The sequence below is a fragment of the Parasediminibacterium sp. HNIBRBA5674 genome (assembly GCF_056745525.1).
This window is the reverse complement of the sequence record NZ_JBQWIE010000004.1, coordinates 57,672-161,736: the sequence shown is the minus strand read 5'-3', so window position 1 is coordinate 161,736 and position 104,065 is coordinate 57,672. Positions and strand designations below refer to the sequence as shown.

Sequence of the window (104,065 nt, the reverse complement as noted above, 5' to 3'; positions counted from 1 at the left end):
CATAAATGTTTTCTATCCAAAACGTTCGCCTTTACTTAATAAGTATGCAAAAAATAAATTTAGATGCGTTTGCCCTGTTTGGAAGGGTTGCAATAGTCAACCATCTTGATTAAACACTTACCTTCGCTGTTCGGTTTTGTTTTCTCTAAATAGAAGCTAACTGAAACTTTTTGCTCTTTCATTTGGATAATTTTTTAGTAATTGCGACCAAAAATGCGACCATAAAGATACTAAATAATGCTAAATAAAGTAGTAAAAAAGGAAGAAAATAGAAAAATAATTATTGAAAATGAGCTAGTTATGTAGTAAAGGAAAAGAAAGGAAAATAAAAATAGAGGCTTTGTTCTGACTTACAAGCAGAGGGTCGGCGGTTCGACCCCGTCAACTCCCACTAAGCCTCGCATTTGTGAAGCTTTTTTGTTTCAACTAGTTATCTGTATTGACTTTTGTAAATTTCAATTCCTTTCTTCTTTCGCAATCATATAAGTGTTGTTAGGCTTATTTTTGCAACTTTACTTTAAGATTTTCGCTTTCAAATTTTATCTACAAATATTATGGCTAAGATTTCTATAAATATTGCAACTGGTAGTTTACAAGAAGAAGAAATGATAGTGGGTATTGATTTGGGAACAACGAATAGTTTGGTTGCAATTATTCATCCTGAAACCAAACAGCCGGTAGCTTTAAAAGAGTTTAATACCAGTAGTTTGGTACCAAGTATTATTCATTTTGATGAACTAGGTAACCCTAAAGTAGGTGAGCAGGCAAAATTATTTTTAGAAACAGAACCACAGAATACTATTTTCAGCGCTAAGCGTTTGATGGGTAAAAGCTTCAACGATGTAAAAAATAACGCAGATTTTTTTACTTACAAAGTGATAGATGACAATACCGAGAGCTTGGTGAAAGTGCAAGTTGGTAACACATTTTATTCGCCAATAGAATTATCATCATTCATTCTAAAAGAATTAAAACAACGAGCTGAACATATTCTTAAAACCCCAGTAACAAAAGCTGTAATTACGGTACCTGCTTACTTTAATGATGCGCAGCGTCAAGCAACAAGAGATGCTGGTAAATTGGCTGGCTTAGATGTATTAAGAATTGTAAACGAACCTACAGCAGCAAGCTTGGCTTATGGTTTAGGCTTAGCAAAAGACGAAGAGAAAACCATCGCTGTGTACGACTTAGGCGGAGGTACTTTTGATGTATCTATCTTAAGAATTACCAACGGTATTTTTGAAGTATTAAGTACCAACGGCGATACGTATTTAGGTGGTGATGATTTTGATAGAACGCTTGTACAGCATTGGTTACAGCAGTTTGGCATTGCGCAGGAAGAACTACAACAAAACAAACAATTAGCTCAAACACTTCGCTTAAAAGCAGAAGAGGCTAAAAAGTATTTAAGTAGTAATGATAGCTTTACTGCTGAGGTAAATGGTGATGTTTTAAGTATTACCAAGACTGAATTTGAAGCTTTAATTCAGCCTCTAATTAGCAAAACAATAGATAGTTGTAAAGGCGCATTAAAAGATGCAGAACTAACCATCGCAGATATTGATACAATTGTAATGGTAGGCGGTAGTACAAGAGTGCCTGCAGTTAAAAATGCAGTAGCTAACTTCTTTGGAAAACCAGTGAATGATTCTGTTAACCCAGACGAGGTTGTGGCTTTAGGCGCTGCTATTCAAGCGGATATTTTGGCTGGTAATAACAAAGATTTTTTACTGCTTGATATTACACCATTAAGCCTTGGTATAGAAACGATGGGCGGCTTAATGGATGTGTTGATACCAAGAAATTCTAAAATTCCTACAAAAGTTGGTAGGCAATATACAACGCATAAAGATGGTCAAAGTGGTATGCGTATTTCAGTATTTCAAGGTGAGAGAGATTTGGTGAAAGACAATCGCTTACTTGCTGAATTTAACCTTACTGGTATTCCTGGTATGCCTGCTGGTATGCCAAAAGTAGAAGTGAGTTTTTTAATAAATGCTGATGGTATTTTGGTTGTAAAAGCCAAAGAATTAAGAAGTGGTGTAGAGCAAAGTATTGAAGTAAAATCGCAGTTTGGTATTACAGATGAAGAGGTAGAAAAAATGTTACTTGATAGTATTACAAATGCCAAAGAGGATATTAAAATTCGTGCACTAGTAGAAGCAAGAACAGAAGGCGAACAAATATTGGAAGTAACAGAAAAGTTTTTAACTAAAAATACTGCCTTAATAAGTAAGGAAGAGATTACAAGTACAGCGCAAGCCATGCAAGCTTTACAATTGGCTTTAACTATGGATGATAAAAACTTGATTCAAACCAAAATTGAAGAGCTGAATGAAATTACTAGACCATTTGCTGAACGTGTGATGGATCAAGCGGTAAGTAGTGCTATGAAGGGGCAGAAGATTTAATGGCATAAGCCATTAATCTTCATCATTAGCTTTTACCAAAATCTTGTCTATACGATGGCTATCCATATCTACAATTTCAAAGTCAAAGCCACGCCAGCTAAGGGTATCGCCAGTTTTAGGTATTTCTTTTAATTGGTCTAATATAAAGCCTGCAAGGGTATCAAATTCTTGGTCACCATCATCAAGCCATTCTGTTTTATCAAAATGATTTAAAAAATCGTAGAAGGAAACTTGTGCATCAATTAGGTAGCTACCATCTGCACGTTCAGTCATTTCATATGGCTCTTCGTCAGGCTGACTCATATCACCTACAATCGCTTCTAGAATATCATTTAAAGTTATCAAACCTTCAATACTACCATATTCATTAACAATAAAACTATGGTGAATTTTAGAGGCTTTAAACTTCTCTAAAACTTGGTAGGCAGTATTATTTTTTGGTACATACATGGGCTGCTTAATAATGCTACCAATAGCTACAGATTCATCGGCCGTAAATAATTCTTTAATAGAAACAAAGCCTTTTATTTTATCAATATTGCCATCGCACACTGGGTAAATTGAGTGCATCGCTTCTTGTAACGAACGTTTGACGTCACCCACAGTTTTACTTGCATCTAACCACACAATATCTTTTCTGTGTGTCATTAAACTTGTGATATTTCTATCGCTTAAATGAAAAACACGTTCTATAATTTCTTGCTCCGCTTCTTCAATGGTACCTTGTTCAGTACCTTCAGTAATGATGGCTTTAATTTCCTCTTCCGTTACAGAATTATCGTTGCGTTGAATACCAAACAATCTCACTAATAAATTACTAGAAATGCTTAATAACCAAACAAAAGGAAAGGTAATGGTAGATATTACTTTCATTGGCGCAGCTACAAATTTGGCTATCGCTTCAGGATTACTCATACCAATTCTTTTTGGTATTAACTCACCTAAAACCAATGATATATAAGTAATTGTTATTAGCATTAAAATTTTAGCCACAGTATCTGTGTAAGGCTTTATAAATGCTACATTTTCTAAAAGATTTTTTATGTGGTGCGTAATGCCTTCTTCACCATAAATACCTAGCAAAATACTTATTAGCGTAATGCCAAGTTGAACTGTAGAGATAAATGTATCAGGGTTGTTAGATAAAAGTAGTGCAGCTCTTGCTTTTTTATCGCCTCTATTTGCTTGTCCTTCTAATCTTGGTTTTCGTGCAGAAATTAATGCAATTTCAGCCATTACAAAAAGGCCGTTTAATAGAACCAAGCCTAGAATAATAAAAAGTTCTGTCATGAATTTATAAAATTATACAATATTGCGTCGCTAACTCATTAAGCTACTATATTGCCGATGCTTTCTAGACGCAAATTTCAATAGCAACAAATCTAATGTTTATGCGCATATTCTGTTCATTATTTATTCTATCAACCATCAATAATTTCGTTTTTAGTGCATGAAGTCAATAGACTTTTGTTATTCTTGTATTTTAAGAATTTATATGAAAATGAAGACAGCAATATTTATTGTTCTACAATTAATAACGATTATTACTTTTAGTCAAATAGTACCGCAGCAAGGCATTTGGCAGGCAAAATTGCTACGAAAAGATAGCAATACTATTGTGTTTAATTTTCAATGGCAACAGGTAAATAATAAGCCTGTATTGTATATTATTAACGGTGCTGAGCGAATGAAAGTAGATAAAATAACTTTTACAAAAGAAGATTCTCTATTTATTCAAATGCCTGTTTTTGAATCGCAGTTTAGAGTGAAAATGCTGACAAAAACCAAGCTCGAAGGTGTTTGGATAAAAAGTGGTGCAAAGCAAAATGTAGTAATGCCTTTTACCGCAACCGCAAATACAGCAAGTAGATTTGCTATTAATGCTAAGCCTAAAGCAAATATTTCTGGTAAATGGGCTATGAAATTTGGTGCGAAAAATAATCCTGCCATTGGTATTTTTCAGCAAAAAGGTGCGGTTGTAAATGGTTCTATTGTAACACCAACAGGCGATTACAGGTACTTAAGTGGTGTGGTTAATGGCGATACTTTATTGTTATCTACGTTTGATGGTAGTCATGCGTTTAGTTTTTCTGCCATTATCAATAATGCCACAACTATTACAAATGGGGTGTTTTATTCAGGATTTTTGGGTAAAGAAACCTTTATGGCTGTAAAAAACGATACTGCTACGTTGCCTAATACAACGGCAATGTATTTAAAAGATGAGGCTGATAACAAGTTACATTTTGCATTTAAAAACCTTGATGGCAAATCTGTTTCAATAGAAGATGAATCGTTTAAAAATAAAGTGGTGATTGTGCAATTACTTGGCTCTTGGTGCCCCAATTGTATGGATGAAACGGCTTTTCTATCTGACTTTTACAATAAAAATAAGCAACGAGGTATTGAGGTAATTGGCTTAGCTTACGAACTCACAGACAATTTTGAACGAAGTAAAAACAGTATACTCAAGTTTAAAGAACGCTTTGGTGTGCAATATCCGTTATTAATTACTGGCGTTACCGTAAGTGATGAAAAACGTACAGAAAAAACATTACCACAATTAACGCCTATAAAAGTATTTCCATCAACCATTATTGTAGATAAAAAGGGTAGGGTACATAGCATAGATACTGGTTTTTATGGGCCTGGTACAGGTACATATTACGAGGCTTTCAAGAAAGGTTTTAATGCTGTTATTGATGAATTAGTAAAGCAGTAATTAGCGATTTAGAAGCATAAAAAAGCCATCGAAAATTCGATGGCTTTTTTATGAAATTTCGTATGAAGAATTACTTTTTTGCAGCAACAACTTCACCATCTATTTTTAGTATTGTTGGTTCTGCTACGTTGGCAAATTTTACAGTAACATCTTTTACAAAAGCACCTAAGTTGGCAGCATTGTAAGTTACTTTTATTTTTTCTGTTTTACCAGCTGCAATTGGTTGCTTCGTGTATTCTGGTGTTGTACAACCACAACCTGCTGTAGCAGTTTCTATTACCAAAGGTTTTGTACCAGTGTTAGTAAATGTAAACTCGTAAGTAACAGGTTTGTTTTGTGCTATTTTACCAAAAGCGTGTGTAGCAGTTTTAAACTTTACACTTGATTGCGCACTTACACTTACACCAATGAAGAGTGCTAAAGCAAATAATAATTGTTTCATAATCATGTATATTTTTATGGTTTCATTCCTTGAGTCCCTGAGTTAGCAGGTGCAGGTGTTGCAGGTACTTGGTATGCATCACCTTTAAAGGTTACAGGCTTAGTCATGTCATCGCTAAAAAACAAGGTTGCCGTTTTGCTAAAAGGACCATTTGCGTTACCGCTAAAACCCAACGTAACTTTAATAGTTTCACCTGGACCAAATGTTTTATCTTTTTCGTATTTTGGTGTAGTACAGCCACAACCAACAGATACATTTTTTAAGGTTACAGGCTCTTTACTAATATTTTTTATAGTAAGTTCATACTCTGTAGGTTTGCCAGCAGGTATTTTACCAAAGTCAAATGCATCGTTTGTAAATTCTAAAGTTTTTGCTATGTCTTTAGGTACTACAGGCGGTGCAGTAACTGTTGTTGCAGGTGTAGTTGTAGAGGTTGTTTGCGCTTGTGCAAAACCAATTGCCATCATTGCTATGGCTAATACAAAGGTTTTTTTCATAACTAAGATTTGTTTTTTGTAGCGTAAAGATATTTATAACGATGACACTTTAGCGAATATTATACCAAAATTCGGCAAATAAAAAATTAACAACTAACAATTGCTAGTTCTCTTTTGAATGTTAATATTTTTAAACTGATAAAATTAGCTTCTTTACGCATTTTATTTATCTTTCCGCACTGGTCTAAATTGGTTGTTTTTTTGTGTGAAGATTAAATTATTTTTGAGGTATGGAACAAACTGTAAACATGGCTTACAAAGAAGATATGCTTTCGTATGATGGTTTTAGAAACGAGGTATTGAACGATTATCGTATGGCTCTAATTAGCCGCGAAGCTAGCTTACTTGGCCGTCGTGAAGTGCTTACAGGTAAAGCAAAATTTGGCATTTTTGGTGATGGCAAAGAGCTTGCGCAAGTAGCCATGGCCAAGTTTTTTAAAGCTGGCGATTTTAGAGCTGGCTATTATCGTGACCAAACTTTCATGTTTGCAAGTGGTCTTGCAAGTGTAGAGCAATTTTTCTCTCAGTTATATTCTGATCCAGATATTAAAAACGATCCATTTAGTGCTGGTAGACAAATGGTGTCGCATTTTGCTACAAAAAATGTAGATGAAAATGGCAATTGGTTAGATTTAGCTAATCGTAAAAATGTTACCAGCGATATGGCGCCAACGGCTTCGCAAATGCCACGAGCATTGGGCTTGGCATTTGCATCTAAATGCTTTAGAAACTCGCCACATTTACACCGTTACGAAAACTTGAGCCATAATGGTAATGAGGTGTGCTTTTGCACTATAGGTGATGCAAGTACTAGCGAAGGGCATTTTTGGGAAGCTGTAAATGCTGCAGGCGTTTTGCAAGTGCCATTGGCTATTTTTGTGTGGGATGATGGTTATGGTATTTCTGTACCAAAGTCGCACCAAACCACAAAAGGTTCTATTTCTACTGCTTTAAAAGGTTTTCAAAAAATAGATGGTACTAATGGTATTAATATTTATAAAGTAAAAGCTTGGGATTATGCTGGCCTTTGCGAAGTATTTGAAGAGGGTTTAACCAAAACTCGTGAAACGCATGTACCATGCGTGTTTCATGTAGAAGATGTAACACAACCACAAGGGCATAGCACTAGCGGTAGTCATGAACGTTATAAGTCGCCAGAGCGCTTGCAGTGGGAGAGAGAATGGGATTGCATTAAAAAGATGAAAGAGTGGATGATTGAAAATGGTATTGCTAGCGAGGAAGAATTAAATGTAATTGCTCAAGAGGCGAAGGTTTCAGTGAGAGAAAGTAAAACGAATGCTTGGGAAAAGTATTTGGCACCAATTAAAGTACAAGTAGCACAAGTAACTGAACTTGTAAAAAGCATGACGGTAAATGATATGCAGGTGTATAATTACCTACAACAATTAGTTACCAATTTGCAAAATAATCCAGAGCATTTACGTAAAGATGTGATGAAAACATTGGCACTAGCAATGGATGTTGCATCTAACAGCCCTAATATTCCTGAATTAAAAGCTTATTACAACCATCTTTTAGCAGTTAATAAAAAACTTTACAATACCTTTTTATACAACGAAGGAATAAAAAGTGCGTTGCGTGTAGGTGAAACAAAGCCGTTAACTGCTTTTGATGCACCATCGGTTAATGGCTATGAAATTTTAAATAAATATTTTGATACGCTATTTTCTCACAATCCATTTGTATTTGCTTTTGGTGAAGATGTAGGCATGATTGGTGATGTTAATCAAGGTTTTGCAGGCTTGCAAGCTAAGCATGGTGAGAATAGAATTTTTGATACAGGCATTAGAGAACTAACCATTATGGGGCAAGCTATTGGTATGGCTTTAAGAGGCTTACGTCCAATTGCTGAAATTCAATATTTAGATTATTTGGTTTATGGTTTACAGCCTTTAACTGATGATGTTTCTACTTTACATTTTAGAACTGTTGGTCAGCAAAGTTGCCCTGTTATTATTCGTACAAGAGGCCATCGTTTAGAAGGTATTTGGCATAGTGGTAGCCCAATGGGTATGATTATCAATGCATTGCGTGGTATGTATGTGTGTGTGCCTCGTAACATGGTGCAAGCTGTAGGTATGTACAATACACTACTAAAGAGCAACGATCCTGCTATTGTAATTGAATGTTTAAATGGCTATCGCCTAAAAGAGAAAATGCCTTCTAATTTATTAGACATTACTGTACCGCTTGGTATACCAGAAATTATTAATGAAGGTGATGATATTACAGTAGTTTCTTATGGTTCTACCTTGAGAATTATTGAAGAGGCATCCTTACGCCTTGAAAATGAAGGAATTAGTTGTGAAATTATTGATGTACAAACCTTATTACCATTCGATATTCACCATATTATTTTAAAATCGCTTAAGAAAACAAACCGAATTGTATTTATAGATGAGGACGTACCAGGTGGTGCTGCTGGATTTATGTACAATAAAGTAATGGAAGAACAAGGTGGTTATCAGTGGCTTGATGTGCCTGCAAGAACAATTACTGGTACTAATCACAGACCAGGCTATGGTAGTGATGGTGATTATTTTAGCAAGCCAAATGCAGAAATAATTGCTGCAACAATTAGAGAAATGATTAATCAATAGTGTTTAACTGCCTATAAGTCTTATTACTTCTTCAATCTTATCATTAATGATGGGTAATTGTGTAGCTTCATCGAAAACTGCATAAAACCCATCATTCTTTATTATACGTGTAATAAATTGATGTTTACAAGATAGCTTCTATGTATTCTTACAAACGAAGTATTCGTTTCAAATACACTTTCAAAATATTTCAAGTTCTTACTCATTGTGTAAGAGATATTGTTACTTAATTAAATTTTTGTATAACTTACTTCAGCCTTGATATAGATAATATCATTTACATTAAGTATTTCAAAACCTTTAGATACAGGGATGACAATTTTTTTAATATTTGGTGTTTGAATATTTTGAGTAAGTACACTCAGATTCTCATACGATTTGAAAATCGCTTGTTCCTTATACTTGTTAATCGCTTGTTTTAGTTTATCAGGTTGTATCGGTTTTAAAACATAATCAATTGCACTCATTTCAAATGCTTGTATTGCATGTTGATTTGATGTCGTAATGAAAATTCATACCGTCATACCTGCTAATACCTAGCGAGTGAGCGGCCCAAATAAAACCTTTGCTATCGGCTAGTAAATCGTAGACTTCATCAGACGGTAAGCCTTTTACCGATTGTAGATTAGTAAACTGGGCATTTGAATAGTAATAGAAAAGTAATATTCCAATACTCAAAAACTATATTTTGATGCAATAAAAATAATTATAAACTCAATCCCCTCTTCCTTTTTCTGCAAAGTTAATAGGCGCTTTTACAAAGTGATGTATCACGCTTTACAAATGAAATCTTTTAGGAAGAATTCTGATAGTAAATTAGTATTAGGATTGGAAATTTAGATAGTTTATTGCGGATATTATTGATATAAACTAGTTACTATAATGTCACATTCTTTTGTAGTATCAAACTAAAGGATATCTATTAGGGGGTAACATAAAGGGTTGTTGATTTTAATCTCTAACCACTTTTAAGACCGTTGATGTAATTATTAACGGCCTTTTTTATACTTCTATAATATAATTTTTTATAGCATATATTGCTAATCCAACTCTTGATACAACGTTTAATCGCTTGCAAAGTAGGTCTCTTTGATAGTCAACTGCTTTTATTGTTACATCTAATTTTTGGGCTATTTCTTTATAAGTTAAATCAGAGCTAAGTAGTTGTAATAACTCTCTGTCTTTTTCACTAAGCACTGTTTCATCCACTTTGGCATCATTATTAATAAGGTTGTGTAGTAATTTTCCTGTTATAAAATCGGTATAATAAAATCCTTTATGTAATATGGAGTTAATTGCTTTTTCTAGATCTTCAGGTTCTACATCTTTACTTAAATAACCCTTGACACCCATCTTCAAAAGCTTTACAATACTTTCTTCTCGTTCAATCATGCTAATGATTAAAACTTTTACGTTTGGATAGTTTTCACTTAGCCATTGCACAGTTTCAAAACCATTTTTATTAGGCATATTTATATCTAAAATTGCAATGTCTGGTATCGCAGAACTAGTAAGTAACTGTTCTGAGAAATCTTTGCCATCACTAGCTTCTATAATAATTTTATACAGTGGACCTAAAGATTCTAGTAAGCGAATGAGGCCTTTTCTAAAAAGTGTGTGATCGTCTGCTAGGGCTATTTGGATAGTTTTTTGCATCATTAGTTAGGCTGTAATTGGTACTTTAAGCGTGCAATGCGTACCAAGGTCTGCATCACTCCTCAAATATAAACTACCACCCAATATGATGGCACGGTTGTACAAATTAATTAAGCCAGAGCCATTAATTTTTTGCTTAGCGGCTTCAATATCAAATCCTATTCCATTATCACTAATATTTATTTGTAGTTGATTTGGCAAATAAATTATCGCAATTTCTACTCTTGAGGGTTTGGCATGCTTTACAATATTGTGTAACAATTCCTGACAGATACGAAATATAATGATACGTTTAGTATCAATAATATTTGCTTCTTCACCAGAAACGGTAAAATCAATCTTAAATCTATCTTGTTTTTGTAGTCGTTTTACTTCTTTGCCTAAAGCTTCAGGAAGTGTAGCGTCAGAAATTCTATTGGTATCTAAGCTAATGGATAAATGTTTGACATCTAGTATTAAATCCTTTGCAACGTGTTTGGTTTCTTCTACCAATTCTTCTTTTAGTATATTAGTTTTTTGCCTATTTATTAGCCCTAAATTAATATTAATTACAGAAGCTAGGGCTGCAATATTATCATGTAGTTCTTGAGAAATTCTATGCCTCGTTTGTTCTTCAACCTCAAGTTGAGATCTCAAAATTTGTTCAGAAAATTGCTGTTGCATAGCAATTTTATCTTTTTCAACCTGCTTTTTTTTGTTACTGTAATATACAAGCATTACAATAAATAGTATTCCTAAAAATAATAGAACAGTAATAATACCAATAATAGTGATAATTACATTTTGTTGTGCTGCGTCTTGCATAGGATAAATGCATAAGTATAACTTGAATATAAAATGACATTTAAAATAGGTAGAAAAATTCTATATATGCTTTTGCCGTCTATTTCTATGTGGTGAAATGCGATGTATTTTTGTAAGCCCAATATTACTAAAGTTCCAAGACTAAATAATAAAGTAGAAGCATTTATCCAAAAATAGGGGTGCTTTAGAATTGGTAGGTTATCCTGTTTTTCGTTTAAGGCTAATTGTATTAATAATAAACAACAAAACATTATTTGTAAAATCTCTATGAATATCAATGATAATGAATTAAACACCCGCCAACCTTCTAAAAAACAATAATTTAAAACGATTAATGCCTCGCAAAGTACACAGATTATTACATAAATAATTCTAGTTTTTTTATTCAGCGCTATCATTTTTCCATAAACCATTAAGTATAATGGTAATGAAATAAGAAGGTATGTATTGTAAATAAAATAATTACTAGTCCACCCAAAAATTGCTTTGTTAGATGCTAACACTTCTATAAAGCAAGTAAATAGAAGTAAGGGAATAAAATAGCTAAGCGAAAAGATTTTAAGCCTTTTGTAAAAGATAATTGATACAAAAAGGCTTAAAAGCTGTATTAAATGATAAAAATTTAAATGCATTTTTCGCAATTATGGTTGTAAATCTCCAAGGTTCAACGGATCACCTAAATCTTCATCACCAGTCTCATCTGCCGTAGCTTTCATATTGCTGGTATTTTTCTTTGTTTTATATGCCCATAAAAATGCAGTTAATCTTCCTACTTTATTATTTCCTTTTGCGTCTACATCGGTTATTTTAGTAATAATATTATCAGTAAGACCAAAAATTTTCTCTTTAGGATCTACATAAATGCCCAATCTTATTCTCACACCTATATAATCTTTAGTTGTAGAATCTTTCGCCAAATTTCCCATCCATTTTGAAATGTCTAAAGAATCAACATGTCTTGGAAAGCTAATGCTTTTTGTAAATGCTTTTGCAATTGCCTTTTCGTTTTTGCAAATATTGTTGACATCATAAATACTATCGTATGCTTTTATACAAGCAAGTGCATAGGCTGTAGGTATTACATGATTGTAAGTACTACTTTCATCAATAGGTGCTTGTTCTGACAAACTAAGTTTTTGAGTTTCTTTATTTTCTGGTTTACTGTTACAAGCGGTAAACATTGCAATGCCAAGCATAGCAATGCAATTTAAGTACATCATTTTTTTCATGGGTTCAATTTTTTGTTTTGGATAATTGTTTTCACTACAATATTGCGCTTTTTTTTCAATCTAATCACAAAGGGATTTCCCTAATTTTTTCGGGTAAAATCTCTAACTTTTTTTCGGGAAATATCTAATTTTTAACAGGGAAATCCCTAATTATTTACAGGGATTTTCCCAAAGATTTGTAGGGATTTTCCTAAAAAAGCACAGGGAAATCCCTTTTAAGTTTTACGAATTTTCTGTATTAGGTTTGTGCTGGTTGAGAACAATTATTAGCTACATTATAATTTCAGAGTAATGAAAAATAAATACACATTCCTTTTAGCAAAGTATACTGTCTATACAATTATACTAACTATTATAGTCGCACTCTTTCATAGTAAGTAACTAAATGTCTTTAGTCCTTTTCTTATTTCTACTAGGGCTATAGGGGTAAAAAAAGGCGAATCCAGTCGTGGTTTCGCCTTCATTTTTTTAATACTAGTTCTAGTCTGATATTATTGTACAAAATTTATCAATTCAGTCATATCAGCGCCTTGCTTATAGGCTTTTACAAAATTGCCTTGAGGTGTGTAAACGGCTACAAATGGCGTAAACTCAACTCTAAAAAATGAAGGGATATGATATTGAGGATCTCGGCCCATCACAATATTTGAATATTTAGCCAACTCATATTTATCGTAAAAGGCTTTTATTTTTTCCATTGGATGGAAGCTTACAAACACAAATGTTGCATTTTTTAAGCTGTCCATGTGTTTTTTAATTTCTTCAGTTTCATATTCACAATGGCTACATTCTGGGCTGAAATACACAAATACCACAGGCTTGCCTGTGGGTAAGGTTTTATTGTTTATCCAAATGCTATCGGCTTTAGTACTATGGCAATCTAATACAGAAAATTCAGGAATCTTTTTCGTTCTTAAATAGGGGGCAAGTGTGTCGTAGTTGTTATTTTGACAAATACTTACAAATGGGATCACTATTAAAAGAATGGTGATTAATTGTTTCATGCGATAAAATTAAGTGAGATGCATTGCTTTTGCAAACCAACTCTTGTTAAAATTATTGCTCGCTTAATATCTCAATATTTTTTCTGCTTTTTTCCAATACGCAAAAAAACTAGGAAAATAGCCAGTTACTGTTGGGCAAAGCCAATCTCTATTGTCTTCAATACCTTGATAGTGTTGCGTTGTAGGGTGTTCTTTGTAATAAATACCGCTTACCCCTAAAGTTGAATTATAGAGTGCTTTCAATTCATCAAATTCGCCTACAAAAACTTGTATATTAGGTACATTTTCTTTTGCTAATTGCAATACAAAATCTAGCACCTTATCGCTTATAGGATAGGCTTCAAAATGCGATGGTTCTAATAATAGCACCCTATTTGCATCTTTATCTTTATGCCAATTTGGATCTAAGTTGTAGCTATTATAAACTAATAATGGCAAGGTCGCATCCAAATGTATTGGTGATTGGGTTGGTAAATTTGTTTGCAAATCTAAATCTGCAATAGGCTCTAACACTTTAGGTATAGGCATTGTAGCTATTTCTTCGTAACTAGTGGCTAGATAGCCGTTTTTCTGGTTGCTATTGGTGTATTTGCTAATGTTCTCTTGATTGGCAAAGTATTTTTTACTACTAAAACTACCAGCTACCCATTGCCAGCTAAAATGATTGCTTGCTAAATCGCCATCCAATAAATGATAGTACAACCATTTTGCAGGCTGCAACCAATGTGCTTGCGCAACATTACAAGTAAGCATGGCCGTGTACATTCTGCAATGGTTGTGCATATAGCCAGTCTCATACAAGGTTTCAATAGCTGTATCTAAACCATCAATTCTTGTTTTGGCTTCTATAATGGCAGTAGGAATTTTATGGTGAGCTACATTTTGCTGCGCTTGTTTTACATCGGTAAATAATTTGTCACCATGAAATTGCCATTGCCTTTGAAAGTATTCTCGCCAAGCTAATTCTTGTAGTAGTTTTTCGCTTTCGTAGAATTTAAATTTACTAGCAATAATGTCTTTCACCTGCGGTAAACTAATAACGCCACGTGAAATATATGGCGATAAATACGTAACTGCACCAGTAATAAAATTCCTCGACTTAGCGTATTTATTCGGGTTAATTTGATGTATCCTTTCTACAATAGCATCGTAATTTGTAGGAAAATTAATGGTGCTAGTTGCTATATTTTCAGCTTCAAAAAAACTACCTTGTTCAGGATGTTGGTGTGGTTTTAATTTGCTCATTGCTATTGTAATGTGTTTAAAAATGCTTCTGCTTTTTGTAAATGTTGTTGTTGCTTTTCTGCACTCATTTTGTCAAAAGTGCCTACCAGCATACCAAGCCTTGGGTTTTGTAAAAAGAAACTGCGATGCACATGCATAAAGCGCCAAAAAAGGCCGTCCCATATTTCTTGCCAGCTACCTTTTGGGTAGTCACTCATTTTCATCAAATAGTTGCTACCACTGATGTACGGCTTGGTGGTCATTAGCCCGCCATCGGCAAATTGTGTCATACCATAAACGTTTGGTACCATTACCCAATCGTAAGCATCTACATACATTTCCATAAACCATTGGTGTACCTCATTCGGGTCAAATTCGCACAGCAACATAAAATTGCCCAACACCATCAAGCGCTCTATATGATGGTTGTAACCAGATTGTAGCACCTTCTTTATCACGTTATCTATTGGTACAATACCTGTAGTGCCATCATAAAAACTTGCAGGTATTTTACGAGTGAAGCCCCAATAGTTGCGTGTACGTTGCTTGCTGCCTTCACGTTCGTACACAATGCGTATAAATTCTCGCCAGCCGATTATTTGCCTTACAAAACCTTCGAGTGAATTAAGTGGCACATCATTTTTTGCTGCCAAATCTAGCGCTGCGCTAATTATTTGTTGCGGTTGTAGCAAGTCAATGTTAAGCATTGGGGTTAAAACGCTGTGAAACAAAACAGGTGCTGTTGCAACCATAGCATCTTCATAAATACCAAACTTACTAAAGCGCTCTTGTAAAAATTGGTTAAGCCATATTTCTGCTTCGCTGAATGTGGTTGGGTAAAACGAATTAGAATTACCGAGTGTTGCACTGTAGCCACCATAGTTCTTAGCAAAATGCTTGTCAACATACGCCTTAGCTTCTTTTACAAATGGGTTATCAGTTGGTAAATCGTATTTTGGTATCACTTCGCCCTTTGGAAATTTACTTCTGTTATCTGCATCAAAAGTCCATTTACCACCAAGTGGTTTACCATTCGGTTCTAATAATATTTGCTGCTGCTTACGCTGATGTATGTAAAAATCTGTTTGAAAATAAGTGCGTTTTTGGTCGAAAAAATCGCTCACACCTTCAAGCGTATTGATGAAATTTGGCGATACATATTTTACCAATTCTACCTGATGTTTCTGCGCTGCAGATTTCAAACGATTATGCAGCCAATTGTCTACAACATCTACAAAATGTATTGTTGAAACACCAGTATTAGCCAAGTGTTCAACACATTTTCTAATATCACATTTGGTGTCAGTAGCTTCAACATAATGCACCTCAAAGCCTTGCTGAATAAGGTATTGCTTGTAGAACTGCATACTAGCTCTGTGCAACACTAGCTTCTGTTTATGAAAGTGATATTGCTTAAAATACAACCATTCTTCAACTAGATAAACTGGCCTTTTTTTATCTAAAGCAGGATGCTGTTGGTATAATTGATGCGGAAAAATAATGCTTACTTCCATAATATTTCTTTACACATAGTCACAATAGTTTTCTTAAAGTAAAATAGCAATTCTTCAAAACTGTATGTACCGTTTCTATCTGTCTGTGTGTCTATGTGGTTATTTTGATTAGAACAATTTCTTACTGTAAATGTTGTAACCAAGTAATCATTTTAATTTATAAAATACAGATATGGAAACCTTAAAAGGTAAAAATGTTTTGGTGGTTGGTGCGTCAGGCGGTATTGGTGGCAAGTTGACTAAGCTATTAAATGGTAGTAGTGCAAATGTGTACATAACTGGTAGAAGTGCCGATAAACTGGCTGTTGTTGCACAAGAAAATGGTATTGGTTACGACAGATTGTTTGTAATGGATATAGCCAATGAAGCGGCTGTAAATGAAACCGTAGCAGCTGTTCAAGCGGCTTGCGGCACCATTGATATTGTGGTGAATGCTGCAGGTATAGGTATTATTAAACCAATGGATACTTTATCGACGGCTGATTTTTTAGCAACGTTAAATACCAATTTAATAGGCTCTTTTTACTTGGTTAAAGCCATTTTGCCAAAAATGAAAGAAGTGAAAAAAGGGCTAATTATCAATATTCCTGGTGTATTGGGCAAAGTACCAATGGCTGGCGCTGCGGCTTATAGTGCAAGCAAATACGGCTTAGTAGGTATGATGCAAAGCATTAGAGAAGAAATTAAACGCACCGATATACGCATCACCAATTTATTTTTAGGTGGTGTTGACAGCCCTTTTTGGGACACAATAGATTTGCGTGTTCAGCGTGATAAAATGGTAGCGGCTGAAGAAGCAGCTAAAGCTATTTGGTTCTTATGTCAGCAGCCTGTCAGCGGTGTTGTAAGCGAAATGGTGTTGCAGCCGTTTAATCACCAAGCGATTTGAGAATTTTATACAACTTCTAATAGAAAGCGAGACTCTTTGTTTCGCTTTTTTATTGTAGGCAAATTGTCTCATTTTTCACTTAAATGAATGCTTTTTTAGAATAATATCAAAGGCGATTTTTGGTGTTGTCTAAAAAAAATGAAAAAATAAAAGTTAAGTATAGCAAGCCTTTCAGCGATTTTTTGGTAACAAAAAAATAATATTTTAGAGTTTTATTTGGCTATTCAAGGCTAGCACTATTATTTTGCACGCGGAGAGCTGGCAGAGTGGTCGATTGCGGCAGTCTTGAAAACTGTTGACTGTAACAGGTCCGGGGGTTCGAATCCCTCGCTCTCCGCTGAATAACAAAAACATTCAATCCCTCAAGGTAATACTTTGAGGGATTTTTATTTTCTAACTACAGATATTTACACCTCATTAAAACTACATCGTTGTGTTTGCTTTACCAGACTTAAAACTTTACATGTTGTTGCTCGGTTGTCGCCCAAGTGGCCGATTTACCGAACAGCATGATATTCTATTTGCCATAGGCGAAAACCCTAAAGCATTGGTGCCACAAATCCTTGAGTTTTGGCCAGAAGCGAAAGGTATTATTCATGTAGATGCTTTTAGAACCGTCACCTTTGTAGATGGTTTTGAGATTTCGGTGGTAGAAAAATCAGAGGTAATTGCTGACCAACCTAACAAGCTCTTCTTTATCAATTTAGGCGGTTATAAGCGTGGCGAGTTTGACGAATTTCATTATAAAATGTTGGTAGTAGCAACTAGTAAAGATGCTGCCATTGCGCAAGCCAAGCAAACGGCTTTTTATAAGCACACTGGCTTTGCAGGTGCACCATCGCATATTGATGATAAGTATGGTATTGATGTGGATGATGTGTTTGAGATTAAAGACATTTTGCCGAAGGCGCTAAAGAAAAAATACAGCCTTGCAATACAGCCAACAACCAACACTACCGCTGATGAATTGCATTTAGGCTACTATAAACTTGATAAACTGTAACGGATGAAAAAGGTAATAATTACTGGTGCTAATGGCATGATTGGTAGTTTGATTGTAGATATGTGTTTAAATAGGGCAGATGTGGCGCAAGTAACTTGCATTACTAGAAAGCCTTTGGCATTGCAACACCCTAAGTTGGTAAATGTGGTGCATGATAATTTCACAGATTATACTGCTATTACAGCGGATTTGCAACAGCAAGATATTTGCTTTTACTGCATTGGTGTGTACACTGGTCAGGTGCCTGCGGCTGAGTTTAATGCTATAACCATTGATTATACCATTGCCTTTGCTAAAGCTTTGCGAGAACAAAATACGAGTGCCACGTTTTGCTTATTAAGTGGTCAAGGCGCTGATAGCACCGAAAAAAGTAAGATATTATTTGCCAAAGCAAAAGGCATCGCTGAAAATCAATTATTGGCATTACAATTTGCCCATACATACATTTTTAGACCAGGTTATATTTATCCAGTAACGCCTCGTAAAGAGCCAAATAGTATGTATTTATGGATGCGCAGACTGTATAAAATAATGGTGAAAATTTACCCAAATGTGGGTGTAACATCGGTGCAACTAGCTGCTAAAATGGTAGCTATTGGCTTTGATGGCGGCACAAAAACCATTTACGAAAACGCTGATATTAGGGCTTAGAAACAGTTTGATAACCATGTTTATACTTTGCCGTAAGGCAAACACCACTATTTTTACCCACTTATGATGATGCAGGCATTTAGGGCAACACTAAAAATTGCCATCCCTTTAATATTGGGTAATTTAACGCAGGTTGCTTACGGTTTAATAGATACAGCCATGATTGGTAGATTGGGCTATCAAGAATTAGCAGCGGCTTCTTTGGTGTCTAATGTGGTGGCTATTCCTTTGGTGATAGGTATGGGATTAATGATTGCCATTACACCTTTGGTAGCTATTGCCAATGGCAAAAACGATTTCCAAAAATCATCTCACGTATTGTTTAATGGCTGGGTATTGAGTATAGTGGCAGGTGCGGTGTTGGCTGTAACAGTGCATTTGCTGGCTTTGTATGTAGACCATATGGGGCAAGAACCTGCGGTGGCTGCATTGGCAAAAAACTACCTCATTATTATGGGCTATTCTTTACTGCCTATGATGGTGTTTTTGGCTACCAAACAGTTTACAGATGCTTTACAATTTACCAAAACGGCCATGATTTTATCCATCATTTCATTGCCGATAAATGCGTTTTTGTGTTGGGTATTTATTTATGGTAATTTAGGTATGCCTGCTTTGGGTATAGATGGTGCAGGCTTGGCTACGCTTATTTCTAGAATTTTACTAGCTATCGCCATGATAGCGGTGGTAATAAAGCATCCATTATTTACACAGTACATACAATTGCGCAAGCAAGCCTGGCAAGTAAAACTAAGTACTATACAAGAGATGCTAAAACTAGGCATACCAAGTAGCCTGCAATACTGTATGGAAGCAGGTGCTTTTTCCATTTCTGGCATTATGGTGGGCTGGCTTGGTGCGGTTCAGCAGGCATCGCATCAGGTGGCATTAAACTGTGCTTCTACCACTTTTATGGCGTCGCTTGGGTTTTCTATGGCAGGTTCTATACGTGTGAGCGATGCGTATGGCCGTGGTAATGCATCGGCTATTGCTGCTATTGGCAAAAGCACTGCTATTGGTGGCTTGTTGTACGGTGCAATTTCTGGGTTATTGTTAATTGCTTTGGGTAAATATTTGCCTTATATTTTTACAAATGATGCCGCTGTGGTTACTACTTCTACGATGTTACTGTTTTATGCAGCGGTTTTTCAAATATCTGATGCTACGCAAGCCATAGGTGTAGGCTTGTGTCGTGGTATTAAAGATGTTGTGCGACCAACCATTTACGTAGCTATTGCTTATTGGGTAATTGGTATTCCTGTTGGGTACATATTGGCATTTACCTACAATATGGGTGCAGCTGGTATTTGGATTGGTTTGGTGGTTGGGTTATCTGTTTCTTCCATTTTGTTAAACCATCGCTTCTTTAAAAACATAAAAAATAGCTTTGTGTAAGCAATTTTTCTGGCAAATAATAGTACACTAGCTTATATGAAGGCTCTATGACGAGCAATGTAATGCTCTTGAAACACTACGTTACGTCAAAATGACCCTCAAACGCACAACGTAGCTCGGCGAAAGCATAACGTAGTAGGGCAAAATGTCAACGTGGCAGCGCAAAAGGGTAACGTAGCTTCGCAAATGGATAACGAGGTGGCGCTTGTGTACAACGTGATGCGTCCAGCTAGTGACGTAGTGATTCTTTAGGGCAACGTGGTGGGTAAAATGGGTAACGTTGCTTTTAGCACCCACTACACCTTCCCTTGAATACCAATTAAATAGTCAAACAAGCTCGTTTCTGATGGTAATTCTAGCTTTTTACGTAGTCTGTAGCGGCTTATTTCTACACCGCGTACTGAAATATTCATCAGTTGGGCTATTTCTTTGGTAGATAAATTCATACGTAAATAGGCACTTAGTTTTAGCTCATTAGGCGTAATGGTTGGGTGTTTTTCTTTTAGTTCTACCAAAAAGTCGCTGTGCACTTTATCAAAATGCTTGCTAAAATGTTCCCATTCTTTATCCATATTATCATCTTCACTTAGCGATTTGATGAGCTTTTTTATTTCTGCAATGGCCTGTGTATTATCAAGCCCTTTCATAATATGGGTGAGTTCGCTTTTTATCTTGGTTAATAACTCGCCTTTTTTTACCAAGTGCATGGCAGAAGATGCCAATTCTGAGTTCTTGAAATTAATATCTGCTTCTAGTTTTTCGTTACGAAGCGCTACTAATGCACTTTCAGTTTTGCTAAGCTCTAATTCACTAATGTACAGTTGGCGTTTTTGTTCTTCTTTAGCTATTGCTTGCCTTTTATCAAAACGCTTATGCTGCCATTTATTAAAATAATAGATGGCAGTGCCCAAAAGAATGAGGTAAAATAATTTTGCCCAAATACTTGCATACCAAGGTGGTAAAATGGTAAATGTATAAGCTGAAACAGCAGATTCGTTGCCCAAATTACTACGAACTTTTACTTCAAATGTGTATTTGCCTTCGGGTAAATTGGTGTATTCTTTCTCGGTTCTGTTGGTCCATTCGCTCCAGGTATCGTCAAAACCTTTGAGGCGGTAGCTGTAAGTAAGATTACTTTGGTAGCCAAATAGGGTAGAAGCAAATTCTAAATGAATGGTTTTCCAATTACTTTTAATACTCGGTATAGCGCTTGCATCCTGAATTTGCGCCTCGTTCACATCTTTAAAATAGCCCCCAAAAATGAGGCTATCTCGTTTGTCAATAATTTTTACAGCCCTTATTTGTACTTGCAGTTTTGGTAAATTGCTTTTGTATTTTTCGTAGTTAATATTAAAGAAGCCATTTTCGCCACCAAGAAAAATATTATTATCATTTACTGGGTAAATAAATTCGAAGCCACTAAGCATTTTATTACTCAGTTCAGGTAGGTAAATCAACATCGGTTCTTTACCCGAAAAGTCAAGCACACCAAGCGTTTTCTCATGAATAAACCACACATTGCCAGACTGGTCTTCTTTCAGGTAGCGAATACTTTGGTCGCCTAACAGCTTTTTGTAAAATGCCGAAGGTTCAAACGTGTTTTTAGCTGCATTATAGTTGTAAACGCCTTTTTCAGTGGCAATAACCACCTCGTTTTTTACTTTAAATACATGGTTGTTTAATAAAGATGGCAAGCCTTGTTGCGTACCAAAACTAGTATTGGTAAATGAGCTGTTGGTATTTTTTACAATACGATACACACCATGGTAAGGGTGCGATACCCAAATATGGTCGTTGTTATCTATGGCAAAAAAGCGAGAAGATTCGTGAAAATCTGGTACTTGCAATGTTTCTGTAAACTTGCCATTGTTATAATCAAAAAACGAAATGCCTCGGTAATTACCTGCAATCATTTGCTTGGTAGGAAAAGTAGCAGAGGTAGGTGTAAAATTCCAGTAGCCGCTATTGGGCGAAATGCTTTGTAGGCTGTTGTTAGTGATGGTAAAAGCACCTTCATGGTGGCCAAGTAGTAATTGGTTATTTATAGAAGAAAGTCCCCAAGTTTGCCCAAATGTGTTGCTAACCAATGAGAAATTCCCTTTGCTAAAGCTAATATCTTTAATACTATTTTCAAGTGGTACGCTATACAAGCCGTTTGAAGTGCCAATGTATAATCTGTTATCGTTAATGATGGCTGCATAGCCTGAGCCATTTTGTAAGGCAGGTGCAATGTGTTTAATAGCGCTGTTGTAGGCAATTAAGTCTATACCATTGTCAAGCCCAAGCCACAAATTGCTTTGATTATCAAGGAAAATATTGAGCACATTATTGTTTTGCAAACCTTCAGTTTTAGAAAAACGCTGAATGATATTGCCTTTTAAGTCAACAATATAGACACCATTATTATTGGTAGCTAAAGCCGTGTACTGTTGCGTAACTTTTGTAGCGGCATAAATACGATCGTTTTTAAACAATTGGTCGTTACTTGTGGTAAGTTTAGTCAATTGATTACGAGAAAGCAAATACATACCATTTTTAAGCGTGGTAACTAAAATGCTATCGCCTGTTGCGGGTAAAATGGCTGTAATTGGATCGTTATTGGCTAAAATATTGGTAGCAAATAATGGCTGCCAAATATTATTGGTAAACGTCATGATACCAAGCTTATAATCTTGTGCATACAATACATTATTGCAAATACCTAAATAAGCCCATTCGTTAGGGGCTTTAAATGTTTCAAAACTTTGGCCATTAAACTTGAATATTTTATTTACTGAGCGAAAGAAGATATTGTTTTTTACTGTTACAATATCCCAAACATCACCAAAAGCTCGGTCTTTAGCAGGAATTAATTGTGTTAAGGCTGTGTATTGTAGTAACCCATTTTTAGTAGGTGAGAAATAGCCTATTTCATCTTGACCACCAATATATACTTTATTATCGCTGCCAATAGCTACTGAACGTACATTAGTTTTATTGGGTAAAGGATAAACGTTCCAGTTTTTGCCATCAAATGTGAGTAAGCCTTCGTTATTGGCACAGTAAATAATGCCGTTTTTATCTTGTTGAATATCCCAGTTTTGTAAACCTGCATTATAGGTTTGTTTAGTATAATTAATAATATCTGGTAAGCCAATTGTATTTTGGCAAAAAGCAGCAATAGGAAAGCACAACGCTATTAGTAGTTTTTTCATTGCAAGTACACTCGTTTAAGATGTGAAAGTATAAAATTTACTGTGACGTAGTTGTGAGGTAGCTAAAGTTGTACTGAAAATAGCTTTTTTACGCTTATTTGATGTAGTAATGTTGTAGCAAAATATTAGTGTATAGATGTAGATAGCGATAGTTTCACTTCACAAATTATTAGAAAATAATTGCGTAGTAAAGCTTGCCTTAAATTACAACGATTGCCCTTTTTTCTCCCTAAGTATTATTGACTTACTACTCTTGCTTTTTCCTTTTCAATTTGACAGCCATTATAAAATGTAGTGGTGATGTTACTTTTTTATACAAAAACAGCCATATGCTTTGTCTCAATTTTACCAAGGTTACCAAAAGTGTTCTGCGTTTATTACTTTTTAGTTTATTCACCGTTTTTGGTTGGCAACAAAGCAAGGCACAAACTTTAGTATGGCAAGAAAATTTCGATTCATCTGGTATTAATCCCAATGTGTGGACGTATGATTTTGGGGATGGCAGTCAGCGAGCAGCTGGTTATGGTTGGGGCAATTCAGAGCTAGAATATTATACTAGTAGATCGCAAAATGTGTTTACAGAAAATGGTAATTTGGTGATTGCAGCGATAAAAGAAAATTTTGCCAATAGTGCATTTACCTCTGGTAGAATTAAAACTGAAGGCAGAATACATTTTAAATATGGCACTATTGAGGCAAGAATAAAGCTACCTAGCATGACCAATGGTCTGTGGCCAGCCTTTTGGACGCTTGGTACGGTTGGTGCAAGTTGGCCATCTATTGGTGAAATAGATATGATGGAAGCAGGTTCTTCTGCTGCACTAGCTGCTTTTGTAGGTAATAAACGAATCAGTTCAGCAGCGCATTGGAGCGATGCAAGTGGTGGTCATCAATACAATGTGCAATACACCGATGCGGCAGTAGATTTATCAGCCGACTATCATTTGTACAAAATGGTATGGACGAGCCAATACATTAAAATGTATTTAGACAATGTAGAGTATTATAGTTTTGATATTAGTGGTGGTGCTGCTGCTAATTTGAGCGAGTTTCACAATCCACATTTTTTATTGATGAATTTAGCAGTTGGTGGCCAATATGTAGGTATTTACAATGCGAATGGCATTACTGCGCCTTTGCCAGGCAAAATGTATGTTGATTATGTAAAGCTGTATCAAAATCCGGGTGATGAATTGTATGTAGGTAATAACAGTGCTAAGAGTGGTAATTTTGGTGTACTCACAGAAACAACACCCGTAGCAGATTCACTAAATTATGCTACCAATGCTACGCTATATTATTGGAATAACTTAACCAACATTACTAATGCAGCACCTTATGAAGGCAACAATTTATTAGCTGTAAGAGCTGCAAGTGGCAATTGGTTTGGTATGGGGGTTTCTAATAATTATGTGAACTTGAATGGCTTTGCAACTGGCTCTTTAAAGTTTCATTTTAAAACAAGTTATACAGGGCAGTTTAAAATTGGGCTAAATACTGGCCACGGTGAAACATGGTTAAATTTTGCTGCCGGCACTACAAAATATGGCTTGGTACGAGATGGCAATTGGCACGAAGTAACTATACCTGTTGCAGATTTTAATAATCCCAACATTGGTAATAATATCGATTTATTTTCGGTAAAAGGTGCGTTTATGTTTGCTGGTGATCCTGCAACAAGCACGGCAGATTTTTACTTCGATAATATCTATTTCTCAGGTGGTGTTTCTCAAAATCCTGCACCCACAGTAGCCATTACTTCGCCTACGGCAAATACTATTTTTAATGCACCAAGTAGCATTACCATTACGGCCAATGCTGCTGATGTCAATGGTAGTGTAACGAAAGTAGACTTTTATAAAGGCAGTACTTTAATAGGTACTGCTACTACAAGCCCTTACACTTTTGTTTGGAACAATCCTGCAAACGGTGTAGATTCTTTAATAGCTAAAGCAACAGATAATGAAGGTGCTGTAACTACTTCAGCTACTGTGATTGTTTTTGTATCGAATGCAAATAATGTAGCACCAAGTGTAAGCATTACTGCACCAGCAAATAATGCAAGTTTTTTAACACCTGCAACGGTAACCATAACTGCCAATGCCACTGATGCTGATGGTGGTATTTATAAAATAGCGTTTTACAATGGCAGTACATTACTTGGTACTTCTACCACAAGCCCTTATAGTTTTACAGGAACAATAAATACAGCAGGTAATTATGCCATTACAGCAAAAGCAATCGATAATGGTGGGCTTACCACAACATCTTCTGCTGTGAATATTACTGTAACAAACCCTATAAAACCTACTGTTAGTATTACATCACCTAGTAATAATGCTAATTTTTTACCGCCAGCAACTATTAATATTGCTGCAACCGCTGCTGATGCAAATGGTACGGTAACGCAAGTGGCGTTTTATAACGGTACTACATTGCTTGGTACTTCTACCACAAGCCCTTATAGTTTTAATTGGACCAATGTACCACTTGGTACTTATATCATTACTGCTGTGGCTACTGATAATGATGGTAACACAACTACATCTGATGGGGTAACTATTACTGTATCTAAACTGCCATGTGTAGGTACTGCTGTAAGTGGCGATTATAGTTATGAAGTATTTACAGATGCTGGTACAGTATATTTTAAATTTCATCCACTAAGCCCAATAACAGGTAGTGCGTCTGCCATTATTTATGTGCGTCCTGGTACAAGTGGTGCTTATCCTGGTTATAATATGACGGCTTCTGGTAGCGATTTTACATATAGCCAAGCCATTGCCAATGGCACAAACACAAGTTTCTATTTTTCATACAATGTACCCGCAGGTGGCGAAAGAAATTCAAGTACAGATCCTCATAGTTACGTAGTGGGTACGCAATGCGTGGCAGGTGCGCCTACGGTAAGTATTACTTCACCTACAGATGCAGCCAATTTTACGGCACCCGCAAGCGTAACAATTACCGCTACAGCAGCTGATGGTGATGGTACTGTAAGTAGGGTAGAGTTCTATAGTGGTGCTACATTGCTAGGTACATCTACAACTAGCCCGTATAGCTTCACTTGGGCTAATGTTGCTGCTGGTAGTTATGCACTTACAGCAAAAGCAGTAGATAATACCAATCTTACTACAACCTCTAGTACTGTAAATATTGTGGTAAATGCACCTAATACAAATGGCTACTGTGGTACTGCTGCCAATGGTGACTATGAATATAAAGCCGTTACCGTAGGCAACGTAGTTACGTTTACTATGCATCCATTAACGCCAATTGCTGGTTGTGCTTATGCTTTAATTTATGTGCGTGAAGGTTTAACAGGTGGTTATCCTGGCTATGCCATGTCAGCCTCTGGTACCGATTTTATTTTTACCAAAACCATCACAAGTGGTACACCTGTTAGTTTTTACTTTACTTACCAAACACCACCTGCTGGCGAACGTAATTCTTCTGCAAGCCCACATAGTTATACGGTTGGTGCAAATTGTACTGGTATTACAGGTACACCACCTACAGTAAGCATTACATCACCAAGTAATAATGCAACTTATACAGAACTAGCAAATATTACCATAACTGCCAATGCTTTAGATACAGATGGTACTATTAGTAAAGTAGAATTTTATAATGGCGCTACTTTAATAGGTACTGCTACTTCAAGCCCATACACTATTAATTGGAATAATGTGATAGCTGGTAATTATAGCCTTACGGCAAAAGCTACTGATAATAGTACGTTATCAACTACTTCATCTGAAGTGAAAATAAGTGTAAGCTTAGATAATTCTACAGGCTATTGTGCCACATCTGCCAATGGTGATTATAGCTATAAAGCAGAAACCAATGGCGGTAATGTTACTTTTGTTTTCCATCCACTAACACCAATTTTAGGTAGCAATAGTGCTTTGATTTATGTAAGAGAAGGTGCTGCTGGTGGTTATCCTGGTTACCAAATGACAGCTGTAGGGCCAGATTTTAGATTTACCAAAGCCATAGCTAATGGTACCGTTTGTAGCATTTACTTTACGTATGGTGTGCCTACAGGCGGCGAGAGAAATTCTGCTGCTAATCCACATAGTTATACAGTAGGTACGGTTTGTTTAACGGCTTTACCAGTTGTGTTAAGTAGTTATAATGTGGCTTTAATCAATCCATCTACCGTTGCTATCAATTGGGCTACAGCTACTGAAATCAACAACAATTATTTTACGGTAGAAAAAAGTATTGATGGTCGCAATTTTACCACACTTGCTACTGTATTCGCAAATGGCAACTCAAATAGTGCTAAAAATTACCAAGTAAAAGACAATGCACCAGCTAGTGGCATTAATTATTATCGCTTAACGCAGGTAGATAAAGACGGTAAACCCACTGTATTTGAAGTAAAGTCTATTGTAGTAGGCAATTTGGCTACATCATTACGTGTTTTTCCTAATCCTGTTACCAATAATCGCTTGCAAATTGTATTGAATGGTACAAATGCAAGTCATTTGAAAATGCAAATACTATCTATGCAAGGAAAAGTATTGTTAGATAATACATTACCTGCTTTAGCTAATACCATTAATCTACCATTATCTAATACCATGGCTAAAGGCTTGTATCTATTAAAAGTAGAAGGTTTTTCACCAGTAAAAATATTGGTGCAGTAAAATAGTTTTCAATTTTAGTTAGCTAAAAAGTCTCAGTTGTGAAAGTAACTGAGACTTTTTGTTTGTAACTACGGTATTGTTTACAAATAATATGAGGGTAAAAACTGATTGATGTAGTAATGAGATACCTTTTGTAGGCTTAAAACGCTTGTTTTTTGCTTTACTGATGTAGTGTTGAAGTGGTTGTAAATGTTAACAGCAATTTCATCAGATGTAGTTTTACCAATGTATTTCAGGTACGAAATCTCTCTGAAAAAACGATTGCTAGATTATTGCCAATAGCTGTTGCTCAGTTAGATGGATGACGTGATTATTTAATCATTAAATTCAAAAACAGTTACAAATGAAAAAACGTTACTCTCTTCTTTTGTTGTTTGGGTTAAGCATTTGCCAAGCATTTGCACAACCTACCACAAATGCACCTACACCACCTACACGTAATTCTGCCAATGTAATTTCTATTTACAGCGACGCCTACACAAGTTTAAGTGGTACAGATTTTAATCCTAACTGGTCTCAATCTGGTTTTGCGACAGCTTCAGAAATTAACATTAGTGGTAATAATATTCGCAAGTATGCCAATATTAACTACCAAGGTGTACAATTTGCATCTCCAATTAATGTAAGTTCTATGACTAACTTGCACCTAGACATTTGGACATCTGACTGTACAGCTTTCGATGTATTTTTAATTTCACCTGGCCCTGTAGAACAAGCTGTTACCGTTACGCCTACTGCTTCAGGTTGGAAATCAATAGATATTCCTTTAACTAGCTATACAACACCAGCAAAAAACAACCTAATACAATTCAAATTTGTAAGTACACCTTTTGGTGGCCCTACTGTTTATCTAGATAATATCTATTTCTGGACAAATGCTACCTTACCAACTATTACAGGTTTTACGGTGCCTAGTAATAAAAAATTAGGTGATGCACCATTTACCATTACTGCGCCTACAAGCAATAGTGCGGGTGCGTTCACATATAGCAGTGGCAATACAGATGTAGCTACTATTTCTGGTAATACTGTTACCATTATTGGTAGTGGTACTGCTGTAATTACTGCTTCTCAAGCTGCAAATGGTAGTTACGACGCTGGTAGCACTACAGCTAGCTTGGTTGTTGGCTTCAATCCACCATCTACTGCAGCACCTACACCTAGCACACCATCAGGTAGTGTTATCTCTTTATATAGTAATGCATACACCAATAGAACAATTGATACTTGGTCTGCAAGTTGGGATAATGCAGATGTTTCAGATACGGTTATTGCTAGTAATGATACTAAAAAGTATTCTAACCTAGTATTTTCTGGTATTGAGTTTACAGGTGCTAATTCTATCAATGCAACTGCGATGAACTTTATGCACGTAGATATTTGGACACCTAACGCTTCACCATTGAAAATAAAATGGGTAGACTTTGGTGCTAACAATGCTTATGATGGTGGTGGTGACGATAAAAACTCAATTGAATATGTATTATCACCAGCGCCTACACCAGGTACTTGGACAAGCTACAACATTCCGTTATCTAGTTTTACTGGCTTAGATACTAAAGCCAATCTATCACAAATGTTATTTGTTGGGTCAAGTGCTACTGTATATTTTGACAATGTGTACTTAAGTGCAGTTACTACTTTACCAGTAGCTTTGGCAGAGTTTACAGCTGTAAAAGCTGGTAATACAGCGCAATTAAGCTGGAGAACTTTGTCTGAATTAAACAATAAAGGTTTTGCAGTAGAGCGCAGTGCCGATGGTGTTGCTTGGGCGCAAATACAATTTGTAAATGCAACTGGTGCTGGTAATTATTCTACATTAGATATAACCCCATTAAGTGGCGTGAATTACTATCGTCTTAAACAAGTTGACAACGATGGTAAGCAAGCCTATTCTACAACTGCATTAGTAAATTTTGCAGGTAACGATGCGGTGGTATTCTCTTTTTATCCTAACCCAGTAAAAGCTAAAATTACTGTAGCGCTACAAACTATTCAGTCTAGCAAAGCAAGTTTAAGCTTAGTAAATATTGATGGTAAAACGCTAAAAACGATACCACTTACAAATCAACAATCTAATAGTAATATCCAAATCTCTGTATCTGACATTGCAAAAGGCAACTATTTCTTAGTATTAAAAGATGGTGGCACTGTAAAATCAAGCAAGGTTTTGGTAGATTAATACCGATTTAAGAAAAACAAGGCTCACTTTAACTAAACCCTTCAAAGGCATAAAGCGATTAAAAGCTTTATGCCTTTTTTTATTGTGGAGAAACCCCACAGGCCTTTAAAACATGTTGCGGTTCAATTTTTGTGATAATTTTTCTGTGGTAAATCAATTACCACAATTTTTTTACCACAATTTTGTGGTAAATTTGGTTAAACTGTAATTTTACCACAAAATGAGAGGCGAATTATCTACACGAGAAAAAATGGGGGTTACGCAACAAGCATTTGCTGAATTTTTAAATGTCAGTATGAGTCAATTGTCGATGGCTGAAATACACCAACGTAGCTTGCCTACAGAGGCTTTGCTTACTATTAGCCAAATAGAGATTTGTTTATTGCAAGCACCAGTAAGGGTAGATGAAGACAATGACACAAAGCCTTTAGAAAATCGTTATAAAGATTGTTTACTGCAAATAGCCAGCACACAACGTAAGCTAGAAAAGCTAAGGCAGCAATACCAACAATGCTGCAATGCTATTACAGTAGCTACACATTTACCCAAAGCACTACCAAATGCCACCCCTGCGCAGCTATTATGGTTAGAAATATTGGCAAATGATGCTAAAGAAAAACTAGCTACCTGCGGCACAGCACAGCAACAATTATTGCAGGTAAAAATTGATGCGCTAGAAACTGAAGCTGCCGCACTATTACCGCTACTATCACCGCTTTAGATTTTCATTAACTTAAAATTATCATAAATCATACTGTTTAACATTTCTATATAACAACTGAATAAGGGTAGTTAATACATTCGATTATTCAATAACTCTTAAACTGAATAATCATGGCCTACGATGTAACATTGCTGAAAACAGCAGCAGACTGCGACACACTAACAGAAGTGTTGCAAAAAGAAAAAAAGGATTTAGCGTACAGTAAAACGGTGCAGTTGCGCCAACAAGAAAACACTTCGGAAGATTCGGTATCAGTAGCGGCAGAAATGGCGGCTAATGATGCAGAGCTTTCGGCTTTAGACATTGTAATTGCGGCATTGCCAGATGGCGATACCAAAAAAGAAAATGTATCTAGAAAGAAAAAGTTAGAGTGGCGCCAATCTGTATTAAGCAAGCGTAAAGATGATACTGGCCCTGTAGCCTTGCTAGACAGAGCCTACACACTCGCTTGTATCGATTTACAAATTGCCGAAGCGGATGTGCTTTTAGCCGCTGTTGCCACACGTAAAGCTGCTTTGTAGCTTAAAATCCTTTGGTTATTGTACAAAGCCCACAATTATTGGTGGGCTTTGTTGTTTTATTTAGTTATCAAGCTATTAATTTTTAGCTTTCTGAGCATATAGGTAATTATCTGGCTCATAAGGGGCAAATAAAAACCGTCAAAGTATGAAACTTTTGACGGTTGGATAATTAAGAGATTAAAAACTATTAGCGGGTATTTATTTTACTTTCAATTCAATTTTCCCGTCTTCAAAACCTGTGACCTCGTATTTGTTAAAAATGCGCTTATTAATTTCGGTTAGAAGATTATCTGCTGTGCCAGTATGTGTTACTGTATAAATAGCTACGCCAGATTTTAGTGTTTTTTCTACTGACTTAAAAACTGGTATAGTTGCTAAAACGGTAGCAAAAGCATTAAAAGTTGTATAGTTGGCATTGGATAATATCACTTCTGTTTCGTTGGCGGCTGTAGCATTATTTAAAACAGTATTGGCAGTTGGTAGGTTCAAAGAATCTTTTTTCGATGCCAAAAACTCAACAGCTTTTATGATACCCTGTTCACAAGCATTGGCAACAGCAGGGTCGCTAGAAACAGCACTAATAGCATTGATGCCAAATGCGCCAAACTCTGTTGCTGCGCCTGTTTTACCCTCAACATTAATAGATTGTGAATACAATACTTCTCTTGTTTCTGGGTTTATCATTTTAAGTATAAAACCAATTTTTGCTTTATTGCTACCTACTTTTATTAAGCCTACCCTTACACCATTGCTTTTGTTATTGTATTCAGTTACTTCACCAGTTACCACTACTTGTGCCCCAAGTTGCTTGCCTTTTTTAGGTGCCGCTGTTTTTTTGGCATAGCCGCCTTCACCATAGTCTATCTCATCATTCATGTTTGCTTTGTTTTTAAGGCTCTCTAGCACATTGTAGCAGTTGGTGCCTTGTAAGGCGTTGGTAAGCATGGTAGCAAGGTTGCCCCCAAATTCCTCAGGTGCAGTTGTAGTAACCGAAAAGCGGGCAACAGTTATACGCACTCGTTTATTTAGCGGCAAATTAGCACACTGTGCTTTTACCTCTTCAAAACTTGTTTTTACATCTTTTTGGGCAAAAGTGTAGCAACTGATTAAGCAGCTTAAAGCAATTAATATTTTTTTCATGGTTTTAATTTAGCATTTAGTCTTTTACACACCTTACAGAGAGGCCAGATCTTTTTTGATAGTCGTAGTTAGTTAATATAACCCCAGTGTTGGTTAGTTCAAAGCCTGAGCCTGTTGCAGTAGAATTAGTTAATGTTGTTCCTGTAGCTGACCAAAAATTAGCAGAAATATTAAATTCTTGGAAATTAAGATCATTTCGATAACCGCCACCAAGTGCCGTAAACCCAGAAGCATTGGTAGCACCTGTATTAGGGCTTACCCAAGTGGCTGTACCGCTTTGTTTCATAATGCCACCTGCACTAGTACTGCCACCTAAATAAGCCGCTAACGCAGCCCACTCGCCATCATTTGGGCTATGCCAGCCAGCTGGGCAAACGCCACGTGTATCTGAAACCGCATACCAATTATATAGTTTGCCATAAGTATCATTATAGCTACTGCTATTATTGAAGTAACACCATGCAGGATTAGGTCCACTACCACCGCCCGTCCAATAACTATTCCATAAATTTTGCGTACTAGGGTTGGCAATTGCATCTCCGTTTTTGAATCTTGTTACTCTTAAGTTTTGTGCCATCCATTCTTTATCACCCAATATTACAGATGTGTAGGTATTACCTTCCACATCAGTAACGCCTGAGCCAGCAATGCTAAATTGTAGGGCAGTAAAGCTTACCTGTGCGCCATAAGCTGTACCTGCACTATTAGTAGCATAAGCTCTAATATAGTATGTGGTACTTGGTTGTAGTGTACTTAATGCCGATACAAAAACACCTGTACCTGTACCATCGGTTGTTTTGGTATTGCTTATAGTAGGGTTTTGTGTAGTTGCATAACAAATACCTCTAGCAGTAACTGGTGCGCCACCGTCGGCGGTAATAGTGCCGCCCCCAACGGCTGAGGCTTGTTTTACACTACTGACATTTGTAGTAGTTATAGTTGGTACCTGTACAGTGCTAGTAGTAAAACTTACTTCATTACCATAACTTGTACCTACACTATTGCTGGCATAAGCTCTTACATAATAAGTAGTATTAGCTATAAGTCCTGTTATGGTACTTGTAAAGCTACTACTGCCAGTACCTTCGCTTGTTTTGGTTGATAAACTAATAGTAGGTGACGAATTAATAGACCAACAAACGCCTTTAGCAGTAATAGATGCCGCACCATCTGATAAAATAGTACCGCCACTAATAGCACCTATGCCAGATATACTACTAATTGCCACTGTTTGTAATACTGGAGCTTGTGGGTTACTTGGTGTAGGGGTAGGTGTGCTATCGCCACTACCTTTACTACAACTAATTAAACTTGCTAGAAGTAAGAAGCAAAAATAAAAGCCAATTGTCTTTTTCATAACTAAATGTTTTTTTAAAAGGGTGATTAACTCTTAATCACCCTTTCATTGTTCGTAAGCTGTTTTTTAAAATTTAAAGGCCACTCCTAATCTCGCATTGGTGCTACCAATAGCACCAAGCTCTAAAAAGCCACCCACTTTATCGCTGAAATAATATTTACCACCTATAAAGGCTCCAAAGTATAAGCCACTGCCATACAAGCCATCTGAATAAGAGTAGGTCTCATCACCAAATTTGAAACTCCTAAAACCTAAAGTACCGCCTCCGTATAAATCAATTTTTTTATCATCTATTCCTAAAATCTCATTAAAATGGTAGGAAGCCCTTGCACCAAAATATAGAGCTGTAAACTTGTAGCCATAATAATTATTGCTCAAATAATCAAAGTTGGCACCCACGCTAATTTCATCTGTCACCCCTACCTCATATGACGCACCAATTGGTATACCGCCACTGTAATATGAGTTTACACCTATACCTACATTAAATAGTTTGTCACCTTTTGCATAGCCACCATTACTGGAAGTAGACGCACTTGATTTTTTACTAGGTGTTGTAGTTTTTTTTGCTTGTGCAAAAACTGTAGACATTGATACTGCGAAAACCGCAACTAGAAAGATCGTTTTTTTCATGTTATTTGTTTTATTGTTAGAAATGGTTAAAAACGTTTAGAAATTAAAACTAGAGTCTTCAAAATTATTGCTTGTCATTGCCATAGGTACACTGCGCAAAAAATCATATTAAGTACATACTGTTAAAATACTCAGCTACTTTTTGTGCATTATCAAAGCGGTATTCAAATATGTTTTCGGCTTTGTTAAGTATGCGTTTGTTATAGGTAGATACGGTTGTTTTTTCTATCTTAAAACTATTAGCAATCATTTCGCTAGTAATGTTTGGTGTGGTGGCATAGCGTTTTAATATGCGTAGCTCTTGTACCGAAAAGCCACTTTTTTTCTCAAACCATTGTTTTACCAATACTTTTATCTTGTCTTCTTTTTCTGTTTGCTGCCCCTCATTATTGTATATGCGAAATGAGTAATGCTCATTGTTAAAGTCTTTTACTATGTTACAAGCGTTGTTAAATGCCATCACTTTTCCATCAGCACCTATGCTAATTGGTTTTACTTCTTTTTTGCAATAAATATATTTCCCGTTTTTATGCTGTAAGGCCAGCGATGACACATAGGTTAGTTGCATCAGATTTGTAAATGCTATTTTTTCTTCTGCAAAAAGATGATACAGGGCTATGGTATAAAAAGCTTCTACAACTGCATGTGCAGGATGCAGCATGTTTAAATAGTGTTTTACAGTAAAGCGGCTTTCATCGTATCCAAGACAAGCTTTAGTACCTACACAGTCTGTAACTGTATTTTTCTTTGTATTGATAATAAAACTAAATTCTTCTGGCTTCAACTCTTTTTCTGTTAGTAGTGCCTGTGTACCCTTTCTAGCCAAGTCATCCACACTACTTTTAGTTGGCAAATAAGAAGGCATAGCGGCATCATTAAAAATAGCTTCGGTTAGTAGTTGGTTATTAGGCAGTTTAAACATGGTTTTTACAAATTGCTATAGTATAATAGCAGCAACACGTTTTTTATCATCGCTTTTCTGAAACTTTTTTCAAAAAGTCATAAATACGGCTTAAAATTAATTTATCAGGATTACAAGCCTGTACCTATGGTAGGTAGTGATAGGTAAAAATTTAATGTATGGGCATAAAAAAAAGGCTGCCTTTTAATTAAGACAGCCTCTCGAGGAAATAAACGAATCTTTTAGACTTATTTTTTAAACATAAAAGTGATGATTGCTAATAAACTGCCAACAATGGCTAAAAATTGAACTAAACCAACAATATATATTGTTCGCATGATGTCAACTTTGTCATCTTTAGTTAAAAAAACATCTTTTTTTTGTTGTACTTTTTGCTCTGCTTTAGCTTCAAAATATTCAATTACAGTTGCAGCTTCTTTTTCTGAAAACTTAGTTTTAAATATCTCGTATACCTGTAGTTCTAAGTTACTCATATCAAATAATAGTTTGTGCCAAAATTAAGTAATAGTGGTTAAATTAAATAGCATTAATGTACCAGCGTAAATCCTGCCCAATAATAAGGGGCATATTTTTTTCGCATTACTTGTTGCGTAGTTAAAAATGCTTGTTGTATGGTTTTTCCGTCAAGCCATTGTTTATAAAACTGTGTCATAAACTCTTGTGTTTGCTTGTCTGGCACTTGCCATAGCGATGCCATTACATAGTTAACACCTGCTATTTTAAAAGCCCTTTGCAAACCAAATACACCTTCGCTGCCACGTAATTCACCAGTGGCAGTTTCACAGGCAGATAGTACTGCTAGTTGGGTATTTGGTAGCGATACATTGCTTATTTCCAATGCCGTTAATATACCGTCATCTTCATTACTATTGCTTTTGGCTTGCCAGCCTTTATTGCCGCCAGCCATTACCAAACCCGTTCTTAATAGTGGGTTATCTGATGTTTTAAACACATTGTTACTAGCTTTATTGGCTGTTGTATCTGGTATTGTAAAACCATGTGTGGCTATATGTATTACCTGTGGTGACCGACTACCGACTAAACTTCTAAAAGCTGCTTCTGTGGCTTTATCACCTGTAAAATAGGCAACTTGCTTGCGCTGCAATGCCATGCTTTGTTTAATGTTGGTTACTTCTTGTAAAGTATTTGGCAAGTACATAAATGAATCTTTATCGGCACTTCTATTTTGCTGATATACAAAGGCATAAGGGTCTGCAATGGTAGGCTTTGTGGTATCTGTTTGCTGATGGTTATAATTAATACCGCCAAACAATGCGATGGATGTAGGTAATTGGCTCGCAGCTTCTTTAGTGGCTATTTGCCTAGTACTGCTTACTTGTACCAAGCGGTATTTATCGCATAGTAAACTATCTTTTTTATAGGGGATAGCTGCAAATGCCAACTGATGTAACAGCCCATCTGGTGCAAAATACACCGTATTAGTATTAGCTAAATATGGGGCTAAAGGCTGCCATACCAAATTGTACAAATTATTTTTTTTTGGTACAGAAGCATTGCCAATACTGCCACTGTTACGGGTAGTAATATTTGCTATATAAGCAAACTTTTTTAAAGCTGCTTTTAATTGCCCCTCTTCAAATAGTTTTATAAATATGGGTACAGTATCTTGAGGGCGCACTAGCATAGCAGCATAATACACTGTATCGGTTTGTTTTTTAGAAACATAATTAAACTTTACAAATTCTATAGCTGCTTCTTTTGGCTGTAGGCAGTTGCGTACATCTTGCCAAGTAGTGTTCAGCTTATTCTTCATATCTCGGTAATCTGCCGATAGGCGTAGCAAGGCTTTTTCTTGTTGGTTAGCAATATCTGTTAATGAATCTGTATTAATAGTACGCTTACTTATGGGCTGTGCTAACTGTTTATTAAGTGTGGCTTTATTGGTTGTATAAGTTTTCCAAAGTTTAGCTAATGTGCTATCGGTTGATTGCGCTAATTGTTTAAATAAGCTACTGGTGTTTTGAATGGCAATCCCAGTAAGTAGTAGACGGTTGTTGTAAGCAGATTTTAAAAGTGATGTAGAAGCATATTGTAGCAATGAAGATAAATGCATTGTTAAAGCAGGTATTCTTTGCTTTATGTAAGTTAAAAGTTCATTTTCTGATAAAAAATATAGATTATCGAATAAGACTTTTTTTTCAATAGTATTTGCTTCCTCAAAATACTTGCTTGCATCAATATAATTACCAATCGTTTTTTCCAAATTTGCTAGATTATTTAGCTCAATGATGTAATCAATTGGGCTTCTTAAATGGTTACTTTTTACTACCTCCTTGTATATATCCTCTGCGTTATTGTACTTGCCTATTGTAAAATAAAGACCACCGAGGTTCTCTAATGCGTCTATGTAATCTTTATTATTTTCTCCGAATTTTTTTTTATAAATTTCTAATGCTTCTTTAATCAGTTTTTCTGACATTTCGTATTTCCCCATTTCCCTATATACTGCTCCAATACTGCTTAGAGTTTGAGAGTATTCAGTACTGTTTTCGCCTAATTTTATTTTTCTTATTTGCAGAATATTAGTAAACATTGAGTCTGCCAATATATTATTACCTGCTTTAAAATAAATGTTTGCTAAGTTGCTTCTAACTGTAATGCAATCTAAACTCTCACCCTCACCCTTTACTTCATAAATATGTATAGCATCTCTATAAAATTTTTCCGCTTTTTGATAATTTCCTAATCTGTAATATGTTACTGCAAGTCCATTTAGCGACAGAGCTACATCTATCGTCTCATAACCCTTTTTTATTCTTTCTGCTAAAACTTCAAGCTGTATTTTTTCGGCATCAACATAATTACCAAGCAATGTGTACATGTTTGCTAAATTATTGGCTGTAGTTAGGTATTCGCTACTTTTATTTGATTGATTTTTGGATTTAAATATCTCTAATGCTTGTTCGAGATTAGCTTTCGCTTCTGTATATCGACCCAAATTTTTGTATAAGGCGGCCATATTTACTAAAACACCTGCATATTCTGAATGCTTTTCACCAAAGTACGCTTTTATTATAGTGCTAGATTTTTTAAAATATTGTTCTGCTAAATCATAGTCTCCTTTTTTATTGTATAAGAATGCTAAATCGCTTATCGAAATAGCCAACGCAGAATCGTTATTCTTTTTTAACTCATTTTCTTTTACTAATTGCTTACTAAAGGATATTGCTTTTTCAAAATATCCTTTCTTAAAATAAAAGATTAATGAATCATGCAAATTCACTTCCTGCCCCACAACCTTTCCGCCAAGCAATAGTAATACAGCTAACAATATTTGTGTACGTTTCATAAGTAGTTAGTTTTTTTATTGTTGATTAAAATGATTAGAATGATGATAAATGATTATTGACTGTTTAACAACACTAACAATTGTTTCGCCTTGTTTTTATAATTACCAGCCTCTGTAAGTGTTTGCAATTGCGCTTTAGCTTTAGCTGCCTCTTGGTTTTGTAAATAAGCAAGTACTAGGTACCAACTAGCTTTTTGTTGCAATAGCTTGTCGGTGCTATTTGTTTGTACCCATTGCAAGTTGTTAATGGCTTTGCTGCTATTACTAGTTTGTAAGTAGGCAATGCCTTTGAAATAATGCCCAAGTGCTTTTATCGTTTTTATGTCGGTTTCTGTACCTCTAGTATCGGGCAGTTCTGTTAGGTTTAGCTGCTGTATTGCTGCATAATTACCCTCATCATATTTCGTAAGCGCATCTGCTAAGTACATAGGGTAGTTATCCGGCACAGTATCTTTTACAAAGTATTGCTTGTATATATTAGCTAGGTTAATGTCGTTCTCGGGTTGTTGTTCTTTGATTGGCTTTCCAGTATCTATTAAAGGTTGTTTTTTTACAGTGTCTATCACTTTTACAAGATCGTTTATAGGGGTATTTGTTTTAAAGAAAATAACGCTTGCAATAATTGCTAATAAAGATGCTGCCACACCAATACGCAACCACATACGTTTAATTCTGGTATTTATTTCAGTCAGTTCATTTTGCTCCGCCGCAACATTTGCTACATAATCAATGGTACTTACTTGGGTAGTTTCAGCAGCTATTTCCGCTTTTAAAAATGCATCTCTTACACCTTGTTCAAAATCTAGCTGTAAGCGCATAGCAGGGTTATTTTCTAACTCAGCTTCAAAAGCGGTCATTTCTTCTAGCGTCATATCTGCATCTAAAAATTGGCAGATGCGTTGGTATTGTTCGGTGGTTAATTCCATCATTTATTCTTTTTGTTCTAGCCCTGACAGCTTTTAAAACTTATCGGGGTAAGTCTTGATTTATTGGTATTCAATTATTGCTTTTAATTGCTGCATACATTTACAAGCCTTGTTTGCTACTGATTTTACACCTATCCCTAATATATTGGCAATATCTTCATTGGTTTTGCCTTCTCTGTGGCGCCATACAATAATCTGTCTACATTCTTGTGGCAGTCTATCAATTGCTGTATTTAACTTTTGTAAATACAAATCATCTTCTTCTTTTTGCCTTTGGGTATAAAGTACAAATGCTTCGTAGTCAGCTTTCTTTCTATCAAGTCTATCTTCTGCGGTTAAGCCAGCTAATAATTGTATTTTATAAAATCTATTGGCTATGGTTTTTATTGTAGCATCACCATCGTGCAGTTTGCTGCTAGTAGCATGTTCTTTAAATTTAATAAGGCCTTCTGAAAATGCAGTTTTGGCTATAAACTCAAGTGTATGTTCTGGATACTTTTTGTATTTGTAGGTAATTATTGCCCATTTAATCCATTCAGCTTGTACACAGCTATACAAGCAATTTGCTATGGTATTAAACATAGCTTGTGTATGCTGCCTTAATTTAGCTAACACAGTGCCTATCTTGGCACTTAACAATCTATTACATTCAGTAGTGTGTTGCATTAATGTTGGTTGCTAGTGCGTAAATATATTTTAAGATGGTATATGCAGTGTATTAAATTTAATAGATAATTAGTTTTTTAAATAAACTTATTAGGTTGTTTACCATGCATAACAAAACAACTATCGTTATTATAAGCAGTGACGTTCGTGGTAAAAAAATGTGGTAAATTATTTACCACATTTTTTTTACCACAACTTTGTGGTAATTTTTTAATTGTAAAATATTTACCACAAAAATAGCTATGCTTATTTTAGTAAGCACTTCAAAAATCACATAAGAAGTCCACAACAGGTAACAATCCATTTGCAAAATTCAATTCGTAACGCAACCGTGCAAGAAAATATGTATTGATGTACTATTGATGTAGTTAAAAAGATTTAAAATCAGCTGTTTTTAAATGCTTGATGTAGTATTGAAGAACGCACTTTTTAGTATGCTGTAGTAGCCCTCAATAGCTTTGTTGCATTATTTTTCTTCATTTAAAACGGTTGCATTATGAAATTGAAATTTGCATTGCTATGCGTTGCTATCATTTTGGCAGGCTTTGTCCAACAAATTATGGCACAAACTTTACCAATTACGGGTAAAGTACTCAACAAATCCACTGGCGAGTTATTGGTAGGTGCTACAGTAAATGTAGAAGGTACTACAAAGTCAGTTTTAACCGACGCAAACGGTGTTTTTAAAATCACCGTAAATAAGGGCGCAACATTAGTAGTAAGTTATGTGGGCTTAACTAGTGTTAAACAAAAAGTTGAATCTACCACACAGTACACTATTGTGTTAGAAGCAAGTGCTGCATCAAAACTAGATGAAGTAGTGGTAGTAGGTTATGGTACGCAAAAAGTAACCAAAGTATCTGGTGCTATTGCTACTGTAAAAGCTGCTGATATTGAAAAACTAAAACCTGTACGTGTAGAGGAGGCCTTGCAAGGTGTATCTGGTGTAAATGTTGTTTTGAGTGGTTCGCCTGGTGCTTCACCAAATATTATTATACGAGGTATCCCTTCTTATACAGGTAACGGCCCACTAGTAATTATCGATGGTATACAACAAACCCAAGCCGATTTGAATGCTATCAATCCTGCTGATATTGAAAGCATCAGTGTTTTAAAAGATGCTGCAACTGCTGCCATTTACGGTGTAAGTGGGGGCAATGGTGTTATGTTAGTAACCACAAAATCAGGCAAAAAAAGTCAAAATACTGAAATAAGCTTGAATAGCACTTTTGGCGTACAACAAGTTATGAACACCATACCTGTGTTAAACGCATCTGAATATGGTGCTATTATTAATGAAGGTAGTGTTGCATCGGGCGGCAATTTAATTTTTACTGATTTGTCTAAACTTGGTGTAGGTACAGATTGGCAAAAAGAAATTTTTAAAGATGCCTCTATACAAACCCACAGTATTAATGCTAGGGGTGGTAGCGATAAAATGTCTTACTTTTTGTCTGGCAGTTATTTAAGCCAAGGCGGTATTGTAGGCGGTAACGATAAATCTAAATTTAGCCGTGCAACCGTAACTGCTAATTTATCTTTCGATTTGACACCTAAACTTAAATTTATTACCAATACTACCTATATTAATTCAAGCACTTTGGGTGTACAAGAAAATTCGTTTAACAGTGTTATCGGTAGTGCTTTAAATTTCGATCCTACAGTGCCTGTTTACAACACTGTACCGAATACTGTTGGTAAGTATGGGTTTAGCAATCTGCTGTTATCAGAAGTGTTTAACCCGCTTACCAAACTTGATAATACGTATAATCAAAATATTGGTAATAAATTTTATGGAAAGTTTGAATTTCAATATCAAGTATTGAAAAACTTAAAACTGACCACTCGTTTTGGGTATACCAAGTATGATGGTAATGCTAAAACATTTACACCACTGGTATTTTGGGGTGTAAATAACGTAGATAATTCTATGAATGCAGATGGATCGGCAGTAGTAGGCAAGCACAATAGTGTAGCGCACGATAAAGCTAATTACAATCAGTTCAACTACGAGTTATTCGGTAATTACAATTTTAAAGTAAAGGGGGGGCACAATTTCGAAACTGTACTTGGAATGGCTGTTGCTAAATCTAGCGGTAATACGGCTGGTGCTAGTAGACAGGATGTGCCATTTAACTCTTGGGATTTTGCAGACTATACCGCCGCAACTGGTGTTAACTCTGCTACAAACCTTGAAGCTGTTAAAGGCTACTACTATCAGTATTTTAAAAGAAATTTATCATACTTTGGTAGAGTAAACTATGATTACCAAGATAAATACATAGCATCTTTCACCTTGCGTAGAGATGGCTCTACCACTTTTGGTAATGATAATAAATTTGCCAGCTTTTTGTCTGGTTCATTGGGATGGGTTGTAAGCAAAGAGAAATTCTTTAATGTAGATTTCATTAATTTCTTAAAAATACGTGGTAGCTATGGTACACTAGGCAATGATGTTGGTGGACCTCAATTTGGCAGTATACAAACCGATTATTTAGCATCTTTATATGGCTCTGGTAATAGTATAGGCTATACGTTTGGCAATAATTTTCAATCAGGTGCATCTTTGGGTACATTGGGCAACCAAAAATTAGCTTGGGAGAAGCAAACCCAAAAAAATATTGGGTTTGATATGACTTTGTTGAAAAACAAGTTTACGATATCTGCCGATTATTATGAGAAAGTAACTACCGACTTATTGTTTGTACCAAGTGGTTCTTTATACATTGGTGCTGTTCAATTTCCATTGGCCAATATTGGCTCTACAAAAAATAGCGGTATTGATATTACCTTAGGGTACAATGAACAGTTTACAAAAGATTTAAAATTTACTACCTCTGTAACATTTACTACTGTCAAAAATTTAGTAACCGAATCTAATGCAGATGGTACAGGAATTCTTGGCGGTTATTATTTTAACGGGCAAACGCAAAGTGTAACCTTATTTCAAAGAGGGTATGGGCCAGCAGCATTTTATGGTTATAAAACAGATGGCTTGTTTCAATCCGCAGGTGATATTGCTAAAAGCGCTAGACAAGATGGTGCGCAACCTGGTGATATTAAGTTTGTAGATATAAACGGTGATGGTGTTATTGATGCGAAAGACAAAACAACCATTGGCAACCCATTTCCTAAATTTACAGTTGGATGGAATGTAAATTTAGATTATAAAGGCTTCGACTTCTCAGTACTTACTTATGCTTCTTCCGGTAATAATGTGTACAGAGCCTACGAAAGAAATGCTATTTACAGTAATAAGTTTCAAGATGTATTAAGCAGATGGACAGGCCCTAATAGCACTAACGATGCACGTAATCCACGTTATTCATTTACCGATGCTAACAATAATAGCCGTGTAAGTGATAGATATGTTGAAGATGGGTCTTTTATTAAAATAAAAAATGTTATACTAGGCTATACACTACAAGCCAAAGCCATCAAAAAAGCGTTTAGAAGTATCAGGGTATTTGCCCAAGTTAAAAATGCCTTTACGTTTACCAAATATAATGGTTACGATCCTGAAGTGTCAGGTGGTTTATTGGACGTTGGTATTGATCGTGGTTCTTACCCTCAAGCAAGAACATATTATCTAGGTATTGATATTAAGTTTTAATTTCTCAACTAAAAATTTATAACAATGAAGCATAATCATATAAAAATAATAAGCATGGTAGTGTTGGTAGTAATGCTAGCGTCATGCAAAAAATGGGTTGATTATAATCCTAAAGAAGATTTTAAAATAACGCAACTAGAATACCTAAAATCCGAAAGCGATTATAGAGCTTTAGGTATTGGTGCTTACTCACCATTGCAATGGTTAAACCAATTAGTACCTATTGGCGATATTGCTTCTGACAATTCAGTAAGTGGTGGCGAAAGTGCGAGTGATACAAGATCGCTACAAGATGTGGATGATTTTACAACCTATCCTATCAACTCTACATTGTCAGACTTATGGCAATCTGCATACGAAGGTATTAACCGAGTAAACTATATGCAGCAGTACAAAGCCGTTAATCCATCAGGTCAAACTATCAATTTTGCTGGTAAAGACGCATTGTATGGTGAAGCCTATTTTTTAAGAGCTTATTACTATTTTACATTGGTAAAGCTATTTGGTGATGTGCCTTTATTTACTTATAGCCGTTTAGTTTTAGCTGATACTAAAGCTTTAACCAGAAGCCCTAAAGCAGATGTGTACAAGCAAATAGAAGCAGATTTAACGGCTGCAATTGCCGTGTTACCAACTGTGCAAGTTGATAAAGGACGTGCTACAAAATATGCTGCACAAGCCATGCTAGGTAAAGTGTATCTGTATCAAAATAAGTACGATGCTGCTGCTGCCATGCTAGACAATGTAATTAATAGCAACGCCTTCACACTAGTGTCAGATTTTGCTTCTATCTTTTTGCCTAGCGGCGAAAATGGTGTAGAATCAGTGTTTGAAATTCAATATTCAAATTTGTCTGCTACTTACGATTGGGGGCATCCTACACGTGGTCAAGGCAATTTATCAGTTCAGCAATGCGGTATTAGAAACCTAAATGGTTCTGCTGCCATGCCTTTTGCTAATGGCTGGAGTTTTAATTTACCAACAAAAAACTTACAAAATGCTTACGCCGCAGGCGATAAAAGAAAAGATGCTACCTGCTTAGATATAGAAGCTTATATAGCAGCTAATCCTTCTTTCGGTATTACTTACCAAGTAGCGCCTTATAGAAATACTGGTTTGTACAATTATAAATACCAACCACGTAAGGGCGAATCTTCTGGTCAAATAGAACTAAACTATTCTAACAACTTTAGAACTATTCGTTTTGCAGATGTATTGTTAATGGCTGCTGAAGCTTACAATAAAGCAAGTGCACCAAACGATACCAAAGCACAGAGCTATTTAAACCGAGTTCGTCGTAGAGCCTTTGGCGATTTATTGCATGATGTTACAGCTACCGGCGCTACGTTGTATGATGCGATTTTATCAGAACGTAGATTGGAATTAGCTATGGAAGGCGAACGTTTCTTCGACCTAGTGCGTACTGGTAAAGCTGCTACCACTTTAAGTGCTTTAGGCTTTAAAACAGGTAAACACGAATTGTTTCCAATACCTCAATCTGAAATTGAAGTATCTGGTTTAACGCAAAATCCTGGTTATTAATTCCTTTTATTTCAAGTAAAAAATTATAACAATGAACATACTTAAAAATATACTGTGCGGCTTGCTAGCAATAAGTGCTATGGCTAGTTGTACAAAAGTTGCCAACGATGATATATCGTTTGTAAAAACAGGTTCTGCACCTACTAATTTGGCTGTAGATATCGTGGTTTCTAAATCTGGTCTTGCAACCATTACACCTACTGCAATTGGTGTGGCATCTTTTGAAGTGTACTTTGGCGATAATACCGCTAATGCAATCGTAACACCGGGTAAAAACACCACTCATGGTTACGCTGAAGGTACTTTTAATGTAAAAGTGGTAGCTAAAAACTTAACTGGTGATAGCACCTCATTAACAAAATCAATTACTGTTGTTACATCACAATTATTGGTAGATTTTGATACACCTGCCAATACTTATGGCGCTACTGTGTTTGGCGGTACGTCATTTGCTAAAATAGCTAACCCATCTGCAACAGGCATAAATACAAGTGCCAATGTGGGTAGAATTACAAAAGGTAGCAGCGGTGCATTATCAGAAACATGGGCTGGTATTACTATCAATACAAGTGCGCCTTTCACATTTGCTAGTAAGGGTATTGTAAAAATGAAAGTGTATTCTAACCATGTTGGTGCCATCTTCAAGTTTAAACTAGAAGCGCCATCTACTGGTTCAACTGTAGAAACTGATGTGATTGGTACAGTGGCTAATGGTTGGGAAGAATTAACTTTTGTAATGGATCCATCTGTAAATGGCCGTTCGTTTGGTGGCTTTAGTATCTTCTACGAGTTTGGCTTACAAGGCAATGGCTCAGCCAACTTCATCGGTTATTTCGACGATATCAAAATATTCCCATAATTATTTTAAAAAATGAATGCTATGTCTAAAAATATAAAATGTATTACGGGAATTTTATTTTCCCTACTACTTACTGTAAGTAGTTGTACAAAAGAAGATAAAACCTTTGGTGATTTAACTGCACCGTCAGCACCAGTTATTGATGTGCAAGTGGTAGGTAAAACTACTGCAGCACCTTACGGTGATAGTTCTGGTAAAGTAATTATTACCATTACATCTACTAACGCTATCAACTATAAGGTAAGCTTTGGTGATGGTGGTACAGATAGCTTAAGTACTAAAAATCAATTTAGCTATGGCTACTCACACATTGGTTTAAAAACCTTAAACGTAACTGTAACTACTACTGGTAAAGGTGGTATTTCTAGCACTACTACTTCTGCTGCTTTTACAATCTTTAGAAAATTTACTCCTAACACAGATTTAGTAACAATGCTTACTAACGATGGTAGTAAAACTTGGAAAGTTGATTCAGTTGCTGCTGGTAATATTGGTGTCGGGCCTATCAACACATTTACTTCAGATTGGTACAATGCTGCGCCAAACGAAAAAGCTGGTTTAGGTATGTACGATGATGAGTTTACTTTCACTAAAAGTACTAGCACATTTACCCATAAAACCAACAACAGTTTATTTGGCAAGAAAGAGTATTTAAAAGACTTTGATGCAACCCTTACAGGTTCTGGTGACTTTACTTTAACAGGCAATACTGCTGCTACTTACAGCGAAACATTTTCGTATGATGGTACAAGCACCACAGAATACATTGTGTTTGGTTCTAAAGGTCACATGGGCTTGTATGTAGGTGCGCACAAGTATCAAATACTTAGTAGAACTGCTTCGCAAATGTACTTGCGTTGTGCGGGTGCAGATGGTAATGCTTGGTATGTGAAAATTAAAGCAATCTAAATTTAGAGATATGAAGATGATTCAAAGGATTCCTAGGTTGTTGTGGATGTTGGTAGTATTGATATCTGCTTGTGCTTGTAGCAAAGGTGATACTGGTGGTACTTCAGTAAATAACGATCCACCATCAAACCTAAGTGTAAAAGCAGTGGTTAATCCTGATAATAGTGGCAATGTTGCCTTTACTGCTACAGCTACCAACGCAGTTACTTACGATTATGATTATGGTAATGGCATTTTTGCTACGGTACCTTCTGGCGCTGTTACTTATAAATATCCTTCATCTGGTACTTACACCGTAAATGTGATAGCTAAGAGTAGTGGCGGAAAAGTTATTTCACAGTCTGTTACTGTAACAGTAGTTGTAACTATGTCGCTTATATTTTCAGATGAATTTGAAACTGCTGGCGCACCTGATGCTTCTAAATGGGGCTACGATATAGGTACTGGTAGCGGTGGTTGGGGCAATAATGAGTTACAGTATTATACCAATCGCTCAACTAATGCATCTGTATCTAATGGTACACTTAAAATTACCGCTACAAAGGAAAGCTTTAGTGGTAGTGCGTATACTTCTGCTAGATTATTGTCTCAAAACAAGTTCTCGTTTAAGTATGGTAAAGTAGAAGTACGTGCTAAATTACCTGCTGGTGTAGGTACATGGCCTGCCATTTGGATGCTTGGTAGCAATATTACTTCAGCAGGCTGGCCTAGCTGCGGCGAAATTGATATTATGGAACATCGTGGTAGCGAACTGAATAAAATCTTCGGTACGTTTCATTATCCTGGTCGCTCTGGTGGTAATGCAGATGGTAATACATTAACTATTGCCGATGCTACAACAGCGTTTCATATTTACTCGGCTGAATGGTCTGCATCAACTGTAAAATTATTTGTAGATGGTCAATTGATTCACACGCTTAACAATTCAACGTCACTACCATTCAATCAAAACTTCTTTATGATTTTGAACGTGGCAATGGGCGGCAATTTTGCAGGTTCTGTAGATCCTGCATTTAGTAGTGCCACTATGGAAATTGATTATGTAAGAGTGTATCAATAGTTCTTATTGTTTTAGTGTTCTTTTATAAATAGCAATAACCGTAGGCAAATTGTCTACGGTTATTGCTTCTTTGTTTTTCTACTTTAAATTTTGCTGTATGATACAAAAACAACGTTTTATAGCTTGTTTGCTTAGTGTATTTGCTTTGGCAAATATGGCGCAAGCGCAGTCTTACTCATCTGTTACTAATATTGATAAAAGGGTAGATTCTGTATTGAAATTGATGACTTTAACTGAAAAAGTTGGTCAAATGAACCAATACAATGGCTTTTGGCAAATTACTGGTCCTGTGCCTAAAGAAGGTAACGCCAAAATGAAATACGAGCATTTAAAAATGGGGCTTGTAGGTTCTGTGTTAAATGTTCAAGGCAGTGTGGATGTACGCAAATTGCAAGAGATTGTGGTAAAAGAATCTCGCCTTGGTATTCCTTTAATTTTTGGTTTCGATGTGATTCATGGCCACAAAACATTGTCACCAATACCTTTAGCCGAAGCAGCAAGTTGGGATTTAAAAGCCATCGAAAAATCTGCAAGAGTTGCTGCTACTGAGGCCTCTGCAGTTGGTATCAATTGGACATTTGCACCAATGGTAGATATTGCACGTGACCCACGTTGGGGCCGTGTAATGGAAGGCGCAGGTGAAGACGTGTATTTAGGTTCTAAAATTGGTGCTGCTCGTGTAAAAGGTTTTCAAGGTGATGATTTAGCTGCTAATAATACCATTGCAGCTTGTGCTAAGCACTTTGCAGGCTACGCATTTGCCGAAGGCGGTAGAGATTACAATACCGTAGATGTAGGTACTTCTACTTTATACAATGTCATTTTCCCGCCATTTCAAGCTACGGTAGATGCTGGTGTGCGCACTTTTATGAACTCGTTTAATGTGGTAAATGGTATACCTGCAACGGCTAATAAATTTTTGCAAAGAGATATTTTAAAAGATAAATGGAAATTCAATGGCTTTGTAGTAAGCGATTGGGGTTCTGGTGGCGAAATGATAGACCATGGCTTCGCAAAAGATTTAAAACAAGTAGCAGAACTAGCGGCTAATGCTGGTAGCGATATGGATATGGAATCTTATGCTTACGTGGCGCATTTACAAAAATTAGTAGAAGAAGGTAAGGTGAGCATGGCCGTAATTGATGATGCTGTAAAGCGTATTTTACGTGTTAAATTTGAGCTTGGTTTATTTGATGACCCTTACAAATATTGTAGTGCTGAGCGAGAAAAAACGCTTATTTACAACAAAGAACATCAAACCGCAGCACTTGATATGGCTAAAAAGTCTATCGTTTTATTGAAAAATAGCAATAACCTTTTACCATTAAATAAGGCTCAAAAAAATATCGCAGTCATTGGTGCTTTGGCAAATGATAAAAATAGCCCACTTGGTAGCTGGCGCATTGGTAGCGATGATAATACTGCCGTATCAGTGGTAGAAGGATTGAAGCAATACACCAGCAACTTTAAATATGCGAAAGGTGCTGATGTAATAACTGGTAAAGCTTCGTTTATTGAAGAATTGAAAATTAATGAAACTGATAAATCTGGCTTTGCTGAAGCAATAGAATTAGCCAAAAAATCATCAGTTGTAGTGATGGTTTTAGGTGAGCATGGATTTCAAAGTGGTGAGGGTAGAAGCAGAAGTAAGTTGGATTTACCAGGTGTGCAACAGCAATTATTAGAAGCTGTTTATAAAGTAAACAAGAACATCGTTTTGGTATTGATGAACGGTCGTCCATTAGCCATTACTTGGGCAGATGAACATATACCTGCCATTATTGAAGCTTGGCAGCTTGGTTCGCAAACAGGTAATGCGGTAGCGCAAGTGTTGTTTGGTGATTATAACCCTTCGGGTAAATTGCCTATGACTTTTCCTAGAAGTGTAGGGCAAGTACCTTTGTATTATAGTCATTACAGTACTGGTCGTCCTGGACCAAAAGATTTGGTGTTTTGGTCGCATTATATGGATGAAAGCTATAAACCATTGTATCCTTTTGGTTATGGATTAAGCTATTCAAAATTTGCCTACAGTAATCTTACCGTTAATGATGCAGATAAAGCCAATATTAAAGTGAGTGTAACCATTACCAACACAAGTAAAGTGGCTGGTGAAGAAGTAGCACAACTATATATTCATGACAAAGTTGCTAGCGTGGTAAGACCAGTTAAAGAATTAAAAGGTTTTGAAAAAATGATGTTGAAAGCAGGTGAATCAAGAACCATTACGTTTACATTAACGAATAAGGAACTTGGTTTTTACAATAATTATGGCACTTTTACAGTAGAACCGGGCGAATTTGAAGTAATGGTAGGTACTAATTGTAGCGAAGGATTATCTACAACGTTTCAGTTATAGTTAGATGGATGAATAAAGATTTTTTGTAGAGAACAATTTTGGTATGTAAATTGTAAAACTGATTTGAAATTCGCTGATTAGTGTTTAACAATTACTTTTTGAAATTATCGAAATTGAAAAAATAATTCAGAAAGTCATTGTTGTAACATTAGTTAGTTTATTTTGCAACAGAATTGTAAAACAAAAAATTAAACAAAACCTTTTATGAAAAAAGTTTTCTTAGCCCTTGCTCTAGTAGCTAGCACAGTAGGTATCTACTCATTTACTACTAAAGTTGCTGACACATTTGCAGTAAACACAACTACAAGTAAAGTTGAGTTTATTGGTTCTAAAAAATCAGGTTACCACCCAGGCTTCTTCTTATTAAAAAGCGGTTCTGTTACAGTTGATGCAGGTAAAATAACAGGCGGTAGCTTTGTAATTGACCTAGCTTCTTTAAAAGTAACTGACGATGCAGGTGCTAAACTTGAAGGCCACTTAAAAGCACCAGATTTCTTCGATTTTAGTAAAGGTACAGAAGCAACTTACACTATTTCAAGTGTAAAATACACTAGCGCTGATAAAGCTGAAATTGATGGTAGCTTAACTTTAAAAGGTGTTACTGCACCAGTTAAATTTGTAGCTAACGTTCGTGGTATCGATGCTACTAAATTATTTGCAGAAGCAACTTTCAGTTTAGATAGAACAACATTTGGTATTAACTACGGTGTAGGTATGGTATCAAATGATGTACAAGTAACTGTACATTTATTTGCTGGTAAATAATAATACAAGAATACCCCCTAATAAAGCCTTGCCACATTTGTTGGTAAGGCTTTTTTGTTGCTTGTAGGTACTACACCTATTTTTGTTGCATGAATAGGCAAGCCTTAGTACAAGCAATAGCAGATAAACAATCGTATTTATGTGTAGGTTTAGATACCGATATTACCAAGCTACCAAAGCACTTACAGCAACAGCCCAATGCTGTGTTTGAGTTTAATAAAGCGATTATTGACGCAACCAAAGACTACTGTGTAAGTTATAAAATAAATACGGCTTTTTATGAAGCGATGGGTTTAAAAGGCTGGGCCGCTATGGAAGAAACCCTACATTATATACCTAATACACATTTTAAAATTGCAGATGCTAAGCGAGGCGATATTGGCAATACCTCTAGCCAATACGCCAAAACCTTTTTTGAAGTATTGCCTTTTGATGCTGTTACTGTAGCGCCTTATATGGGTGAAGATAGTGTTAGACCTTTTCTTGAGTACGATGATAAGTTTACGATTGTTTTGGGCTTAACATCTAATAAAGGTGCGAATGATTTTCAAAAGCTGATAGTAAGTAATAACTATAAGGATGCAAGCCTTGTACCTACTATTTTGCAAGGCAACACAGAAGAATACTTGTATAAAAAAGTGCTTACTACCATTGCACAGTGGGGTACAAAAGATAATTTGATGTTTGTAGTAGGCGCTACGCAAGCAAGTGATTTAACTGCTATTAGAGACATTGTACCAGATAATTTCTTATTAATACCTGGTGTAGGTGCACAAGGTGGTAGCTTAGCAGAAGTGAGTAAATTTGGGCTAAATAAAGACTGTGGTTTATTGGTGAATGCAAGCCGTGCTATTATTTATGCTAGCGCAAAAGAAGACTTTGCCACAGAAGCCGCCGAAATAGCCAAGCAATACCAAGTAGAAATGGCTAATTATTTAGCGTAAATGTGACTTACAGATACCGCAGAACTACGCAGATGTTACTTTGAAATAAACACCGGGCAAGGAAGAAATGGTGATTTTCTTTTGTAAGGAAGTATAAGGGTAAATAAAGATTCGTACCTAGTTGTTTCAAACCATGAATCATGCAACTAGTTCGCCTTCTTTTTCTTTTTCATTGGCAGATAAATGCGTTCTGCTTTTTGTACAAGACTAATAAATTCTTGTTGTGAAAAATTGCTTTTATCGGCAGCAGTATTGGCAAGCGCAAGTACATCTGTAAACGTGTAGTTTTTAGAGAAATTAGAGTTTTTCAAAAGTGCCCCAAACATAGCAACAGACGTAGCAAAACGAAGTGTTGGTGGCGCAGTTGCCAAATCTTGTTTAAAAAATGTTATTGCAAAAGTTTGGGCTTCGCTTTTGGCAGTTGCAGAAAGTTTGTATTGCAATTCTACAGTAGCAATAGGTGTGCTTGCAATGGTATCTCTAGGTTCTACTTCAAAAATGGCTATTAAATTATGCCCACTACCTACCTCACCACCTTCAACCTTACTACTAGCATCTGCAATAGCTTCTTTTTTATTATCAAAACCTATTAAGCGATAGCGTTTAATTTTTGCTTCGTTAAAGGCAACATTTACGTAGGCATCATTCGCAACTGTGTAAATAGTTTTAGTAAATTCAGTAACCAACACTTTTTCTGCTTCAGCGGCATTATCCAAGTAAGCAAAATTGCCGTTCCCTTTTTTGGCTAGCGTTTCTAATTTACTGTCTTTATAATTACCCATGCCTACACCAAGGCAGGTTAAATAAATACCACTTTGACGCTGAATGGTAATCATGTCTTCTAGGTCTTTATCGCTTGTTTGCCCTACGTTAAAATCGCCATCGGTAGCTAGTATAATGCGGTTATTGCCATTAGGAATAAAAGTAGATTTTGCTATGGCATAAGCAGTTCTTATGGCACCTTCGCCTGGGCTATCGCCACTAGCGGTTAATGAGTCTATCACTTCGTTTATCTTGTCTATTTCACTGCCATCTGTGGGTGGTAATGGCACCGATACATTACCACCATAGGTAACAATGGATAGCTTATCAAGTGGACGTAAATTTTTAGCCAATAATTTAAAACCCGCTTGTAGCAGTGGTAGACGATTGGGCTTATCCATACTACCTGAAACATCTATTAAAAACACCAAATTGCTTGGTGGTACACTATTTAAATTAAGTTTGGGTGCGTTTAAGTTGATGAAAACCAAGTGATTGTTTGGCTGCCAAGGGCAAGTAGTCACTGCGGTATTACAGGTAAATTGTTGTGTACTATTAGGTTTTTTATCAAGCGATAAATTGAAGTAGTTGAGCATTTCTTCAATGCGTACGGCGTTATTTGGTACAGTTAATTCGTTGTTTAAAAACCGTCTGATATTGCTATAAGAAGCTCTATCAATATTTAATGCAAAGCCTGTTTCGGGATAATTTTTGGCCGCAATGAAGCTGTTTTCTATAAAGCTAGTATAGCTTTCGCCAATGGTACTTAAAAAGGTTATTTGCTGATTAGGAGAAAGGTTTTTCGTAATTGACGCTAGTTTGTTTTTCATCAGGCTAGCAGTGGCAGCTAGCATTTTAAGCATCAAATTTTGGTATTTCTGCGTTTCTATGGCTTCGTGAAGGGTTTCAAAGCCATCAAAACTAAGCGTAATGCTATCAATTTGTCTATTGGATGGAATGCCAAATAAGCCATTATCACCACTAAAAAATTGTAGATTTCCTTTAGAATATAATTTAATGAGTACACCAGTTAATGGTCTGCCTTTTTCATCTTTTACTTGGCCTCTTACATAATATTGACCTAAACCGTTGCTATGCATAGCAACAGCAAATAGCAGTATTAGTAGTAATTGCTTCATTTACAGTACACTTTTTAGTAACGGAAAAGCAGAAATAAGCAAAAATCTTACAGTAAGCGTTTTTAAGAGTTTTGTACTTGTGAAATTAAGAAAACCTTAGGAATAAATTACTCACTAAGCTGATAAATTTCTCGAATATTTCTGCCCAAGCCATCGTAATCTAAGCCATAGCCAAGTACAAACTTGTTGGGTATGGTAAAGCAACAATAATCAATGTTTACAGGGTATTGCTGCGCTTCTGGTTTGTGTAGCAATACTGCAATTTTCAATGATGCAGGTTGTTGATTAACCAATTGTGGTAAAAATTGGTGTAAGGTTTTGCCCGTGTCAATGATGTCTTCAAGCACAATCACGTGTCTATCTGTAAGGTTTATATCTAAACCAATTGCAGTAACCACATGGCCTGTAGATTGTGTGCCTTTGTAAGAAGCCAGTTTAATAAAGCAAATTTCTGCTTCAAATTCAATTTCTTTAAACAAATCAGCACTAAAAATAAACGAGCCATTTAATACAGAAATAAACAAAGGTTTTTTGCCAGCATAATCTCTTGTTAAGTCTGCTGCAAGCACTTTTATTTTTTCTTGAATTTCTGCTGCGCTAATAAATGGTACAAATGTTTTATCGTAAAGCGTGATGGAATGACTCATAAAAAATGCGTTTAGTAATGTAGGTTTTTGGTATTAATTAGTTGATAATGAACTACTTTGTACATTGCTCTGCGCCATTGTTTTTGGTGCAACAGGCGCATTATTTCGTAAATATATTTTTTCGCCAACGGCAGGTTGCATATTTTTCTTTAGGCTATTGTACTCGGCTAATTTATCTAATCGTACACCTTCGGTTTGGCAAATGTCATACAGAGTTTCATTCGGTTTTACTACGTGAAAATCTGTAGCACCTTTGGTTAATTTTCTTTCAATAAAAATCAGTTTGTCAGTAGCTAGAATTTCTTCTTCTTCCATGTCGTTAAACTCAATCAATTTAGCTAACGAAATATCGTATTGCTTGGCCAATGATAGGAGAGAAGTGCCTTCTTTTGCGTAAATTACTTTGCTGTGGTTAATAGTAAATATACCTTCAGGATAGGTGACTTTCTTTTTTTCAGCAATGGCTTTAGCTACTGTTGCATTAGGGTTAATGATAATTACAGAATCTTCCTCTAAGCCTTCGGCACGTTTTTGTTGGTTTTCTTTCAGTTGCTTGGATGAGATTTTAATTACCAATTCAGGTGCTGTGGTGGTATCTTCATAAATCTCTTCTTTTGCAGTACTAGCAAGGGTTTGATTGCTATTTGATAATTTATTTAAAGCAATTAAAGTGTATTGATTGAGGTTATAATCATTAATAACTTTAATTAATTTTTGCGGATAATCTCTTTCGGTAGCGTAGCCAGCTTTTTTTAAACCTTTTGCCCAAGCTGCATAATCTGTTGGGTCTAGTTTAAACAAGAAATCGTACCAAGTTCTTGTTCTTAAAAAATTAGAATGGTCTTTGTAAGATTCAGCCGCCGATGGATAACTTCTAAAACATTCTTGTTTGGTATCGTCATCATGATACACTTTTTCGCCCGTCCATTCTGTTTTGCATTTTATACCAAAATGGTTGTTTGAGTTTTTGCACAAATCGCTTTCGCCGTAAGAAGATTCTAAAATGCCTTGTGCCAACGTGATAGACGCAGGTACACCGCTACGTTGCATTTCTGCAATGGCAATGTCTTTATATTGTGTAATATAGTTGTAGGCTTTTTCTTTTTGCGCGGTGGCTGCAAGCGCAATCGTAGCAAGAAAAATCGTTAAGAATTGTTTCATCATTGGGGTACTTTTTTTATCAATAGCAAGCCGTCTCTTACTGTTAGCATTACTTGTTCTACACGTTTATCTGCTGCAATATGTGCGTTAAATGCAGCAATGGCTTTGGCACTTTTGCTTTTTAAAGGTTCTTCTAGTACTTGACCATGAAATAGTACATTGTCAGCTATTATCAAACCATTATCGTTTAATAGCGGCAATACCATTTCGTAGTAATCTATATAACCTGTTTTATCAGCATCAATAAATACCAAATCCCATTTGTAGGGTAATGTTGGAATAATATCTAGCGCTTTACCAAGGTGCAAATGTATTTTTTTATGCTCGTTAAATTGGTTAAAATTTGTTTTAGCGGTAGCAGCATCTTCTTCACGCAGTTCTATGGTGTGCAATTCGCCATCATTTTGTAAGCCCATAGCTAGGCACAGGGCACTGTAACCAGTAAATGTACCAATGTCAAGTACATATTTTGGCTGCATCAATTGGCTGATAAATGTTAAAAATTTGCCTTGCACTTTACCGCTCAGCATGTGGTGTAGTTGGTGCTTAGCCACCGTATCTGCATTTACTTGCTCCAATAAACCGGTTTCATCCGACGTCATTGCATCAGCATATTGTTCTACTATTTCTGGGATAAGTATTTGATTCATTGTGGGAGTAATATTTTAACACATAGATACATTAGTATAAATCCGAGAACACATAGTTGTTATTAAAAACGTAATCTCTATGCTTTCCTTAGTTTCCTATGTTTCTATGTGTTTAGAGTATTTGCTTTGTGTGAAACCGCCAATAACCCCAAAAACGTCAATCCGCCATTGATAATTAATAGCTCTAAGCCTATTTCAAAGCCTCCAAATAGTTCCTTTTGGTATTTGTCAATAATATAGCAAATAATGGGTGCTGCTACGCAAATGAATGGCACCAAATTATCATTAACCGCTCTCTTGGTAATAATGCCAAATGTAAATAAGCCTAATAATGGCCCATACGTATAAGCGGCAACTTTTAAAATAACGCCAATCATGCTAGGCTCGTTAATCCATTTGAATACCATCACAAACAATAAAAAGATAAAGGCAATGCTTAAGTGCACTGTTTGCCTCACTTTTTTCTGTTTTGCGTCATCCCAATCTGTTCTGCGTTTGATGGCTAAAATATCTATACAAAAAGAAGACGTTAAAGCGGTAATAGCGCCATCTGCACTAGGAAATAAGGCTGAAATTAAAGCGATAATAAAAATGATAGACACAAACGGTGGCATGTGTTTTAAAGCTATTTCTGGAAATAATTTATCACCAGTTGCGGTTACTTGCTGATTTTCTGCATACAAATACAATAAACCACCTAAAAACAAGAATAGTAGTAATACTGCCATTAATATAAAACCAAGCGTCAACACATTTTTTTGACTATCACCAAGTCTTTTTACCGAAATATTTTTCTGCATCATTTCTTGGTCCATACCAGTCATAGTGATGGTAATAAATGCGCCTGCAAGTATTTGTTTTACAAAAAAGAGTTTACTATTTGGGTCTGTAAAAAAGATTTTTGTGTAGCCTTTTTCGCTCATTACGGTTAAGCTTTCGGCAAAGCCAAGGTGCAAATTGTTTAAAATATATATCACACAAATCACCAAGCCTGCAAGCATACAAGTGGTTTGCAAAGTATCTGTGTACACAATGGTTTTTACACCGCCTTCAAATGTGTACAGCAAAATCATAATTAAAATGATAAGTGTGGTTAACCAAAATGGTACACCAAAGCTCTCTAATATCGCATCTTGCAAAATTTTTACTACTAAATATAATCTTGCAGTAGCACCTAATGTACGTGATAAAATGAAAAATGAAGCTCCCGTTTTGTACGATTTAAAGCCTAGTCTTGTATGTAAAAAGTTATAGATGGACGTTAAATTAAGGCGATAATAAAGCGGCAATAAAACAAACGCAATAATGGCGTAACCAATTACATAGCCAATGGTTATTTGAAAATAGGCAAATGATTTTACAGCAACTTCACCAGGTACACTTACAAACGTAACACCACTAAGGCTCGTGCCTATCATACCAAAAGCTACCAACATCCAATTGCTGTTTTTATTGCCAATAAAAAAGCTTTCGTTGTTGCTGTTTTTACCCGTGTACCAAGCCACACCAAGTAATACAGCAAAATAGGCAATTACAAATGCAAACAATACTAAAGGACTCATAGTTAGCTACATTAAAATTAGCCGACAAGATAAAACCTATTTGCGAAGCGTATATAAAAAAGTACGCCACACATTAATGTATGGCGTACTTTTTTATTTCTAATTAAGCCCAAAAATGTGTTTCCCTTTTTTAAGGCTAGGGGCAACTATGCTTTCTCTAAAGCAATATCTACTAATAGGGTTGTGCCATTAAATGTAGCGTCTACATTGGCCGTTTTGTAGCCACCCAATGTAAACGTAAGGTTATAAGTTGCATTAGCTAGTTTAGCAAAGCCATATTTACCATTACTATCGGTAGTGGCAGTATCTGTACCATTGCTTACTTGTACATCTGCTATGGCCTTGCCGGTAGCTTTATCTTTTACTGTACCTTCTATACTGTAGGTAGTTGTAGCTTCTTCGCTAGCAGGTAGTAAGTATATTTTATACTTCGCATAGTTATCGGCAAATATTACTTTGGCAGCTTTGGCTACTTTGGTTCTAAAGCTCCAAGCCGTATTAAGTAGCAATACACGGTTTTGTGTAGCGCTCAAGCGACTATTTTTACCTAGTTCTTGCGCTTTTTTAGCATCTATCAGCGCTAGCCTTTTGGTGGCTATTTCATCTATTTTAGCTTGGGTGTATTTGGCGGCTATCAACTCTGCTTTGTATTTGTTAGCAGTGGTGCTAAACACATCCATAAACGTAATCATCTTTTCGGGTACTTGTCGCACTTCATCGTAGTTATCGTAGCCAAACTCGTTTAGTACCCACACTTTACTAGCAAAGGCTTTTTCTAAATAATATTTAGCGCCTTGAAAGTGGCTGCGGCAAGCATCTAAGCAAGCATCTACAGTAGCTGTAAGCCCTGTTTGTACATCTACAATTTGTTCATCTTTAGGGGCTTTACTTGCAGCTTCTATGGCAGTAAGCCAGTTAGCTGCATATGGTGGTTTAAAATCATCGTCTAAACCAATAAAATCAGCTTCGTTTAATACAAATTGGGCATGTGTTATGCGACCATCTTGCAGCATCGCATCATCAGAAATACTAAAATCTCTGGTTAATTGATTTGGTGTACTCATGTTTTGTAGTTTTAGTATTTAAAAATAATAAATTTCTAAAAACAAATAACGAGGAACAATATTAAAAAGACGTTAAAATTTATATAATTATTATAGGCTGGTAAATAGTGTAGTTTAATAGTTGAATGATTAAAAAAAGTATATCAAAAATATCTACCTATTAGTACAAAAAATATAATGCTCGTACTGTAAAAGTATTTGCTCGATGCAAATTTGTAATGGCGCTATTAATAGTTATAATAGTTTGCTTAAAAGTGATTGTAGCTCGTAACAAAGTTTCAATTACTCGATTTAAAGTTATTGTTGCTCGCTACAAAATTATAGTTGCTCGCCACAAAGTTACAACTGCTTGCCGCCGAGTTATGGCAACTTTGGCTGTTATTACTATAACTTTATTGTAATTAGGCTTAAAAAGCTAGCGAAACATATCTAGCCTTTGGTACATAGGTAAAACAACCCAGTCTACGACCACCGCTTTAAAAGATGGAAATTTTTGGTGCGGCGTTCAAATTCCCCTCCACAGAGGGGTGGCAGCTTGCTGATGGGGTGTTTAATCTGTATTAGCGTTTATAAATGCCATTGCAGTAGTTTCATCTGTTTCTATTGCCATTTCTACAGCTTGCTTGGCTATTTCTAGTAGATGCTTTGATTGCTTACGTAATTGAAAACTTTGTTGAATGAGTGAGGCGATTTGTTGTTGAGTATGCATGTCTAGTACAGGTATTTGCAGGTTGCCAATTTCATCCATGTTAAGATTCGTTTGTACGCCTTGCCTTGCATATTTTTCAATGATTTGCTGCCCCACTTCTGAATTAAAGAAGATGATTAAGTAAAGGCGATTAATGACATCCTCATTAAAACGAAGAATTGCACAAGCTTGATTAATATTAGCTTCTACATCATGGTCAAAAATACCACAGCGACCAACCGTGCCAGCAATAGAAAATAATACATCATTGTGTTTTAGTTGTGTTTTCTTCAATATTCCTTCATGAACATTGCGTCTAATGTAGTTTAAATCATCTAAGGAAACTCTATTGTTGCCAATATCCACTGCTCTAATAAACGGAATACCATCTGATGCATCAGTATAATATTGGCTGTCACCTGCTTTTGGTGTTGAACCGCTAGTAATAGGTGTACTAACAAGGTCTTTTAATTTTATCTGCTCAAATTGTTTTAAATGATTTTGAATGATATCATACTTAGGTTGATAATATTCTGCATCTAATCTGCCACTATCTGAAAAGCTTTCTTTAAAGGATTTGTTATTGATGGCAAGGCCTTTCGTTTGCCATAGTGTTTCAGTAATGCCTAATTCTTTAAGTAATAATTGTTCGGCTTGATAGTATTGCGTTTCCGATTCTTCTGTTGCAACTTCAGTCATTCTCAGCAGATTCTCGACTTCTTTTTGAAAAGTAATTTGAAAATCAGGAATTGGAATATTGTTTAAATAATAAGGTGCTATTTCTGGCTGTAAACCACCGTACATCCCTTTGTCAATAAGCTTCCGGCCAAACTTTGTATTTAGAAATACTGCTAGATATGCTTGCTTAAAATACGTATTTCTTAGTATGAATGTATGAGACGAGCCAATAGCTACCTTATTAATATTATACAATGCAGTTTGCCCAAAGTTTGCACCTGTTCGAGTAATCACCACATCACCCTTTTTGATTAAATTTTTGGATAGATGCTTAGCATCGTCTTTGGAAATGAATACATTATTTGACTCTTCAATTTTTAACGGTCTTATATTTTGAGTTCTAAAAAACCATACACCATCATTTTCTACATATTCTCTTTTGATTTCTGATGGATGAATTATTTTACTATCAATCTCTGTAAGCCTTTTAAAATTGTTTCTTTCTAATTTAATTTCAATATTTAAATATTCCTTTTTAAAGAATTCGGCATCAAATCTAAATCTATCATTGAGTTTATTTACTTCACTCAACTTCAACACACTCACTTCCAGCCCTTCTAACAATGCCTTGTATTTGGCTTCGTTAAAAGGGCTTAGGCGAAAAAACTTAACTGCTCTTTCTTGGCAAATTCTATAAAGGCTTCTGCAATGCCATCAGGTGTTAGTTGCTCGGTGGTGTTATCGTCGTACTCGTTAATGGTTGCAAATAAATCGTGGTATACTATCGGGTGACCGTGTTGGTCGGTAATAGCATCTTTTTCTATGGTGGTGGTTTGCCCAATCACCGCATTATCATCCTGACGGCTATTGTCATCCTGAGGAACGAAGGATCTACCTATTGCATCAGATGCTTCGTTCCTCAGCATGACAGGGTTTTGTTGCTTTTTCCAAAACAATTTATCGCCACTGTTATTCTTACCTTCTAATTGTTGGGTAGCAAAAAATATATTGTAATCATCGGTTTTAGGGCAAAGTTCATCATCCCATTTTTGGCAAAACAATACACTTGTTTTAGTGCCTGTATGTGGCTTAAACGTATTGCCATGTAAGCCTACTACTGCTAGTATACGGCAATGCTCGGCTATAAAATCTCTTATGTATTTGTCGCTGCTGTTATTAAACCTGCCTTGTGGCAATACAATAGCCATCCTGCCACCAGGTTTTAAAAAGTTAAGGTTGCGTTCTATAAACAAAATATCTCTACCTACTGCTGGCGAGGCTTTGCCATTTTTCATAGCTAGCTCGTAACGGCTTAGTATTTGGCTCTCTTTTATATCACCTGCAAATGGTGGGTTAGCCATTAGTACATCAAAGTTGAAGTACATAAAATCGTTGCCGTTTTTGGTGCTTTGTCTTAGTTTTTTTAGGCGTTTAAAGCCATCTAAATAATGCTCCCAACTATCTTCTTCTACGGTGTTTTTCCATCGGCTAAAGTCTAGCGTGTTAAGGTGTAGTACATTGGTTTGTCCATCACCTGCTATTAGGTTTAGGGTTCTGCCTACACGTACTGCTTTTTCGTCAAAGTCTATGGCAAATACTTTTTCTACTACATAGTCTTTACAGTACTGTGGCTTGTCTTGTGCGGTGAATAAGTGACTTATTTTTTTGCCCTTCTTTTTAAACATTTGTTTCCATACATGCATTACTGCGTGTACAGGAAAGCCCGAACTACCTGCTGCTGTATCTATCACATAATCGTCCTCGGTGGGGTTCATCATTTTTACACACATATCTATTACATAGCGTGGTGTAAAGTATTGTCCTTTTTCGCCCTTACTACTTTTACCTATTAAGTATTCAAAAGCTTCATCAACTACATCTAAGTTGCTATTAAAAAGCTTTACGGTTTCTAAAGAACTTACGCAAATAGATAGGTGAGAAGGGGTTAAATTCAGTTTAGCATTGGTTTCAAATACACCATTCCATTTCTTGTTGGCACGGTCAAATAGTAGTTGAATCTTTTCTTTTAGTTCTGCATCGCTTAAGCCTGTATTTCTAAATTCAAGGTTTCGGCTTTCATCATTTGCTCCTAAATATTCATCGTATAGCTTAGCAAAAATGAGTTTAAACACTTCTTCAAATACATCTACACCTGCATTTGCCAATACCTCGTTTTCCATTTCTTGTACCAAGTCTTTCAAGCTTTTACCACTTTCTTTTAGCTTGTCTTCACGTACTAAATCTGCCATTTTAAAAGGGCGTTGCAGTATGTCTTCTAACTTCTCGGTGGCTTTTGGTATTTCTGGTATGTCTTCAAAATAATTGGGGTTTTTGCGGTGGTGGTAGGTAATGCTTTCACCATTGGTCCATACACCCATAGTAGCACCTGTACCGTGGCAATAGCTTTTTAGTTGGTCTCTACCATCTTTGGCTTTAGGCTTTTTTACTTCTACCAAAATGTAAGCAACATTTGGGTCAAGCTTATCCATAATTACTATGTCGGCTCGTTTGGTTTCTCGTCCAAAGTTTACAGGAAACTCAAGCTTTATTCTGCCAGTAGGGTACTGGTAATGGTTAATGAGTTTGTACAGGTACAATTGCCTTACTACTTCCTCTGGTGTTAGTTTTATTTCTTTGAGGCGTACCTGACAGTAGAAATAAGGTTCAATACCTTTTTTAGTTTCTTTCTCTTTGATGTTTGCCTCAATAAAGTCTATTTCTTGTTTAGTAAAAAGCGATAAACTGTAAGCAGAGTTTTGAAGAATATCTATCAGGTTCATAAGCAGTAGAGGTGGCTGCTTAAATTGTCTGCTTTATAGAAATTAGAGAGGGTACACCCTTCGCCTTTCTATCTACAGTAGGTACGACCAAGCACCCGAGAGAATAGAATACAGCAAAGGATGCACCCTCTCGAGTGCATCGCTTGTGCCGTTTCCTTCTCTCTTTTAAAATTGGTCGTTTTACTGTAGAAGAAACTTAAGCAACGCTATATGCGTTAAATAATATGTTTTGTCTGCCGCAAATCTAAAGTAAAACAGTATAGGAAAATGGCATAAAAAAGCCCTGCAATTTGCAGGGCTTTAAATCCTTCATTACTCAGGATGACAGTTTGTTCTTTGCAGATCCTTCCTTCGTCAGGATGACAATACTAGTCTGCTGTTAAAAACTGACTATTAATATAGTCTACCACACTTGTCATGCTACCTGTTTCTTCGTAAATTTTCAATTGCCTATCAGCGCCTGTACCACGTTCTAGCATGGTGTGTATAAAGTTGATAAAATGACGACTACCTAATTCGTCTACCACATCATCTATAAAGTCTAGCAATTCTAGTATCAAGGCTCTTGTAGGTATTTCTGTTTCTTGCCCAAAATCTATTAAACTGCCATCAAGCCCATAACGGCTAGCTCGCCATTTGTTTTCGTTTATTAAGGCTCTTTGGTAAATCATAAAGTTCATATTTTGACTTCTTAGCTTATACAATTTGGCACAAATAGCTTGAAACAATGCAGCAATAGCAATGGTTTCGTTAATGGTCATTGGTATATCGCAAATGCGAAACTCTACGGTATTGAAGAAAGGATGCACCCGCAAATCCCACCAAATTTTCTTGGCATTATCTATACAGTTGGTTTTAATTAACAAGTTCACATAGCTTTCGTAAGCCTCAATACTTTCAAAATATTCTGGTATACCTGTGCGTGGAAACTTATCAAATACTTTGGTTCTGTAAGATTTATAGCCTGTTAAACGACCTTCCCAAAAAGGTGAATTGGTGCTTAATGCATACACATGTGGTAAAAAATACCTAGCGCTATTGGCTATGTGAATAGCCATTTTTCTATCTGCCATACCTACGTGTACATGTAAGCCAAAAATGAGATTGCTTCTTGCCGCATCTTGCAGTTCATCTACAATTTGGTGGTAGCGATGATGGTCGGTAATTAATTGGCTGCCCCAATGGCTAAAAGGATGCGTACCACTTGCGCCCACCCACAAGCCCATGTCACCTGCTATTTGTGCAATATTGCCACGCAAGCCAGCTACATCTTTAAATGCTTCGTGTGCATCGGCACAGATATCTGTACCTACTTCTACCACTGCTTGGTGCATTTCAGCCTTTACCTTGTCACGTAGTATTTTTTGCCCTTCAATAACGATGCGTTGTTCATGGCTTTTTAGTTCCTTTGTAACAGGGTCTAGCACCATGTATTCTTCTTCAACACCTAGGGTAAAATGTTTATAGTTCATAGTATCAATGTGATGATGTGATAATATGCTGATGTGACGATTTGTGATGTGCTATCGGGTTAATAATTATCGAATTATCACATCATCATATTATCAAATTGAATTAAATCAACGGTATTTTAGCACTGCTTCTTTTAATGTATTCACCCCAAGTAAGGTTGTCTTTACCTTCTACTTGTGCCAATGCTTTTTCTATGGCGTAGTTAGCCGAAGTTTCTACCACCCAAGCAAAGTTTTCTTCGCCTACACTTGTGCGTTCAGCATCTGGTGCAGGATTGCAGAAGTCAATGGCATAAGGCACACCATCACGAATGGCAAGCTCTACGGTATTAAAATCATAACCTAAAAAGTGGTTTATTTTGAGTACAATTTCTTCCATTTGTTGTAAGCGTTCTGCACTTGGTGCAAAATCAGCCACATAGCGTAAATGGTGTGGATTTCTTGGCTCGTAAGGCATTATGCGAACATGTTTACCACCTATGCAATAGCAGCGATAATATTCTGTAAATACAATTTCTTCTTGCAGTAGCATTACCAATTGCCCTGTTTCTGCATGTTTTTCGTAAAACTCTTCTATACTTTCTAGCTTGTACACGTTTTTCCAACCACCACCTGCAAATGGTTTCATATAGGCAGGAAAGCCCACATACTCAAATATGCCTTTCCAATCTAGTGGGTATGCTAAGTTGCTAAATGATTCGCCACTAGTATCATCTGGTAATTTGTACGATGGTAATATGGCCGTTTTAGGTACTGGCACACCTATTTTGGTAGATAAGCAATTATTAAAAAACTTTTCATCAGCGCTCCACCAAAAAGGGTTGTTGATAACAGCCGTACCGCACAATGCAGCATTCTTTAAAAAGGCACGATAGAAGGGAACGTCTTGGCTTATCCTGTCTATAATTACAGCATAGCCAGATGACTCGCCTTGTATTACCTTATCTATTTTAACCGATTCGGCTGTAATGCCTTCAATCCCTTTACTGTTAATCCGCTCTACCAATGCTTCAGGAAAGCTTCTTTCTTTACCATGTAAAATGCCTATTTTCTTCATGTGATGCGTTTTTTATCTTTTAGGAATTGCGTTTATACTATTTGGGTTCAATATAAATAAACATTTGCAAACAAAACTTAGTTGTTGCCTCTAAATTGATGAATTATTTTAAAATCCACAATCCTTATTTTTGAAAGCTATGACACAGCACAGCGAGCATTTACCAACTATAGTAATAGAACAACACCATATTTACTCACAATACCTTGAAAGAGACGTACGCATAGATGCGTATTTGCCCACTAATATTTTGTTGCCCGAGCAAATGAGCTTGCTACTAATTAATGATGGGCAAGATTTACCCAAAATGCCTTTTCAAAATATTTTATCAGAATTAATTGATAACCAAACGATAGAACCTTTACTGTGCATAGGTATTTATTGTGGTGATGATAGGCGTAACGAATATGGTACTGCGTATAGTGCCGACTATCAAGGGCTTGGCAGCAAAGCTGGCTTGTATAGCAAGTTTATTTTTGATGAATTGCTGCCCTTTATTCGCAAAACTTTTAACGTGCCCAACTTTAAAGACAAAGCTTTTGCAGGTTTCAGTTTGGGTGGTTTAAGTGCTTTAGATATTGTGTGGAATAATGCCACAGAGTTTAACAAAGTAGGTGTGTTTAGTGGCAGTTTGTGGTGGCGCCGTAAGGCTTACGATGCTGGCTATAACGATGAAAATGACAGACTAATGCACTTGCAAATACGCAAAGGCATGTTTTACCCTTGGCTAACGTTTTTTGTACAATGTGGTGCGCTTGACGAAACAGCCGATAGAAATAATAATGGTGTAATTGATAGCATTGACGATGCTTTAGACCTTATTGTAGAGCTAAAAGCCAAAGGTTATACCGATGCGCACATTGACTATTTACTACTTGAAAATGGTAAACACGATGTACCTACCTGGGCCGAAGCTTTACCACAATTTTTACAATGGGGCTGGGGGAGGAAGGCGAGTTTGTAGTTTAATGCAAAGCAGTTAAAAAGTTTAAAGTTTAAAAGTTTATAGTAAAGCGTACTGAGTTCTCTATTTTAATACTTCAACAGTAAATCGAAACTTAAACTACAAACTTTTTAAACTACTTCTAAACTCATAAACTTTTAAACTAACGCAAACCCCCAAATTTCAACCCAAAACCACTAACCAATTGTACTAATATACCTTACCAAACTGCGCTTAGCTATTGGTAATAAGGTTTCTTCCATGGGGAAGGTTAAATTGGTTTCTACCGCATATACAGCAGGATTTGGTAGTGCTTTACGTTGTTTTATCAATTCTGTTTTAATGCTTTGGTAAGTGTTTACAAAATTGCGCTGCCACACATCTACAAATTCGGTTTTCATGGTGCGGTATTTATCATCGTGCTTTTCAAAAATGCTCATTCTATATTGATATACCCATGTATTTTTTGCCTTGCCTTCGCACAAAAAGAAATAGCCTTCTTGGTGGTCTAAAGGCATAATGCCAACAGGAGCTATGCTTAAATTTTGCTCTACAAATTCATAAATTTCGGTGCCACTTTTTATAGCATGCTGCATAGTGCCAGCAGCATAGTGTATAATGCTTTCTAGTTCTTCCATTAGTTCATCATCAGCAATCATATTCTCGTATAATATCTGTAATTGCTGTATTTGAATGCCTGTTAAGCGCTTAGGAAACTGCTCTTGCAAATACTTTTTATTTTCTCTAAACGCAATAAGATTGTTATAATGAAAAATTAAATCTGCCAATTGGGGATACAATTTATTGGCGTTAAAATGTTTACCTATTTCTTGCAAATAGGCGAGTAGTGTGTACTTTTTTAACTCAAAATCAATATAGCCATCGGCAAACCAGGTTTGTGATAAAGTTTTCATAACAAGACCATTTGTAGTGAAACAATATTGCTGTTGAATCAGCACTTTTTCTAGTTCTAATTTACAACACTGCTTTCTTTTTGCCAAATAAAAATGGGTGGAGAAATTTTGGCTCGCAGATAACGCAGATTGCGCTGAAGTGTAGGCGTGTTTACTTTTGTTTTAAACCTTTAATCATTAAAAAATACCAAAAACAAATAAAATAGCCATTGCAACAAGTTATATCTCTATTTTCTCATTTTCAAAAAGAAAAATATCAGTACTCTCTTGATGCTTAAAGGCAATTGCCTGACCAATTTTATGTGTATCAGAAAAGCAGCAACCAACCTTTTTATCAAATCCCTTTCCTGCATATGTGAATTTCATAAAACATTTAATCTTAGTCCTACTTCAAATTGGGAAAATAGGTAATTTTGGTAATTACAAGTTTGCCACTCTTTTGAATACTAGACCTCTAAAAAAAACTATCGTTCAATATTTTACATTTTTGTTCGTTCATATAGGTATGCGATATAAAGGTGTAACAAATTGTTCTGCTGCGATGTTCAAGCGCCTCACTGATGTAAAACCGAAGACCTGTAGCGATAACATTGCCTGGTATCAACTACAAGCAATTGTATTATAAGGATTCCAAATGTGGTAGGCCATCTAAATTGTTAATAGAAGACCAACTTTTGATGTTACTTATGTAATATCGAGAGTATCGTACTTTTTTAAACATCAGTAAGAGCTACGGCATTAGTGAAATGCATTGTTGGTCTATTATTACAAAAACAGACGCAAGCATCCTAATAGCAAAATACCTATCAAAGGTAAAAGTAAATACCGCTTAAAAACGCACAGAAAAAGAGAATCAGCAGTTATCTTTAATAAAAGCGTAATAGAAAATATTATCCTAACTATGAAGATATTTAGAATATTGGCCCAAAAATGCGGAAATAGAAGAAAACGTTTTGCACCAAGAATTAACCTAATTGCTGCAATTTGTAATTACCAATTAGCAAATTAATTTTATATTAGATATCTAATGGTACTGGCAACTCTCATAGCATTATTCCTCTTCAGCGGTCCTTGCCATCAGCGGCATATTTATTTCGTAAGCTTCAATACCTGTTTCTGTTAAATATCGGCTAAGTGCTGCTTGAAAACCGTGTGTTACCAAAACTCGTTCTGCTTGTGTGGCTTTTATGGCTTGCAATAAATCTGGCCAATCAGCATGGTCGCTTAGGCTAAAACCTGCATCTACATTGCGTCTTCTGGCATTACCTCGTACTTGCATCCAACCGCTGCACACACCTACTTTATAGGGCTGAAACTTTTTCATCCAAGGTGTACCATCTGCACTTGGTGGAGCAATGATAACTGTATTTTTTAGTTCAGCTTTTGTTGTTTCAGTAGTTACTCTTTTTACTGTAGGTAAATGAATGCCTGTATTTAATAAGGTTTCGTGGGTGTTCCAAATAGCACCATGGACGTAAATATTATCGGTAACAGCAGATACTGCTTCAATAACACGTTGTGCTTTGCCAAGGCTATAAGCAATTAATACAGAACTTGTATTATTGGCTTGGTTCTCTAAAATCCAATGTTGAATTTGTTGGTAAATAATTGCTTGTGGCTGCCATTTGTAAATGGGTAAGCCAAATGTACTTTCTGTAATAAATGTGTGGCATTTTACGGCTTCAAATGCACCACTTAAGCCATCGTTTTCAGTTTTATAATCACCACTAACTACCCAAACCTCACCGTTGTATTCAATGCGTATTTGTGATGAACCAATAATGTGGCCTGCAGGATGCAAAGAGATTTTTACACCATTGATATAAACTGGTTCGCCCCAACCGATACTTTGATAATTATTATTGCCCAAACGTAGTTGTAGCAAAGGTTTGGTAAGATGGTGACACAAATAATGTTTGCTGCCCCAACGTGCATGGTCGCTGTGTGCGTGGGTAATTATGGCTCTATCTACAGCCGCCCAAGGATCGATATAGAAACCGCCTTGCTGGCAATACAAACCTTTGTCTGTGTAGGTGAGAAGCTGCCCCCAAGCCCCCAAAGGGGGTGTTGTAGAACTGTCAATATTTTTACTAGCGTTTTCCATTTTAAAGGACTTTATTTTTTGCCCCCTTTGGGGGTTGGGAGCGTTTACATTTATCGCTGCAATATTTTACTTCGTCCCAATTTTTAGCCCATTTCTTACGCCATGTAAATGGTCGGTTGCAAACAATGCAAAGCTTGGTAGGAAGGTAAGATTTATTGGGATTGCCTTTGGGCATATTTTGCTTTTAGAGTTAGCAACAATTTGCTTAAAGCTTGGTTCGGTTGTGTGGGTGAAAATGCTGAATAAAGTACCGAACGTACAAGTGAGATGCTTCGTAAACTCACCACAGGCTACAACGATGTTACATAGTAGACAAAAGCTGGTCAACAAAGCTTACTTATACATACCATCTAGCTTTTTGATAAAGTAGATTTTTTTATTTTCGAGGTAATTGATTTTGGAAGGATCTGTTGTGCTTTTTTGTGGCTCAATAATAAAGTCATTTGAGATTTTAAACGCCTTATCTGACAAGTGATTGATAACATCGGTAGGATGCGCCAAAAGCAAGCTGGTAAAGTGATACATGCTTTCGTAGCCTTTTAAAACCATATCGCTTGGACGTGCAAATAACTTGTTTTTATAAGCTTGCGAAATGTTGGTGATGGTAGGCAAGTTTCTTGGAAAATTGTACGACGTTGTGTAGACCAATGTAACGCTGTTGCAATCTGATTTATCTAGTTCTTTCAAGCCATCCCAAGTGGGCATGCCGACAACTGTGGCCGCATAATTTTTATCGCTGCTGATTGATTTTACCACATTTACACCAAAAGCTTCGTTGAGGCTGCCACAAATAACCAAGTTTTGTCGTATGCTATCTAGTTGGTCGTTTAAATCGATGCTAGTAAAATTATCGTTGAGTTCTATGGTTTTAAACTTGAGTGGCAGCGACGCTGTTTTTTTATTGCTCGCTGAAAAAATAGAAAACAACATATCTTCTAAAGCCCCCTTTCTTTTTACGTATACAATATTGTTTGTGCTATAGTTGCGCTGAACATACTTGTGAATTTCTTCGATGTGCGTTTTTAAAGCAGTATTGATGAGTACAAAAAAGGGATTATCGGTAACGCCACCATCATTAGGAAAAGTAGCAGAAATGATAGGAATGTTTCTGTGCAAAGCTATGTCAGCCAAGGGTTTCACATCGTTACGGTTATTGAAGCAAGCAATAATCATGGCGATATTTTGAAACTCTGGCTTGCGAATAATGGTGTAAATACTTTCGCTGCCTTTGCTATCGTAAAACAATACTTCAACCGATTTGCCTTCGGCTTTTAAGCTATCAACAGCGAGCATAACGCCATTGTAAAACTCAAGGCCAGGTAAAATAGCTTTGGGTAAATTGTTATTGCCAAGTTTATAATTATCGCCATCAAAAGCGCTATCGGTATAAATAGGTGCAAAAACGGCAACTTTTACAGGCTGCTGCTGTGCTTGTACATAAAAAGTGAAAAGAGAGATGAAAAGGGTAAAGACACAACAGAAATGTAGTTTCATGGGTTGTTTTTAATCAAGCAAATTTTACAAATATTGTTCCATTATTTTGAGTTTATAACATCTCAAATCCCAAATCAGTAATCCCAAATCTTATTTTATTCCCACTCAATTGTTGCAGGCGGCTTACTACTAATATCGTACACCACACGGTTGATGCCACGAACATTATTAATAATCTCGTTAGAAATATTGGCTAAAAACTCGTAAGGCAAATGCGCCCAATCTGCCGTCATGCCATCAACACTTGTAACAGCACGTAAAGCTACTGTAAACTCATAGGTTCTTTCATCACCCATAACACCTACACTTTTTACAGGTAACAAAATAGTGCCAGCTTGCCAAACTTTATCATACAAGCCAGAATCTTTTAAACCCTTGGTGTACAAAGCATCAGCATCTTGTAAAAGCTTCACTTTCTCAGCTGTTACTTCACCCAAAATACGGATGGCTAAGCCTGGGCCAGGAAAAGGATGGCGGTACAATAAATCGTAAGGAATACCTAATTCTAAACCTACTTTTCTTACTTCATCTTTAAACAATAAACGCAAAGGTTCTACTAAACTTAGGTTCATTTTTTCTGGCAAACCACCCACATTGTGGTGCGATTTGATGGTAGCAGAAGGGCCATGAACACTTAAACTTTCAATAACATCAGGGTAAATAGTTCCCTGACCTAAAAAGCTAGCACCTTCAACTTTTAAGGCCTCGTCATGAAATACATCAATAAATAACTTACCTATTACTTTACGTTTTTCTTCTGGGTCTGTTTTATCTTTTAGACCATCGTAAAATAATTGCTTAGCATCAATTCCTTTTACGTTTAAATCAAGCTGTTTGTAAATATCAAGTACCTGTTGAAACTCATCTTTGCGCAGCACCCCATTATCTACAAAAATGCCATATAAATTTTTGCCAACGGCACGGCTTACTAAAGTAGCAGCAACAGTGCTATCAACACCACCACTTAAGGCCATAATTACCTTGCCATCACCAATTTGGGCTTTTAGTTTTTCAACTGTTTCGTTGATGAAAGATGCAGGCGTCCAATTTTGGGTACAACCACAAATGCTCACTAAAAAGTTTTTAATTAGCACTTTACCTTCGGTAGAGTGGTATACTTCTGGGTGAAATTGTAAGCCGTATAATGGAAAGCTATCGGTGGTTGTTTTTTTGAAAGCCGCTACAGGTATGCTTTCTGTAGTTGCCAATACCTCAAAACCTTCTGGCAAGGTCACAATGCTATCGCTATGGCTCATCCACACTTGCGAGTTAGGACTAATATTTTTTAGTAAAATATCTTCACCATTTCTTGTTTGTAAAATGGCACGACCGTATTCTCTTTTATTGCTTTTATCTACACGACCACCATAGGTTTTAGCCGTTAATTGTGCACCATAGCAAACACCTAAAACTGGTACTTTGCTGTTTAAAGCAGCAATGTCAACTGAAGGAAAGTCAACATCGTTTACACTACAAGGTGAACCACTTAGAATAATTCCTTTTAAATTATCTTCAATTACGTAATTTTTATTGTAAGGGATGATTTCGCAGTAAACATTGGCTTCTCTTACACAACGAGCAATTAACTGGGTAAACTGGCTTCCAAAATCGAGAATAAGTATTTTTTCGGTCATGCCGCGAAGGTAAATGAAACGCTATAAAGGAAGAAGAAGAAAGTAAAATGGTTAATAGTCAATAGTCAATTTGTTTTTTTACGCAATTTAAGCCATCAGTCTCTCATTTGAGTTTACTTGAAACTTGAAACTTGAAACTTGAAACTTGAAACTTGAAACTTGAAACTTGAAACTTGAAACTTGAAACTTGTTTCTTATCTTCAAACTTCAAATCAACAAAAAATGAAACAATTTTTCTTTGTAATGCTTGTGATATCTGTATTAGTTAGTTGCAATTTCGAAACTATTAAAGGTAGTGGTGTAGTAAAAACTGAAACAAGAACCATTAGTGGTGCTGAGAAAATTAAAGCAGTGGGCAGCTTTGATGTAGAAATTATACCTGGTACAGAAACTTCATTTAAAGTTGAAGGCGACGATAATTTGATAAAGCACATTATTACAGAAAAGAAAGACGGTTTTTTGGTGATAAAAATGGAAGATAATATTAATTATTCAACTGAAAATAAATTAACAGTTTATATTTCAACCCCACACTTAGAGGCTGTATCGCTTGCTGGTAGTGGTAACATTACTACAAAAGGTAAATTTACTGGCAGTGATAAATTGAAAGTGAGCCTTGCAGGTAGCGGTGATGCTGATATTCAAGTAAATACACCAACAATAGAAGCAAGCATTGCTGGTAGTGGCGATATAAAAATTGCTGGTGAAACAAAAGACGCCACTATCAAAATAGCTGGCAGCGGTAACTTTAAAGGCGAGGAGTTAAAAACTGAAAATGCAGAAGTTCACATTGCAGGTAGTGGTGATGCAAAAATATTTGCTGATGTAAAATTAGATGCGCATGTTGCAGGTAGTGGTTCTGTATTATATTCAGGTAATGCAACCGTTACTCAAAAAGTAGCAGGTAGTGGTGAAGTGAGAAAGTTGTAAACACGAATTTTAAAGCAATTGCACTAATTACACGAATTTTATTGCTAATTCATAAACTCAAAATTAGTTTTTCAATTCAGCCATTCGGCTTACGTATTTACCAATAATATCAAACTCAATATTTACAATACTACCAACTGAAACTTGGTTAATGCTTGTGTGATGATAAGTATATGGAATGATGGCAACTTTGAAACTGTTTTTGGTAACGCCAAAGCAAGTTAAACTTGTACCATTTACAGATATAGAACCTTTTTCTATTACTAAATGTGCAAATTGAGGGTCAAATTCAAATCGGTATTCCCAACTGCCTTCAAGTGTAAGCGCCTCAATGCAAGTAGCAGTAGTATCTACATGGCCTTGTACAATGTGACCATCAAGTCTACCATTCATTTGCATGCATTGTTCTATGTTGATTGTAGTGCCAACAGACCAAAACTGCAAATTCGTTTTCTTAATGGTTTCTTCAATTGCCGTTACTCGATGTCGATTTTCTACTACTTCTTCAACGGTTAAGCACACACCATTGTGGCTTACGCTTTGGTCAATTTTAAATTGAATAGATAGGGGCGAACTAATCCAAAATGTATAATTAGTACCATTTGTGGTTACTGCTTCAACTTTGCCTATGCATTCAACTATTCCTGTAAACATGGGTGCAATATTAGTTTGAAAGTTTGGTGTTTGGCGCTTCTGTAGCAGCAATTTTTGTGAATAGTATTGGTGCAAACGCATTAACTATCAACATTTATAAAAAACAATTTGGCAGTTTGATTGATTCATCTATTTTTGCAATCCAATTTTTCACTAAAGGAGGTATATTAATCATGCTTATTATCGATTCAAAAGATTGCGAAAACATTGACAAGGCTTTAAAGAAGTACAAAAAGAAATTTGAAAAAAGTAAAACCTTGTTACAGTTAAGAGAACGTCAAACGTTCACTAAACCAAGTGTTGTTCGTCGTGGCCAAGTTTTAAAGGCAATCTACAAGCAACAGTTAGCAAGTGGAAAAATAGAAGGATAATTTCCTTTTATACCCAAACATACTCAAGTAGCCTTTAGTGTATAGCTTTAGGCTACTTTTTTATGTCTACTACTCAAATATATCAGTCATCCTTACAGTCTTTTTTAGATTATATTAGCTTTGAGAAGCGATATTCTACCCATACCATTACCTCTTACCAAAACGATTTAGCACAATTTTTTGCTTTTTTAACTAGTCAATTCGATGCGCCAGCATTAGAAAAAATTACTGCTGCTATGGTACGTAGCTGGCTAGCCGAATTAAAAGGAGATAAGTTAGAAGCTAAATCTATCAACAGAAAAGCCTCATCTTTAAAGTCTTTCTTTAAATATCAAATGAAAATTGGGGCACTGCAAGCCACACCAATGACCACTATTTCTGCACTTAAAGTAAGTAAACGATTACCTGAATTTGTACAAGAAAATCATTTAGATACCTTGTTTAGCCACGTTGAATTTACCGATGATTGGGATGGAAAAACCAAGCGTCTGGTATTGCAATTATTTTATGCAACAGGTATGCGTTTAAGCGAATTAATTGGCTTGAAATCGAGTTTTTTAGATGAATCGCTTAGTCAAATAAAGGTATTAGGTAAGGGCAATAAAGAGCGCATTATTCCTATTGCCAAAGCGTTAATGAGTGAATTATTGGATTATGAAAATAGCAAGCCAATAAGGTTGCCAAATGTAGATAATTTATTTACCAACAGTAAGGGAAAGCCTTTGCAGGCAAGGATCGTATATCAATTTGTAAAAGATAATCTTGGGCTTGTTACTACCATAAAAAAGAAAAGTCCACACGTGCTAAGGCACAGTTTTGCTACGCATTTAATGAATAATGGTGCAGATTTAAATGCTGTAAAAGAGTTGCTTGGTCACAGTAGTTTGGCTGCAACACAAGTGTACACGCATAACACCATTGATAAGCTGAAAGATGTGTACAAGAATGCGCATCCTAAAGCATAAATTTTTGAAAAAAAATTATCTTTTTGTTATTTTTTCAATTAATAAGTTTTACATTAGTACTAGAAAAAATGCCCAACTATTGCCTATGAATTAATGCTCTACTTGAAGTTCTTTCACAATTATTTTTTCATTTTTAAAACGTGAAACGTCATGAACGTAAACATTCAAACAGTACACTTTGATGCAGATGACAAACTAGTAGATTTTGTATCTAAGAAGGTTCAAAAATTATCAACTTTCCACGACAAGATTGTAAAAGTTGATGTGTTTTTAAAACTCGATAACGTTGTTCACACGATTAAGGATAAGGTTGCTGAAATAAGAGTACACATTCCTGGTCATGATTTGTTTGTAAAATCTTCTTCAAAATCATTTGAAGAATCATTTGAAAATGCTTTAGATTCTATCACCAATCAAATAAAGAGAAAAAAAGAAAAGCTTGCAGCATAAACCAAAAAATTCAAAGGCCTCAATTAGAGGCCTTTTTTGTTTCTAGTAAAACATTCTTTTTGATTAACGGTTAATTTGGTATTAAAGATTGGCTTTTCTTTATTGCAAACGCTTAATAAACACCAATGGCTACCAAAACTGACTTATTTCAATCACCCGATTATTATTTATTGGATGAATTATTAACTGACGAGCAGAAATTGATTAGAGAATCTGTACGCAATTATGTAAAAAAAGATATCTCGCCAATTATAGAAGACTATGCACAACGTGCAGAATTTCCACAGCAAATAGTACCACAGTTGGGTTCTTTAGGTTGTTTTGGCCCTACCATACCTGAAACCTATGGTGGTGGCGGTTTAGATTATATTAGCTATGGGTTAATGATGCAAGAACTTGAGCGTGGCGATAGCGGTGTTCGTAGCACTGCAAGCGTACAAGGTAGCTTGGTAATGTTTCCCATTTATGCTTATGGTAGTGAAGAGCAACGACAAAAATATTTACCAAAACTAGCTAGTGGTGAATGGTTAGGCTGTTTTGGGCTGACAGAACCCAATCATGGTAGCGATCCAGCAGGTATGTTGACGCATTTTGTAGAAGATGGTGACGACATTATTTTAAACGGTGCTAAAATGTGGATCAGTAATGCACCCTTCGCACAAGTAGCAGTGGTGTGGGCTAAAGACGTCCAAGGTGAGGTAAGAGGTATTATTGTAGAACGTGGTATGGCAGGCTTTACAACGCCTACAACGCATGGCAAATGGAGCTTGAGAGCAAGTGCTACAGGTGAATTGGTTTTTAACGATGTGCGTGTACCCAAGGCAAATATTTTGCCCAATATAAAAGGACTAAAAGGGCCATTAAGTTGCTTGTCAAAAGCTAGATTTGGTATTGCTTGGGGCGTTATTGGCGTAGCAATGGATTGTTATGATACCGCATTAAGATACAGTAAAGAACGACTTCAATTTGGCAAACCTATAGCTGGTTTTCAGTTGCAGCAGAAAAAGCTAGCTGAAATGATTACAGAAATTACTAAGGCGCAATTGCTGGTTTGGCGCTTAGGCGTTTTAATGAATAATGACAAAGCCACACCTGCACAAATTAGTATGGCCAAGCGAAATAGTTGCGAATTAGCCGCTAATATTGCACGTGAAGCGAGGCAGATTTTGGGTGGTATGGGTATAACAGGCGAATACAGTATCATGCGACATATGATGAATATGGAAAGTGTTTTAACATATGAAGGCACGCATGATGTACACTTATTAATTACTGGTATGGATATAACTGGTATCAATGCGTTTAAGTAGAAGCCCCCAGCCCCTAAAGGAGAGCAATTAGCTTTTAAAATAGAATTGTAAAATGGATGATAATATTAAAAATAAAGCTTTTTCCAATCCCCCTTTTGGGGCTAGGGGCAACCTTTATTTAATAGGCATGATGGGCAGCGGTAAAAGCTATTGGGCAAAACAATTAGCTGCTGCTACTAAGTGCAAATGGATTGATTTAGATACCGTGATAGAACAAACTGCTGGCAAAACTATTTCAGAAATATTTACCACAGAAGGTGAAGCTGCTTTTAGATTGCTAGAGCAAAAAGTATTGCATCAAACTGCAAGTGACAAAGATTTAATTGTAGCTAGTGGTGGTGGGGCACCTTGTTTTTTTGATAATATAGATTGGATGAGTGCGCATGGGGTTACTGTTTTTATTAATGAGCCAATTGATGTATTGGTGCAGCGCTTGCAAAAAGAAAAAGCCCACAGGCCATTGGTGAGTAATACTTCTGATGACGAATTGTACGCCTCATTAGCAGAAAGATTAACAAGTAGATTACAATTTTACCAAAAGGCGCACCATACAATTATTGGCTCGCAAGCAACTGTTGAAGACTTTATTAAACTGATTAAACATTAACGCTTTTAAACGAACTATTCATGCATAAAGGCTATATAAAAACAGCGGCTTTTTTAGGTGCTTTATCGGTAATGTTGGGTGCATTTGCTGCACACAAATTGAAGCAAATATTAACCGAGCAATCGCTTAATACCTTTGAAACAGGTGTACGTTACCAAGTGTATCATGTATTTGCCTTAGCGCTTACAGCCCTTATCTACAAAGAATTTAACAACAAACTAATTTCAGCAGCAGGTATTTTATTTATGCTAGGTATAGGCTTTTTTAGTGGTTCTTTGTATTTGCTTACCTACTTTTCAGCGCAAGGTATAATTGGTTATGAATGGGTTGGTGCTATTACACCTATTGGTGGATTGTTTTTTATTATTGGTTGGCTGTGTTTATCGCTTGGGGTAAAATACAAATAGTCAATAGTCAATGGTCATTTGCCATCAATGATTATATGATTATAGAAATAAATTCTAAACCTTCTATCAATCAAGCATGAAAAAACTTGTACCTTATTTATTGTTGATAGTATTGGCAATAGTAGTGTTGGCTATTAAAAAATGTAAGCAATCTGCCACAGCAAACAATCCCTCAAAAAAGCAAACAACTGTTGTTGCGCCAGATGTAAAACAACCTCGTGGTTTAAATAGACACCCATCGCAAATTAATTATAGTAAACATGCCCAATGTAGAATGGCTTGCCGCCACATTGATGCCTCTGAAATACAAGATATTTTAGAAAATGGCACAATCAATTATAAAAAAAGTGAACTACAAGGTGAGGATTGTAGAAAGAAATATGCAGTAGAAGGGTATAGTAAAGACAACCAACATTTACGCGTAATATTTGCGCCCTGCGCAGATGAAGTAACCGTTGTAACTTGTATTGATATTGGTACCGAATGGGCTTGTGATTGTAAATAGTGAAAGGTGGGTGGTGAATGGTGAATGGTGAGAAGTGAAAGGTTAAGTTTAAAAGAGACAGTTCTCTAAACTTTGTTAAAACAATCAATACAACAAGATGTAACGCCTATTCTAAAGTTAAATACATCAACTCATCAAGATGAGTAGCCTATTCTAAAGTTAAAACCATCAACTCAACAAGATGAGTAGCTTGTTTTAAAGTTACAATCATCAATTCACCAATACGAGTTGTTATAAAATACTTAATATTTCATTTTTCTACAACTACCTATCACTTAGTGCAAACTGCATTTCAGTTTTTCCACCCAATCAACTATGTTTGCGAACGTCTTTAAAAAAATAACGAATGAACTTTACCAAGATTAACAACCTCGTTGGTTGGGCTGTATGTTTATTAGCTTGTACTGTTTACATTTTAACATCCGAAGCTGGTGGCAGTTTTTGGGATTGTGGTGAATTTGTAAGTAGCTGTTTTAAAGTGCAAATTCCTCACCCACCTGGGGCGCCATTATTTGTACTATTAGGTAGAATTTTTATTGTGTTATTTGGTGACGATCCTAACACAGCAGCAAAAGCGGTAAATATCATGAGTGCTTTGGCTAGTGGTTTTACCATCTTGTTTTTGTTTTGGACAATCACACACTTTGCTCGTAGAATAGTGAAGTTAGATGTTACTGAAAACATGACTGGCTACCAAATTTGGAGCGTTATGGGTGCTGGTGTAGTAGGTGCTTTGGCCTATACATTTAGCGATAGTTTTTGGTACAGTGCTGTAGAAGGTGAGGTATATGCTATGAGTTCTTTCTTTACGGCCATTGTATTTTGGGCAATATTAAAATGGGAACACGAAGCCGATAAGCCTGGTGCTGATAGATGGATTGTGTTGATTTTCTTTTTAATGGGCTTATCGATAGGTGTACACTTGTTAAACTTGTTGACTATTCCTGCCATTGTAATGGTGTATTACTACAAAAAACAAGCAAGCTTTAACTATGCAGCTATTCGTAAATGGTTTGTAATACTGCTAGCTGCGGGTGCGGTTGTTGGTTTTATTGGCGGTTTATACCTAGCGCAAAAAGAAGTAAGCGAAGAGCGTGGTATAACATCAGATGCAACTTATGCTGGCTTAGTAATTTTAGGCACAATTGCTGCTTTTGGCTTTTTATATTTTGTTGAAGGATTGAATAAAGCTAAAAAAGCATTATACGGTGGTGTGTATATTTTTTTCATCATTGGTTGTGTGATTACTGGCATCGTACAAGTTGCAGTTATTCAAAGTAGCATTGGTTTGGCTGGTGCTTTCGATAGAGCATTGGTAAATAGTTTTGGCTTGCCATTTTTCAGTGGCTTTACCACATTCTTTATTTTATTAGCAGTTTTAATTTGGGTAGGCTTGCGTTTTGCAACTAAAAAAGGGTGGGCTTATTTGCGTTTAGCATTGTGGTGTTTTACGTTTATGTTAATAGGGTACAGTACTTATTTAACTACCATGATTCGTAGTAGTGCCGATCCTTCAGTAGATATGTACAATGTAGATAATCCAATGAGTTTGGTGGGTTATTTAGGTCGTGAACAATACGGTGATTTTCCTTTAGTTTATGGTCAAAAGTTTACTGCACAACCTGCTAATTACAAGCAAGGTGCGATGAAATACCAAAAAGGTAAAGACAAGTACATTGAAATTGGTAGAGACTTTGGTTATGTGTATCAGCCAGAAGATAAAATGGTTTTCCCTCGTGTTTGGGACGCAAGTAACGACCAAAATCACGCTGATTACTATGGTTATTTCTTAGATATCAATAAAAATAAAGACGGCTCTTACGAACGTGCCCCTAACCAAGGTGATAATATCAAATTCTTCGTTGGCTATCAATTCTACTGGATGTATTTCCGCTACTTTATGTGGAATTTCTCTGGCAAACAAGATGATGTACAAGGCTTATTTAATGGTAATGTACGTGATGGTAACTGGATTACAGGAATTGGTTTAATTGATAACTTAATATATGGTGACCAAAGTTCATTACCTGACAGTATCAAAAACAATAAAGCACATAACAAATTATTCTTATTGCCATTCATCTTAGGCTTAATTGGTTTATTCTACCAGTTTAAGCAAAAAGGTGACGACGCTTTCGTTAATTTCTTATTGTTTTTCTTCACAGGTTTTGCCATTGTTATTTACCTAAACCAAGCAGGTTATCAGCCACGTGAACGTGACTATGCTTATGTAGGTAGCTTCTATGCGTTTGCTGTTTGGATTGGTATTGGCGTATTGAAAGTAAGAGATTGGATTGCAAAAGCAGTTTCTCAAACTACTGCTGCATCAATTGCTACAGTAGTATGTTTACTAGCCGTGCCAGCAATTATGGCACAGCAAGAGTGGGATGACCATGATAGAAGTAAGAAAGTATTGGCTAGAGATTTAGCAAAAGACTATTTAGAAAGTTGTGCACCAAATGCTATTTTAATGTCTTTCGGTGATAACGATACTTATCCATTGTGGTATGCACAAGAAGTAGAAGGTATTAGAAAAGATGTACGTGTTATCAACAACAGTTTGTTAGGCATCGATTGGTACATCAACCAATTACGTTACAAAGTAAATGAAAGTGATTCTATAGATGTGATTTGGAGTGCTGACCAAATTGAAGGCTCTAAAATGAATTACATCCGCTACAAACCAAACCCTGCAATACCAGAAACCAAATTCTACGACTTGTACGACATGATGAAAAATTATGTTGGTGGTAAAGTAGGTGCAGAAGATCAAGGTGATGGTAATGCAGAACCAACTTTCCCTGTAAGAAAAGTATCTGTACCTGTAGATAAAGCCGTGGTACTTGCTAATAAAACTGTTAACGCAAAAGACAGCGTTGTAAGTGAATTACAATTTGAAATTCCAAAAGGTGCTTTAATGAAAAATGACCTTGCGGTTTTAAACATTATTGCAGCTAACAAATGGAAACGCCCTATTTACTTTACATCACCTTACGGTGAGCTTGGCTTTGGTAAATATTTACGTAAAGATGGCTTAAGCTACCGTTTAGTACCTGTAGAAAATGACGAAATCAATGCTGATTGGGCAATGGATAAAATGATGAACAAATTTGCCTTTGGTAATGCAGACTTAAAAGGTGTGTATTACGATGAAGAAAACCGTCGTCATTTGAATTCTATTCGTACTGCTTACGGTGAATTGGCAAGTTATTTAGCAGCAAAAAATAGAAAAGATGAAGCTAAAAAAGTGCTAAATAAAGTAGACAAAGGTATGCTTGAAGAAAACTTTGCTTATGGCATGGTAAGCCGTGGTAATACGCATAATAGATACAGCTTGATGTTCTTAAATGCTTGTTACATGGCAGAAGATAAAGCATTAATTAAGAAAGTGTCTGAGTCTGTAAAGAAAGATTTGCAACAGCAAATTAAATACTACAACAGCCTTGATGGCCGTAATGCTGAGAATATGGCTGAAGAAAGGCGCATGGCTGAAAGCTATTTGCAAGCATTAGACCAAATGGAAAAACAATACACGCAACCAGCTAAAGTTGGTATACCAGAAGTAGGTACACAAGCAATAAAAGATAGTGGTAAATAAAATCACTCATCGATATTTAAAAAGCCTCGCAACTAATAACTGCGAGGTTTTTTTATTGTAAGATGCGTTCTTCATTTTGCATAAAAAAAGCCACTCGTAGAAAAAAGTGGCTTTAACCAAAACTAACTGCCTGTATGTTAACTAATTATAAAATTGCAATTTCTTTAGGTGCAACTTTCACTTCTTCTTTTTTTGGTAAGTACAGTTTCAAAATACCGTTTTCGTATTTGGCTTGTATAGCATCTGCATTTACTTTTTCATCTAGTGTAAAGCTGCGCTTGAAGCTTTTAAAGCTAAATTCTCTGCGTAGAGTTTTGTAGTCTTTGTTTTCTACTGCTTCTTTTTGTTCAAAAGCAATGGTGAGTAAATTGTTGTCAATGCTCACTTTAAAATCTTCTTTGTTTCTACCTGGTACATTTAATTCTACATGGTAGCCATCAGTGGTTTCGTGAATATTTACCGCTGGTGCAAAATGGTTGTGTACTTGGTCTTTACCCCAATGTGCAGGAAAGCCATTAAAAAGTTCATCAACTAAGAAATTAAAGTTTGCTGGATTTCTTTTTACGAGTGTCATAATTGTATTTTTTTGTTTTTTGAAATAATTGTTTTCTGATGGTTAATAATTCAAATAGTGTTCCATTGGCTGAAAAAGTCCTTTAATTATGCCACTATGGCTTCTTTTGATTTTTAAAAGTGTCAATATGGCGCTTTCGATAGTCGAAAAAAGGCAAATTGACGTTTAGAACTTTCATGCAGTGCTCATTTTTCTCTTATTTTTGCATTATCAATTAAAAGAAGATTTATTATGTATCCAGCAGAAATAGTTTTACCAATGAAAGCCGAGTTAACTGACGGCGGATTTGCAGATTTGAATACACCAGAATTAGTAAACGATACTTTAAAGCAATCAGGTACAACTTTAGTAGTTGTAAACTCTGTTTGTGGTTGTGCTGCAGGTAGTTGCAGACCAGGTGTGTTGATGGCGGTACACAATGCAGCTAAAAAACCTGATAATTTAGCAACTGTATTTGCAGGTTTTGATGTTGCAGCCGTTAATCAAGTAAGACAACATTTATTGCCTTACCCACCATCTTCACCAGCTATTGCGTTGTTTAAAGACGGTGCGTTGGTAAGTATGGTAGAGCGTCACCAAATTGAAGGTAGATCTGCACAAATGATTGCACATCATTTAATAGCAGAATTCGAAAAATATTGTAATTAAGAGCGTTTTTTAGATGGGTTAGTTAGTAAATGGCCTCGTATATTCATGCGAGGCTTTTTTATTGAGGCTATTGTGTAAATTAACTAACATTGCAGTCGCATTGCCTATAATCAATATTATACAAACATTATGTATCCCAATTTATATTACGTATTCAAAGATTTTTTTGGTGTAGAATGGCGCGGTTTAAAGTTGGTCAATTCTTTTGGATTTTTTGTTGCCATTGCATTTTTAACGGCCGCTTATGTGGTTACACAAGAGCTTAAACGCAAGCAACAACAAGGATTACTTGGCTATACCGAGGAGAAAATTATGGTTGGTGCACCTGCATCAATAGCCGAATTAATTATTAATTTTTTACTGGGTTTTGTGTTTGGTTTCAAAATTATTGGTGCATTTATTATTACCGATGCTTTTAATGATCCACAATCGTTTATTTTATCATCACAAGGTTATTTGCCTACAGGTATTGTGCTAGGTGGTTTATTTGCATGGCTAAAATGGCGTGAGAAAAACAAAGAAAAACTAGCTAAGCCTGAACAGCGTACGATACGTATTTGGCCGCAAGATAGAGTAGGTGACTTGGTAATTTTTGCTGCTGTCTTTGGTTTTTCAGGTGCAAAAGTGTTTCATAACCTTGAGAATTGGAACGAATTTATGAGAGACCCAATTGGTTCTCTGATTTCCTTTAGTGGCTTAACGTTTTATGGTGGGTTAATCTGTGCAGGTTTAGCCATTGTATTTTATGCACGCAAACATAAAATTGCCATTCCTCATTTAGCTGATGCATTTGCACCTGCTTTAATGCTTGCCTACGCTATTGGTAGAATTGGTTGCCATGTAAGTGGTGATGGTGATTGGGGTATTTTAAACAGCGCTTTCGTAAACACCAGTACTGGTGCAGTAGTGCCTGCTAGTGCAGAGCAGTTTAATGCCACTTTATTGGCAAATCAAGGCTTTTATATCAACCAGTTTAAGAGTTTAGAGGCTGTAAAACATATCAGTGTGCAACCGTTTTGGCATTTGCCAGATTGGTTGTTTGCCTATAATTATCCGCACAATGTTATTAACGAAGGCGTAAAAATTATCGGTTGCGATGGGCAATATTGCTCTCAATTACCACTACCTGTTTTTCCTACTGCTTTTTACGAGGTAATTGTTTGTACGGTATTATTTCCAATTCTTTGGGCTAGTCGTAAAAGTTTGAAATTACCCGGTCAAATGTTTGGCTTTTATTTTATTTTAAATGGTATTGAACGTTTTACTATTGAGAAAATAAGGGTAAATACTAAATACGAAGGCTTGCCTTTTCAACCTACACAAGCAGAGTTAATTGCAACTTTGTTAATTATTGCTGGTATTGTAATTATGGTTATTGCCAGCAAAAAAACTACAAAAGTTACAGCTTAAGCGCTTTTGTAAATCTTGGTTTTATTTATTTTAAATGTATTCTATGAAGTTGGATATTTTGGCTATTGGTGTGCATCCAGATGATGTAGAACTAGGCTGTAGTGGTACTATTGCAAGTGCTATTGCCGAAGGCAAAAAAGTGGGCATTGTAGATTTAACCCAAGGCGAACTTGGCACTAGAGGTACTGTAGAAACACGCTATGCAGAAGCATCGGCAGCAGCTAAAATTTTAGGTGTGGCTGTAAGAGAAAATTTAAAAATGGCTGATGGCTTTTTTCAAAATGATGAAGCACATCAACGATTGGTAATTACCGCCATTAGAAAATATCAACCAGAAATTATTCTGTGCAACGCACCAGAAGATCGTCACCCTGACCATGGTCGTAGCGCTAAACTAGTATCGGATGCGGCTTTTTTAAGTGGCTTGCGTAAAATTACAACCAATTACAATGGTGCTTATCAAGAGGCTTGGCGACCCAAATATGTGTTTCACTATATTCAAGATAGATTCATACAGCCTTCATTTGTGGTAGATATATCAACGCACTTTGAAACAAAAATTGCTTCTATTTTGGCTTATACTACACAATTTAACAGCCCAAGTACAGACGAGCCGCAAACTTATATTTCTTCACCACAGTTTCTTGAAACTGTTAAAGCTAGAGCCATGATGCTTGGTAAAAGAATAGGTGTACAGTACGGTGAGGGTTTTATATCTGAAAAAGTAATTGGGGTAAACTCTTTAGATGCTTTTGTACAAAACGTAACATAAAACGCCCCTTTAAGCAATTAAAGGAGCGTTTTTTATTAGTTGGAAAACAGAAGTACTAACATTTAATCTTATCTAATAAGTACCGATGTTCCATTTAGGTTTACTACTTTCTTAGTGTCAGTATCGGTATAGGTTAAGTACCAAACGTATGCACCTGAAGGCTGTAAAATGCCATTAATTCTTCCATCCCATTTTTTCTGCCAATTCGTTGTTTCAAATACCACATTACCCATGCGGTTAAACACCTTAAACTGCAAATTCTCAGTTTTGTAAGCATTCAATGGGCCTAAGTAATCGTTTAAGCCATCATTGTTTGGCGTAAAGCCTGTGGGCACCGCTATATAGCAGGATTTTAGTACCATTACGTCGTGGCTTGTAGTGCTAGTGCAGCCAATATTGTTAGCCACAGTTAAGCGAATAGTGTATTTACGTTGCGTAACATTGGTTGGTATTGGGTAGCTAATATTGGTTGGGTTTTGCAATGCGCTGCGTACACCGCTACCAAAATCCCATGCATAGCTTACTATTTTACCAGTGCTTGCATTAGAAATCAGCCAAGGTTCGTTAGGGCAAATGTATTCGGGTGCTTCAAAAATGGCTTTTACAGTGTCAAACGTAAGTGTTATAGGCGTTGTAAAAGTATCGCTGCAAGCACCATTGGTTACAATGAGTTGTACTGTAAAATTACCCGCATTTGGAAATACCAATAAAGGATTTTGCAAAGCAGATGTTCTACCATCGCTTATTTTCCAATCCCATTTGTTTACGCTGTTGTTACCGTTGTGCGCAAATTGGATATTATCATTATTGCAACCCAATGTAATATTGTAAGTGAATAGTGCATTTACCGTATCTAAAGTTGAAAACGTTTTGTTGCCACCTGCCAAGCTTTCTACACCGCAATCATTAATCAACACATTACCATCGCTACCTCTTTTTAGGTAAATGGCAAACGAACCTGCTGTATAAATAGGTTGAGAGAAATTAACTGTGATGCTATTCGTTAAGCCAGCATTGTTACAATTACCCGTTGCGCTTACTATGTTAATTGCTGATGTGCCAATGATATTAAAATCACTACCATCTGCTGCTATTGAACTACAATCTATAGGGCCACTAAAGTGTAATACCAATTGCTGTGGCTTGCAGGCTGCTTTAGAAACGCTATCTAAAGTAGCTGGTAAATTCGCCTTTACAGTAACTGTTTCAGTCAGTGTATCGGTACAGCCAAGTGCATTGGCCACTACTAAGCGAATGTTGTACTGAAGTTGTTGCGCAGAAGTAGGGTAGGCATAAGGCAGCGGATTTCTCTGTGTGCTGCTAGTGCCATTACCAAAATCCCAAGTGTAGCTCACTATTTTACCCGTACTATTATTTGCGATAGCCCAATTTGTAGTAGGACAAATTGGATTAGGAAAATCAAATACAGCTTTTACCGTATCAAATTGCTGTACTATGGTTTGTGTAGACGTATCGTTACAAGTGCCATTGCTTACAATTAGTTGCACATTTTGGGTACTTGCATTTGGCACTGTTACATTGGGATTTTGCTCTGTCGAAACTCCTGTTGCACCAAAATTCCAGTTCCATTGATTGATATTATTGAAACCACTTTGTGTAAAGCGAATAATATTATTAACACAGCCAGAATCTATTTTGTAACTAAACTTAGCCGAAACTGTATCTATAGTTGTAAAGCCAATACTGGTTCCATTCGCAACCGAAATACCACAATCGTTCAATAGCACATTACCATCGCTGCCAGTTTTGGTATTAATGGTATAGTTGCCACCAAGTGTTATTGGTTGCGTTAAATTCAAGATTATTAAGTTGGTTAAGCCACTAGCATTGCAAATGCCACTAGCACTTTTTACAGTTACATTGCTTGCGCCGGTAATGGTAAAATCGCTACCATCTAAGGCTATACTGCTACAGCTTACCAAATTGTTGAGCCTTACGGTAATAGTTTGTGGGGCACAAGCAGCTTTTATTACAGAATCTAGCAGTACGGTAGGGTTGCCCTTTACTTCTACCGCATGAGTTACAGTGTCTTTACAGCCAAGGGCGTTGCTTACTATTAGGCGTATGTTGTACATCTGCTTGGTGGCTTGTAAGGCATAGGCAAATGGTGCTGGGCTTTGCGCAGTGCTAGTAGTGCCATTGCCAAAATCCCAATTATAAATGGTGATATTGCCTGTGCTTGTATTAGTAATAGACCAACTATTGGTAGGGCACACACTAGCTGGGGTAATAAAAATAGCTTTTACGGTATCAAATTTTTGTACCAATACTTCTATGTACGAGTTGGTACAAACGCCATTACTTACCGTAAGCTTTATTGTAGTGGTGCTAGAATTAGGCAACACAATATCTGCATTTTGTAAGGTACTACTGCTGCCATTGCTAAAGTTCCAAAGCCAGCTATTAGTGCCGCTATTGCCATTGTGTTTAAAGTGTACAGTATTGTTTACGCAGCCACTATCTATGGTATAGGTAAATTTAGCCGATACGGTATCAATAGTGGTAAAATTGAGTAAAGAGCCTATTGGTGTTTCTTTGTTACAATCTGTTAAAATGGTATTGCCATCTACACCTTTTTTAAGGCTAATGGTAAATAAACCAGCGGTATTAATTGATTGGGCAAGACTTACAACAATTGTATTGGTAAGCCCATTTGTATTACAATTGCCCGCAGCTTTTGTAATACTTACCGATGCAGGGCCACTTATGGCAAAATCACTACCATCTGCAGCAATAGAACTACAGCGCACAAAATCGCTTAGTTTGATAGTAATATCTTTTGGTGCACAAGCAGCTTTACTTAAGCTATCCATGGTGGCTGGTGAAATAGAATTTACCACAAAACCAATAGTATCGCCAACGGCTATACTATTATCGCAGTTGTCTAGTATAGTATTGCCATCGCTACCGTTTTGGGCGGTAATAAAAGCATAGCCGGGCGGCAAAGGTGTATTTAGAGTCAGTACTATCGAATCCATATCAAAGCCCGATGTACAATTAACACCCACAGCACTTGTAATGCTTACACTACCATTGCTAATGCTAAAGTCACTACCGTTTGCTGTAAGGCTTTTGCATTTCATGAACTTGTTTAATTTTATGCTAATTGTTTGCCCCGTACAGGTTGCTGTTGCTTTAGAAAACTTAGGTGTTACAGTATCGGTAATGCTAGAAGTGCCACCGCCAAACGACAGCTTATAACCAGCTTGAGAAGAGGATGCATTGCTTACCATCAATAAATAATCATGCCCTTGAATAAGCGTAGGCATAGAGCTAATATTGGAAGTTGTAGGTCCTTGACAGTTACTTAGCCTATTGCCTGTGGCATTTGCGCCGGTTAGTGGCCCATTACTGCTCCAATTGCACGATACAAACATGCTTGCATCTGTGTACACGTCTACTGGATTTTTACCTGTAATATCAAATATTTGCCAGTCATAGTCATCGCTATTACTGTTGGGTTGAATAAGAAAGCCTAAAGTGCCACCTTTGAAGCAAGTGAATTTGTACCAAAATGGTCGAACATCTGTGTAAAAGTTTGTTTCAGGACATGCTGGTACTGGTATTACTCTGCCAGAGCAATTGGGTATTGATGTTTGCGTTAGAATATTGGCACCACATATTGGAAAAGCCGTACTAGGCGTTTGCCCAAGCACAGTACAGCCATTTTGTGCATGTAAATTGCTATAAAGTAATAGCGTTAATAACAATTGTAGATACTTTGTCATGATACTGCTTCAAAAATAGCCAAATGCGGTATGTTTTCAACACCTTATAGTAAAATAACAATAAAATGTAGAAAATCAACGCAAATAGTGGGGTAGGTCATAGGTCATAGGTTATAAGGAGAAGTGAGAGAATGAACTCAAAATAAAAAAAGCCAATCACCCATGACCCACGACCCATGAACTATGAACTATCACCTCACTCTACAATTAAAATTCACTTCATCTATATGACCACGGCTTATGTGCTGAGCTTTGGTAACTGCTGCGTGGCAAGCTAGGGTAGCAGTCGCCTGATAATCAATTAGTTTACGCATCTATTTCAAAACTTGGTATTGCTTTTTTGTTTTTCCTATTTACTTATACCAAAGTGATTGCGTGGTACATTGTGAATTGTAGATACTCTTAATAACTAGTGACGTTCTGCAATGCTGAGAATCCTTTCTGATTTGCGAACAGTAAGCTTGTTTTAAACAGGATACTTCTAAAAAGACGGCTAAGTTGGTTGGTTATTTTTTTGACTTGATACAATGATAACCATATAAACGGTAATCTGAATTTATCACATGTCAATGATTAGAAGAAGTAGGGCACAGTGTTTTAAGTAAGAACTTGCCATCAATTATCCTAACGCTGCAACAACCGCTTCATAAGTTGCTTCATCGCTTAAAGCTTGCGGTATAAATGTTTCGCCAATAATGGTTTCGTAAAGCTCAATGTAGCGTTTGCTAATGGTATCAATCCATTCTTCACTCATATGCGGTACTGTTTGGCCTTCTTTGCCCATAAAATCATTTGCAATTAGCCATTCACGTACAAACTCTTTGCTTAATTGCTTTTGTCTTTCGCCAGCGGCTTGTCTTTCTTCAAAACCATCAGCATAAAAATATCTACTACTATCAGGTGTATGAATTTCATCCATTAAGTAAATGGTATCGCCTATTTTACCAAACTCATACTTGGTATCTACTAGTATTAAGCCTTGTTTAGCAGCTAGCATTTTGCCAAAGGCAAATAATTCCAAAGCATATTTTTCTAAAACAGCCCAATCTGCTTCGCTTGCTAGGCCTTGTGCAATAATCTCTTCTTTGCTGATGTCTTCATCATGCCCTTCACTAGCTTTAGTGCTAGGTGTAATAATAGGCGTTGGAAAAAAATCATTTTCTTTCATGCCTTCAGGCAATGTTACACCACACAATGTTCTACTACCAGAACTGTAGGTGCGCCATGCATGGCCAGTAAGGTTACCACGTACCACCATTTCTATTTTAAAAGGCTCGCAACGCTTGCCTATACTTACGTTTGGTGCAGGTATAGTTTGTAACCAATTTGGGCAAATGTGCTTTGTAGCTTCAAGCATGTAAGCAGCAATTTGGTTAAGCACTTGCCCTTTATATGGTATTGGGCTTGGTAAAATAACATCAAATGCTGAGATGCGATTACTTGCAATCATTACTAAAGTATCGCTACCAATGCTATATACATCACGTACTTTACCCTTGTAATAGTTGGTTTGTTGTGGAAATTGAAATGCTGACATGCGCCAAAAGTAATGCCTCAAAATTTGCCTTTTAACAATGAGATTTTTTTTTTCTTAACAAGCTGTTATTTTTGTGAACAAATAAATTTTTTATGGTTAGCTAAACAACTATTACTTTGCTAATCAATTAGTTTTCTTTTTCTTAACATAAATTGCCATTATGAAACAGCTACATCGCTTATGCGTTGCACTTGCATTGTTTACCCTAACCTCTACAGTTGCATTTGCGCAATCTTCTACTACCGTAACAGGTAGCGTTACAAACAATAAATCTAAAGAGGCTTTATCAGCCGTATCGGTAACTATCAAAGGTGGTACAGCAGGTACTTTTACCGATGATAAGGGTAATTTTAAGTTTACAACTACACAAAAACCACCATTTACACTTGTTATTAGTTCTGTAGGTTATGCAGCTAAAGAAGTTATTTTTACTGGTTCTAGCGTATCAGTTGGTTTAGAAACAAGTTTTGTTTTAGGTGAAGAAGTAGTAGTTTCTGCTTCTAGAGTACCTGAGCGTATTTTAGAATCTCCAGTTTCTATTGAAAGAATTAGCAGTGCTAACATTCGTCAATCACCTGCAAGTAACTATTACGATATTGTAGGTAATATGAAAGGCGTAGACGTTACTACTTCTAGCTTAACTTTTAAAACTGTGAGTACTCGTGGTTTTAACAGTAGCGGTAATTTACGTTTAAACCAAATTATGGATGGTATGGATAACCAAGCACCTGGTTTAAACTTTGCGGTTGGTAGTATCATCGGTTTAACTGAATTAGATGTTGATAACGTAGAGTTATTGGCTGGCGCTAGTTCTGCATTATATGGCCCTGGCGGTATGAATGGTACATTATTAATTAACAGTAAGAATCCATTTAAATACCAAGGCTTAAGTTTTCAAATTAAAACTGGTGTAAACCATGTTGATAGCAAACAAAGAGACCGTGCTGCTTTCAATGATTGGAATTTGCGTTGGGCTCAAAAATTATCTGAAAAATGGGCTTTCAAAATCGGTGCTTCATTTACGCAAGCAGTTGATTGGTTAGGTAATGATAACAGAAACTTTTTAACTGGTGCTGGCGGCGATAGAACCACTGGCAAAACTATTGCTGGCGATAGAACAGATCCTGCTTACGATGGTGTGAATGTGTATGGTGATGAAACAAATTTTGTGAATAATGTACTTACTGCACCAGCATTTGCACCATTGGTGAATGCGGGTGTGAATTCTTTTCAAAAATTTGTGGGTTATCTTGGTAGCAGTGTTCCAAGTGCTACTCTTCTTCCAATTTTGGGTTCAATTTCACCTACTCAAAATATTTCTAGAACTGGTTATGATGAAAAAGATGTAGTAAGCCCACTAACAGTAAATGTGAAATTAACTGGTGCGCTACACTATAAAATAACGGACAACTTAGAAGCATCTTTAACTGCTAACTACGGTATTGGTAATACAGTTTATACTGGTTTAGGTAGATATTCATTGAAAAACTTCAGAATTGGTCAATACAAATTGGAGTTAAAATCTAAAAACTGGTATTTACGTGCTTACACTACACAGGAAGATGCTGGTGATAGCTATAATGCCTCAGCTGCAACACAGTATTTTAATGAAGCAGTTAAGTCAAGCGGTACTTGGTTTTCACAATATTCTCAAGTTTATTTACAAAATCGTGTAGCTGGCAACACCGATGCAGGTGCTCATGCCGCGGCAAGAGCTTTCGCTGATGCAGGCAGACCAACTGGTAACTTATTAGACAATGCAATATTTAATAAAGTAATTACGACTCCAATTTCTAAAGGTGGTGGTTTGTTCGTGGATAAAACTGCCTTGTACATGTATGAAGGTCAATACAATTTAACCGAAGCTTTAGGGCTTGCAAAAACTGGTACAGAATTTTTAATTGGCGGTAATTACAAAGAATACCGTTTAAATTCAGAAGGCACTTTATTTGCAGATACTGCTGGTAAAATTAAGATTGGTGAATACGGTGCTTATGGTCAGTTGTCTCAAAAAATGTTTAAAGACGTATTGAAATTAACCGTTTCTGGCCGTTACGATAAAAATGAAAATTTTGCTGGTCGCTTTACACCACGTGCTTCTGCAGTAATTAAAGTTGCAAAAGATCAAAACATTCGTGCTTCTTACCAACAAGCTTACCGTTTTCCTTCTACACAAAATCAGTGGATTAAGTTAGATGTTGGTCAAGCGATACTTTTAGGTGGGTTACCACAATTAAGAAATTATGTATTTGGTAGTAGCCCTGTAATTGATGTTAGAACGGGTGCACCTGCTGTTTTTGGTGAGTTTAAACCGGAAACAGCTACTTCTTATGAGGTTGGTTACAAAGGTTTGATTGGTAAAAAATTATTGTTAGACGTATATGGTTACACAGCTTCTTACGATAATTTTATTGGTGGTACTAATGTATTTAATAAAGGTAGGGTGTATCAAGTTTCTGTCAATAGCACTGGTAAAGTAACTACACGTGGTTACGGCGTTTCATTAGATTATTTATTACCACAAAACTTTACTGTTGGTGCTAATTTCTACTCAGATGAAATTTCTGAAAGTCCAGCTGGTTTTATTACTTTCTTCAATACACCAAAATACCGTGCTAATGTTACTCTAACTAACACTGGTTTCGGTACTGACAAGCGTTTTGGCTTTAGCTTAGTGTACAGATGGCAAGATAGCTTCTACTACGAAGGTACTTTTGGTGCAGGTACATTGCCATCAGTTACTACATTAGATGGTCAAATTAGCTACAAATTCCCTGCAACTAAATCAATTTTGAAAATTGGTGCAACCAATATGTTCAATAAATACTACACCAATGGTTTTGGTAATGCACAAGTAGGTGGTTTATACTATGCTAGCTTTGCATTTAATGTGTTTTAATTGATTATAAACACTTTATATAGAAATCCCTCAGAGAAATCTGGGGGATTTTTTGTTATAACCAGGTGTTTAAAATAGTATAATAAATAAAATTTTGGTTGATTTTTTTACTGCACAAACCTATATTTTTGCAACTCAATTTTTAAAAAGACTATACATGCGTTCAATAGCTTTTAGAGAGGCTCTACGAGAAGCCATGAGTGAGGAAATGAGAAGAGATGAAAGAGTGTTTTTAATGGGTGAAGAAGTTGCTGAGTACAATGGTGCTTACAAAGTAAGCCAAGGTATGTTAGCAAAATTTGGTCCAAAACGTGTGATTGATACACCAATTGCTGAACTTGGTTTTGCTGCAATTGCTGTAGGTGCTGCGCAAAATGGATTGTTACCAATCGTAGAATTTATGACATGGAACTTTGCCGTGTTGCCACTTGACCAAATCCTAAACACTGCATCTAAAATGCTTGCAATGAGCGGTGGTCAAATTGGTTGCCCTATTGTATTTAGAGGTCCTGGTGGAAGTGCTGGTCAGTTAGGTGCGCAACATTCTACAGCTTTTGAAGCATTGTATGCAAATATTCCAGGTCTTAAAGTAGTGTCGCCTTCTAATGGTTACGATGCAAAAGGTTTATTGAAACAAGCGATTCGCTACGAGAAAGATCCTGTAATGTTTATGGAAAGTGAAGTAATGTATGGCGATAAATGTGAAGTACCTGAAGAAGAGTACTACATACCAATTGGTAAAGCTGATATCAAAAAATATGGTACTGATGTAACTATCGTATCGTATAACAAAATGATGAAAGTGGCTTTAGGTGCTGCTGCTGAGCTTGAAAAAGAAGGTATCAATGCTGAGGTAATCGATTTGCGTTCAATCCGTCCTTTAGATTGGAAATGTATTTTAGAAAGCGTTAAGAAAACAAATCGTTTGGTGATTGTTGAAGAACAATGGCCATTTGCGTCTGTAAGTTCTGAAATTACTTACCGTATTCAAAAAGAAGGTTTTGATTATTTAGATGCACCAATTCGTAGAATTACAAGCGCCGATGCGCCAATGCACTACGCACCAAACTTAGCAGCACTAGCAATACCTGATGTAGCTAGAACTGTGAAACTTGTAAAAGAGGTTGTAGGTAAATAATAACCAACACAAATAATACTTTAAAAGCCCGAAACGTACATTACATTTCGGGCTTTTTATTGGAAAAATATAACTGAAAACATTAGTTAAAAGCAATATTGCTTTTGTCTAGCGTTCTTTTTTCAAAGGGAATATTTAGATAAAGTTGATCTTCTATAAACATATCAAACTCGTATTGACCGTCTTCAAGATGCGTCATACGTAGCTGTACATTATAGCCAGAGAAATTACCTTTTCGAATTAATTTATTCGCTTGGTTTCTTATAACGTAAGTAATACAGTTCTTTAATAGTGAGGCTCTGTTTACATTTACCATCATCAAATCATACACAATTTCTGTGATAGAAATGTCAGTTTTGTTTAAGGTTGTCATGATAAATTAAGGGGTATTTAATCTTGGTGACGTAATTTAGTAACCTTTTCAGTTGTTAACAAATTTTTCACATTATTATTTTATAAACATTTGAATATTCTTTTTGTTAATGTGATTTTGTGTGAATTTATTTTACCAAATATTAATTCTTTTGAGTGAGAAAATTTCTACTATTAGCTATTACGTTTCTGAAAATGCTTTTTGTTTTTGGGCAAATTGATACTGCTACAAACACTATTGATACCTTAACAGAAGTGCGAATTAGCGCTTTTGGATGGAACAAAAACTGGAAAGAAGTGCCTGCGTCTGTAGGTAGAATTACCACTAAACAAATTGAGTATATTGGTGCTAATAATTTGTTGCCAGCTGTAAATACCATACCTGGTGTGCGAATGGAAGAAAGAAGCCCTAATAGCTACAGGCTAAGTATTAGAGGCAGTTTGCTGCGTTCACCATTTGGTGTAAGAAATATTAAAGTCTATTGGAACGGCTTACCAATTACTGATGGTGGCGGTAATACATATTTTAATCTTATTGATGCTACACAATTATCCGCTTTAGAAATTATTAAAGGGCCAGCCGCAAGTATTTATGGTGCCAATACAGGTGGTGTGGTGTTGCTAAAATCTTCAAATACTTTTACAGATAAATCACAAAACCATTACCAATTTGCTGTTAATGGCGGTAGTTATGGTTTGCTGCAACAACAAGCAAGTTGGCAATATCAAAACGCTTCATTTTCATCTAAATTGATGCAAAGTCACCAACAAAGTGATGGTTACAGGCAGCAATCTGCTTCGCAAAAAGACAATATTACATGGCTTGCTAGTTACAAATACAAGCAGCATCAATTTGATATTATCAGCTTTTACACAGCTTTATATTATCAAACACCTGGTGGTATTACATTGGCGCAAATGCAGCAAAATCCAAGGCTTGCAAGGCAAGTAGCTAATGGCTTACCAAGTGCTGTTCAGCAGCAAACTGCTATTTACAACAATACTTTTTTTGTAGGCTTGCATCACAACTATACAATCAACCAAGCTTGGTCTACAGAAGCTGGTGTGGTGTTGCACCATACTGATTTTAAAAATCCATTTATTACCAACTATGAAAAGCGCAACGAACTAAACTTAGGCGTAAATGGCAAGTTGATTTACAAAAAGCAATTACAACAACTACAACAACTACAACTGCAATGGTTAACAGGTGGCGAAATATTGGTCAATCATTCAGCAATAGATAATTACGGCAATAAAGCTGGTGTAGCAGATACTGTGCAGTACAAAGATGATGTGTACATCAACCAATGGTTTGCATTTACACAAGTACAATTAAGCGGTAAGCACTTTAACGTGAGCGCAGGCTTTAGTGCCAATAATCAAAACTACCGCTACAAGCGATTAACAGATGCTAACCCTTCATTCACTAAAAAAACGACCGATGTTGTGGTAATGCCTCGAGTGGCCGCTTTGTACCAAATAACTAAACAAGTAGCTTTTTATAGTTCATTATCTAAAGGTTTTAGCCCGCCATCTTTAGCTGAAATAAGACCAACCAACAATCAATTTAGTGCCACACTACAACCTGAATATGGCTGGAATTTTGAGTTTGGCGTTAAGGGTAATTTGTGGCAAAATCGTTTGTTGTTTGATATTAATTATTACAACTTTCGCCTACAAAATGCCATTGTTACACGCAACAATGCTGATGGTACACAATACTTTGTAAATGCTGGCGATACTAAGCAAAATGGGCTAGAAGTGTGGCTGCAATACCAGTTGCTACGCAATGGTTCGCAGTTTTTTAAATCTATTCAACTTACTGAAAGTTATAGCTATCAACCATATCAATTTGTAACTTACCAGCAAGGCACAAGCAATTATTCTGGCAATCAATTAACTGGTGTACCAAAACATATTTTAGTAAATGGCTTACAAATTTCAATGGCAAAAGGCTTGTTTTTCAATGCCTCTCACACCTATACATCAGAATTGGCATTGACTGATGCTAACGATATTTTCACTGAGGCATACAATTTGCTACAAGCAAAAGCCGGCATTAATTTTAAAGTGAAGAAGGCTAATGTGCAATTATACATTGGTGGCGATAATTTGCTAAACCAAATGTATAGTTTGGGTAATGATATTAATGCTTTGGGTAGGCGTTTTTACAATCCTGCAACTGCAATAAATTTTTATGGTGGTTGTAAAATTAGTTGGTAAATAAAATTGATGGGTATTCTTTTATCTTAGCAAAATACAAAAGCAATTATGGCGAATATTTTAATTATTGATGATGAACGAGCAATACGCAATGTATTGAAGGATATTTTGGGTAATGAAGGCTATAAAGTGGATGAAGCTGCTGACGGTGAGGAAGGTTTGAAGAAGTTTTTAGCCACGACTTTTGATGTGGTGTTGTGCGATATTAAAATGCCAAAACTAGACGGTATTGAGTTTTTGCAAAAAGCCACAGAAGCCAATCCTGATGTGCCAATTATCATGATTAGCGGTCACGGAAATATTGAAACTGCTGTAGATGCAGTGAAAAAAGGTGCGTACGATTACATTTCTAAGCCGCCAGATTTAAATCGCTTGCTAATTACCATTCGCAATGCCATGGATAAAAATACTTTGGTAAAAGAAACCAAAGTGCTAAAACGCAAGGCTAGTAAAGTGCAAGAAATTATTGGCGAAAGCGAAGCGATTAAAAAAATTCAAGCTACCATAGAAAAAGTAGCCCCAACCGATGCTAGAGTGTTGGTGACTGGCGAAAATGGTAGCGGTAAAGAACTAGTGGCACGTTGGCTACACGAAAAAAGCACTAGAAGCGGCAACACAATAGTTGAGGTAAACTGTGCCGCCATACCAAGCGAACTCATTGAAAGTGAATTGTTTGGCCACGAAAAAGGTTCGTTCACCTCTGCTATAAAACAGCGCATTGGTAAGTTTGAGCAAGCCAATGGTGGCACTTTGTTTTTAGATGAAATAGGTGATATGAGCCTTTCGGCGCAAGCCAAAGTGCTACGTGCCTTGCAGGAAGGAAAAATTACCCGTGTAGGTGGCGATAAAGAAATAAACGTAGATGTACGTGTGGTGGCTGCAACCAATAAAAACTTACTAGAAGAAGTAGAAGCCAAAAATTTCCGGATGGATTTGTATCACCGCTTGGGCGTAATTCTAATTCATGTGCCTACTTTAAATGAACGCAGAAACGATATTCCTTTGTTGGTAGATAAGTTTTTGCAAGACATAGCCACTGAATATGGTCAGCAAGTAAAAGCCATTGAAAAACCTGCTTTAGAAGCCTTGAAACAACACAATTGGACGGGAAATATTCGTGAGCTACGCAATGTCGTAGAGCGATTAATCATTCTTTCTGGTAAAACTATTACCGTTGATGATGTAAAAAGCTACGTATTGCCAAGATAGATTGATGTAACCAGCAGTGGTACTACTATGACGCCGTTGTTGCGTCGCACACTTGTACGGTTATACCGTTACGCAGCTTTTATTGGTGCGTGTGAAATTTTAATAAACAGGTCGTATAGAAATCTCTATGCGACCTTTCTTTTTCCTTTAATCAAAAAAATCCAAAAAATCCCAGTTCAGACAATTTATCTTTGCCCGATGCAAAAGCAGCGTACGGTAGCCTTTCACACATTAGGCTGTAAATTAAATTTCTCTGAAACATCTACTATTTCTCGCCTGTTAGAAACAGAAGGGTTTGCGAAAACATCTTTTGAAGAACAGGCTGATGTGTATGTGATTAACACTTGTTCTGTAACCGATAATGCAGATAAAGAGTGCAGGCATTTGGTGCGCCGTATTCAACGCAAATCACCTGAAAGTTTGGTGGTAATTACAGGCTGTTATGCCCAATTAAAACCGAAAGAAATAGCTGAAATACCTGGTGTTGACTTGGTATTAGGTGCTGCTGAAAAATTTAATATTGTGCAGCATTTAGCCGACCTAACCAAAGGCGATAGTGCTAAAATATGCAGTTGTGAGATTGAAGAGGTGAGTGGCTTTACCGCTACTTATTCTATGAACGATAGAACAAGAACTTTCCTAAAAGTGCAAGATGGCTGCGACTATAATTGTTCGTTTTGTACCATACCAATGGCTCGTGGCAAAAGCCGTAGCGATAGTATTGCCAATGTTGTTAAAAATGCCGAAGAAATTGCTGCTAGCGGCACGAAGGAAATTGTATTGACAGGCATTAATCTGGGCGACTTTGGTAAAGGGCCTGATGGTGGTAAACATGAAGAAGATTTCTTTGAACTGATAAAAGCCCTAGATAAAGTTGAAGGCATCGAACGCTACAGAATATCCTCTATAGAGCCGAATTTATTAACCAATGAGATGATTGCTTTTGTGGCTGAAAGCAAAAAGTTTATGCCACATTTTCATATTCCTTTACAAAGCGGTAGCAACACCGTTTTGGGTTTAATGCGCCGCCGTTATAAGCGTGAATTATATGCAGAGCGTGTTGCTTTGATTAAAACCTTAATGCCACATTGTGCCATTGGTGTAGATGTAATTGTTGGTTTTCCTGGTGAAACCGATGCTGCTTTTCAAGAAACATTTGACTTTTTGCACAGCCTAGATATTACTTACCTACACGTATTTACGTATTCTGAACGTGCCAATACTGTAGCATTAGATATTAAACCGATTGTGCCACACAACAAGCGCTTTGACCGTAACAAAGCTTTACGCAATTTGAGTTACATGAAACAGCAATACTTTAACGCACAGTTTGCAGGGCAAACACGCAAAGTATTGTTTGAAGGTTTTGATAAAAATGGTATGATGGAAGGCTATACAGATAATTATATTCGTGTAACCACGCCTTACAGAACTGAATGGGCTAAGGAAATTGTAGATTGGAAATTGTAGATGAAATAAATATCTTTATTCCATCTATAACCAAATTCTATTGTAATGCTTTACGATGATAAAGAAACGCGGCATGGCGAGAATCGCTTTCAAGAATTATTAGCAAATACTAGAGAATGCCTTGAAAATGGCGCATTAGATACCATAAGGGAGCAGTCAATTGTTTTGATGGATGCTTATGATAAGTTGATGCTTATCGAAGACCCTAGTGAAGAAGATTTACAATACATCGAACAGATTAAAGAAACACTAGACCAAATGCATAAAACCGTAAGTAATATGCAACTAATTTTAGGAGCAAGTTTGGTTCGTCAATCTGAAAATTTTTATCAGAGTATCAAGCAAGCTGCAGCAGAAGGCAATGAAAAAGCACAAGAAATTTATGATGAATTAAAGCCTTTATACGATGAAATGCTGCGCAAAAAACTGGATGAATCCAGCAACTAAACCAAGTCAATAGCTGCATTCAACACATCATTTATTATCTCAATTGGCAAATCCTCATTCGCATCAATCAATAGAATTTTCATTCTTGTTCTATTTTCTGCCAATAAGTTTGGGTGATTAATCTGATGCCCATTTACTATACCAATATAGGGTTGTTGGCGTTTTTTATCTACCCATAAATAGCAAAATCGCTTGCCGCTGTAGCAGTAAAAAGGCACACCATATTTCCAAGTTTCTGTAATGCTTGTATGATGTGCCAATATATAGCCTCGTAAAAATTGCAAGCAACTTTTAATGGGCTCATCGTGTTTTAAAAAATAAGCGTCTATTGGGTTTAGGTTATCTAGCATTTAGGAAGGTTTATTTAAAGCTAATTTGGCCTAATAGAATAAAAAAAGCGAAGCCATTGGCTTCGCTTTTTACTATTTTAAAACCTGTTTATTCAAACAAACTATCAGTGCTTTGGCTGCTGTCGTCATCTACTTCTTCTGCGGTGTCGCTTTCTTCGCCTTCTGTACCAAAGCCATCATCAAGACCATCTTTTAGGTCGTATTTTTCTTCTATATCGGCAAATTTATCGCCCAATAAACTCTTGGTGCCATACTGTTGTGGGCCAATACCTTCTTTTCTCGAACAAGCAGGGTAACTGATTTTTGAGCTTTCTTCTTTGCTTACATTAATTAATTCTACCAAAAACGTCCAGTTTTTAGCAAAATCGTACACATAAATAAACTTCTGGTTGGTATCAAAAATTTCAGAGCCAATGATGGTATCAGCCATTAGTAGTGGCGGTGCTACATAGTCTTTATTGTACACAGCAAAGCTTATTTCACGGCCACGCACCCAATTATCGTTGCTACGGTAAAAAGTAGCTTGGTGTTTATGATCGAACTCGTAGCTTTTTAGAATGGCATAATGCAAGTCTTCAAAAGTTTGCTTGTGCTTTATTACAATGTCTCTGTACACCGAATCGTCTTCCTCTAAATATGCCCTGAATTTTAAAATTGCCATCTGTTTTTTTCTTTAGGTAAATGTACCGCAACTAGTAACAATCAATTTGTGATGCAGTTGCAATGTGGGTAAAAATATTGAAAAAGAAGCAGTTACTGGTTAACGTTTCTAGTTACTGGTAACCTGCAACTTGTAACTAGTTTACATCGCTTCTCTAATATCTTGCATGATGCGTTTGGCAATATTATCGGCTGTTGTTTCAAAATTGCTTTCGGCATAAATGCGAATAATTGGTTCGGTATTGCTGGTACGTAAGTGTACCCAATCGGTATCAAACTCAATCTTTAAACCATCTTCTGTGTTAATGGGATTGTTTTTATACTTCTTTTGTATGTGTGCAAATATTTTCTTGATGTCAAAACCTGCTTCTAACTCAATTTTATTTTTACTCATAAAGTAGTTGGTATAAGTATTACGCAACTGCTTTACGCTTTTTTTCTCGTGTGCCAAATGGGTTAAAAACAATGCAATACCAATGAGTGCATCACGGCCATAATGCAAGTCTGGTACAATAATGCCGCCATTACCTTCGCCACCAATTACAGCGTTTACAGCCTTCATTTTGGTTACCACGTTTACTTCGCCCACAGCGCTTGGTGTGTATTCACCGCCATGTTTAATGGTTACATCTTTCAAAGCTCTAGTAGAAGACATATTGCTTACCGTATTGCCTTTGCGATGCTTTAATACATAATCAGCCACAGCTACCAACGTATATTCTTCACCAAACAAACTACCATCTTCGCACACAAAGCACAACCTGTCTACATCTGGGTCTACAGCAATACCTATATCAGCTTTTTGCTTGTTTACCTCGTTGCACAGTTCACGTAGGTTTTCTGGTAATGGCTCAGGATTGTGTGCAAAATTGCCCGTAATAGCCTCGTTTAAAACGGTTATTGCTTCTACACCAAATGCTTTTAATAACGTAGGTACAGCAATTGCACCACTGCTATTAATCGCATCCACAATTACAGTAAAGTTGGCCGCTTTAATGGCTGCAACATCTACCAATGGATAATTGATAACGGCTTCAATATGTTTATCTAAAGCAGTAGCATCTTCTGTGTAAGTACCCAATTTATCTACAGTGGCAAAATTGTAATCGTCTTTCGCAGCTGTTTCTAATATTAGTGCACCTTCTGCACCGCTAATAAATTCGCCTTTGTGATTGAGCAATTTTAAAGCGTTCCATTCTTTAGGATTATGACTTGCTGTTAAAATAATACCGCCAGCAGCTTTGTGAAACACCACCGCCATTTCTACAGTAGGTGTAGTGCTTAAACCAAGATTTACCACATCTAAACCTAAAGCATTTAATGTACTAATAACCAAACGCTCTACCAATGCACCACTTATTCTGCCATCACGCCCAATTACCACTGTTTTATTACTAGATTGTTGTGCCAACCAAGTACCATAAGCTGCTGTAAAACGCACCACATCTAGTGGGCTTAATGTATCGCCAGGTTTGCCGCCAATAGTGCCCCTGATACCAGAAATGCTCTTAATTAATGCCATAATTAGTGTATTTAAAATTCAACAATAGGGGTTTGCAAACATAGTAGAAAATGGATTATTGATGCCTTAATTTTATAACCACTTATCTTAGCGCCATGGGAGCAAATGCGTGGTATAAAGATTGGTTCAATTCGCCACATTATCATTTATTATATAATAATAGAGATGACAATGAAGCACAAGCATTTTTAGA

85 protein-coding genes, 1 tRNA gene and 1 pseudogene (1 of these 87 running past the window's edge) are annotated in these 104,065 nt (G+C 36.3%); 41 read left to right on the top strand and 46 right to left on the bottom strand.

What is annotated here, in order from left to right:
• The first annotated feature begins 554 nt into the window (after positions 1 to 554).
• On the top strand, positions 555 to 2,411 hold the full coding sequence (gene hscA, locus ACT9TX_RS03760; protein ID WP_481336869.1) for a Fe-S protein assembly chaperone HscA: 1,857 nt from the start codon (positions 555 to 557) through the stop codon (positions 2,409 to 2,411).
• A 12-nt stretch (positions 2,412 to 2,423) separates the two neighbouring features.
• Here hscA and ACT9TX_RS03755 read toward each other — a convergent pair whose 3' ends face one another.
• The gene (locus tag ACT9TX_RS03755; protein WP_481336868.1) at positions 2,424 to 3,701 is read right to left on the bottom strand and encodes a hemolysin family protein; all 1,278 of its coding nucleotides are present in this window, start codon (positions 3,699 to 3,701) and stop codon (positions 2,424 to 2,426) included.
• A gap of 211 nt (positions 3,702 to 3,912) precedes the next feature.
• Between ACT9TX_RS03755 and ACT9TX_RS03750 the strand changes: the two genes are divergently transcribed.
• On the top strand, positions 3,913 to 5,133 hold the full coding sequence (locus ACT9TX_RS03750; protein WP_481336867.1) for a peroxiredoxin family protein: 1,221 nt from the start codon (positions 3,913 to 3,915) through the stop codon (positions 5,131 to 5,133).
• A 70-nt stretch (positions 5,134 to 5,203) separates the two neighbouring features.
• Here the strand turns inward: ACT9TX_RS03750 and ACT9TX_RS03745 are convergent, their stop codons facing one another.
• Both ACT9TX_RS03745 and ACT9TX_RS03740 read right to left on the bottom strand, forming a co-directional pair.
• A complete protein-coding gene (locus ACT9TX_RS03745; RefSeq protein WP_481336866.1) occupies positions 5,204 to 5,575 on the bottom strand; it encodes a DUF1573 domain-containing protein in 372 nt (123 codons plus the stop codon).
• A gap of 14 nt (positions 5,576 to 5,589) precedes the next feature.
• Entirely contained in the window at positions 5,590 to 6,072 is a 483-nt protein-coding gene (locus ACT9TX_RS03740) for a DUF1573 domain-containing protein (protein ID WP_481336865.1), read from the bottom strand.
• Positions 6,073 to 6,302: 230 nt separating this feature from the next.
• Here ACT9TX_RS03740 and ACT9TX_RS03735 point away from each other — a divergent pair, with 230 nt between their 5' ends.
• Positions 6,303 to 8,693, top strand: a complete 2,391-nt coding sequence (locus tag ACT9TX_RS03735) for an alpha-ketoacid dehydrogenase subunit alpha/beta (protein WP_481336864.1) — start codon at positions 6,303 to 6,305, stop codon at positions 8,691 to 8,693.
• Between the two features lie 101 nt (positions 8,694 to 8,794).
• On the opposite strand, the gene ACT9TX_RS03730 is transcribed toward ACT9TX_RS03735, so the two are convergent.
• The 9 genes from ACT9TX_RS03730 to ACT9TX_RS03690 form a co-directional block, all read right to left on the bottom strand.
• Positions 8,795 to 8,911, bottom strand: a complete 117-nt coding sequence (locus ACT9TX_RS03730; protein ID WP_481336872.1) for a LytTR family transcriptional regulator DNA-binding domain-containing protein — start codon at positions 8,909 to 8,911, stop codon at positions 8,795 to 8,797.
• 12 nt (positions 8,912 to 8,923) lie between these two features.
• Positions 8,924 to 9,160 (bottom strand): hypothetical protein, encoded by a 237-nt coding sequence (locus ACT9TX_RS03725; RefSeq protein WP_481336863.1) that lies wholly within the window; start codon positions 9,158 to 9,160, stop codon positions 8,924 to 8,926.
• 1 nt (position 9,161) lies between these two features.
• Complete coding sequence (locus tag ACT9TX_RS03720) at positions 9,162 to 9,371, bottom strand: hypothetical protein (RefSeq protein ID WP_481336862.1); 210 nt, start codon at positions 9,369 to 9,371, stop codon at positions 9,162 to 9,164.
• 324 nt (positions 9,372 to 9,695) lie between these two features.
• Complete coding sequence (locus tag ACT9TX_RS03715; protein ID WP_481336861.1) at positions 9,696 to 10,352, bottom strand: response regulator; 657 nt, start codon at positions 10,350 to 10,352, stop codon at positions 9,696 to 9,698.
• A 3-nt stretch (positions 10,353 to 10,355) separates the two neighbouring features.
• Positions 10,356 to 11,153, bottom strand: coding sequence for a sensor histidine kinase (locus ACT9TX_RS03710; protein WP_481336860.1), 798 nt, complete (start codon positions 11,151 to 11,153; stop codon positions 10,356 to 10,358).
• 641 nt (positions 11,154 to 11,794) lie between these two features.
• The gene (locus tag ACT9TX_RS03705; protein ID WP_481336859.1) at positions 11,795 to 12,382 is read right to left on the bottom strand and encodes a hypothetical protein; all 588 of its coding nucleotides are present in this window, start codon (positions 12,380 to 12,382) and stop codon (positions 11,795 to 11,797) included.
• 491 nt (positions 12,383 to 12,873) lie between these two features.
• Positions 12,874 to 13,386 (bottom strand): TlpA family protein disulfide reductase, encoded by a 513-nt coding sequence (locus tag ACT9TX_RS03700; protein ID WP_481336858.1) that lies wholly within the window; start codon positions 13,384 to 13,386, stop codon positions 12,874 to 12,876.
• A gap of 63 nt (positions 13,387 to 13,449) precedes the next feature.
• Positions 13,450 to 14,631, bottom strand: coding sequence for an FAD-binding domain-containing protein (locus ACT9TX_RS03695; protein ID WP_481336857.1), 1,182 nt, complete (start codon positions 14,629 to 14,631; stop codon positions 13,450 to 13,452).
• Positions 14,632 to 14,633: 2 nt separating this feature from the next.
• Positions 14,634 to 16,124 (bottom strand): cryptochrome/photolyase family protein, encoded by a 1,491-nt coding sequence (locus ACT9TX_RS03690; protein WP_481336856.1) that lies wholly within the window; start codon positions 16,122 to 16,124, stop codon positions 14,634 to 14,636.
• A 172-nt stretch (positions 16,125 to 16,296) separates the two neighbouring features.
• Here ACT9TX_RS03690 and ACT9TX_RS03685 point away from each other — a divergent pair, with 172 nt between their 5' ends.
• The 5 genes from ACT9TX_RS03685 to ACT9TX_RS03665 all read left to right on the top strand — a co-directional run bounded on the left by ACT9TX_RS03685 (position 16,297) and on the right by ACT9TX_RS03665 (position 20,062).
• Positions 16,297 to 17,013, top strand: coding sequence for an SDR family oxidoreductase (locus ACT9TX_RS03685; RefSeq protein WP_481336855.1), 717 nt, complete (start codon positions 16,297 to 16,299; stop codon positions 17,011 to 17,013).
• A 252-nt stretch (positions 17,014 to 17,265) separates the two neighbouring features.
• A tRNA-Ser gene (locus tag ACT9TX_RS03680) sits at positions 17,266 to 17,350 on the top strand.
• A gap of 96 nt (positions 17,351 to 17,446) precedes the next feature.
• Positions 17,447 to 18,016: a DUF1543 domain-containing protein gene (locus ACT9TX_RS03675; protein WP_481336854.1), complete on the top strand. Its 570-nt coding sequence runs from the start codon at positions 17,447 to 17,449 to the stop codon at positions 18,014 to 18,016.
• A gap of 3 nt (positions 18,017 to 18,019) precedes the next feature.
• Complete coding sequence (locus tag ACT9TX_RS03670) at positions 18,020 to 18,667, top strand: NAD(P)H-binding protein (RefSeq protein WP_481336853.1); 648 nt, start codon at positions 18,020 to 18,022, stop codon at positions 18,665 to 18,667.
• 66 nt (positions 18,668 to 18,733) lie between these two features.
• Positions 18,734 to 20,062 (top strand): MATE family efflux transporter, encoded by a 1,329-nt coding sequence (locus ACT9TX_RS03665; RefSeq protein ID WP_481336852.1) that lies wholly within the window; start codon positions 18,734 to 18,736, stop codon positions 20,060 to 20,062.
• Positions 20,063 to 20,358: 296 nt separating this feature from the next.
• Here the strand turns inward: ACT9TX_RS03665 and ACT9TX_RS03660 are convergent, their stop codons facing one another.
• A complete protein-coding gene (locus tag ACT9TX_RS03660) occupies positions 20,359 to 23,256 on the bottom strand; it encodes a ligand-binding sensor domain-containing protein (RefSeq protein WP_481336851.1) in 2,898 nt (965 codons plus the stop codon).
• A 329-nt stretch (positions 23,257 to 23,585) separates the two neighbouring features.
• Between ACT9TX_RS03660 and ACT9TX_RS03655 the strand changes: the two genes are divergently transcribed.
• The 4 genes from ACT9TX_RS03655 (at position 23,586) to ACT9TX_RS03640 (ending at position 31,338) form a co-directional block, all read left to right on the top strand.
• Positions 23,586 to 27,911: an Ig-like domain-containing protein gene (locus ACT9TX_RS03655; RefSeq protein WP_481336850.1), complete on the top strand. Its 4,326-nt coding sequence runs from the start codon at positions 23,586 to 23,588 to the stop codon at positions 27,909 to 27,911.
• A 343-nt stretch (positions 27,912 to 28,254) separates the two neighbouring features.
• Positions 28,255 to 30,093 (top strand): T9SS type A sorting domain-containing protein, encoded by a 1,839-nt coding sequence (locus ACT9TX_RS03650; protein WP_481336849.1) that lies wholly within the window; start codon positions 28,255 to 28,257, stop codon positions 30,091 to 30,093.
• 220 nt (positions 30,094 to 30,313) lie between these two features.
• The gene (locus ACT9TX_RS03645) at positions 30,314 to 30,814 is read left to right on the top strand and encodes a hypothetical protein (RefSeq protein WP_481336848.1); all 501 of its coding nucleotides are present in this window, start codon (positions 30,314 to 30,316) and stop codon (positions 30,812 to 30,814) included.
• A gap of 113 nt (positions 30,815 to 30,927) precedes the next feature.
• Positions 30,928 to 31,338, top strand: a complete 411-nt coding sequence (locus ACT9TX_RS03640) for a hypothetical protein (protein WP_481336847.1) — start codon at positions 30,928 to 30,930, stop codon at positions 31,336 to 31,338.
• Positions 31,339 to 31,536: 198 nt separating this feature from the next.
• On the opposite strand, the gene ACT9TX_RS03635 is transcribed toward ACT9TX_RS03640, so the two are convergent.
• The 8 genes from ACT9TX_RS03635 to ACT9TX_RS03600 all read right to left on the bottom strand — a co-directional run bounded on the left by ACT9TX_RS03635 (position 31,537) and on the right by ACT9TX_RS03600 (position 40,292).
• On the bottom strand, positions 31,537 to 32,478 hold the full coding sequence (locus tag ACT9TX_RS03635; protein WP_481336846.1) for a CsgG/HfaB family protein: 942 nt from the start codon (positions 32,476 to 32,478) through the stop codon (positions 31,537 to 31,539).
• Positions 32,479 to 32,494: 16 nt separating this feature from the next.
• The gene (locus tag ACT9TX_RS03630) at positions 32,495 to 33,835 is read right to left on the bottom strand and encodes a fibrobacter succinogenes major paralogous domain-containing protein (protein WP_481336845.1); all 1,341 of its coding nucleotides are present in this window, start codon (positions 33,833 to 33,835) and stop codon (positions 32,495 to 32,497) included.
• A gap of 66 nt (positions 33,836 to 33,901) precedes the next feature.
• Positions 33,902 to 34,468: a hypothetical protein gene (locus tag ACT9TX_RS03625; RefSeq protein WP_481336844.1), complete on the bottom strand. Its 567-nt coding sequence runs from the start codon at positions 34,466 to 34,468 to the stop codon at positions 33,902 to 33,904.
• A 103-nt stretch (positions 34,469 to 34,571) separates the two neighbouring features.
• The gene (locus ACT9TX_RS03620) at positions 34,572 to 35,390 is read right to left on the bottom strand and encodes a hypothetical protein (protein ID WP_481336843.1); all 819 of its coding nucleotides are present in this window, start codon (positions 35,388 to 35,390) and stop codon (positions 34,572 to 34,574) included.
• A 227-nt stretch (positions 35,391 to 35,617) separates the two neighbouring features.
• Positions 35,618 to 35,863 (bottom strand): hypothetical protein, encoded by a 246-nt coding sequence (locus ACT9TX_RS03615; RefSeq protein ID WP_481336842.1) that lies wholly within the window; start codon positions 35,861 to 35,863, stop codon positions 35,618 to 35,620.
• Between the two features lie 53 nt (positions 35,864 to 35,916).
• Complete coding sequence (locus ACT9TX_RS03610; RefSeq protein ID WP_481336841.1) at positions 35,917 to 38,700, bottom strand: CHAT domain-containing protein; 2,784 nt, start codon at positions 38,698 to 38,700, stop codon at positions 35,917 to 35,919.
• Positions 38,701 to 38,753: 53 nt separating this feature from the next.
• Positions 38,754 to 39,629: a hypothetical protein gene (locus tag ACT9TX_RS03605; protein ID WP_481336840.1), complete on the bottom strand. Its 876-nt coding sequence runs from the start codon at positions 39,627 to 39,629 to the stop codon at positions 38,754 to 38,756.
• A gap of 57 nt (positions 39,630 to 39,686) precedes the next feature.
• Positions 39,687 to 40,292 carry an RNA polymerase sigma factor gene (locus ACT9TX_RS03600; RefSeq protein ID WP_481336839.1) on the bottom strand — a complete coding sequence of 202 codons (606 nt, stop codon included), beginning with the start codon at positions 40,290 to 40,292 and terminating at the stop codon, positions 39,687 to 39,689.
• 496 nt (positions 40,293 to 40,788) lie between these two features.
• On the opposite strand from ACT9TX_RS03600, the gene ACT9TX_RS03595 reads away from it, so the two are divergent.
• The 8 genes from ACT9TX_RS03595 to pyrF all read left to right on the top strand — a co-directional run bounded on the left by ACT9TX_RS03595 (position 40,789) and on the right by pyrF (position 52,343).
• On the top strand, positions 40,789 to 43,905 hold the full coding sequence (locus tag ACT9TX_RS03595; protein ID WP_481336838.1) for a SusC/RagA family TonB-linked outer membrane protein: 3,117 nt from the start codon (positions 40,789 to 40,791) through the stop codon (positions 43,903 to 43,905).
• Between the two features lie 24 nt (positions 43,906 to 43,929).
• Positions 43,930 to 45,447 carry a RagB/SusD family nutrient uptake outer membrane protein gene (locus ACT9TX_RS03590; RefSeq protein WP_481336837.1) on the top strand — a complete coding sequence of 506 codons (1,518 nt, stop codon included), beginning with the start codon at positions 43,930 to 43,932 and terminating at the stop codon, positions 45,445 to 45,447.
• A 31-nt stretch (positions 45,448 to 45,478) separates the two neighbouring features.
• On the top strand, positions 45,479 to 46,306 hold the full coding sequence (locus ACT9TX_RS03585) for a PKD domain-containing protein (protein ID WP_481336836.1): 828 nt from the start codon (positions 45,479 to 45,481) through the stop codon (positions 46,304 to 46,306).
• A 21-nt stretch (positions 46,307 to 46,327) separates the two neighbouring features.
• Positions 46,328 to 47,215, top strand: coding sequence for a hypothetical protein (locus ACT9TX_RS03580; protein WP_481336835.1), 888 nt, complete (start codon positions 46,328 to 46,330; stop codon positions 47,213 to 47,215).
• Positions 47,216 to 47,225: 10 nt separating this feature from the next.
• Complete coding sequence (locus ACT9TX_RS03575; RefSeq protein ID WP_481336834.1) at positions 47,226 to 48,275, top strand: family 16 glycosylhydrolase; 1,050 nt, start codon at positions 47,226 to 47,228, stop codon at positions 48,273 to 48,275.
• 97 nt (positions 48,276 to 48,372) lie between these two features.
• On the top strand, positions 48,373 to 50,634 hold the full coding sequence (gene bglX / locus ACT9TX_RS03570) for a beta-glucosidase BglX (RefSeq protein WP_481336833.1): 2,262 nt from the start codon (positions 48,373 to 48,375) through the stop codon (positions 50,632 to 50,634).
• Positions 50,635 to 50,838: 204 nt separating this feature from the next.
• Complete coding sequence (locus ACT9TX_RS03565; RefSeq protein WP_481336832.1) at positions 50,839 to 51,399, top strand: YceI family protein; 561 nt, start codon at positions 50,839 to 50,841, stop codon at positions 51,397 to 51,399.
• Positions 51,400 to 51,488: 89 nt separating this feature from the next.
• Entirely contained in the window at positions 51,489 to 52,343 is an 855-nt protein-coding gene (gene pyrF / locus ACT9TX_RS03560) for an orotidine-5'-phosphate decarboxylase (protein ID WP_481336831.1), read from the top strand.
• A gap of 146 nt (positions 52,344 to 52,489) precedes the next feature.
• Here the strand turns inward: pyrF and ACT9TX_RS03555 are convergent, their stop codons facing one another.
• From ACT9TX_RS03555 to ACT9TX_RS03510, 10 genes are all read right to left on the bottom strand, one after another.
• Complete coding sequence (locus ACT9TX_RS03555) at positions 52,490 to 54,244, bottom strand: vWA domain-containing protein (protein WP_481336830.1); 1,755 nt, start codon at positions 54,242 to 54,244, stop codon at positions 52,490 to 52,492.
• Between the two features lie 107 nt (positions 54,245 to 54,351).
• Positions 54,352 to 54,891 (bottom strand): hypoxanthine phosphoribosyltransferase, encoded by a 540-nt coding sequence (hpt, locus tag ACT9TX_RS03550; RefSeq protein WP_481336829.1) that lies wholly within the window; start codon positions 54,889 to 54,891, stop codon positions 54,352 to 54,354.
• A gap of 33 nt (positions 54,892 to 54,924) precedes the next feature.
• Positions 54,925 to 56,055 carry a glucosaminidase domain-containing protein gene (locus ACT9TX_RS03545; protein ID WP_481336828.1) on the bottom strand — a complete coding sequence of 377 codons (1,131 nt, stop codon included), beginning with the start codon at positions 56,053 to 56,055 and terminating at the stop codon, positions 54,925 to 54,927.
• Positions 56,052 to 56,702: an O-methyltransferase gene (locus tag ACT9TX_RS03540; protein ID WP_481336827.1), complete on the bottom strand. Its 651-nt coding sequence runs from the start codon at positions 56,700 to 56,702 to the stop codon at positions 56,052 to 56,054. Before ACT9TX_RS03540 ends, ACT9TX_RS03545 begins: the two co-directional genes overlap by 4 nt.
• Positions 56,703 to 56,806: 104 nt before the next feature.
• Positions 56,807 to 58,264, bottom strand: a complete 1,458-nt coding sequence (locus ACT9TX_RS03535; protein ID WP_481336826.1) for a sodium:solute symporter — start codon at positions 58,262 to 58,264, stop codon at positions 56,807 to 56,809.
• Between the two features lie 146 nt (positions 58,265 to 58,410).
• Positions 58,411 to 59,328, bottom strand: a complete 918-nt coding sequence (locus tag ACT9TX_RS03530) for a carboxypeptidase-like regulatory domain-containing protein (protein WP_481336825.1) — start codon at positions 59,326 to 59,328, stop codon at positions 58,411 to 58,413.
• 550 nt (positions 59,329 to 59,878) lie between these two features.
• On the bottom strand, positions 59,879 to 61,318 hold the full coding sequence (locus ACT9TX_RS03525; protein WP_481336824.1) for a restriction endonuclease subunit S: 1,440 nt from the start codon (positions 61,316 to 61,318) through the stop codon (positions 59,879 to 59,881).
• Positions 61,319 to 61,347: 29 nt separating this feature from the next.
• The gene (locus tag ACT9TX_RS03520; RefSeq protein ID WP_481336823.1) at positions 61,348 to 63,474 is read right to left on the bottom strand and encodes an N-6 DNA methylase; all 2,127 of its coding nucleotides are present in this window, start codon (positions 63,472 to 63,474) and stop codon (positions 61,348 to 61,350) included.
• Between the two features lie 368 nt (positions 63,475 to 63,842).
• On the bottom strand, positions 63,843 to 64,946 hold the full coding sequence (locus ACT9TX_RS03515) for a carboxylate-amine ligase (protein ID WP_481336822.1): 1,104 nt from the start codon (positions 64,944 to 64,946) through the stop codon (positions 63,843 to 63,845).
• A 103-nt stretch (positions 64,947 to 65,049) separates the two neighbouring features.
• A complete protein-coding gene (locus ACT9TX_RS03510) occupies positions 65,050 to 66,003 on the bottom strand; it encodes an ATP-grasp domain-containing protein (RefSeq protein ID WP_481336821.1) in 954 nt (317 codons plus the stop codon).
• 139 nt (positions 66,004 to 66,142) lie between these two features.
• On the opposite strand from ACT9TX_RS03510, the gene ACT9TX_RS03505 reads away from it, so the two are divergent.
• On the top strand, positions 66,143 to 66,967 hold the full coding sequence (locus ACT9TX_RS03505) for an alpha/beta hydrolase (RefSeq protein ID WP_481336820.1): 825 nt from the start codon (positions 66,143 to 66,145) through the stop codon (positions 66,965 to 66,967).
• 176 nt (positions 66,968 to 67,143) lie between these two features.
• On the opposite strand, the gene ACT9TX_RS03500 is transcribed toward ACT9TX_RS03505, so the two are convergent.
• Positions 67,144 to 67,860 carry a hypothetical protein gene (locus ACT9TX_RS03500; RefSeq protein ID WP_481336819.1) on the bottom strand — a complete coding sequence of 239 codons (717 nt, stop codon included), beginning with the start codon at positions 67,858 to 67,860 and terminating at the stop codon, positions 67,144 to 67,146.
• Positions 67,861 to 68,079: 219 nt separating this feature from the next.
• The gene (locus tag ACT9TX_RS03495) at positions 68,080 to 68,226 is read right to left on the bottom strand and encodes a hypothetical protein (protein ID WP_481336818.1); all 147 of its coding nucleotides are present in this window, start codon (positions 68,224 to 68,226) and stop codon (positions 68,080 to 68,082) included.
• 511 nt (positions 68,227 to 68,737) lie between these two features.
• Between ACT9TX_RS03495 and ACT9TX_RS03490 the strand changes: the two are divergent.
• Positions 68,738 to 68,869: pseudogene (locus tag ACT9TX_RS03490) on the top strand (IS5/IS1182 family transposase); the annotation flags it as partial.
• Between the two features lie 42 nt (positions 68,870 to 68,911).
• On the opposite strand, the gene ACT9TX_RS03485 reads toward ACT9TX_RS03490, so the two are convergent.
• The 4 genes from ACT9TX_RS03485 to guaA form a co-directional block, all read right to left on the bottom strand.
• Positions 68,912 to 69,964, bottom strand: a complete 1,053-nt coding sequence (locus tag ACT9TX_RS03485; protein WP_481336817.1) for a ligase-associated DNA damage response exonuclease — start codon at positions 69,962 to 69,964, stop codon at positions 68,912 to 68,914.
• 1 nt (position 69,965) lies between these two features.
• Positions 69,966 to 70,139: a DUF2256 domain-containing protein gene (locus ACT9TX_RS03480; RefSeq protein WP_481336816.1), complete on the bottom strand. Its 174-nt coding sequence runs from the start codon at positions 70,137 to 70,139 to the stop codon at positions 69,966 to 69,968.
• A gap of 158 nt (positions 70,140 to 70,297) precedes the next feature.
• Positions 70,298 to 71,458 carry a hypothetical protein gene (locus ACT9TX_RS03475; RefSeq protein ID WP_481336815.1) on the bottom strand — a complete coding sequence of 387 codons (1,161 nt, stop codon included), beginning with the start codon at positions 71,456 to 71,458 and terminating at the stop codon, positions 70,298 to 70,300.
• 95 nt (positions 71,459 to 71,553) lie between these two features.
• A complete protein-coding gene (guaA, locus tag ACT9TX_RS03470) occupies positions 71,554 to 73,092 on the bottom strand; it encodes a glutamine-hydrolyzing GMP synthase (RefSeq protein WP_481336814.1) in 1,539 nt (512 codons plus the stop codon).
• Positions 73,093 to 73,314: 222 nt separating this feature from the next.
• On the opposite strand from guaA, the gene ACT9TX_RS03465 reads away from it, so the two are divergent.
• Positions 73,315 to 74,022 carry a head GIN domain-containing protein gene (locus ACT9TX_RS03465; protein ID WP_481336813.1) on the top strand — a complete coding sequence of 236 codons (708 nt, stop codon included), beginning with the start codon at positions 73,315 to 73,317 and terminating at the stop codon, positions 74,020 to 74,022.
• A 63-nt stretch (positions 74,023 to 74,085) separates the two neighbouring features.
• Here the strand turns inward: ACT9TX_RS03465 and ACT9TX_RS03460 are convergent, their stop codons facing one another.
• Complete coding sequence (locus ACT9TX_RS03460; protein WP_481336812.1) at positions 74,086 to 74,676, bottom strand: riboflavin synthase; 591 nt, start codon at positions 74,674 to 74,676, stop codon at positions 74,086 to 74,088.
• Between the two features lie 26 nt (positions 74,677 to 74,702).
• On the opposite strand from ACT9TX_RS03460, the gene rpsU reads away from it, so the two are divergent.
• From rpsU to ACT9TX_RS03420, 8 genes are all read left to right on the top strand, one after another.
• Positions 74,703 to 75,047 (top strand): 30S ribosomal protein S21, encoded by a 345-nt coding sequence (gene rpsU / locus ACT9TX_RS03455; protein ID WP_481336871.1) that lies wholly within the window; start codon positions 74,703 to 74,705, stop codon positions 75,045 to 75,047.
• 62 nt (positions 75,048 to 75,109) lie between these two features.
• Complete coding sequence (locus ACT9TX_RS03450; protein ID WP_481336811.1) at positions 75,110 to 76,012, top strand: tyrosine-type recombinase/integrase; 903 nt, start codon at positions 75,110 to 75,112, stop codon at positions 76,010 to 76,012.
• Positions 76,013 to 76,162: 150 nt separating this feature from the next.
• The gene (hpf, locus tag ACT9TX_RS03445) at positions 76,163 to 76,462 is read left to right on the top strand and encodes a ribosome hibernation-promoting factor, HPF/YfiA family (RefSeq protein ID WP_481336810.1); all 300 of its coding nucleotides are present in this window, start codon (positions 76,163 to 76,165) and stop codon (positions 76,460 to 76,462) included.
• Positions 76,463 to 76,587: 125 nt separating this feature from the next.
• Positions 76,588 to 77,772 (top strand): acyl-CoA dehydrogenase family protein, encoded by a 1,185-nt coding sequence (locus tag ACT9TX_RS03440; protein ID WP_481336809.1) that lies wholly within the window; start codon positions 76,588 to 76,590, stop codon positions 77,770 to 77,772.
• Positions 77,773 to 77,824: 52 nt separating this feature from the next.
• A complete protein-coding gene (locus ACT9TX_RS03435) occupies positions 77,825 to 78,379 on the top strand; it encodes a shikimate kinase (RefSeq protein WP_481336808.1) in 555 nt (184 codons plus the stop codon).
• Positions 78,380 to 78,399: 20 nt separating this feature from the next.
• Positions 78,400 to 78,786 carry a DUF423 domain-containing protein gene (locus ACT9TX_RS03430; RefSeq protein ID WP_481336807.1) on the top strand — a complete coding sequence of 129 codons (387 nt, stop codon included), beginning with the start codon at positions 78,400 to 78,402 and terminating at the stop codon, positions 78,784 to 78,786.
• 76 nt (positions 78,787 to 78,862) lie between these two features.
• A complete protein-coding gene (locus tag ACT9TX_RS03425; protein ID WP_481336806.1) occupies positions 78,863 to 79,291 on the top strand; it encodes a DUF4258 domain-containing protein in 429 nt (142 codons plus the stop codon).
• 346 nt (positions 79,292 to 79,637) lie between these two features.
• A complete protein-coding gene (locus ACT9TX_RS03420; RefSeq protein ID WP_481336805.1) occupies positions 79,638 to 82,889 on the top strand; it encodes a protein O-mannosyl-transferase family in 3,252 nt (1,083 codons plus the stop codon).
• Between the two features lie 145 nt (positions 82,890 to 83,034).
• On the opposite strand, the gene ACT9TX_RS03415 is transcribed toward ACT9TX_RS03420, so the two are convergent.
• Positions 83,035 to 83,463, bottom strand: coding sequence for an Hsp20/alpha crystallin family protein (locus tag ACT9TX_RS03415; protein ID WP_481336804.1), 429 nt, complete (start codon positions 83,461 to 83,463; stop codon positions 83,035 to 83,037).
• A gap of 231 nt (positions 83,464 to 83,694) precedes the next feature.
• Here ACT9TX_RS03415 and ACT9TX_RS03410 point away from each other — a divergent pair, with 231 nt between their 5' ends.
• From ACT9TX_RS03410 to bshB1, 3 genes are all read left to right on the top strand, one after another.
• Complete coding sequence (locus ACT9TX_RS03410) at positions 83,695 to 84,111, top strand: BrxA/BrxB family bacilliredoxin (protein ID WP_481336803.1); 417 nt, start codon at positions 83,695 to 83,697, stop codon at positions 84,109 to 84,111.
• 129 nt (positions 84,112 to 84,240) lie between these two features.
• Positions 84,241 to 85,521: a prolipoprotein diacylglyceryl transferase gene (locus ACT9TX_RS03405; RefSeq protein WP_481336802.1), complete on the top strand. Its 1,281-nt coding sequence runs from the start codon at positions 84,241 to 84,243 to the stop codon at positions 85,519 to 85,521.
• 43 nt (positions 85,522 to 85,564) lie between these two features.
• Positions 85,565 to 86,293, top strand: coding sequence for a bacillithiol biosynthesis deacetylase BshB1 (bshB1, locus tag ACT9TX_RS03400; protein ID WP_481336801.1), 729 nt, complete (start codon positions 85,565 to 85,567; stop codon positions 86,291 to 86,293).
• Positions 86,294 to 86,361: 68 nt separating this feature from the next.
• Here the strand turns inward: bshB1 and ACT9TX_RS03395 are convergent, their stop codons facing one another.
• The 3 genes from ACT9TX_RS03395 to ACT9TX_RS03385 form a co-directional block, all read right to left on the bottom strand.
• Positions 86,362 to 90,042 carry a PKD domain-containing protein gene (locus tag ACT9TX_RS03395; protein WP_481336800.1) on the bottom strand — a complete coding sequence of 1,227 codons (3,681 nt, stop codon included), beginning with the start codon at positions 90,040 to 90,042 and terminating at the stop codon, positions 86,362 to 86,364.
• A 191-nt stretch (positions 90,043 to 90,233) separates the two neighbouring features.
• On the bottom strand, positions 90,234 to 90,356 hold the full coding sequence (locus tag ACT9TX_RS03390) for a hypothetical protein (protein ID WP_481336799.1): 123 nt from the start codon (positions 90,354 to 90,356) through the stop codon (positions 90,234 to 90,236).
• Positions 90,357 to 90,661: 305 nt separating this feature from the next.
• Positions 90,662 to 91,579: a phosphoribosylaminoimidazolesuccinocarboxamide synthase gene (locus tag ACT9TX_RS03385; protein ID WP_481336798.1), complete on the bottom strand. Its 918-nt coding sequence runs from the start codon at positions 91,577 to 91,579 to the stop codon at positions 90,662 to 90,664.
• Positions 91,580 to 91,739: 160 nt separating this feature from the next.
• Between ACT9TX_RS03385 and ACT9TX_RS03380 the strand changes: the two genes are divergently transcribed.
• Both ACT9TX_RS03380 and ACT9TX_RS03375 read left to right on the top strand, forming a co-directional pair.
• Entirely contained in the window at positions 91,740 to 94,478 is a 2,739-nt protein-coding gene (locus ACT9TX_RS03380) for a TonB-dependent receptor (RefSeq protein ID WP_481336797.1), read from the top strand.
• Between the two features lie 157 nt (positions 94,479 to 94,635).
• Entirely contained in the window at positions 94,636 to 95,616 is a 981-nt protein-coding gene (locus ACT9TX_RS03375; RefSeq protein WP_481336796.1) for a pyruvate dehydrogenase complex E1 component subunit beta, read from the top strand.
• Positions 95,617 to 95,698: 82 nt separating this feature from the next.
• On the opposite strand, the gene ACT9TX_RS03370 is transcribed toward ACT9TX_RS03375, so the two are convergent.
• Positions 95,699 to 95,989 carry a hypothetical protein gene (locus ACT9TX_RS03370; RefSeq protein WP_481336795.1) on the bottom strand — a complete coding sequence of 97 codons (291 nt, stop codon included), beginning with the start codon at positions 95,987 to 95,989 and terminating at the stop codon, positions 95,699 to 95,701.
• A 155-nt stretch (positions 95,990 to 96,144) separates the two neighbouring features.
• On the opposite strand from ACT9TX_RS03370, the gene ACT9TX_RS03365 reads away from it, so the two are divergent.
• The 4 genes from ACT9TX_RS03365 (at position 96,145) to ACT9TX_RS03350 (ending at position 101,340) form a co-directional block, all read left to right on the top strand.
• Positions 96,145 to 98,214, top strand: coding sequence for a TonB-dependent receptor (locus ACT9TX_RS03365; protein WP_481336794.1), 2,070 nt, complete (start codon positions 96,145 to 96,147; stop codon positions 98,212 to 98,214).
• Between the two features lie 48 nt (positions 98,215 to 98,262).
• On the top strand, positions 98,263 to 99,423 hold the full coding sequence (locus ACT9TX_RS03360) for a sigma-54-dependent transcriptional regulator (protein WP_481336793.1): 1,161 nt from the start codon (positions 98,263 to 98,265) through the stop codon (positions 99,421 to 99,423).
• A 198-nt stretch (positions 99,424 to 99,621) separates the two neighbouring features.
• Entirely contained in the window at positions 99,622 to 100,893 is a 1,272-nt protein-coding gene (mtaB, locus tag ACT9TX_RS03355) for a tRNA (N(6)-L-threonylcarbamoyladenosine(37)-C(2))-methylthiotransferase MtaB (protein WP_481336792.1), read from the top strand.
• Between the two features lie 45 nt (positions 100,894 to 100,938).
• A complete protein-coding gene (locus tag ACT9TX_RS03350) occupies positions 100,939 to 101,340 on the top strand; it encodes a hypothetical protein (RefSeq protein ID WP_481336791.1) in 402 nt (133 codons plus the stop codon).
• Here the strand turns inward: ACT9TX_RS03350 and ACT9TX_RS03345 are convergent.
• From ACT9TX_RS03345 to glmM, 3 genes are all read right to left on the bottom strand, one after another.
• On the bottom strand, positions 101,337 to 101,690 hold the full coding sequence (locus ACT9TX_RS03345) for a DUF1801 domain-containing protein (protein ID WP_481336790.1): 354 nt from the start codon (positions 101,688 to 101,690) through the stop codon (positions 101,337 to 101,339). The two genes, ACT9TX_RS03350 and ACT9TX_RS03345, sit on opposite strands and share 4 nt — an antisense overlap.
• A gap of 88 nt (positions 101,691 to 101,778) precedes the next feature.
• Positions 101,779 to 102,351 (bottom strand): IS1096 element passenger TnpR family protein, encoded by a 573-nt coding sequence (locus ACT9TX_RS03340; RefSeq protein WP_481336789.1) that lies wholly within the window; start codon positions 102,349 to 102,351, stop codon positions 101,779 to 101,781.
• 141 nt (positions 102,352 to 102,492) lie between these two features.
• On the bottom strand, positions 102,493 to 103,872 hold the full coding sequence (glmM, locus tag ACT9TX_RS03335; RefSeq protein ID WP_481336788.1) for a phosphoglucosamine mutase: 1,380 nt from the start codon (positions 103,870 to 103,872) through the stop codon (positions 102,493 to 102,495).
• Positions 103,873 to 103,967: 95 nt separating this feature from the next.
• On the opposite strand from glmM, the gene ACT9TX_RS03330 reads away from it, so the two are divergent.
• On the top strand, positions 103,968 to 104,065 hold the 5' portion of the coding sequence (locus ACT9TX_RS03330) for a class I SAM-dependent methyltransferase (protein ID WP_481336787.1). 649 nt of this gene lie beyond the right edge of the window; 98 of the gene's 747 nt are visible here — the first part of the coding sequence; the start codon lies at positions 103,968 to 103,970; the stop codon falls past the right edge of the window.

What these genes read in the sequence shown, in the direction of transcription:
- ACT9TX_RS03755 (WP_481336868.1), bottom strand. Translation starts at nt 3,701, where the DNA reads ATGACAGAACTTTTTATTATTCTAGGCTTGGTTCTATTAAACGGCCTT.
- hscA (WP_481336869.1), top strand. Translation starts at nt 555, where the DNA reads ATGGCTAAGATTTCTATAAATATTGCAACTGGTAGTTTACAAGAAGAA.
- ACT9TX_RS03420 (WP_481336805.1), top strand. Translation starts at nt 79,638, where the DNA reads ATGAACTTTACCAAGATTAACAACCTCGTTGGTTGGGCTGTATGTTTA.
- ACT9TX_RS03385 (WP_481336798.1), bottom strand. Translation starts at nt 91,579, where the DNA reads ATGTCAGCATTTCAATTTCCACAACAAACCAACTATTACAAGGGTAAA.
- ACT9TX_RS03715 (WP_481336861.1), bottom strand. Translation starts at nt 10,352, where the DNA reads ATGATGCAAAAAACTATCCAAATAGCCCTAGCAGACGATCACACACTT.
- ACT9TX_RS03435 (WP_481336808.1), top strand. Translation starts at nt 77,825, where the DNA reads ATGGATGATAATATTAAAAATAAAGCTTTTTCCAATCCCCCTTTTGGG.
- hpf (WP_481336810.1), top strand. Translation starts at nt 76,163, where the DNA reads ATGAACGTAAACATTCAAACAGTACACTTTGATGCAGATGACAAACTA.
- ACT9TX_RS03430 (WP_481336807.1), top strand. Translation starts at nt 78,400, where the DNA reads ATGCATAAAGGCTATATAAAAACAGCGGCTTTTTTAGGTGCTTTATCG.
- ACT9TX_RS03340 (WP_481336789.1), bottom strand. Translation starts at nt 102,351, where the DNA reads ATGGCAATTTTAAAATTCAGGGCATATTTAGAGGAAGACGATTCGGTG.
- ACT9TX_RS03620 (WP_481336843.1), bottom strand. Translation starts at nt 35,390, where the DNA reads ATGTTTAAACTGCCTAATAACCAACTACTAACCGAAGCTATTTTTAAT.
- ACT9TX_RS03475 (WP_481336815.1), bottom strand. Translation starts at nt 71,458, where the DNA reads ATGAAACTACATTTCTGTTGTGTCTTTACCCTTTTCATCTCTCTTTTC.
- ACT9TX_RS03630 (WP_481336845.1), bottom strand. Translation starts at nt 33,835, where the DNA reads ATGAAAAAGACAATTGGCTTTTATTTTTGCTTCTTACTTCTAGCAAGT.
- ACT9TX_RS03615 (WP_481336842.1), bottom strand. Translation starts at nt 35,863, where the DNA reads ATGAGTAACTTAGAACTACAGGTATACGAGATATTTAAAACTAAGTTT.
- ACT9TX_RS03640 (WP_481336847.1), top strand. Translation starts at nt 30,928, where the DNA reads ATGGCCTACGATGTAACATTGCTGAAAACAGCAGCAGACTGCGACACA.
- ACT9TX_RS03395 (WP_481336800.1), bottom strand. Translation starts at nt 90,042, where the DNA reads ATGACAAAGTATCTACAATTGTTATTAACGCTATTACTTTATAGCAAT.
- ACT9TX_RS03405 (WP_481336802.1), top strand. Translation starts at nt 84,241, where the DNA reads ATGTATCCCAATTTATATTACGTATTCAAAGATTTTTTTGGTGTAGAA.
- ACT9TX_RS03440 (WP_481336809.1), top strand. Translation starts at nt 76,588, where the DNA reads ATGGCTACCAAAACTGACTTATTTCAATCACCCGATTATTATTTATTG.
- ACT9TX_RS03410 (WP_481336803.1), top strand. Translation starts at nt 83,695, where the DNA reads ATGTATCCAGCAGAAATAGTTTTACCAATGAAAGCCGAGTTAACTGAC.
- ACT9TX_RS03705 (WP_481336859.1), bottom strand. Translation starts at nt 12,382, where the DNA reads ATGAAAAAAATGATGTACTTAAATTGCATTGCTATGCTTGGCATTGCA.
- ACT9TX_RS03590 (WP_481336837.1), top strand. Translation starts at nt 43,930, where the DNA reads ATGAAGCATAATCATATAAAAATAATAAGCATGGTAGTGTTGGTAGTA.
- ACT9TX_RS03375 (WP_481336796.1), top strand. Translation starts at nt 94,636, where the DNA reads ATGCGTTCAATAGCTTTTAGAGAGGCTCTACGAGAAGCCATGAGTGAG.
- ACT9TX_RS03425 (WP_481336806.1), top strand. Translation starts at nt 78,863, where the DNA reads ATGAAAAAACTTGTACCTTATTTATTGTTGATAGTATTGGCAATAGTA.
- ACT9TX_RS03735 (WP_481336864.1), top strand. Translation starts at nt 6,303, where the DNA reads ATGGAACAAACTGTAAACATGGCTTACAAAGAAGATATGCTTTCGTAT.
- ACT9TX_RS03585 (WP_481336836.1), top strand. Translation starts at nt 45,479, where the DNA reads ATGAACATACTTAAAAATATACTGTGCGGCTTGCTAGCAATAAGTGCT.
- ACT9TX_RS03415 (WP_481336804.1), bottom strand. Translation starts at nt 83,463, where the DNA reads ATGACACTCGTAAAAAGAAATCCAGCAAACTTTAATTTCTTAGTTGAT.
- ACT9TX_RS03610 (WP_481336841.1), bottom strand. Translation starts at nt 38,700, where the DNA reads ATGAAACGTACACAAATATTGTTAGCTGTATTACTATTGCTTGGCGGA.
- ACT9TX_RS03505 (WP_481336820.1), top strand. Translation starts at nt 66,143, where the DNA reads ATGACACAGCACAGCGAGCATTTACCAACTATAGTAATAGAACAACAC.
- ACT9TX_RS03500 (WP_481336819.1), bottom strand. Translation starts at nt 67,860, where the DNA reads ATGAAAACTTTATCACAAACCTGGTTTGCCGATGGCTATATTGATTTT.
- ACT9TX_RS03390 (WP_481336799.1), bottom strand. Translation starts at nt 90,356, where the DNA reads ATGCGTAAACTAATTGATTATCAGGCGACTGCTACCCTAGCTTGCCAC.
- bglX (WP_481336833.1), top strand. Translation starts at nt 48,373, where the DNA reads ATGATACAAAAACAACGTTTTATAGCTTGTTTGCTTAGTGTATTTGCT.
- ACT9TX_RS03545 (WP_481336828.1), bottom strand. Translation starts at nt 56,055, where the DNA reads ATGATGAAACAATTCTTAACGATTTTTCTTGCTACGATTGCGCTTGCA.
- ACT9TX_RS03515 (WP_481336822.1), bottom strand. Translation starts at nt 64,946, where the DNA reads ATGAACTATAAACATTTTACCCTAGGTGTTGAAGAAGAATACATGGTG.
- ACT9TX_RS03565 (WP_481336832.1), top strand. Translation starts at nt 50,839, where the DNA reads ATGAAAAAAGTTTTCTTAGCCCTTGCTCTAGTAGCTAGCACAGTAGGT.
- ACT9TX_RS03745 (WP_481336866.1), bottom strand. Translation starts at nt 5,575, where the DNA reads ATGAAACAATTATTATTTGCTTTAGCACTCTTCATTGGTGTAAGTGTA.
- ACT9TX_RS03655 (WP_481336850.1), top strand. Translation starts at nt 23,586, where the DNA reads ATGCTTTGTCTCAATTTTACCAAGGTTACCAAAAGTGTTCTGCGTTTA.
- ACT9TX_RS03465 (WP_481336813.1), top strand. Translation starts at nt 73,315, where the DNA reads ATGAAACAATTTTTCTTTGTAATGCTTGTGATATCTGTATTAGTTAGT.
- guaA (WP_481336814.1), bottom strand. Translation starts at nt 73,092, where the DNA reads ATGACCGAAAAAATACTTATTCTCGATTTTGGAAGCCAGTTTACCCAG.
- ACT9TX_RS03650 (WP_481336849.1), top strand. Translation starts at nt 28,255, where the DNA reads ATGAAAAAACGTTACTCTCTTCTTTTGTTGTTTGGGTTAAGCATTTGC.
- mtaB (WP_481336792.1), top strand. Translation starts at nt 99,622, where the DNA reads ATGCAAAAGCAGCGTACGGTAGCCTTTCACACATTAGGCTGTAAATTA.
- ACT9TX_RS03635 (WP_481336846.1), bottom strand. Translation starts at nt 32,478, where the DNA reads ATGAAAAAAATATTAATTGCTTTAAGCTGCTTAATCAGTTGCTACACT.
- ACT9TX_RS03660 (WP_481336851.1), bottom strand. Translation starts at nt 23,256, where the DNA reads ATGAAAAAACTACTAATAGCGTTGTGCTTTCCTATTGCTGCTTTTTGC.
- ACT9TX_RS03450 (WP_481336811.1), top strand. Translation starts at nt 75,110, where the DNA reads ATGTCTACTACTCAAATATATCAGTCATCCTTACAGTCTTTTTTAGAT.
- ACT9TX_RS03360 (WP_481336793.1), top strand. Translation starts at nt 98,263, where the DNA reads ATGGCGAATATTTTAATTATTGATGATGAACGAGCAATACGCAATGTA.
- ACT9TX_RS03600 (WP_481336839.1), bottom strand. Translation starts at nt 40,292, where the DNA reads ATGCAACACACTACTGAATGTAATAGATTGTTAAGTGCCAAGATAGGC.
- ACT9TX_RS03665 (WP_481336852.1), top strand. Translation starts at nt 18,734, where the DNA reads ATGATGCAGGCATTTAGGGCAACACTAAAAATTGCCATCCCTTTAATA.
- ACT9TX_RS03495 (WP_481336818.1), bottom strand. Translation starts at nt 68,226, where the DNA reads ATGAAATTCACATATGCAGGAAAGGGATTTGATAAAAAGGTTGGTTGC.
- glmM (WP_481336788.1), bottom strand. Translation starts at nt 103,872, where the DNA reads ATGGCATTAATTAAGAGCATTTCTGGTATCAGGGGCACTATTGGCGGC.
- ACT9TX_RS03460 (WP_481336812.1), bottom strand. Translation starts at nt 74,676, where the DNA reads ATGTTTACAGGAATAGTTGAATGCATAGGCAAAGTTGAAGCAGTAACC.
- ACT9TX_RS03740 (WP_481336865.1), bottom strand. Translation starts at nt 6,072, where the DNA reads ATGAAAAAAACCTTTGTATTAGCCATAGCAATGATGGCAATTGGTTTT.
- pyrF (WP_481336831.1), top strand. Translation starts at nt 51,489, where the DNA reads ATGAATAGGCAAGCCTTAGTACAAGCAATAGCAGATAAACAATCGTAT.
- ACT9TX_RS03625 (WP_481336844.1), bottom strand. Translation starts at nt 34,468, where the DNA reads ATGAAAAAAACGATCTTTCTAGTTGCGGTTTTCGCAGTATCAATGTCT.
- ACT9TX_RS03485 (WP_481336817.1), bottom strand. Translation starts at nt 69,964, where the DNA reads ATGGAAAACGCTAGTAAAAATATTGACAGTTCTACAACACCCCCTTTG.
- ACT9TX_RS03645 (WP_481336848.1), top strand. Translation starts at nt 30,314, where the DNA reads ATGAGAGGCGAATTATCTACACGAGAAAAAATGGGGGTTACGCAACAA.
- ACT9TX_RS03595 (WP_481336838.1), top strand. Translation starts at nt 40,789, where the DNA reads ATGAAATTGAAATTTGCATTGCTATGCGTTGCTATCATTTTGGCAGGC.
- ACT9TX_RS03380 (WP_481336797.1), top strand. Translation starts at nt 91,740, where the DNA reads ATGAAACAGCTACATCGCTTATGCGTTGCACTTGCATTGTTTACCCTA.
- ACT9TX_RS03695 (WP_481336857.1), bottom strand. Translation starts at nt 14,631, where the DNA reads ATGAGCAAATTAAAACCACACCAACATCCTGAACAAGGTAGTTTTTTT.
- ACT9TX_RS03530 (WP_481336825.1), bottom strand. Translation starts at nt 59,328, where the DNA reads ATGAGTACACCAAATCAATTAACCAGAGATTTTAGTATTTCTGATGAT.
- ACT9TX_RS03540 (WP_481336827.1), bottom strand. Translation starts at nt 56,702, where the DNA reads ATGAATCAAATACTTATCCCAGAAATAGTAGAACAATATGCTGATGCA.
- ACT9TX_RS03580 (WP_481336835.1), top strand. Translation starts at nt 46,328, where the DNA reads ATGTCTAAAAATATAAAATGTATTACGGGAATTTTATTTTCCCTACTA.
- ACT9TX_RS03575 (WP_481336834.1), top strand. Translation starts at nt 47,226, where the DNA reads ATGAAGATGATTCAAAGGATTCCTAGGTTGTTGTGGATGTTGGTAGTA.
- ACT9TX_RS03370 (WP_481336795.1), bottom strand. Translation starts at nt 95,989, where the DNA reads ATGACAACCTTAAACAAAACTGACATTTCTATCACAGAAATTGTGTAT.
- ACT9TX_RS03555 (WP_481336830.1), bottom strand. Translation starts at nt 54,244, where the DNA reads ATGAAGCAATTACTACTAATACTGCTATTTGCTGTTGCTATGCATAGC.
- ACT9TX_RS03605 (WP_481336840.1), bottom strand. Translation starts at nt 39,629, where the DNA reads ATGATGGAATTAACCACCGAACAATACCAACGCATCTGCCAATTTTTA.
- ACT9TX_RS03710 (WP_481336860.1), bottom strand. Translation starts at nt 11,153, where the DNA reads ATGCAAGACGCAGCACAACAAAATGTAATTATCACTATTATTGGTATT.
- ACT9TX_RS03535 (WP_481336826.1), bottom strand. Translation starts at nt 58,264, where the DNA reads ATGAGTCCTTTAGTATTGTTTGCATTTGTAATTGCCTATTTTGCTGTA.
- ACT9TX_RS03700 (WP_481336858.1), bottom strand. Translation starts at nt 13,386, where the DNA reads ATGAAACAATTAATCACCATTCTTTTAATAGTGATCCCATTTGTAAGT.
- ACT9TX_RS03520 (WP_481336823.1), bottom strand. Translation starts at nt 63,474, where the DNA reads ATGAACCTGATAGATATTCTTCAAAACTCTGCTTACAGTTTATCGCTT.
- hpt (WP_481336829.1), bottom strand. Translation starts at nt 54,891, where the DNA reads ATGAGTCATTCCATCACGCTTTACGATAAAACATTTGTACCATTTATT.
- ACT9TX_RS03480 (WP_481336816.1), bottom strand. Translation starts at nt 70,139, where the DNA reads ATGCCCAAAGGCAATCCCAATAAATCTTACCTTCCTACCAAGCTTTGC.
- bshB1 (WP_481336801.1), top strand. Translation starts at nt 85,565, where the DNA reads ATGAAGTTGGATATTTTGGCTATTGGTGTGCATCCAGATGATGTAGAA.
- ACT9TX_RS03345 (WP_481336790.1), bottom strand. Translation starts at nt 101,690, where the DNA reads ATGCTAGATAACCTAAACCCAATAGACGCTTATTTTTTAAAACACGAT.
- ACT9TX_RS03510 (WP_481336821.1), bottom strand. Translation starts at nt 66,003, where the DNA reads ATGAAGAAAATAGGCATTTTACATGGTAAAGAAAGAAGCTTTCCTGAA.
- ACT9TX_RS03670 (WP_481336853.1), top strand. Translation starts at nt 18,020, where the DNA reads ATGAAAAAGGTAATAATTACTGGTGCTAATGGCATGATTGGTAGTTTG.
- ACT9TX_RS03725 (WP_481336863.1), bottom strand. Translation starts at nt 9,160, where the DNA reads ATGAGTGCAATTGATTATGTTTTAAAACCGATACAACCTGATAAACTA.
- ACT9TX_RS03750 (WP_481336867.1), top strand. Translation starts at nt 3,913, where the DNA reads ATGAAGACAGCAATATTTATTGTTCTACAATTAATAACGATTATTACT.
- ACT9TX_RS03690 (WP_481336856.1), bottom strand. Translation starts at nt 16,124, where the DNA reads ATGGAAGTAAGCATTATTTTTCCGCATCAATTATACCAACAGCATCCT.
- ACT9TX_RS03350 (WP_481336791.1), top strand. Translation starts at nt 100,939, where the DNA reads ATGCTTTACGATGATAAAGAAACGCGGCATGGCGAGAATCGCTTTCAA.
- ACT9TX_RS03685 (WP_481336855.1), top strand. Translation starts at nt 16,297, where the DNA reads ATGGAAACCTTAAAAGGTAAAAATGTTTTGGTGGTTGGTGCGTCAGGC.